Below are 115,343 nucleotides of genomic sequence, written 5' to 3'. Positions count from 1 at the left end.
GCTATGAACGAACCACAAAAAGAAACCACCGCGGCAACGGTGGTATCAAAGGAATCATTAAATGGACTGGACAACTTTCAGATTGCTGCTGAGTTGTACCGCTTAATTGAGAATCGCAGTTTAAGCGAACTGCGCGAGATTGCTAGATACATTGAAATCATAGCAGTCAATAAAAAAGAATGGCAGCAAGAAGATGGGATTATGGACGACGAAGCCTTTTCTTTATTACAGGGTTATCAATCTTCCCAGGAATCTTCGGGTGAGCAATGTAATCAGCAGCTATCCCAAATTGAAGAGCTTTCTTGTACAACAGAGCTTCATCTTCATGCAACACCGGAATCTGTTGCGGCTGAATCTCAAACTCGCGTTCGAGGTCTATTACCTCCCAAAGATAGCTTGTAACGTAATCCAGTGCGCGATTTTTGGCAGATTCCCGATCTTCTGAAATGACCCAAACATGGGCAATTGCACTGGCGATATCTGCACAATCTTTATTCTCTGGCATTGGAATAACATTTATCACAAATAAATACGGATTCAACTCTATCACCTCCCCTCTGGAGATAGTTTACCAGAATGAGGAAACAGAAAGAAAGGATGTCGAATATTAACGACTCCCGAACAAACGAAATTCATTAAAAGTTCAATCCATAACAATCTGCAACTGTGATGGGTGAATTCGATAGTTTTTATCGCCAAATCTGATATTCACATGGTTGAGTTCAAAAAATCGGTGCCACTCTTCATTGTAGTAAGTTACAGGATCAGTGTTTTCGATTAGACCGCTGTCGGTTATATCGGTCCATGTTCCTATGAGGTTAGCGTAAATTCGTTTCACTTAAAACACCTGCTTTCAGCAAAATTATGACCAAAATCTATTTTAAATGAGAAGGAAAAATCTTGGAAGGGAGCATGCACACACATGACACTCACAGTTGAACGATTGGAACAACGTCGGGCAGCTTGGAAGCGCCTGAATCTATTGGAGGGAATGCAAAAGCGAGCTGTTGCTGGTACTGCTGAATTCTTTGATGAAGCAATTGGCGAGCTTAAAGCGGAACTAGGAAGCGGACAGAGCGTCAAGGACAAGCCTTGCTGTGCGGTTTGCGGTAACAGCATGGAACTACGGTTCTTGCGCCGCTGGAACGAGCAGGACGTATGTAGGCCGTGTATATCTGAAATGACGGCAGATTATCCCTTGGAGAGAGGTGAACACATTGCAGAATCACGAACAGCAGTTATTCCTTCAATTCTATAACTCTCTTGCCCCGGAAGTGCAGCGGGACATTAAGCATTATCTATTCTTGTACGATTGGTACCTGGACGAGAAGGACCCGAAAGCTCGGGGAACGTTGCAGATAGAAATGAACATGCTGGAGCGCAAATACAATTTGGAGGTAACGCATGGAAATAAAAATACCCAGCGCTAAGGCGCACAACTTTAAAGCGCACCGTGACCTGTCAGTTAACTTTGGACGGATAACACAGATCACGGGCGACAATGCGCAAGGTAAATCCAGTATTTTGGAAATCCCTACGTGGACATTGTACGGCACAGACACGATGGGAAGCAAGCTTGATCCATCGCCCACCAATTATGAATACGATGCTGTGCTGTCTGAAACCCTGCTAGACATTGACGGAAAACAGGTGCTTCTAGGTCGTGGAATCGAGAAGGGAAAAACCACTTATTACATTAACGAGGTCCCGAGCAAGGCCGGAGACTTCGACGAGATTGTTAAATCTCTATTCGACAAAGACCTGTTCCTATCGCTCTATAACCCCTCTTATTTTTTCACGCTTCACTGGAGCACTCAGCGGGATCTATTGCTGCGGTATGTAGCCCCTGTTTCCAACAAAGAGGTATTTACCGAAATGAGCCGGACAAGCCCGGAACAGAAGTCCAAGGACATAAAACTGAACCCACAAGCTGCCAAGCTGTCGGAGCTGGTCAAGAAACACACGCTGCAGCAGTTGGGAGAAATCCATAAGAAGAACAAGAACGACAAGGATACAGCCTATAAGCGGGCTCAAGGCCGAACAGAGGCGCTTGTCGATCAACTCCAGAAGCTACCACTTGCACCGGATGATATCGAAGCGGTGAAAGTCGAAGATGCCGCGCTACTTGAGCAAATAAAGACGCTCGAAGCTCAAACGGATCTTGCCGGAGAAACAAACCGCAAACGCACCGTACTGGAGAGCACCATACAGTCTCTGCAGCGTCAGATTGCCCAGGCTAAGGACAACTATATGCGGGTCTATAACGAGCCTATTGAAGACCATTGCCCCGCTTGCAAGCGTCCGCTTGATACGGAGTCTGTGGAAGCTGTCACACAGGATAAGGAGCGCCGGAAGGACGAGCGCCGGGCCGATCATCAAAAGCTTGTGGATGAGCGCAAAGAACTCGAAACCAAACTTGCTGCAATTGAACTTGTAGATGTTTCAGAGCAGAATGCACGAATTCGAGAACTGGAGCAGCAGCGGGACAGAACAGCGGACATTATCGCAGCTCATAAATCACGTCAGGGCATGCAGGCCGATATCGATAAAGCTCGTGCAGACGAGGCCGATACACTTGCCAGCCGGAACGACTCTATCTTTATCTTGGACGCGATAAAGGCGTTCGAAGCCAAGGAAGCCGAATTGCAGGCCGCCAAGGTGCAAAGCCTGTTCACAACTCTATCAATCTCTTTATTTAAAGAACAAAAGAATGGGGAACGGAAGCCTGACTTTGTGATTGAGATGGACGGAAAGGCGTATCCGCTATTGTCACTGTCAGAGTCCGTCAGAGCTGGTCTGGAGCTTCGGGAAGTCCTCAGCGAACAGAGTGGTGTCATTGCTCCGGTAGCCGTGGATAACAGCGAGAGTGTGTTTAAAATCAAGCAGCCTTCCGGTCAACTTATTCTAGTCAAGGCCGTCGAGGATGCACCTTTAGAAATTAAACAGATGGGTGGTAATGCGGAATGAAGCCACATGAACAGCTTGAGGCTGAACTATCGGCGGAAAATATGTTGAAGATACTTCCTGCTTTGCTGGGGATGTATGGGCCAGTGGCGTTTGCCACCAAAGCGTACTTCGATCAACTGGTTTCTACAGGATTCAGCGAAGCCCAAGCCCTTCATATAGTCTCCGCTCAGGGCATTACAGCACGCCTAGGGGGTGGGCAGTCTTGAAGAACGGAAAGAATCCTAACCGCCGCCAGCAAATTGCAATCACAGAAGCCAACTTAAATCCTGACAACTGGCTCGTGTTTAAAGTCGAACCGGCTGCCATGCATATCGTACACCGCATTTCTGGCAAGACCCAAATCATCCAATCATAGGAGGCCACACCAACATGGCAAATACAAACAACCAATTAACAATCTATGACTCTTACGCTTTCGGTACACTCACCCAAGAGGATGTTCAAACAGTTCATCAAACAATTGCAAAAGACTGCAATGAATCGCAATTCAGGCTCTTTATGGGGGTTGCAAAGGCAGCCGATGCCAATCCGCTGATTGGTGAGATTTACCCAACTGTGTATCAAGGAAAACTCACATGGCAATTCGGGATTGACTACCATATTCGCAAAGCAAAAGAAATGGACGGATATATGGGGTATGACGTTCAAGTTATTCACGAAAACGATGAATTTGAATATTCCATGGAACGCGCTGAGGATGGTCGTTATTATCTGTCGATTGAAAAATATAAAGGCGGGTTCCCGCTTGGCAAGCCAATTGGTGGATACGCGATGGCATACAAAGAAGGGTTCATGCCTTTCTCGGTCCTGATGGATATAGAAGAGGTTGAGCACTACAAGCGGTCTGCTATTGGGATGCAAAAAACAATGTGGACCAACAATTTCAAGGACATGTTTAAAAAGCACATGGTTAAGCGGGCATTGAAAGCAGCCTTCGGCCTTCGATTTGATGATGGTGATGGAGAGCAGGGGGAAGGTCCAGCTCCATACAATCCATATGAACGGAAAGACATCACTCCAGAAACAGACGTAACAGGTACGGTCAAGCCAGGGAACAAGCAACCGACTGGCATCGATCCAGAACCAAAAGTGAGCCCGCTGGACCAAGCTCGCGATGATATGAAGAAGAAATTCAGCCAGCTTGGAATCACCGATCCAGTAGACATGCAGACATATATTCTAAAACACGCCAATCCCAAGGGGGACAAGCCCACACTACCCGAGCTCAAGGGCCTGTTAAAGATAATGGACATGCACCTTAAAGAAAAGGCCGCCCAGGAGCAGGCAAATGACGAGCTTCCACTTTGATAACCAAGTTGAAATATACGTCCGCTGTGAAGACTGTCACGTTTGCGGAAATGAGATAAATCCTGGCCGGGAAGAGTACATTCGCGATTTGCGAGTGTGCCCCCGGTGCTATGGGGAGCTGAGGGGAGTTGGCAGAGTTGCCCGAGGACATGGAGCAAATGGACCTGTTTGACTTCCCTGCTGAACCTTCCCAGCCTGCAGGCCCAGTGTTGAACGGAATGTACTATGAACGGAGCACGGATATGTTTGTGTCCTTTGTCTTGGGGCGCAGACACTACGAGGAACCAGCAAAGGGATGTCCACACCTTAAAGAGTGGCAAGAACGGATTAAAAAGGAGAGGTCCATATGAAGCAGATTACCCAAAAACACTTAACTTTTTTAAAAGAAGCGGCAGAAGCTTTCGAGGGGAATGGCCGTTGGGAGACTTACACCAACGAAGAAAAAGACCTTATTGCCTTGCGGTACGGAGTAGATAGAGATTGCATTAAGGTGATTGAACTAGGGGACGAGGTTGCATTCTTTGTGCAAGTAATCAGTGCTTCCCCAACCAGATGTCAAGCAGAGGACTGCCAAAATGAAAGTTGATATCCTGGCATCCGGCTCAAAAGGCAACTGCATCGCGCTCACATCGGGAGATCAAACCATCCTTATTGATGCTGGTATACCTAAGACCAAAATCGAAAAGAGGCTGCTGGACGTTGGTGTACGGCCTGACCATATTACGGGCATATTCATCACTCACGCACACGGCGACCATGTTAAGGGCCTACCGATGGCGAACAAGTACCGGATTCCGGTATATGCGACTGAGGGCGAATGGAAAGGCATATCGGGCGTAGATGAAGAATTGCGGAGGACTGCGGAAACCCGCTACGGGAAATATGAAACTATTAAGCTAGGTGACACCTGGATTTATCCATTCCGAACCCATCACGATGCTTACGAGCCAATTGGGTATGCCATTGAGGACGATAGCCGGGAACGAGCCTGTGTATTATTCGATACTGGAAAATACGATCAGGACATGCTGAACGTGATGGAAGGCAGTATTTATATCTTGATCGAGGCTAATCACGAACCCGACATGGTAGAGGTATCGGATTACCCTACCAGCATTCAGAGCCGTATCCTTTCGGACCTTGGACACCTGAGCAACCAACAGACAGCAGCAGCGCTCCAGCAGCTTATACGAGGCCGTGGAGAACGTATATACCTTACGCACTTATCTAGTAAAAATAACATGCCCGCGCTGGCTGAAATGACCGTAAAGGCGGCTTTAAAGCAGCGGGGATTCATAGCAGGAGAACATTACACATTGGAGGTAGTTTCAGAATGAAGACTTTTAAAATCAGGATCATTGCTAAATTCAACACCAAAAATGAATTGTTTATCCCGGGCGAGGTACACGAGGCACGTCGCCTCTCCTATAACTTTATGGATTTTAAAACGCCTTTCCAGATTGTTTCAGGCAAGAAATCAGGCGAGGAAGTGCCCTTCAAATATGCTGCTGTTCTACCGGACAAGCCGCAGCCTACGCAAGAACAGTTCGATAGATTAGTAGAGCAGAATAGAGAACTGTTGGACAAGCTGGAGCGCCATACCGACGAGCAACTAAACACCGAAAAGCTTCTGCTGCGTATCCGAGAGCTGGAGACAATCGCCCAGGGCCGCGATGAAATGATTAAATCCATTAAATCCGTAAGCGTTGTGATACGAGATAAGCGCAACCCTGTTGAGGTTCCTCGGGATGTAGCAAATGCGCTCGACTGGTGCCAATGGAACGGAGTCGATAACGACGAAATCGTGAGAAATTTGGCTACTGGAATCAATGGTCCGATCATGAATGTTTTACGATCTTATGTCCATGAGGGGGGCAACGGACACAAACTGTTATGCGCTTTGCTCAACGGTCACACCATTGCACCAGAGAATGACGAGTTGGCAGGCTTAATAGACAGCCTAACAAGCGTCTGGTTCCACGACAAGATGGGGGAAAACAACCGTCAGGATCTAAACAAAATGATTTATGAATTTATGCGCGGTTTGGATAAAACAGCAGTTTAAGCAGGTGAAACGGAATGGCAAACCCCCAACTCGAAAATGGGTACGCGAGGATCGCCAACGAGATATTCGATAACATCGTGAAGAGGTACCACAAATTTAACGGAACTCAATATGCGATTGTCCTGGCGGTCTGGCGATACACTTACGGGTACGGGCGAAAGGACCATGAATTAGCCGTGAGTTTCATCGCTGAATATCTCGAAGGCGACCTGCGAGGCGTTAAAAAGGAATTATCCTATCTTATAGAACGTAAGGTGCTGGTTGTAACTGAGGAAGCTTATGGGTCTAAATCTCGTAAACTCGGATTCAACAAAAACTATGACCAGTGGCTTGTGGGGGACAAAACGCCCCCTAGGAAAAAACAATCTCTCGGGGTACAATCCTCCCCCTCTGAGGGGTCTAATCATACACCAAGAGGGGGGGACGATTCACCCCCCAAGAAAGAAAGTATAAATAAAAATATAAAGAAAGGTGAGATAGCCTTGCCTAGCATACATGAAGAAATCATATCTTACCTCAATTCTAAAACCGGGAAAAAGTACAGCTCCAAGGTAAAGACCAACAAGGAACTAATCAACGGGAGGATCAGCGAAGGTCGAACCATAGACGATTTTAAATACGTGATCGACACGAAATGCAGTCATTGGCTGAATGACCCGAAAATGTGCCAGTACCTTCGTCCAGCTACTTTGTTCCGGCCTAGCAATTTTGATAATTATCTTAATCAGCAGCCAACAGAACAAGAGGACAATAATCCTGGTCAGATGACTAAAGATGAAAAGCTTGACTATGAGGATGCCATTAGAGAGTGGGTGATGCAAGGTAATGACCCAGCAGACTTTAGATTCGAGCGTGATTGATATTCAGGCAGAGCTTTCTACGCTTGGGGCAGTGTTCCTTGATTCCAGCGTGATTGACGAAATCAGTTTTTTAGAGGAACGGGACTTTTCAACAGCTACACACCAATTGATTTATAAGGTTATGCGCTATTTGAACGAAAGAGACATTCCGATTGACCTTGTTACGGTCACTCAGGAGTTTGTGAAGTTTGGTAGGACTGAGGAAATGGGCGGGGTCAGCTATCTTGCTAAATTAGCGCAGTCTTCACCGACTGCCCGCAATGCCGCTTATTACGCCAATATTGTCCGGTCCAAAGCTATCCGCAGACGCGGGAGTGACAAAGGCGCTCAGATTATGAACCTATCTTACGAAAATTTTGAATCTGACGAAGACTATTTTTCTGCAGTAGAAGACATTATTGACGATTTGCGGCCTAGCCACGTTGCAAAAATGCGGAGCATGCGTGAATCTCGGGACAGATACTTTGAACACATTGAGAGCAGCCCGGAAAAGCTCAAGACAGGCTATTTCAAACAGTTTGATAGTTGGGCGCAGTTATGGCGTGGGTGGCTGTATATCATCGCTGGAAGGCCCAGCGTGGGTAAAACGGCAAAGGCTCTGCAACTCGCACATGGTATAGCAGTAATGAACCCTGACGCGGGGCCTGTCCTCATCTTCTCTCAAGAAATGGACGAGAACGAGCTAAAAGACCGGATCGTTGCAATGGTGGCTGAAATCAATTATCCGCGCTTAATAAATAAAGGTGGTCCCGAAGGATTCACCAATGAGGAATGGACAAAAATTTACGATGCTTATAAAAAAATTGAACTTCTCAACATTTTTGTTCAGGATTCTGCTGGCGTAACCATTGATGAAATCAGATCCACCGTAAAACAGTTCAAAAAGAAGTACGGGAAAATAGCTGCGGTAATTGTGGACTATCTACAAATCATGGAGATACCACAAAAACGATCAGAAACCCGAGCGCAGGCAATCGGTAACGTGACTCGCACAGCTAAAAGCCTTGCACGTCGTCATAAATTTGTGTTCATTATGCTGTCGCAGCTTGATCGGGCCGTCGATGATGAAGAACCAAAATTGAAGCATTTGAAGGAATCCGGCTCTATTGAACAAGACGCCGATGTAGTTGAATTCCTTTACCATGATGTGAAAAATCAGTCTGATCCGACTAAAAAGATTATAGATTCCATCTTTGCAAAGGGTCGAAATGTTGGGACTAATAGATTCCGGTATGAATTCAAATGGTGGCATCAACGTTATGTGGAATTGCAGAAGAGAGAGACGGTGAAAGACAGTGGCGACAAAGGTTCCAAGTCGTATCGAAAACGATGATCAATATAACGAAGTGCTGGCACGGATCGTGAAGGGGGCCGAGACACTTGACCACCCGCTTACTTCTCCAGAGAGACGCGACAAGCTTATGCCGCTGTATGACTCTCTTGTAGAAGTGGCGCGCAAGTATCGTACTGGAGGCGCAGCAGCTTTCGATATACCTGCCAAAAAGGATGAACCGACCAACACACCTACCGTGCCTGAACAGGCTCCAGAAACTCCAGCAGAGCCGCCAAAAGCTAAGCCGGATCTATCAGGCTGGTTGGACTAGGAGAAGGGGATAGAGAAATGAATACAGGCGAAGTAATTAACGTCGGTTTGTATGGCGGAAAAGGGATATTCGGCGGAAAAGAAACGCCGTTGGAAGCCAGCATAATTAATTGTGATAAGCACAAAGAATGCTCCTACTATAAATCTGGCACTTGTTTGGCTGTCCGATCCCCTGGCGGGGGAGGGTGTCATTTTGGCAGAGTGTCAACGGTCAAGGGGTACACCAGCCGAGCGCGGAAATATTGGGACTTCAAGAATAAATGGAAGGGGCACCAAGCTTACGGAAAACTCCAAGCTGCGCCGCAAAAACTAGGGGTTATTGGTGACTATGTTGTGTACCCATACTCATTTGCCGTCCTCAAAGTGGAAGAAGACAAAAGCGTGTCAATAAGCGACCCGGGGTTTTGGAATGAGCGCAATGTATTCATACCAAGAGAAATCTTTGATATTGATTTGATTCGCAGAATATGCGCATACCGACCAAGGGCTATTTTCGGGGGCGTGATAGATAGCTATCAAAAAGAAACAGTTCCGCTGTTTCTGGCTCACCTCAAAGAAGTCCTGCCGGAACTGTACGATGAGTTTAAAGTTGCGAATCCCGAGTACGGAGAAATCGACTATATTGGGCGCAGGGCTATGCTCAAAACTGTTGCTCCATCACGAGTGCAGTACGAGTCTAAACATTACCCACAATTCAATTCTGAGTGGCAGTGGACTGGCGAGAACTTAGTGTACAAGAAAGGTTATGTCAGTGATTTTAATATAACTAAAGATTACGTTGTGGCTAGTATTGTGCTTGAACCGGGGGATAACGCGATTATAACGATCACAAGCAACGATCAAGTAACGGAGAATACGGTTTTTGTGGATTGATACTAAAGGGCAAGGAGAGGATACGCATGCAACCCGTAACAATTAAGCTGACTGAGGAACAACGGTTTATGTTCGAATCTCAGGTTGACCACGCATTGATGATAGTTAAAGAGATTGATATTTTTCCTGAGAATCAACAAATCAATCTTAATGGGACTTATTTTCTGGTGGACTTAGTAGATCCACAAATTATTAAACAGGGTGAATATACGATGGCTATGGATATCACCGAACGGGACGTATACGAGAACGAGGAGGCCAAGGCATGAGCGAACAATTTATAGCCATCGTAATTCCAGTGCTGGACTATCCGGTTCATGGGTACCAGCCGGGAGACATGCGGGTCAAGTTACAGGAGGAAGTAAACGAGCTAATTGAGGAAGTAGAATCCAAGGATTACGACCAGCGCCGGACGCTAAGTGAACTCTTCGATGTTCTGCAGGTAACGGTAGGCCTGATCCGACAACAGGCGCGTGAGACTCTACCGCCCGGGGAAGCCAACAAGGTCTTGCAAAACGTAATTGCCCGAGCCAACCAAGACCACCTGTACAAGATTACAGAGTATGGGCGGCAGCGCAGTTGGGAAGTGTCGCGGCGATGACTCTTTTGGAAATTGACCCGGCTATGAGATTTGTGGGAATTGACCCAGCGACGACAACAGGGGTTGTTGCTTTAGACATCGAGGCTAACGTGCTGTTACAGACAGCTATCCGAGGTAAAGGACCTAAGGTACCCGGAGGGATAACCGTTCCACAGCTCGTATCCCTACAGAATCAGCTTTACCAACTGCTCCAGCCGGGGGACGAAATTCTTAAAGAGGATGCCGCGCCTGGTACTCAAAAGGGCATAACAACTGGGATGATACACGGAAATTTACGGACCATCATCCATCGAAAAGGCTTAGGTTTCAATCTGGTAATGCCTAGCGCTGTTAAAAAGTATGTTGCTGTTACTGGATGGACTGGAGAGACAGGCAAAAAGCGGCGGTTGAAAGATGCGGAGAAGAAAAAGGCAATGGCAGACGCAGCCAAATTACACTTTGGATATACACATCCCAGCCATGATGTGGTTGACGCATACATCATTGCTCGTATCTCTTTGAACCTGTACCGCATGCGCGAATATATGCCGCTGCTGGACACCAAACCATATCAAATCGAAGTCATAGAATCCATCTTAAATAAGGCATAACACCCGGGGCTATTGGGTCCTGCGGCGGGTAGCTGCGCCCAAAATACGGAACACATGTGCTCATTAGAGCCAGAAAGGACACGGAATGCAGGAGATTATAGTAGACAATTTTGCGGGTGGTGGGGGTGCCTCCACAGGAATAGAGTTGGCGACCGGACGAAGCGTGGACATAGCCATCAACCACGACCCTGCAGCTATCGCCATGCATCGGGCCAATCATCCTGATACTGAGCATTTTTGCGAATCAGTTTGGGATGTGGACCCGAGAGAGGTTGCAGCGGGTCGCCCGGTTGGGCTGGCGTGGCTATCACCGGATTGTAAGCATTTCAGTAAGGCTAAGGGCGGGAAGCCCGTGGAAAAAGGCATACGCGGACTGGCTTGGGTTGCTGTTCGTTGGGCAGCTACCGTAAAGCCCCGGGTGATCATGTTGGAGAATGTGGAGGAATTCAAGACCTGGGGGCCGTTGCTTCAAGATGGATATCCAGACCCTGACCAGAAGGGCCGCACATTTAATAGCTTCGTGAATGCCCTCAAGCGGCAGGGATACCGCGTCGAGTGGAAGGAGCTGCGGGCGTGTGACTACGGAGCGCCGACGATTCGCAAGCGGCTGTTTCTTATAGCTCGCCGGGATGGTTGCCCAATTGTCTGGCCCGAGCCGACACACGGAGCGCCGGACAGCCCGGAGGTTAAAGCAGGTAAGCGGAAGCCGTGGAGGACAGCGGCGGAGATTATAGACTGGTCCCGGCCTTGCCCGAGTATCTTCGAGCGGAAAAAGCCATTAGCAGAAAACACATTGCGCCGGATAGCCCGAGGCATTCAGCGATTCGTTATAAACAACCCGCAGCCGTTTGTGATGCGCGTCAATTTTGCCGGAAGCAATCACCATTATTGCGATTCCATAGATGATCCACTTAAAACCATCACTGCTAAAAATGGTTGGGGAGTAGTCACCCCGTATATTGCCCGGATCGGACAAACCGGATTTGGGGCTGACCGGCTGCAATACCAGGTAACTGATCCGCTCACAACGGTTACGACAAAGGCGGAGCACTTACTCGTAACACCTGTACTTGGCGTCAATACGACGGGCCACCCCGGTAATTCGCCTACGGAACCCCTACGTACTGTCACAACAGGCGGTCACCATATGTTGGTGAGTCCAACTCTTATACAGATGGGTTATGGAGATCCGGAGGGACGGCGTGTGCTGGATTTGGAAAAGCCAGTTGGTACGGTCACGGCTGGGGGAAATAAATTTGCTGTTGCTGCTGCATGCCTCATTAAGCATTACGGCGGCGGATACACCGGAGCGGGGAACGGAGTGGAAGACCCGCTCTCTACAGTAACCACCGTGGATCATAATGCCTTGGTAACTGCGCATATCGCCCGGCATTTTGGCGAATCGGTTGGCAGCTCAATGCATGAGCCTATCGGAACCGTTACAGCGGGGGGCGGGGGTAAGAGCGCTCTTGTGACTAGCCACCTTGTAAAGATGAAGGGAACGAACATTGAGCAACCGGTAGAGGAACCGATTCAAACTATTACAGCCGGCGGGAATCACTTTGGAGAGGTCAGGGCTTTCTTACTCAAATACTACGGCAGTGCTGACAACGGGCAAACGATGGAAGGGCCATTGCACACTATCACCACCAAAGACAGGTTCGGATTGGTTACGATTCACGGGGTTGATTACCAAATTGTCGATATAGGCATGCGGATGCTTGAGCCACATGAATTATTTGCAGCTCAGGGCTTCCCAAGTACCTACATCATCGACACGGACGCAGACGGTAAACGATACTCCAAGTCTGCCCAGGTTGCCCGCTGCGGTAACGCCGTACCGCCTCCATTTGCCGAGGCGCTTGTCCGGGCCAATCTGCCGGAGTTATGTACGGGGTCCGGTAATAACTTGGTGCTTGAGAGATATGCAGAGCGAGAGCAAGGGCAGCTTGCTTTCAGTATTTAGATCAAGGGGGATACACCCCCTACTACCTATACCAAAGGAGCATAATCATGATTCATGACCTAAAGATACTACCGGATTACTTCCACGCTGTATGTACGGGAGATAAGCCGTTCGAAGTGCGGAAAAATGATCGTCCTTACCAATGCGGTGATTTGCTCAAGCTCAGGGAGTGGACACCAGATACCGGGTACACTGGCAACAGCACGCATGTAGAGGTTACGTACATCTTGTCTGATCCGGCCTATGTAAAAGATGGATTTGTAATCATGGGCTTGAATATAGCCCCGTAATTAAGTTTGTAAGCCTACTACCTATAAAGGAGAGATATACATGTTATTGACAAGAGAGAAAATACTGTCCACGAAGGCAGGGACAGCATTAGATAGATTGGTTGAGGAACATATACTCGGATGGGTTGCGTGGCGAGAACAGCGCGGCGAATACCTCGTCGTGACATTCCAAAAACCGGGTGCTCCAGAGCCATACAAAAGGTCGCAGAACTGGAAGTCTCAAATGGAAGGTTATTCAAAAATCCCGTTTTCAGAGATCAATATTATGAAACATGCAGTATATGGCGATAAGGATTTTTCCACGGACATATCCTTAGCATGGGAAGTAGAAGAAAAGATTAAGAAGATGCGGTTACACGTTGAATATTGCCAGGCATTAAAACAGGTTGTAGTAAGCACGGGTGAATATGTTGGGTTATTTGACTACATCCACGCCACGCCTGAACAACGTTGCAAGTCTGCTCTATTGGCTGTAATGGATTTATAAATTCGGGATGAGGCATGGAACCTCTCCCCTATAGTTGAGTTGGACACTAGGATATAGGGGAGAGGGCATGTTGGAGTATACCAACGAAACCATTATATATGCTCTCTCCTAGTAAATAAATGTCGTGGGACTAGCTTGGAGGGTTAAAAATACTTTTCAGGGTGTAGGTAACACCTGCACCTAATCATAGCGGGGAGGTAAACGGAATGATCAAACGCCAATATCGCTCAGGCGGTCAGATCAAGGAACGTCAGCGTAGTATGGGACCCAAATTACCGGGCTCAAGTGCTTGGGATATTCCCACTCCAGTGCCGGACTTACTGCTCGATAGCCTGAATGAGCCTATCCCTAAAAAGACTGTCAATGAGATACGCAGATTAGCAAAGGCGGGTGTATCTCGTTCAGATATCGCCAAGCAGGTCGGTGTCTCCAAAATGCGAGTGATCCACGAGCTGTCCAAAAAATATAAAAATAAATTCGCTCCTAAAGATCAGCCGAAAGGGTGACCGGGAATTATGTGGTTTAAGATCCTGCTGGGCTCAATTCTAGTAATCTCTTTTCTCGGAACAGTAGCTGAGGGAGATAAGAATAAAGAGTCCGCCCGCAACATGGCATGCATATGTGTTGCATCTATTATAGCGTTGTCGATACTGTTCGTTTTCTATAAATAAAAATAAACAACTGAGAGGGGTAGCCACCCATGGCAAAAGCACAAAAATTTCATTCTGAGGCTCCGCGCGAAACATACGAATTACTGGAGGACATGATTGACAAACATCACGATAGCCTATCAGGCTCTGACTTCCTTATTCTGTTTAAACATGGGGGATGGGTTTCTAAAGGTAAAACCCTGTTTGGCAAATTCAAAGTTCTTGCGGATGATCTACGGAGCACAATGAAGCGAGACGCGATTTTGTATCTCAACGCTGATATGTGGAATCGGATGGCAGAACCACAGCGTCGATATGTACTGGATCATGCGCTGTTCACACTCGATCTTAAATATGACCGTCATGGTAAAACGAAAATGGCTGCAGACGGTCGTCCGTTGCTTACTACATTACCACCAGACATTGAGGGTTTCGCGGAGGTAATCAAGCGTCATGGAGCAATCACGGAGGATGTGAAGCGCCTCGCCAGAGCTCTGACGGAAACCAACCAGCTCACCATTGAGGATATTGCAAAGGTGGAAGAAGAGAAGCCGCAGGACAAGCCAGCGGAGCCGCGTGAGGGTGTGAAGGGTTATATCCATCCTGACGGGACAATTGACATTAACGATCCAAACCAAGCGAAATTACCTATTGATGACGAAGAAGCCGCAGCCGCTGAGATTGCCGCAAGTGCTGCAGGTGGAGATAACCCGGATGACGATTTGCCTTTCTAAGCAGACCGCACTTATACGCTCCCCGGCTTCGGTCGGGGGATTTACTTAATACAGAGCATGAGGTGATTACAAGGTGGGTCAACAGAGTTTTTTACCGGAGATCGACCGGAAGCGGACACAGGCTGCTGTGGAGGACGCATTGGAGAAATACAGAATATACAAGTACCTCAGTGTTGAAGAACGCGAGGCAAGCACGACAGCCGCATATAGCGACATGCCGCGCAGCAGCCCGACGAATGTTACTAGCGATCAGACAGCCAACATAGCCATTCATAATGTGGATTCGGAGGCATATCGTAAGGAATATTGTGAGCGGATAGAACGAGCTGTTAAGCGTATGCCCAAGATGGAAGGATTCCTGATTGAGTCGCGGTACATGACAAAGGAGCATGACTACATTACGGATCAGCGGGTGTATAGTTTCGTATTTCAACCGCCGATCAGCGAACCGACATACAGCAAAATTAGGTGGAGAGCATTTTACAAGCTTGCACTTGATTTAAAGATAATTGTTGAAGGAGGAGGGGCAAGTGGGAGCTAGAGAAATAGCACATCAAGAGGACGAGGACAACTCCACTCCTGAAATAAGTTATAATAAAGAAGGACAAAAGGTTGTGAAGTACCGGAGTCAGGGGTATAACATAACAGCCACTGTTCTAAACCATCCTTCGGAAGAAGCGATTAAAGCAGCCAACAAGGTATACAATGAGTTATTCTATAAATTCAATCCAAAAGACCTCGTTTGAGGTCTTTTAGTTTTCTTATGAAATGGTTATATTGAAAGTGTAAGAAAGAATATAAGTCTTTGGGAGGTTTAACGATGAGAGAGTTTATTGAAGGCAAGGAACGGAAGGCTAACCGCTTAATAAATGAAAAGTCTCCCTATCTACTGCAGCATGCATATAACCCAGTGGATTGGATGGCTTGGGGCCCCGAAGCCTTTCAAAAAGCCTCTCGGGAGGGTAAACCTGTATTTTTGTCAGTAGGCTATTCCTAGTGGGGCTTAAGTCAACTTGCCATTGGTGCCATGTAATGGGGAGAGAATCTTTCGAGGATGAAGAAGTGGCTGAGCTATTAAACAGGGATTACGTATCCATTAAGGTGGATCGTGAAGAACGTCCGGATGTGGATCATATCTATATGTCCATCTGCCAGACGATGACAGGGCATGGAGGCTGGCCACTGACAATATTGATGACGCCGGATCAGAAGCCTTTTTTTGCGGGGACGTATTTGCCCAAGGAGCAAAAGTATGGCCGTGTCGGACTGTTGGAGCTGCTGGACAAGGTGGGTGCCCGGTGGAAAGAACAACCCGAAGAGCTGGTGGAGCTGAGTGAGCAGGTACTTACCGAGCATGAGCGGCAGGACTTGCTTGCAGGTTATCGCGGTGAACTGGATGAACAGAGCTTGAATAAAGCCTTCCATGAATACAGCCACACCTTCGATAAGGAATATGGCGGCTTCGGGGAAGCTCCTAAGTTTCCTTCTCCGCATAACCTGTCTTTTCTGCTGCGATATGCACAGCATACGGGGAATCAACAGGCACTGGAAATGGCAGAGAAAACGCTAGATGCGATGTCCCGTGGCGGAATCTACGACCACGTAGGCATGGGGTTCTCACGATACTCCGTGGACGAGAAATGGTTGGTGCCGCATTTTGAAAAAATGCTGTATGACAATGCTCTGTTGGCCATCGCGTATACAGAAGCTTGGCAGGTGACAGGCAAGGAACTGTACCGACGGATTACAGAACAAATCTTTACATATATCGCAAGAGACATGACGGATGCAGGGGGTGCCTTTTATTCGGCGGAGGATGCGGATTCCGAAGGAGAAGAGGGGAGATTCTATGTCTGGGACGACTCTGAGGTAAGGGCTATACTAGGCGATGAGGATGCCGCCTTTTTCAACGATTTGTATGGGATTACACCTTACGGCAATTTTGAAGGCCACAACATTCCAAACCTGATTGATATCAATCTGGAAGCCTATGGGATCAAACATGACTTGACTGAGCAGGAACTGGAACAGCGGGTTAGTGAGCTACGCGCCAAGCTGTTTGCTGCCAGAGAACAGCGGGTTCATCCTCATAAGGATGACAAGATTTTGACCTCGTGGAACGGGTTGATGATTGCTGCACTGGCGAAGGCGGGACAAGCTTTTGGAGACACAAGATATACAGAGCAAGCTCAGAAAGCTGAGACGTTTTTGTGGAACCATTTGAAACAGGAGAACGGACGGCTGTTAGCACGTTATCGGGACGGAGAAGCAGCTTATCCCGGTTATGTAGATGATTATGCTTTTTATGTGTGGGGCTTGATCGAGCTATACCAGGCGACCTTCGATATAGAGTATCTGCAACGGGCGTTGACGCTCAATCAAAATATGATCGACTTATTCTGGGATGAGGAGCGGGACGGATTATTCTTTTATGGGTCAGATAGTGAGCAGCTAATTGCCAAGCCTAAAGAAATCTATGACGGTGCGATTCCGTCGGGTAACAGCATTGCGGCTCATAATTTTGTGCGGCTTGCACGGCTAACGGGTGAATCCCGATTGGAGAATTATGCAGCCAAGCAGTTTAAGGCTTTTGGCGGCATGGTTGCTCATTACCCGTCAGGCTGCTCAGCCTTGCTCAGCGCGTTGCTGTATGCAACAGGAACGACAAAAGAGATTGTGATTGTAGGTCATTGGGACGATCCGCAGACCGTACAGTTCATTCAGGCGATTCGAGCGGGGTTCAGGCCGAATACGGTCGTTATTCTGAAGGATGAAGGACAGTCGGAGATTGCAGAGACAGTTTCTTATATCCGTGATTACAATCTTGTGGAAGGCAAACCAGCTGTATATGTGTGTGAGCATTTTACCTGTCAGGCACCTGTTACCAGACTTGAAGATCTGAAGGTGTTGTTGGATTGAACTGAATAAAGCGATCAAACCTAATCCCCTCGGGGGTAGTAAGCATAAGGTGATTTTCGAAAATGACCTTATGTTTGCTACCTTCAAGGGGATTATTTTCATATTAAGAGGTAGGTATAGTGAGATGAAACTAATATTTTCTTAACATATGCTACGCATTTTTTTTAATATTTTTTAGGTATATTATATCAAAGAACCGGTTCCGACCAGCCTTGCTGTTTTCGAAAATGAGTACATATACCTATTTAACTAGCGTGTTTATATCTTTTATGTCCAAGCGTTTTAGCAGCAGATGTGAAAAATGTGAAAGAGAGTCTGTCGGGTGATTGTCGTCATCGGCAAGACGAAGAGGTTCGCCATAGGTTAGGAAATCCAGGTAATGAAATGGAGATGTTTATTAATGAAGAAGTTATCGGGGAAAAAGTGGCTAGTCGCAAGGATGCTCAGCAAAAATTTTAAAACGAAGCTAATGGTCGCCTTTATTGCATTTCTGATTTTACCGTCCATGATCGTGGGGGCTTTGTCGTTTGTGAGCGCTAGTCAGCAGATTCGAAACCAGATTGAAGAAAGTGCCGAGCAGGCTATCATCCGCACTAATTTTATTATTGATAGTACTATTGAACCCAAGGTACATGATGCAGAATATTTTGCAGAAAGACTAAAAGGCAATCGGGTAGAGACGGAGGAACAAGCGGCCAAACTGGAAGAGTTTTTTAAGCAATATGCTGCACTTCATCCTGAAGCAGAATCCATTTCTTATGGTACGAAGGACGGTAAATTTACAACCTATCCACAGAAGCAATTACCGGATAATTATGATCCACGAGTCAGACCTTGGTACGATAAAGCGATAAAGGAGCAAGCAAAGACAGCGATTAGTTCTCCCTATCTTTCGGCAAGCTCGAAGCAAATGACGGTTACGGTGTCCAAGGCAACGTCAGATGGATCGGGTGTTATTGGCATTGACCTGAAAATAAGTGGTATTAAAGAGACGTTGAACAATATTAAAGTAGGTCATGAGGGTTATGCTATATTGCTGGACAGCAACCATACTTACATTGTACATCCGACGAAGGAAGCGGGCACCAAAATTACAGATATTGAATCACGCATGTTTCAGAGCGATGCTGGTGAATACGAGTATGAGTATGAAGGACAGCCCAAATATATGAACTATGCGACTAACAAGCTAACTGGCTGGAAGATAGGCGGAACGCTATATTTGTCTGAAGTCGATGAGGCAGCAGGACCGATTTTGATCAGCACTTTACTAACCATCATCGGTTGTCTTGTGATTGGTATTATCATCGTTTATTTCCTGATCCGTTCCATCATCAAACCGATTTTAAAGTTAAAAGAACAAGCGGTAAATGTGAGCGCCGGAGATCTGACACAGGACATTCAAGTAAAGAGCGAGGACGAGATCGGAGAATTAGGAGTGGCTTTTCAAAATATGCAGAATAACTTGCGATCTGTCATTCAGAACGTAGGGAACAGTGCAGATCATGTCGCAATTTCTTCGAATGAACTGACAATAAGCGCGGAACAAACCAGTGCTGCAAGTGAGCAGGTGTCCCAGGCTGTGCAAGAAATAGCCAGTGGTGCAGAGAAGCAGACTACAGGGCTGGAAAATAATTCGGTGGCCCTCGATGAAATTGCACAAGGAATCACCCAAATCGCTGAACGCTCGATTTCGGTAGCCGATTTGGCCAAACGATCTGCCTTGCAAGCCGAGGAAGGACGAAAGTCTGTTGAGCAGACAGGTGAGCAAATGAATTCCATTCATCAATCAGTAGAGCGTTCCAACCAGATGATTCAAACCTTGCAAGCCCGCTCTCATGAAATCGGTGAAATTACGAAGGTTATCGGCGATATCTCCAATCAGACAAACCTGCTGGCATTGAATGCAGCTATTGAGGCAGCCAGAGCGGGTGATCATGGAAAAGGCTTTGCCGTCGTTGCTGATGAGGTGCGCAAGCTGGCAGAGCAGTCTCAGACATCCGCCACACAGATTGCCACCTTGATTGCCGAAATTCAGCATGAAACCGAAACAACAGTGAAGACGATGGACAGGGTTACGACTGAGGTGCAGGATGGACTGCAGATTTCCAAAGCAACCATTGTCAAGTTGGGTCATGCGATGGAAGGCATTCGAGAGACAACACCTCAGGTAGAGGAGGTCGCTGCGATTGCACAGCAAATATCAGCCAGTGTACAAGAGATTGCAGCGACAGCCAACGAACTGGCGACGATTGCAACCGGTAATGCCGCCACATCTGAGGAAGTTGCCGCCTCCTCACAAGAGCAGCTGGCTTCCATGGAGGAAATATCAGCTTCTGCACAGTTGCTTTCAACCATGGCTACTGATTTGAAGGTGATGATCAGTCGTTTCAAATATTAAAACGAGCTTGAACCCTATGGAATCTATAGTACAATGAATGCTCGGGACAGTTCTTTAAGCCTTATGGCATAAGGAATCTGTCCTGAGTTTTTTTATATTTTCGATTTATTGTACAAAACATGGAAGATTATAAGGGGGGCGAACACTTGGTTCGAGATTTAATGCTATGTGCTATCGTGATATTATTGTTAGTTTTAATTTTTCAGCGTCAGCTTGTTCGTCAGGCGATTACAGGTGTTTTTTATGGAGTGGCAGGAATTCTGTTCTTATATTTTGGCATAAGTGATAAAACACTGCTGACCTGCTTGCTGGAGCTAGGGATTGGTCTAATGTTCATGATTCTGTTTGTGCACACTTTAATGACCGCTAAGTATACATATGGACAACGTTTGTTAAACAAAGACCGTGATCTGCTGAATTTACTTCGGGTCCAACCGGGTTTTACCTTCAGGCTGGAGAAAAGTGGTGATGAATTTTATTATAGGCTGCTTGAAGGGGAATTGCTGGAGCGCGTAGGTCTGAATCTGCAAGTCAACTACAACAAAAGGGAGCATGTGAAGCGTCTCGGGGACATATTGGAGCTTTCCTCTGAAACGATGGAGCAGCTTAGTCAATACTACAAGCAAGCTTGGTTTGGTGATCGAACCGTATTTGAATTGGAGTTTTGGGAATATTCGGCTCTCATTACCTTACATCCGGTTATGGAGGACGGGATTACTGGGTATGTTATCGGTCACGTGTTGGATATTACAGAGTATAAAGCCTCCGAGCAGAAGAGAATGGAGATGGACGAGGCTAACCATGCGAAAAGCATTTTTTTGGCTCATATGAGTCACGAAATCCGCACCCCGCTGAATGGAATCATCGGTCTGTCAAAGCTATTGAATAAGACTGAACTGACTGCCGTTCAAAGAGATTACCTCGACAAGCTTCTTGCCTCCTCGCGTACCCTTTCATCCATGCTCAGTAACGTATTGGATTTTTCCAAAATGGAAGCCGGCAGTCTGGAACTGGAAAAGGTAGAATTTGAGCCGGAAAAAATGCTTCGGCATCTCGCAGATACCGTTGGAACTTTGCTGGAAGATAAGGAAATAGAGATCGTATTTATAACGGACCTGGCGTTACCGAAAAGGTTTAAGGGTGATCCGCTTCGAATGGAGCAGGTGCTTTCAAATCTTCTGACCAACGCCATCAAGTTTACGGATCAGGGACATGTATTGTTACAGGTGAAAATGCTCAGTCAGCAGGGCGGACGAGTAGGCGTTTCTTTTATGGTAGAAGATACGGGAATAGGAATTTCTGAGACGTGTATGGACAAGCTATTCGTCCCTTTTATCCAGGCGAGTACCTCAACCAGCCGCAGATATGGGGGCTCTGGGCTGGGTTTGGCCATTAGCAAGCATTTGGCTGAAGCTATGGGGGGGAAAGTAGAGGTGAAAAGCCAATTAGGAGAGTACAGTCAATTTTACTTTAATGTCGAGTTGGATACCGGGGAATTGAATGCGGGAAGCACACGAATAGAAAAACAAATCAAAGGCAAAGCCTTAATTGTTGCACAACATGAACTGGTGAAATACAGCTTGAACGAACTACTGCAAGATTTGGGATTAAAACCATTCACTATTTCATCCTTCCAAGAAAGTATGGACGCTTTTCAAAAGGGTGAGCATTTTGATTTTGTTATCATTGATATGGGGATGGAAGGTTTTAGAGAACTGGACTCCCGGAGGCAATGGCTTCAAATGCTGGATAGGCAGATAACTCAGATCATTGGACTTACAACCGTGTTTCAGATGGAAACCATAGCTGATGGGGACATGGATCATAGGATCGATGCCTTTTTGTCCAAGCCCGTTACCCGGAACGCTCTGCTGGAGGTTCTCTGCTGGAAGAAGGAACAGTCAGTGCCTGCAGATGGTAATACTCTGGAGACTCATGTGACCATGAGTTCCCGCAATGAGGTGGGGGATACAACACAGAAGTATCAAATTCTCATAGCAGAGGATAACGAAATTAACCAGGTGGTAATTACCGAGTTTTTAGCAGAGCGTAACTTTGAGGTAACGATGGTCACGAACGGAAGAGAACTAATAGCGTTACTGGAACTGCGTTACTGGGATATGGTGTTGCTTGATCTGCATATGCCAGAGATGGATGGTTTTGAGACGGCGAGACATATTCGGAGAAACAAAGCTTTTAACAGACTTCCCATTATCGCTTTTACCGCTGATGCTGTGCAGCATGAACAGGAAGTTTGTCTTCGTGCCGGTATTAATGCCGTGCTTCTCAAGCCTATCCATGAGCTGAACGCTGCTAGAGTGTTAACTAGCTGGATTAACTTAGCGTGGCTGCAAGATTTACATGGTATTCACGCAGAGCAGGCGATAACCGCTATGGATGGCAAGGTGTATATTTTTCAATTTGCCCTTTATAAATGGATTCAAGAATACCAGCATCTTGATAAGAGAGTAGTGAAAAAAATGGGCAATGGGCAGTTATCTTCTGCTCTTCGATTAATCCACTCGCTTAAGGGAGGAACGGGGAATCTATGCGCGCCAGAGCTGCTGGCAAAGGTGATAGAGCTGGAAAAGGCATTGAAGCGCAGCAATGAAACCTCAACAGGTGAACTGTATCCGGACTGGAAAGAGCAACTCAGTATGGTTCAGAAGGAGATTAATCAGATCAAGTCATCACTTCCCTGGAGCTGACCGTATTATTGCATAAATTTGTAGCCGATTCCCCAGATGGTCTTGATCAATTGCGGTTTCTTAGGGTCTTTTTCAATTTTTCTGCGTAAATGGTTAATATGTACGTCCACAGCCCTCTCATTAATAAAGGAGTCTGTGCCACGGAGAGCTTGAATCAAAGCATACCTGCTGAATACAATTCCCCGGTTCAAATAAAAAAGCTTCATGAGCTCAAATTCTGAATATGTTGTCTCCACATTCTGTCCGTTAACGGTAATCATTCTTTTCGCTAGATCCAAAGTAATGCCCGTTTCAGGTTCAGGTGCTCTGCCTCTTCCTTGCAAGCGTGTGATTTCAATACGACGGAAAAGAGCCTCTATCCGTGCTTTTAGCTCTTGCATACTAAAAGGCTTGCAAATATAATCATCTGCTCCCAACGTAAGTGTACGAATGCGCTCTGATATGTTGTTTTCTGTAGAAATCACGATGATGGGCACGTCCGTATGCTTGCGTATCAGTGGGCAGGGATTCATTCCATCCAAATCTGGAAGCAACAGATCCAGCAAAATAATATCGGGCTGTACGATCTCAAGCCTAGCAATACCCTCAGACGCTTGTTCCACTCGAGTAACGTTGTAGTCTTCTCCTGTTAAATACAAGGAAAGGGTATCTCCCAGCATATTGTCATCTTCAATAATTAAAACATTAGACATGATCATATTTCCTTATCTTTCTATCAAATTCGAGCCAAATAGTTAGGATAGCTGCAATAGTTTACAACAAGTTTTTGGCAGGTCCTGTTGATAGAGTAAACTCCTTTGGACAGTCTGTCAAAAGATCAGGTTTGTTGTGGCAATCCTGTGGACAAATAGTCCAGATGTATATCTATTTGATATGGAAATGTACTATTTTTGAGATTTATTTCTATAATACGACAATTTTCGTTTTCTTATAACAATATACTACAAGCCGTTGATAATAAATTACAAAAATTTAACAAAACACCTCAGAAACATGCATTGACTTAAATGAAAATTATGGTATTTTATTACATAGGAGTTGACATCCTCTGATAGGCCTCTTAGAAAAACCCACTATTTAATCTTCTACTAACTTACTCTCAATGTGCTATCTCTGTATTTAATTTTCGTACTTTAATTGTTCTTGCGATCATACTTATGATTCTTTGGTGTGGATATCCCATTGTGAATTCAGACTGTCTACTCTTTTAGATTACATATTTACATTTTTTTGCTTTCCATGCTTGTATTTTTTAAAATCAGGTCAGCGGGAGGACGAGAGATCATGAACACATTCGAAGTGCTGGAGTCCAATGTAAGATCCTATTGCAGAAGTTTTCCAGTTGTTTTCAACAAAGCTAAAAACGATGTACTGTACACGGAGGCAGGCAAGGGCTACATTGACTTTTTTGCCGGTGCAGGGGCTTTGAACTATGGGCACAATAATGATTTTATGAAAAATCGGATATTGGATTATTTAACTTCCGACCGGATTATGCATGGTCTGGATATGTACACGACGGCCAAGCAAGAGTTTATGGAGTCTTTTTCAGAGCGTATTCTCCAGCCCAAGGGCTTGAATTATAAGCTGCAATTTTGCGGACCGACCGGAACTAATGCAGTGGAAGCAGCACTGAAACTTGCACGCAAGGTGAAAAACAGAAATGGTATTTTTGCTTTTATGGGCGCGTTCCACGGGATGTCGCTGGGTAGTTTATCTATTACCAGCAACAACTCCATGAGAGAGAGCGCAGGGGTTCCCCTGAACAATGTTACCTTCATACCTTATAACAGCACATTTAACGGAATGGATACCATTTTGTATATGGAGCAGCTTTTAACAGACACCCATTCGGGTGTGGAAAAGCCTGCCGCGATCATTTTGGAAACGGTACAGGCTGAAGGCGGTATTCATATTGCAGAGACCGAATGGCTGCGTGATTTGCGACAGCTGTGCGATGATCATGATATTTTGCTCATTGTTGACGATATTCAAGTCGGTTGCGGCCGGGTTGGATCGTTCTTCTCATTCGAGCGGGCGGGAATTGTTCCTGATATGGTTGTTTTGTCCAAATCGATCAGTGGATACGGATTGCCAATGTCTCTGTTGCTACTGAAGCCAGAATTGGATATATGGAGTCCGGGTGAGCATAACGGCACCTTCCGTGGAAATCAGCTTGCTTTCGTCGGGGCAAAGGCTGCGCTGGAGTTCAGAGATACGGTAGAGCTGGAAGCACAAGTGAAGGAAAAAGAGGCTTTTGTTCAGCAGTTCTTACGTGAACATATCCAATCGATAGATCCTCTTATTGAAATTCGTGGCATGGGATTGATCTGGGGAATTGATGTGTCTCATCTGGGAGAAGCGTTCGCCAAAGAGGTAGCGTCTCTCTGCTTTAGTAGGGGGCTCATTATTGAACGTGCTGGGCGTAACGATACGGTAATTAAAATTATGCCAGCGTTAACGATAAGCTTGGAAAACTTGCGTAAGGGCTGCGAAATTATTAAAGAAAGTATGGCACAAGTAACCAGTACCTTGGTTACGATGTAAATCGATCAGTAAAGCCCCTTGGCTGGAGCTGCCGTCTGCTGTAAAGCAGGTTTGGCGGGCACCGTCCAAGGGGCTTTCTAGTAAAAAATTAAGAAATAACCGTTTGCGCGTATTTTTGTGCGGATTGCTCTAGTTGCTCATCAGTCAATACTGCAGCACCATATTGTACGAAATAAGGGAGCAATTTGACACCAATCATATGGCCTGTAGCTTCCAGAGGTCTCAACAGCTCTTCGATCGTATACCTGTTCCGTCCGTCACGTTGATAATTTTCCTCAACGCTGGCAGCAGACAAGGCGATCAACAACTCTTTGCCCTGTAGCTTGCCACCTTCGCTTCCATACGCCCAGCCGTAGGTTAGAACCTTATCCAGCCATTTTTTCAGCAGGGAAGGAGTGCTGTACCAGTAAAAAGGGAATTGCAGAACGATACGGTCATGCTGCTCTAGCAATTCCTGCTCCTGGGCGACATTGATTTGCTCATCAGGATATACTTCATACAGGTTGTGAACGGTCACGCCGGATTGTTTCTTGAGTTCTTGCACCCATCTTTTGTTAATGCGAGATTCCACAAGATCAGGGTGAACGACAATAACGAGGGTTGACATTTAAAAAACCAGCTCCTTCGAACTTATTTATTGTAAGTAAATAACCAATACATATGTAACTATTTTAGTTTCAACTTATGGAATTGTCAACTCTATTACATTTTAAGTTCTATATTCAAAAGACTCCGGCAAGCTCATGCCGGAGTCTCATCAAATGAAGTGTTTTTACATTAAGCGATATGATTAAGAGCAACAATTTTGTTTTTCCCGGAGCGCTTAGCTTGATACAGATAGTCATCTGCTTGCTGAAAAAATACATCTTTATCTTTGTTCATTTCCTCTGTATAGCTTTTCAGTCCAATGCTTACGGTTACAGAAACGATTTGCAATTTCTCCTGAAAGGTCATTTTCTCCACTTCACGCCGGATGTTTTCGACGATCTGATAAGCTTCTTCGAAAGTATGCTCAAACATCAAAATAGCAAATTCCTCACCGCCATAGCGAGCCGCAATGTCATTTGCGGTAATCTGCTCTGTAATGATTTGCGAGATGCCTTCCAAAATTTTATCTCCGAACTGGTGTCCGTAAGTATCATTGATCTTCTTGAAATTATCAATATCCACTAACGCCAGATGGATGATCGCGCCTTGTTCAGCATATTCGAGTGCTTTTTCATAAAAGTTTTGAAAGGACAAATGATTGTAGAGCTTTGTCAAACCATCAGTCATTGACATTTTGCTGATAATCGCGTTACTGATCATTAATTCCTGTTGGGCACGCTTTGTTTTATACAAATCCACTAACAAATCGCGGCCGCTGGCCTGAATAATGAGAGCAATAAAGGTGGATATAATTAAAAAGGTTGGAATCGCCACGATATCAAAGTCTGACAAATAGCTGCGGAATGATCCATCTGCTGCCAGCAACAGAAAAAAGACGACCACTTGCAATACAAAGGAAAGCCATATTAAGCGACGATTGAAGAACAGAATAGAAGAGAAAATAGGCAACAAACATAGCGCAGGAATAATCCGGATATCATAATTTAGGCGAATAATCATCCAGCAAATGACGGAGCTTGCCATAAACAGGATCGCAAAAGAATACCTGTTAAATTTAAAATGAGCCAACTCTGCCAGTAAGTTGGAACCACTCATGATTAGCGTGGGAACAATGAGGGTTCCGACGTAAAATTCATAAGGCGAAGCGTGGTAATCAAGAAATAAGTAGCTGCCCAGCTGGACGATAAAATGTACAGCTATAATCATCCAATACAGTAATAACATTTTGCGTACCCAGCGGGCTTGCTTTGTTTTGTAATCCATGGTTTGAGTAAGCCGTTTTGTCTTGTTCATGATGTCACCACACTTAATGTATCTTTAGCCATTCTCGTATTATAAGATACTATGTGATGAAGTTGAAGCTAATTTTTTTGAAGGCCATGAACTTGCTAGCCTAGCAACACTTTTACTTGGTGGATAGCCCCGTCCCCTGCAACCGGCAGAATATTATCGTAAGGACGGTGCCATCTAAGGTAACTGTAACTACACCCTTGGAGACATGCTGTGGATTCGTGATATGAATCACGTAGGTATCACCGCGGAAGACACGGGTGACTGTGAATTCGTCCCAGGCTGTAGGAATGCACGGATCAATACGCAGACCATCCCATTCAGGCTGAATACCGAGAATGAATTGAGTAATAGCTATAAAGTTCCATGCCGCTGTACCCGTCAGCCAGGAATTTTTGGCTTCGCCTTCACGAACAGCATCCTTGCCCGCAATCATTTGAGCGTACACATACGGCTCGGTGCGGTGAATGTCGCTGATGTCCTCCAGATAGGCGGGTGCAATTTTGCTATACAGCTCGAAAGCACGGTCCCCACGTCCTATTACGGCTTCCGCCATCATAATCCACGGGTTATTGTGACAGAAAATACCGGCATTTTCCTTATAACCGGGAGGATAAGATGAGATTTCGCCCAGGTTGATGTAATAGCGAGAATACGGTGGATTTTGCAACATGATGCCGTAGGGAGTTTCTAACCGATTACGTGTAGAATCGAGAGCTTTTTGAGCTAGACCTTCTTCAACACCAATTCCTGCCATGACACAGAAACCTTGAGGTTCAATGAAATTTGACCTTCTTCACAATCCTTGCTCCCTATTTTGTCTCCATAATGGTCATAAGCACGTAAGAACCATTCCCCGTCAAAACCATGCTCCAATGTGGCTGTTTGCATACGATCCACATATGCTTGAGCGGTTGCCGCTTCCTCATCCAATCCTCTGCGCTTGCAAAGCTCAATAAAATCCGGTCCCGTATATACAAATAATCCGGCGATGAACACGGATTCGGCTATTCGACCCTCCAGATTCTGAGTTGTCTGATAGGACTCATCTGGTGTAGCAGAAAAACAGTTGAGATTCAGACAGTCGTTCCAGTCAGCCCGGCCAATGAGTGGAAGACCATGCGGGCCTAGATTATCCACAACGTGGTAAAAAGAACGCTTCAAATGTTCAAACAGCGTAGCCGTACGCTCTACATTACCGTCAAAGGGCACTTGTTCGTCCAGTATGGCAAAGTCTCCCGTTTCTTTGATATACGCTGCGGTACCGACAATAAGCCACAACGGATCGTCGTTAAAGCCACCGCCAACCTCGTGATTTCCTTTTTTGGTTAACGGTTGGTACTGATGATAAGCTCCCCCGTTTTCAAATTGAGTAGAGGCAATGTCGATAATCCGTTCCCGTGCCCGCTCCGGTATTTGGTGGACAAAGCCGAGCAAGTCCTGATTCGAATCCCGGAAGCCCATTCCACATCCGATACCAGATTCAAAATACGAAGCGGAACGCGACATATTGAACGTAACCATACACTGATAAGGGTTCCATATGTTTACCATTCGGTTCAGCTTGTCGTCGTGGCTTTGAAGGATATACTTGGACAGCAGATTATTCCAATAAGTTCGCAGCTCACTCAACGCTCGTTCTACATCAGATTCATCCGCAAACTGCGCAATGAAGCTTAACCTGATGGACCTCGCCGTCAAAGGATAAGGGCACAAAAGCTAGTTGCGTGACCCGAATACCGCTGCGTTCCCCCATAATTGAGGTATAGCCAAGTCCATGGCGGCATTCATACTGCTCCAGCTCCCGTTTGACCGGCATCCAGCCTGGAGTCCAATAATCCCCGTTATCATAAATATAAAAATAGCGACCGCCATTGTCGACTGGAATATTGTTGTACCGGTAACGTGTTAAGCGACGTAAGCGAGCCATCCCGGTAAAATGCATAGCCGCCACCTGTATTAGAGATTAGTCCAAAAAATCGTTCATTACCTAAGGCCCAACACATGATTATATTCAAACATAAAGCCGTTCTTTCTTTAGAAAAACATTTCCTGCCTTATACAAAATGTGCTTGATTTTCTCAAGCATTCTTCTGGAATTTGCAAAATATTTGAAATGGGTAAATATACCTTTTTATGCTAAAATGAAAAAGTTAGAACTTAGCAAGGCAGGAGGTTGCAAGAATGGCACCTATCACATTATTTTTTATCCCGTATGCAGGCGGATCGGCGTCGGTCAGCTTCAAATGGAAAAAGTTGCTGCTTCCGCAGATTAAGCTTGTTCCACTGGAATTAGCTGGAAGAGGTATTCGTTCTGGGGAACCGCTAAAGGAAAGCATTGAGGAGATGAGCGAGGATCTGTTGCACAAGATCAGCGAAGAGATAGCCCCCGGCGATCCTTATGCCATATACGGTCACAGTATGGGGACGATGATCTCATTCGAGCTGTACTACAAGCTGGTGGCCGGTGGATATGGCAAGCCTGCTCATCTGTTCGTTTCAGGTGGACGGGCACCGCATGTCCCAAGAAATTCCCCGTGGTTACACGATCTGCCCGCAGATCAGTTCAGGACGCATTTGCAGCGGTACGGTCAGCTTTCGGAAGCGATTTTTGACAATCGGGAATTATACGAATATTTTATGCCAGTGCTAAGAGCGGATTTCAAAGCTGTCGAGTTGTACAAGTACATGGCTAAAGCCGTACCTTTACATTGTCCTATCACCGCTTTGACGGGAATGACCGATAACACGGTGACCTTACAAGATGCGGAGGCATGGGCACACCATACGGATCAGCAATTTCGTATGTTTACCTTTGAGGGAGGACACTTTTTTATTCTTGATGAAGTGGAACGGATTACGCACATCATCAATGAGACCTTGGAGCAGAGTTCGGTGACAAGTAGCATACAACAATAAAAACAAGAGGTGATTTTTAGTGACAGTAGGTGTATTGGCACATTTGTTTGGCAAGTTGCCTTATCGTGATTTGGCTGCAAAGGTAGGCGCAGCGGGCTTTACTCATGTTCAGCTGGCTCCGTGGAGAGCGATCAGTGATGTAGATTTTAATAAACCGGGTAAGTTCAATCCGGGATTGGCACTGTCTATCGCAGAAGAATTTCGTAAGCATGGTGTATCCATATCGGTGCTCGGGTGCTATTTACATTTTTTTATACAGGATGAGGAATTGCTGCGTGAAAATGTAGAGCGCTTCAAAGAGCTGATCCGATATGCGGGTCTGTTAGGAGCACCAATGGTTGCAGCTGAAGTCGGACGTAATGAGGACGGTACTGCCTATACGGAACGTGACTGGAGAGTTGTAAGGGAAGTAGTGCGTGAATTAGCAGATGAAGCGGAGAAGTGGGGCGTATTCGTAGGATTGGAAGCTGCAAACGATCACTTGGTCGGAACCGCCGTAGAGTTGGCTACCTTTCTGGAGGAAGTACCTTCTTCACACATCGGTGTTGTGATTGATCCGGGTAATCTGCTGAAAACGGAAAATCTGGCGCAACAGGATGAGATCATCCGCGAAGCTTTCCAACTGCTAGGCCCCCGGATTATCGCAGCGCATGCCAAAGACCGGCGGTTGTCATCGTCAGGTGAAATTGAGACGGTGCCGCCGGGTTTTGGAGACATGAACTATGGCCTCTACATGGAACTACTGGAGCAGTACAAGCCGGGGGTTCATATTATTATGGAAGCTGCTCAGGAGCATGAGATGGCTGAATCCAGACGTTATATCGAAGGTCATCGGATAGCCGCTCAGAAAGCGCAACAAGTGCAACAAGTGCAGACGAGATAGTGCATTCTTTCATATAATCAGGAATGCTGCGTTAATAATTGAGAGACTTGGAAGCGCCTCCTTTTCCAAGTCTCCGTTCCTTTATCCTTCTTTAACCTTGCACAACCGCCACGATTACAATGACCCAGCTTGCCAAAAAAGCCAACCCGCCAAGGGGAGTGATTGCCCCAAGCTTTCTCACACCGGATATACTAAGGGCATACAGACTGCCGGAAAACAGGAGAATACCCACTAGCATAACCCAACCTGCGGTTACGATGAGAGAAGAATGGACAAGGCTGTCAGCAAGAACTCCAAGCAGTAGCAAACCCAGTCCATGAGCGATTTGATATTGAATTCCTGTCTGGAATATGCTGAGCATGTCTGCGGAAAGTCTTTTTTTCAATGCATGCGCGCCGAACGCTCCCAGAGCTACGGCTAAAAACATCACGATACAACCAAGCAATAGCAAAATTTTCATGTTTTAACGCCTCCCTGTGAAATAGTACCGATTCCAATCGATTTCGTCAATTTTCCTTGTGAATCTCTAAACTTATAGAATTTTTCGACTCTCATTTGGCGCCTAGTGTGGTATATTTTTTCCAGGGCCAATGCGAAGCATTTGGAGCAATAGACAGCGTGTCCTCCACCTTTTTTAGGGGAAAGTGAGGTGATGATGCTGTCTTTTTGTGCTGTCGTTTTTCGGAATAAAATCTTGTGTAAAGCCAAAATTGATAATGGAGAGGATGAATGCAAAAGTGATCAGCAGAAAATCAGTGTTCAGGAAATCTGTCTCTATGGTCATGTCAGCCATTTTGGTACTTCCATTAACCTTGGGCTTATTTCAGGCAGGACCCGACCGTGCATCAGCCGCAACACCGGAATCGACACGCTTTCTACAATTGTATAAACAGCTGAAGGATCCGGCTAGCGGATACTTTTCAAAAGAAGGCATCCCTTATCATTCCGTTGAAACGCTCATGAGCGAGGCTCCGGATTACGGACACTTAACGACTTCGGAAGCGTACAGCTACTGGATGTGGCTGGAAGTGCTGTATGGTCATTATACCGGGGATTGGGGGCATTTGGAATCCGCATGGGACAACATGGAGAAATATATCATTCCTGTTAATGAAGGGGACGGTAAGGAAGAGCAACCGACAATGAGTAACTATAATCCGAACAGCCCCGCCACTTATGCCGCAGAATATTCGCAGCCGGATCAGTACCCAAGCCGTTTGAGTGGTCAGTATGGTGCTGGCAAGGATCCACTGGATTCTGAGCTGAAGGCAACCTATGGCAACAACCAGACTTATCTGATGCACTGGTTGTTGGATGTGGATAATTGGTACGGCTTTGGCAATCTGCTGAATCCGTCGCATACAGCTGCCTATGTAAACACCTTCCAGCGTGGGGAACAGGAATCAGTCTGGGAGGCTGTACCGCATCCATCACAAGATAATCATAAGTTTGGCAAGCCTAATGAAGGCTTTATGAGCCTGTTCACTAAGGAAAATAATGCCCCGGCACAGCAATGGCGCTACACGAATGCCACCGATGCGGATGCACGGGCAGTTCAAGCGATGTACTGGGCTAAGGAATTGGGATATGACAACTCCGTATATTTGGATAAAGCCAAAAAGATGGGAGACTTTTTGCGGTACGGCATGTACGATAAATACTTCCAGAAAATCGGAAGCGCTTCCAATGGAAGTCCTATTGCTGGTACGGGGAAGGATGCCAGTCTTTATCTGATGGCATGGTATACGGCTTGGGGCGGCGGACTTGGCCAAAGCGGCAACTGGGCTTGGCGAATTGGTGCCAGCCATGCGCATCAGGGCTACCAAAATGTCGTCGCAGCGTATGCGTTGTCCGATCAAGATGGTGGATTAATACCGAATTCACCAACGGCGGGACAGGACTGGGCGACCTCGCTGAAGCGCCAACTCGAGTTTTATACTTGGCTGCAATCCGATGAGGGGGCCATTGCAGGCGGAGCGACGAATAGCTGGGATGGTGCCTACAAGGCTTATCCATCTGGCACAAGTACCTTTTATGGCATGGCTTATACAGGGGCTCCTGTATATAACGATCCACCGTCGAACAACTGGTTCGGGATGCAGGCTTGGCCTGTCGAGCGAGTTGCCGAGCTGTACTACATTTTAGCCAAGAAAGGGGATACTTCATCCGAGCAGTTTAAAATGGCTAAACAAGTGACGGAAAACTGGATAGCGTGGTCCAAGAGCTATGTATTTGCCAACGAACGGCCTGTGACTGATGCACAGGGATACTATTTGGACGCTCAAGGTAAGCGTATTCTGGGTGGCAAGAATCCGAAAGTGGCTACTACAGCAGCTAAAGGGGAATTCTGGCTGCCGAGCAATCTGGAATGGAGCGGAAAGCCTGAAACCTGGAGCGGATTTGCCAATCATAAAGGGAATACCAATCTCCATGTGGTAACAAAGAATCCAGGGCAGGATGCCGGAGTGCTGGGCAGCTATGTTAAAGCACTTACTTTTTTTGCTGCTGGAACGAAAGCTGAAAAAGGAGACTATTCCGAGTTAGGCAAGGAAGCTAAGGATCTGTCTAAAGCTTTGCTTGATGCTGCATGGGGTTATAATGATGGTATAGGCATTACAACGAAGGAAGCGCGCGAGGATTATTATCGCTATTTCACTAAAGAAGTGTATATTCCGAGCGGCTGGAGCGGTAAGACTGGACAAGGCAACACAATCCCTGGCACAGGTGCTACACCGTCTGATCCGTCCAAAGGCGGTAATGGTACGTATTCCAGCTATAGTGACATCCGGCCTAATATCACTAAAGATCCGCAATGGTCTTATCTCAAAGATAAATACATGACTTCTTGGAACAATCAGACCAAAAAATGGGATAAAGGCGCTCCAGAATTTACGTATCATCGTTTCTGGTCCCAAGTGGATATGGCAACGGCTTATGCCGAGTATGACCGTCTCATTAACGGTGGTGGACCAACCGAGCCGACAGCTCCCAAAGCTCCGGCAAATGTGAAGGCAAATGCTGGGGATGCTCAGGTTACACTGACCTGGAGCAAAGCGACGGGTGCCGATAGCTATACGGTCAAGCGCTCGACAACCAGTGGTGGCCCTTATACCACAGTAGCAACGGTAACAGACAGCACTTACAAGGATACAGGAGTGGTGAATGAAACCACTTATTATTATGTGGCAAATGCAACAAATTCTTTAGGAACCGGCCCGGATTCTGCCGAGGTCAGTGCCAAGCCTACGGCAGCACCCATTCCAGTAACGGGAGATGTGATTGCACAATATCGCGTGGGTGACACCAACCCGGGAGATAACCAGATTCGGCCACTGTTCCGTGTAGTAAACAAGGGCAAAGAGGCAGTTGATCTGAAAAATGTCAAGCTGCGATACTACTACACTGTAGATGGCGACAAGCCACAGGAATTCCATTGTGACTATGCACAGTTGGGCAGTAGTAACGTTCAGGGACGTTTTGTGAAACTGGATAAGGCCGTTACAGGCGCAGATTATTATCTGGAAATCTCCTTTGGAGCTGGTGCGGGAAGTCTGACAGCAGGGGAAAACACAGGGGATATTCAGATTCGCATGAACAAGGCGGATTGGAGCAACTATAACGAAAGTGATGATTTTTCCTATGATCCAACCAAGACATCTTATACGGATTGGGACAAAGCACCTTTGTATATAAACGACAAACGTGTCTGGGGGCTGGAGCCTTGATTGTGAACTGATTGTGGAAATTGCGGACGGAACGTGAGAGCACTGAATTCACTTCCGTCCATTTTTTTGTGATCGGATTCGTGGTACACTATGATCGTTACATCACTACATACATGACCGAGGTGACCTGAGACATGAATGACAATTTGGCACAGGCTCTGAATGAGCAAATGAACTTTGAATTTTACTCCGCTCACGTATATCTGGCGATGGCTGCTTATTGCTCCAGTGAAAGTCTGGATGGGTTTGCAAACTTCTTCCTGGTACAAGCTGAGGAGGAACGGTTTCATGCCATGAAACTGTATAAATACATTAATGACCGTAGAGGACGCGCCACATTGGCTGCATTGCCGGAGCCGAAAAATAGCTACGATTCCATGCTGGATGTATTTGAGCATGGCTACAAGCATGAGCAGCAAAACACGCAAAAATTTTATCATCTGGCTGACTTGGCCCTCGATGGACGCGAGCATGCAACGATCCATTTCCTGAAATGGTTTATTGATGAGCAAGTCGAAGAGGAAGCTCTGTTCGACAGTGTTATCCAGAAGCTTAAACGCATTGAAAGAGACAGCAATGCCTTTTATATGCTGGACAGCGAGTTTGCCAAACGCAGCTTTACTGCCCCTGCGGAGTAATACAGCTTACATGGTGTGTTTTGAATGCCGGAGATATGGCCAGTATTTTATTCGTCTAGAAAGTAGAGGAGCCCGATTTTCGGGCTTTTTTGCGTTGACTTTAATTAATGAATTCTCATCTTTCGAGGGGCTATTGTTATTTTAAATGGAGTTATAGAAAAAATTAATTTGTCGCTGAATGGTGAGCATGCTACAGTTATGTTAACTTTTATATCTTATTAAATAGATGGGAATAGTTATATAGTGGTTCACTCGTTTTATAAAAACATTATAAGGAGGCGGGTTAGTATGAGTGAAATCTATCGTCTGGCACTCCAGGAGGACGCAGAAAGATTGCAGTATGTGACGTATGAGGCGTATGAAACAATTCGGCAGTTGGAGCTTCGATGGCCTGCCGCTCAGGCAGACGTTGCTCTCATTCAAGAAAACATTAAAAATAATGATTGCTATGTGCTGGAAGTAGACGGTGTTATTCAGGCTACCGTTAGCCATCTCAAAAATAGAGCCCTTAATTTTATAACCGATCTACCGTTTGTGATGTGGTTTGCTGTAGACCCGGCTGCCCAGGGCAAAGGATATGGGAAAAAACTGCTGAATTGGGTAGAGCAAACGGTTATTCGTGACAAGGTCGGTGCTCCTGCTGTGACGCTGGCGACTGCGGAAAAGCATCCCTATTTGCTATCCATGTACGAGCGTTGGGGATATGAACGTATCCATGCTTTTGACCATGGAACAGGGGACGGGACGATGCACTTACTGCGCAAAGTGGTGAATCCTGAATTATTCTCCACCTACATTCGTGAAAAAAATGAAGCCGAGACAGCTAACCGAAATTAGACGCGATCATAGGGAACGGACGAAGCCGATTCGTTCGCAGAAGGGGGCACGTGCGAATGAAGTTTGTATTGTTCAGCCTAATGGCTAATCTGCCTAATGCGATAACCGGAGAAGCATGGAGTCCGCAACAAAAATTCCAAAATGTAATTAAGCAGGCTCTGCTCGCAGAGGAGCTTGGTTTTGATGCGTATGGTGTGGGGGAGCGGCATGGTGCGCCTTTTTTGTCGTCTTCACCTCCACTCGTTCTGACCGCTATAGCAGCGAGAACTGAACGGATTCGTCTGCTGACGATGGTAACGGTGTTTAGTATACTCGACCCGGTACGCGTAGCCGAGGACTATGCGACACTGGATCATTTATCGGGCGGAAGATTAGAACTGATTATCGGAAAAGGCAATGATCCACGCCATTATCCGTTGTTTGGAATTACGGAGGAAGAGCAGTGGGAGTCGCTAGCAGAACGCTATCGTCTGCTCAAACGGCTATGGAGCGAGGAAGAGGTTACGTGGAAGGGCAACTATCGGCCCCCGCTGTATCAGGTCACGACACAGCCACGCCCGTATCAACAGCAAATTCCGATATGGCATGGAAGTGCCTCCAGTACATTATCGACGGAGCTGGCTGCACAATATGGAGAGCCGTTATTTTCCTCTAATTCTTTGCGTGGATGGGCTGGGAGAGCAGGAGCAACTTGAACAGTTGCATCGGTTTGCCGAGGATATCATCCCTGTGCTGCGGCGAGAGATTCCCAGCACTATTTGGCAGCAGGTGCCGAACCTACACAAAGAAAATGGATCACTGGCTGCTATTCCTAAAGGTGCTCCCTCCATTTCTCCTATTTTTCAGTTGTGATTGATGAATAACGTTACCCTCTCTCATGAAAGCAACCGAAGTAGCGGTGTTTTCGGGTCGATAGCGACTGAGAGAGGGGCTTTTTAGTTTTAGACAAATTGACAGAGATACATAAAAAGAGTAACGTAATTGTATATTTATTTAAATCTCATAAAATTAATCGGATTAATTAAAATTTAAAGATGTGGAATCTAATGATATAAAGGAGGAATTTTTTTGAGCGACCCACAATCTAGTACGACCAAGCGCTGTATAACAGCCGAGGATTTATATCGACTTCACTGGGTTAGCGATCCAGCTATTCATCCTCTCAGCAGTGAAATCGCTTACGTAGAGCAGCATATTAATAAAGAGCGGACAGATTATAACTCAGGAATTTGGCTATTATCGCCTGAAGGCGCTAACGCAGTACCCTTTACATATGGACCCAAAGATGAAACGCCTGTCTGGTCACCAGATGGAACACAACTAGCTTTTCTTCGTACAACAGACGGCAAGCGCCAGGTATGGATTATTCCGAAACGCGGGGGGGAGGCACGACAGCTTACACACGTAGAGAACAACGTTCGTTCATTAGCCTGGTCTCCTGATGGGACCTGCATATCGTTTGTAGCCAAAACGGCCGAGAACCCGTCAAGCCCTCCATCCGATGGAGGAACTCAGGAGGCACAACTTAAGGGACGAGTCGTTAATCGAACGAAAGCTAAATCGGACGGCTATGGACTGTGGGATGATACTCGTGATCACTTGTATGTAACTGATGTGACTTCGGGGCACACGGTTCAGCTGACGTCCGGCGCCTATGATGTGGCAGAGCCTGTGTGGTCACCGGATGGTCGTCGTATTTTATTCGTCGCCAGGATCGCAGAGCATTCGAAAGAGGATACGGATTTACGTGAGAAAAATGACTTGTTTACGATATCTCCAGCGACCTCAAGTAGTGATGCAGTAGCACCGCTTAAGCTGACCCATTCCGAACTGCACATTGAGAGTGCTGCTTATTCTCCCGACGGTTCAACGATTGCCTTTTACGGTCATGATCGACATGCCAAAGGCGCTACTCAGACTCGACTGTATACGGTTCCCTCCAGTGGCGGGACGGTAGTATGTGTTAGTGAGACACTGGACGCTCACATCGGTAATGCAGGTATGAGCGACATGCGTTCACATCTTCATATAGGACCACCACGCTTCAGTGCGGATGGTCAATCCCTGTATACGCTAGTAACTCTTGAAGGGAATGTACACGTATATCAGTTTGCGCTTGATGGAACTTTTAAAATTTTAACGCAAGGAGATCGGGAAATTTATCAATTTGAGCTTACTTCAGATGAGCAGCATATCATTGCTGCTTCCACTGATGTGGCTTTACCAGGCGATTTGTTCCGAATTGCGATCCATTCAGGAATTGAGGAACGGCTGACCAGAGTGAATGACCCTCTGCTTGATGAGATTGAGATCAGTGTGCCTGAGAGCTTCTGGACTGAGGTTGAGGATGGACGACGGGTGCAGGGATGGGTGATGAAACCTGTTGGATTTAAGGAGGGCGTATCTTATCCTGCCATATTGGAAATTCACGGTGGTCCTCATGCCATGTATTCCAATTCTTTTTTTCATGAATTTCAGTTGCTGGCCGCTCAGGGATATACAGTCATCTACACGAATCCGGGAGGAAGCCGAGGGTACGGACAGTCTTTTACCAATGTCGTCCTTGGAGATTATGGCGGGCGCGATTACACCGATCTGCTGAGCGCAGTGGACGAGGCTATACGTCAATTTCCATTCATTCATCCAGAAAGGCTGGGCGTAACAGGGGGCAGCTATGGTGGTTTTATGACAAACTGGATTGTCGGCCATACCGATCGTTTCCGCGCAGCTGTAACCCAGCGTTCCATATCCAACTGGCTATCGATGTATGGGGTGAGTGACATAGGGTACTCGTTTACAGAAGACGAAGTTGGCGGGAATCCGTGGAAAGATTTCGAACTCCTGTGGAGACAATCTCCGCTGGCTTATGTGCAGCAAATCAATACACCGCTGCTCATATTGCACGGGGAGCAGGATCTGCGTTGCCCAATTGAGCAGGGAGAGCAGCTGTTTACAGCATTACGTCGCTTGGGGAAACCTACGCAATTTGTCCGTTTTCCAGCTTCAAGTCACGAGCTTTCACGAAAAGGGCACCCGCAGCTTCGCGTGGAACGACTGCAACGTATTACTAATTGGTTTGTCAAGCACCAGATATAACACATTATGCGTTTCTTGCACTTACGACACAGAAATTTTTACAAAAATCATTAAAAATTTACAAACAATGCCTGATTTTTAAACAAAAAAGGGTATTGTTTGTGTGTATAATATTTTTATACATTATAACGTCATACTTTAATTTTTTGTGTTTATAATAACATAAAAAATGACATATACATTTTTTTCTTATTAAAGGAATTTAAAAATATTGACATTTTTATAGTCCATATTTATTATGTAAATAAAATATTTCACATTTAATAATTACTTATGGAAAAACATCCTGTATGACCTCAGCAATTTCTCACCACATTCATCTTTGATGCTGAATTTTAGGTTCCAAGCCTGAAATTCCAGTATACTCCAAGGTTTTTTACACTTCCAAGTCTACTCACACACCTGACTTTTGATCTCAATCACACCACGAATGGAAACTCCATAACCAATTCACTTTTACAAGTCGATTACTGTTTTTTTGGAAATCCGTTTTGTTTCTTTTTGCTGCATCTATCTCTACATCTCGATGTCTCCATACATATGTACATTAACACCTGAATCGTAAAAACATTTTTGTTTTGCCACATCTTTGTGGGGAGGAAAGGGGTTTGGTATGAATCGCATTGCTTTGGTTTTTCCAGGACAAGGTTCTCAGTATGTAGGAATGGGAGCGGCATGGCATAGCGATTTTAATGAAGCGGATCGTTTGTTTGAAGAGGCTGCTGATATTTTGGGATATGATCTGAAAGCTTTATGCATGGCAGGTCCGATTACCCAGCTATCCAGAACATTCTATACTCAGCCTGCACTGCTTACGATCAGCGTCATTGCATTTCGGCGTTATATGCATGAAATCGGGATGATCCCTGAATTTTCAGCAGGTCATAGCCTGGGTGAATATTCAGCGCTGGTAAGTAGCGGTGTTCTAGCCTTTGGCGACGCTTTACGACTGGTACAAGAGCGGGGACGCTTCATGGAAGCAGCCGCAGAGGCCGGTCTGGGCAGCATGATTGCCATTCGCGGAGCTGAGTTGAACGCCGTGGAAGAATTCTGTCGTCTGCACTCCACAGTCGATCAGCCTGCTGTCATTGCTTGTTACAATTCGCCCAATCAGTATGTCGTCTCTGGTCATCATACGTCGGTAGCTATGGTAGCTGGCAAGTTAGAACAGCGGGGAGCCCACATTACTCGCTTGCAGGTTAGTGGTCCTTTTCATAGTCCGCTTATGCAGCATGCTGCGGACAGGCTGACCATCGAGCTGCAAAAATACACTTTCCATGAAGCGCTGTGGCCCGTGATCTCCAATGTGACCGCTCTGCCATACCCCGATGTTGACAGCATCCGTCAAGGATTGATTTTGCAAATGACTCACCCGGTTCGCTGGATTCAAACCATGCAGTATATGGCGAATCGTGGCGTGGAACAAGGCATCGAGTTAGGTCCACGAACGGTGCTGAAAAATTTGGTGAAGGAAATAAACACTACCATTGAATTTCTGTCCGTGGATAGAGACTTGGATCGCGTTGAACTGGAACGCCGCTTCTCAATTCGTGATTGGGTTGCTCGTTCCCTTTCACTGGCGGTATCTACCCCCAATGCCAATTGGAATGAAGATGATTATCGAAAGGGTGTTATTTTACCTGTTCAAAGACTGGAAGAATTACTTCGAAGCTCTGAATCAGGGAGCGGTTCACCTCCTGCTTTTGAGCAAAGACAGGAGATTTTGGAGTGTATTCGCCTGGTGTTGCAAACCAAACAGGTCTCCGAAGGAGAGCAGAAAGTAATGCTAGAGCAATTGAGGAGGGATCAGGATGGAACAGTTTCAAACTTTAACTGAAATCATTCAAGACCGTGCAAGCCGGGATGAGAACGGAATCACCTTTATTTCTGGTGATAAACAAGAGGAATACGTATCCTACTGTAAACTTCTGGAGCAAGCATCACAGGTACTTTATGAATTACAGGAAAAAGGGATACAGCCTGGCGATGAGCTGATCATGCAGATCGACGACAATCATACCTTTGTGAATGTATTTTGGGGTTGCCTACTCGGTGGAATCGTCCCTGTTCCTGTAAGCATAGGGAATAATGATGAGCATAAAATGAAATTGTTTAAAATCTGGAATACACTTTCCCGCCCTTATATGATTGCAGATGACAAGGTATTGGAACAGTTAGAAAAATACTCGCACCAGCACGAACTGCTGGATTCCTTTGAGCCCGTTAAAAAAGCGACTTTTTCAAGCCATATATTCGATTATTCCAATCAGAGTAAAGGTGTTGCCCATATACCCAAACCGGAGGATTTAGCTTTTATCCAATTTTCCTCAGGTTCTACAGGTGATCCCAAAGGAGTCATGCTGACGCATGAAAATTTGGTTTACAATATTCGGGATATTGCAAATCAAACGGGCATGAGCTCCAAGGATGCTTATTTGGGCTGGATGCCGCTTACGCATGACCTGGGATTGATCGCATTTCATTTAACCTGTGTGATCGCTAATGCCAAGCAGTTGATTATGCCAACGGCACTTTTTATCAGACGCCCGTCTTTATGGCTAAAAAAAGTATCGGAGCATAAGGTGACTCAAATATGCTCTCCCAATTTTGGATATAAATTTTTTCTCGATCAGTATAAACCCGAAACAGCAGCTAACTGGGATTTGTCAAGTGTCCGTATGATCTTAAATGGAGCTGAGCCCGTATCTGTGGAGCTTTGTCATGGGTTTATGGATGCAATGAGTGTTCACGGTTTGAATAAAAATGCGATGTTGCCTGTCTACGGGTTGGCAGAGGCAAGCGTGGGCGTTTCCTCTCCACCTCTGGACAAAAGTACCTTTATCCCCATTCATTTGAATCGACAGCAGTTACACGTAGGTGAACCTATAGAAGAAGTGGACAAGTCCGACAAGCGGTGTCTTACTTTTGTGGATTTGGGGTATCCGCTGGCTAGTACCTCTGTCCGCATTTGCGATGAACAAAATCAGGTGCTCGAAGATGGGGTGATTGGACACACACAGATCCGCGGCAAAAATGTGACATCCGGATACTATAACAATCCAGAGGCTACCGCGAAGGTCAAAACAGAGGATGGCTGGCTTATCACCGGCGATTTAGGGTTTATGCGGAACGGCCGCCTGACTATTACCGGTAGAGCCAAGGATATCATTTTCGTGAACGGACAGAATGTCTACCCGCATGACATCGAGAGGATTGCCGAGGAACTGGATGGCGTGGATCTCGGGAAAGTAGCTGTGTGCGGTGTACATGATGCGCAGACCAGGCAGGATCGTATTGTTGCCTTTGTGATGCATACGAAAAAGATAGAGCATTTTGTACCGCTTGTACAAAAGCTGAAAAGCCATCTGAATTACCGGGGAGGCTGGAATATTCAGGATATAGTTCCGATACGGCGTATTCCTAAAACAACCAGTGGAAAGGTTCAGCGCTTCAAATTAGCCCAGAGTTATGAGCAGGGCGAATTTAATGAGATATTGACAGCACTGGCTGAGGCCACGCAAACCGTGCAAGCAGCTGAGCGTGCAGTCTTGCCTCAAGGAGAGATAGAACAGAAGCTGATTGGAATCTGCCAGGATATTTTAAATGTAAAATCGATCGGGACGGACGATAGCTACTTTGATATCGGAGTGACTTCCTTGCAGCTCGTTCAAATTGTGGACGTGTTGGAGGATCAATTAGGGATTCATATTGAGGTGACGGACTTCTTTTCCTATCCGACCATCGCCAAGCTTGCTGCATATATCTCTAGTCAGGGCATGAGCAGCGATCCGGCTGCAACAGCACAGTCCGAGGCCAAGGAGGAAGCAAATGTCCGGGATATCGCCATCATCGGCATGTCAGGCAAGTTTCCTCAAGCGGAAACATTGGAGCAGTTTTGGGCGAATGTGGCATCAGGGGCTGACAATATCGGCCCGTACAGCGATGAAAGAAGAAAAGATGCCGAAGATTTCATTTCCCGTCTGAATACGAAAGGACGGAATATGCAAATTGCAGAAGGCGGCTATTTGGATGAAGTAGACAAGTTCGATTACTCCTTCTTTAAGCTGACTCCACGGGAAGCCTCACTCATGGACCCGAATCAACGGTTATTTCTACAAACAGCCTGGAGCACGATTGAGGATGCGGGGTATGGGGGGAAGCAACTGGCAGGCCAAAAGGTCGGCGTGTATGTTGGCTTCTCCAAAACCAGCTTCGAATACGAGCGTTTGTTGTCCGAGGTGGAACCGGGCGCGCTGCCGAACTTTGCCATTGGTAATTTATCATCCATTATTTCCAGCAGGATTGCCTATTTGCTCGATCTAAAAGGTCCGGCGCTAACCATTGATACAGCATGCTCTTCATCACTCGTGGCAGTGCATTTGGCCTGCAAATCCATCCTTAGCGGAGACTGCGACATGGCCTTGGCTGGTGGAGTGAAGACCATTTTGCTGCCGCTGAAAGCGGGCATTGGCATGGAATCCTCCGATGATCGAGCACGCGCCTTCGACGACCAGTCGGACGGAACAGGCTGGGGTGAGGGAGTTGGAGCCGTTTTCCTGAAGCCGCTGCGCAAAGCGGAACAAGACGGTGACAACATTTTAGCCGTGATCAAGGGAAGTGCTATCAATCAGGACGGCAGCACGATTGGTATTTCCGCGCCGAATGCGCTGGCTCAGGCAGAAGTGATTTTGCAGGCGTGGCGCGATGCACGGATTGATCCTGAAACGATAAGTTATATCGAAGCACATGGCACCGGAACCAAGCTGGGCGATCCGGTTGAGATTGACGGCATTACCAAGGCTTTCCGCAAGCATACACAGCGTAAGCAGTTTGTGGCGATCAGCACGGTCAAAACGAATATCGGTCATTTATACGAAGCCGCCGGAATTGCGGGCTTGATCAAATCCGTATTGTCCATGAAGCACCAACAGATTGCACCGCTCGTTCATTTTCGCACACCAAACCAGAAGATCCATTTTGAGGAATCCCCGGTATATGCCAATACGAAGCTGCGGGAATGGAAGACGAACGGTTTCCCGAGAAGAAGCGGGCTGAGTTCCTTTGGATTCAGCGGGACAAACTGCCATGTGGTGCTGGAGGAATATATAGCGAAGACGGAATCAGACCAAGCCTCAACGGACAGCAACAATAGATCATCACCACTGCTGCTGACCTTGTCAGCGCGGAGTGAATCCGCTTTGCACGAGCTGGTCGGGCAGTACGCAGAACGGTTCGGACGTGCGGAAGAACTCGTGATGCAGGATGTATGCTATACGGCTAACACAGGCAGAAGTCACCTGAATCACCGGATTGCTGTGACTGCCTCAGGGGCGGATGCGTTGAAAGCGAAGGTGCTTCAGTTGCACGAACAAGGCAGAGTCGTCGAAGGCGTATACACCGGGAAAGCGGATAGTACAGGTGGCGCAGAAATGGTCACTGGAAGCTTGGACACGTTGCAATCACTGGAGCAACTGGCTGCCAAGTATGTGCAAGGAGCGCAGATCGATTGGAATGCCCTTTATGCAGGTAAGCACTATAAAAAGGTTTCTCTGCCTACGTATCCATTCGAACGGAAAAGATGCTGGATTAACGTACCCGAACAGGTTCGAACGGAACAGAAGGTACCAGTTCATGAGAACTCAACAGTAAAGGAGTCTGGAATTATGGGGAACGAGTATTTAGCGCCAGCATCTGCTACCGATCAGCACAAATCATCTATTCTTCAAAAGTTAGCGAAAATGATCGGTAACTTGTCCCAACTCAGCCTGGAGGAACTGGAGCCACAAACACATTTTCTGGAGCTTGGGCTGGATTCCATTAATTTGTCCCAGGTTCGCCACAGTATCAAGGATACCTTCGGACTGGACGTTCCAATGAACGAATTTTTCGAATCGTTGACCACGCTGGAGCTGTTGGCCAGCTACGTAGCCGAGCGGGTGAGCATTTTCACTTCCGCTGAAACCCCGGTTCAATCTGTGGAAAATCGCCCAGAAACAACTCTGAATCAGGTTGATCATGCAGCTTTCCCGTTAACCCAACCGTCTCATGAATCCGCTGTTCCGGCTGCCACATCCGTTTATGCCATAGATACGGCTGGGCAAACACGGGCTCAAAGCTTTCCAATCGCTACAGCTTCTGCGGCTGTAGAGCGAATTTTGGAGCAACAGCTACATCTGATGTCACAGCAGCTCGATGTTCTCCGGCAACAGCCATCTGCATCCGTAATAGCTTCCGAGCCATTTAACCCGGAAACGGGCGTTTTGCTATCAGCAAGTAGTGAAGGTGCGCAGATCATCCGTACCGAATCCAAGCAGAAAGTCGCGGCTGCATTAGCACCAGCACCATCCGTAAAGGCTGTTTCCAAGCAGATAGGCAATGAAGCCAAGCCGTATACGCCTTATAAAAAGCTGGATGTTAAAGCACGTGAATTGCTTTCGCTCCGTCAGGAACAACACCTGCAAGAGCTGATTGAGCGCTACACGGCCCGTACGCGTAGCACCAAACAGTACACCCAGCAGTATCGCTCCGTATACGCCAATAACCGTAATGTGGCTGGTTTCCGGCCTGTTTTGAAGGAAATGGTGTATCAAATTGTATCCCAACGTGCAGACGGGTCTAAAATCTGGGATCTGGATGGCAATGAATATGTCGATTTGACGATGGGCTTTGGTGTAAATCTGTTTGGACATAATCCAGCCTTTATTCGTGAAAAAATTGAGAAAGAACTGAAGAACGGCATGTGTATTGGCCCCATGTCCAACATGGCTGGGCAAGTCGCCGAGCGAATGTGCAAGATGACCGGTGTGGAACGGATTGCCCTGTATAATTCCGGCACGGAAGCCGTCATGGTCGCGCTCCGTTTGGCACGTGCTGCCACTGGACGAGCTAAAGTCGTCATTTTTGCTGGCTCGTATCACGGTACATTCGACGGGGTGCTGGCACTGGGGAGCGCGGGTGATGACAAGGAGCATTCGACACCTCTAGCTCCAGGTATCTTGCAGCATATGGTGGACGATGTCGTCGTGCTTCATTATGGGGCGGACGATTCTCTGGATTATATCCGCACCCATGCGCATGAACTGGCCGCGGTTATCGTGGAGCCGGTACAAAGCCGCCGACCAGATTTTCAGCCTAAAGCCTTTTTGCAGGAAATTCGCCAGATAACGGAGCAGTCGGGTACTGCCTTCATTTTTGATGAAGTCATCACAGGCTTCCGGATTCAGCCCGGAGGAGCCCAAGCGTGGTTTGGGGTACAAGCCGACCTCGTGACCTACGGTAAAATCATTGGCGGCGGGCTGCCCATCGGCATCGTAGCCGGAAAAGCCGCCTTTATGAACGGGATCGACGGAGGCACGTGGAGCTTCGGAGACGATTCCTATCCGCAGCATGAGCAGCAGCGAACCTTTGTGGCAGGAACCTTCTGCCATCATCCGCTGGCAATGGCTGCATCCTTAGCGGTGCTGGATCATTTGGAGAAGCATGGCGAGCAACTGCAAAATCGCTTGAACAGCCGCACCTCGGCGTTAGCAGCGGAGCTGAACAGCTATTTCACTGACGAACAGGTACCTATGAAGGTCGTTCACTTTGGCTCCCTATTCCGCTTCGTGCTCAAAGGCGATTTGGAGTTGTTCTTCTATCACATGCTGGACAAAGGCATCTATATCTGGGAGGGACGAAACTGCTTCTTGTCCACGGCCCATACCGAGGAAGATATTGCGCGAATCGTAGAAGCGGTCAAAGATAGCGTGAACGAGCTGCGTAAAGGGGGATTTTTACCGGACCCGCCCCCGAATGGAAACGGCCCGGGACCGGGAAAGCAACCTGTACCTGTAACCGTACCTCCAGAGGCTGAAGCAGCAGAAACTATTATTGCGTTAACTCCAGAGCAAAAGCAGCTTTGGTTCGCTTCTGTTTCAGATCGAAGTGACTCTCAATCTTTACACGAAACCGCCTTGTTGCGGTTTCGTGGTCCACTTCAGCAGCAGGCGTTCAACCAAGCTGTCCAGACCATTGTAAACCGTCATGAAGCCTTACATATCTTTATGAGCGGCGATGGGGAAACTCAGGTGTTCGCTCCTGTGATGAAAGCGGAAATCCCGCTTCATGATTTTACCAGTTATCGCCCAGATGAACAGGAACAACATATCCGGGCATGGATGATCAAGGACAGTGAAACCCCATTTGCCATGACGCCAGGCGAGCCATTATTCCGGATTCATCTGCTGAAAATATCGGATGAAGAGCATCTGGGTGTTTTTACGTTTCATCATTTTATCGCGGATGGCTGGTCAATCAGTGTATTCATTCAGGAATTGGAACACATCTATTCTGCGCTTGTCCGACACGCTGACTACAACCTTCCCGATCCAGTACCTTTTCGGAATTACGTTGTTTGGCAGCAGGATCAATTGAAAGCAGGGAAAAAAGAGGCCCTTGCTTTTTGGTCGGCAGTGCTAGAAAAGCAGCAGCCTGTCCTCCATCTGCCATCTCCGGTGAGGGGAATACAAATTCCGTCTTCCAGAGGAAGCAGACATACCATAATGCTCGAAACGAAGCTCGTTAAACAATTGAGATCTGCCAGCATAAAGCTAGGCAGCAGTCTTTTTATAACGCTGCTGTCCGCCTTTCAGATTTTTCTACATCGCCTGACAGGGCAGCAGGAAGTAACGGTGGGGGTTCCCACCGCAGGACAATCCCATATGGACGCCTTCTCTCTGATCGGCAACTGTGTCAACTTGCTTCCGATGATCAGCGAAGTGCGTCCTGATGCTACTTTTACGGAGCATGTCCAAACGGTCAAAAAGCGCATGAATGAACTGGACAGATTTCAAAAGTATAGCTTTGCCGGACTCGCTGAGCTGGGGCTGAGGCATTTGCCTGTCATTAACGCTGTATTCAATATGGATCGACCGATTCCGCGTTTTCAATTCCATGGACTGGAAGCAGAACTCGTTGAGAATGAGGTGTCATTCAGCAAATACGAGTTGTTTTTGAACGTGACAGAGGCGCAGAAACAATTACGTCTTGATTTCGACTACAATTTGGATCTTTTTCAGCCAAACATTATCGAAGCCTGGTCAGGATATTTCCTGAATCTGCTGCATTCCATTGTAGAGGAAGAAGGGGCTCGCGTTTCTACGCTGACTTTACTCCGTGCGCCGGAGAACGAACAACTTCGAGCTGCATGGGCAGCAAATACCGATGCCAACGGAAACTACCTTTGCGTCCTCGATGTCTACAAGCATTTGGCACCTGTTGGGACAGCAGGGGAGGTGTATCAAGCCTCAGTAGCAGGTCTGTTGGGAACGACCCGGGAATGGGCTTACGTGGAAAACGATGGCAAGCTGCGGCATATTGGAAATTTGAATCGGACTATCCACATTCGCGGACATCAGGTTAATCTGGGGCAGTTGGAGAAACATCTACTGCAAACTTTCCAATTGGAGTCCTGCGCCATTACACCGCAAACGGACGAAGCTGGAAAAGTCTCATATATAACCGCCTATGTGGTCGCAAACGCATCGAAGCCATGGGAAGAAGACGCACTGAAAAAGGCTGTAATCGAAATTCTTCCAGATTATACGCAGCCTCGTTTTTGGATTCCTATGGATCATATTCCTCTTCTGCCGGATGGTCAGCCTGATCTACAGGCTTTGCCAGAGCCGGGACAAGCAAGTGTATTCACTAAAACATACACCGCTTCTGAGAACCACGGCGTAGAAGATCAACTCGTGAACATTTGGAAGGACGTTCTGAATGTAACGGATATCAGCTATGACGATAACTTTTTTCAACTGGGCGGTGATTCACTAAAAGCGACGGTCATTCTGTCGAGAGTCAATAAGGAACTGGGTGTACACATTCCACTTAGCCACATTTTTGAGCTGCAAACGATTGCAGAGCTGGCTACATATATTGCGGGTGGAACAAAGAAGACCTACGAACCGATTGTATCTGTGAAATCGCAAGCCTTCTATCCGGTATCTTCTTCCCAAAAGAGAATGTACGTGCTGGATCAGTTGGGAGGTGGAAAAGCCTATCATGTACCAGGTCAGCTTTTCATAGAGGGAGATCTGGAGGTTCCCCGCTTCATTGAAGCCGTTAGGGAAGTTATTTTGCGTCATGAATCCTTTCGGACGTATTTCGATCTGGAAGACGGAGAAGTGGTACAAAAAGTTCGGGACACGATTCCATTCGACATCCCGTGTACCCGCATTTCCAAGGAAGAAGCAAAACAGGCTCGGACCTTGTTTGTTCAGCCTTTTCACCTAGGAACAGCTCCTTTATTCCGCGCCGAACTGTACGAATTTATCGAAGGTGGCTTCATACTGTTAGTGGATATGCATCACATCGTGTCCGATGGTTTCTCCATGGCCGTGCTGCTGGATGAAATCATTCAACGGTATCAGGGCAGACAGCTTGCGAACATTCAGCTTCATTACAAAGACTTTGTTGCTTGGCAGAAGCAGCAGATCACTGACGACGCATTGCAAGCGCATGAATCATATTGGCTCCAGACCTTGAATGGCGAGCTTCCTATACTGAATATACCTACGGACTTTTCACGTCCACAAACACAAAGCTTTGAAGGTGACAGCTTGACCGTCACCTTGGAATCCAAACTTACTAACACACTCTACAAATTGGCCCAAGATACCGAATCTACGATCTTTATGGTACTTTTGGCGGCTTATAATGTCCTGCTGGGCAAATATTCTGGTCAAGAGGACATTATCGTGGGTACACCTGTTGCCGGAAGACGGCATGTGGATACGCAAACGATGATTGGCATGTTCGTCAATACGCTGGTTCTTCGCAATCAGCCGCGATCTTTTTTAACGTTCCAATCCTTTTTGCAGAAGGTTAAGCAAAACTCGATGCTGGCACTGGAGCATCAGGAATACCCGTTTGATGAGCTTGTAGACAAACTGGAACTGGTACGCGACGTAAGTCGAAACCCGGTGTTCGATACGATGTTCAGTTTGCAAAATGTCGGCACAGATGTTTTGGAAACAGGAGGAATTCGTTTTAAACCGGAAGAATTCAACGCGGGTATATCCAAGGTGGATTTTTCATTGCATGTGACCGAGGAAAAAGAACGTTTGTCCTTCACTTTGGAGTATGGCACAAAGCTGTTTAAACCGGAGACCATCCGACGGCTGGCAGAGCATTTTGTGCGAATTTTGGAAACGGTGACGCAGGATGTCCGGGTACGGTTGGCCGATATTACGATCGTATCTGATGAAGAGAAGCAATTGCTGCTAACCGGTTTTAATGATACCGTCGTACCTTTCCCGTACCATGAGACAGTCCACGGGCAGTTTGAAAAGCAGGTCGTACAGACGCCGGATCATATAGCATTGGTGTTCGGAAATCAGCGGCTGACCTACCGGGAGTTGAACGAACGCGCTAACTCACTGGCACGGGTACTTCAAGCGCATGGTGTAGGACCCGATAAGCTAGTTGGTCTGATGGTGCAGCGTTCGGCGGAAATGATTATCGGTCTGCTGGCCGTGCTAAAAGCGGGTGGCGCTTATGTGCCTGTCGACCCTGAATATCCGTCAGCCCGTATTGAATATATGCTGAGTGACAGTGAGGCTGCCGTACTCCTGACCAGTCGCGATCTGGTAGGAGAACACCATTACAGCGCCAACACCCTGTTTATTGAAGATGAGGAAGTATATCAAGGGGAAAGGACCAATCTGGAAGCCACTGCTCAGCCGGAGCATCTGGCTTACGTCATCTATACTTCTGGCTCAACCGGAAATCCGAAAGGAGTTATGCTCCAGCATCGCTCGGTGCTGAATTTTATTACAGGAATGCGTGAAGTGATCGACTTTGCAACGAACAAAACGATTTTATCGCTAACCACTATTTCGTTCGATATTTTCGTTTTGGAAGCGATTCTGCCGCTGCTAGGCGGAATGACCGTCGTGCTAGGCGACCGCCATCATCAGGTCGATCCTCAGGCACTTGGCGAACTGATTACTGCACATCATATTGACATGCTGCAAATGACGCCATCCCGGCTGCACATGCTGCTGAGTCATGAGGAAGGCTCCCGTGCGCTGCAAGGTGTACAGGAAATTATGGTTGGGGGAGAAGCGCTTTCACCCAGGCTGCTGGAGGCATTGCAGAAATTGAACGGCCCCCGTATTTATAACATGTACGGACCTACGGAAACGACGGTTTGGTCGGCAGTGCAGGAACTTACCCATGCCAATCAGATTGACATTGGACGCCCCATTGCGAATACGCACATTTATATCATGGATGCGCAGAACAGATTACAGCCAATCGGTATACCGGGCGAGCTATGCATTGCAGGGGAAGGGCTGGCCCGTGGCTATTGGAACCGCGAGGATTTGACGGCAGAAAAATTTGTGGATAATCCATTTTCAATAGGGACACGAATGTACAGAACGGGTGACCTCGCTCGCTGGAAAGCAGATGGAAATCTGGAGTTTATCGGCCGAATCGACCATCAGGTGAAAGTACGTGGATTCCGGATCGAACTGGGTGAGGTTGAAAATGCTTTGATGAGCCATTCTGCAATTCAAGAGGCTGTCGTCACTGTATATCAAAACAAAGAGCAAGAATCCGTCTTGTGTGCCTACATTGTATTGCATACAGAAGAAACACCAAGCTTAACGGTCATTCATGAACATGCCGCCAAGTTGCTCCCGTATTATTCGGTTCCGTCTTACTTCGTGTTTCTGGATCGGATACCGTTGACACCGAACGGAAAAACCGACCGAAAAGCATTGCCGGAGCCTGAAAAGCTATTGCGACCGGATGTGGCCTATGTAGCGCCGCGAAATGATGTGGAAGAAGCTTTGGCCGCCGTATGGCAAGATGTTTTGGGACGCGATCAGGTGGGCATTCAGGATAACTTTTTTCTGCTCGGAGGCGACTCGATTAAAGCAGTTCAAGTCATCGCACGCATGCGTCTCCACGGGTATTTACTGGATATCCGACACATACTGGAGCATCCGTCCATTGAAATCCTGAGCGGCTATGCAGAAACATTGTCCCGTCCGATAGAGCAAGGTCCGATAGATGGAGAAGTACCACTGACACCGATACAACGACATCTACTCGATGGGTTTGAACGGCATCCAGCATCCGAGGCACTTCCTGCCGCAATGTCGGTACTGCTGTTGGCAAAGTCGGGCTTTGACGAGCAACCATTGCGAGCCGCATTGAAGAAAATCGTAGAGCACCACGATGCTCTGCGTCTTGGCTTATTACAACAGGCTGACGAGTCGGTTACGCAAGCTCACAAAGGACTGCATGAGGAGCTAATCACGCTGGAGGTACTGTCGCTTACGGGAACGGAAAGCGAAGCACGCAGCCACATGGAAGCTGAATGTCAACGGATTCAAAGCAGCCTGCGGCTGTTTGAAGGACCACGAGTTCAGGCAGGGCTTTTCCGTCTGGATAGCGGAGATCATCTTTTCCTTGCTGTAGACCCACTAGTGGCTGACGCCATTTCATGGAATATTTTGCTCGAAGATCTGGCAACAGGCTACGGACAAGCTCTGGATGGGGAAACGATTGTTTTACCGGACAAAACGAACGCTTACCAAACGTGGGCAGAGCATCTTGAGCATTATGCGAATAGTAAAGAGCTGCTCAAGGAGCAGGACTATTGGAACAAGATAGAGTTGTCAGAGTGGAGAACGCTTCCCAAAGACCATGAAGTCATTACGGATTCTGGGTCGGAGAGACAAACACATCAGCTCCACCTGCAATTATCAACTGACGAAACCCAGCATCTGATGACACAGGTCAATCATGCCTATAATACCGTGCCGGAGGAAGTACTGCTGTCCGTACTGGGGCAAACAGTGTCCGAATGGTCAGGACAAGAACGGATTGCACTCTACGTGGAGAACCCTGGCCGAGAGCAGGCTGAAACAAATTCGCTGGATATCTCCAGAACGGTAGGGCAGTTTACGTCCGTGTATCCAGTTGTACTGGACATCAAATCTGCGGATGATATAGCGCTGTTGCTCAAGCGTGTGAAGGAAACGGTTCGGCAGGTTCCAAATCACGGATTGGGCTACGGTGCATTGAGATATCTGACCGAAGCCAGCAATCCAACGGATTCTAAACGTTTTCGTCATCCGGAAATTGGTTTCCGTTATATAGACTCCCCACACCCGGAATCGGTTTATTTTTCAATATCGCCGCTGCAAGCTGAAATTGGACCAGGTACCAAGAATGTGATTAATGGTTCATCTTATGCTCTTTATATGGATAGCCGGTTGGAGGACGGAAAATTAAGTATCCGTATATCCTATGACAGGAATGCATATGAAGAACGCACGGTCAAACAACTTTTCTCCCGCTTCGAAACACACCTGTTGAATACCATTCGTCATTGCCTTGATCAGTCCGGTCAGGAACTGACACCAACAGACGTAGGGGCAGATGATCTGGATTTGGAAGAGTTCGAAGAGATGAAGCATTTTTATGAAAGCCTATAAATATTCGATTGAGGGGGAAATCCGATGAGTAAAAGGCTTGAAATCGAAAAAGTGGCCAATTTAACGCCTTTGCAGGAGGGGATGCTCTTTCATACAGTGATGGAGCCGGAATCACAAGCGTACTATGAGCAAGTACGAATGACCATCCGGGGTGAACTGAACCTGGAGGCTCTGCAAAAGAGCTTCGAGACTCTGGTGCAGCGTCACGAAACGCTTCGCTCGAATATTTATCATAAAAGTGCTTCCCGTTCGCGGCTCATCGTGTTTAAGGAGCGAAATCCAAGGCTTCGTTACGAGAATCTGACGAATATTCCCGAGGCAGAGCAAGCAAAGGCCATTCGCAGCTACGCAGACGCAGACCGAATCCATCGTTACGATCTGAGTAAGGATTTGCTCATTCGTCTGGCTGTGCTTCAAACCCAAACGAACGCATATACGCTGCTTTTAAGCTTTCATCATATTATTATGGACGGCTGGTGCCTCGGCATCGTTATGGACGAGCTGTTCGCGGCTTATGAAGCGCTGAAAGCGGGTAAGACCGTACAACTGCCAACACCGCAGCCCTATACTGGCTATGCCCGCTGGCTGGATAAGCAGGATAAGGAGGCGGCGAAGGAATACTGGCGGTCCATCCTGAACGGCTATGATCAGCCAGCCGTGCTGCCAACCCTGCCAATAGCCCATCCGCTCCAGCCAGATACCGGGTACTTGCTGCATGAGCATAAAATAACACTCACGGATGAAACAACCCGTCAATTGCGGACGGTGGCTGAACGCAACGGAACAACCCTTAGCAGTCTGTTTCTGGCTGCATGGGGAGTGGTGCTTGGAGGATACAACCAAAGTGAAGACGTCGTCTTCGGCACCGTTGTTTCCGGCCGACCGCCGGAACTTGAAGGTGTTGAACAGATGTTGGGACTTTTCATTAACACAATACCGGTACGAATCAAATTGGATGCAGATCTGCCATTCTCAGGTCTGCTTCGTGAAGTGCAGCGCAGCGTGGTTCAATCACGGGCGTATGACTATTTTTCACTCGCTGAAATACAGTCCCAGTCAGCGCTCAAGCAGCAACTCATGGATCATTTTGTTGTATTTGAAAACTACCCGCTGGAGGATATGGTTGGCCGGCCTGATCTGAAGGAACGGCTTGGATTCGTCATGGAGGACGCCCAGCTGTCCGAAGAAACACCTTACCACTTCAACATCGAAGTGGAGGACGGAAAAGCGCTGAGCTTTATGCTGTCCTACAACAACCATGTCTACAGCGATGAAGGGATGACACGGTTAGCCGGGCATTTGGAGCATGTACTCGTCCAGATTGCACGTACACCAGAACTCCTGCTGCGGAACATTCGTCTGCTGACCGCTACAGAAGAGGCGGAACTCACCAATGTATGGAGCGGACCGATTGCCGACTATCCTACCGGAACATTTCATGGAATATTTGAGGCACAGGCAGAACGTATCCCGGAACAGACCGCTGTCATCTACGAAGATACTGCACTGACCTATCATGAGCTGAATGAGCAGGCCAATCTGCTTGCTCAAGCATTACAAAACCGCGGGGTCCAACGCGAACATCTCGTCGCCGTGATGCTTGAGCGTTCAGCAGACATGATTATCGCTGTGTTAGGGATTATGAAGGCGGGAGCTGCCTACGTACCTGTCGATCCGACCTACCCGAAAGAAAGAATTGCTTACATGCTTCAGGACAGCGGAGCTACGATTATGCTCACGCAGTCTTCCTTGACTGAACTATTGGCCGATGTGGATTTTGCGAGTGAAGTGCTGGACTTGCCAGCGTTACTTCAACAAGCTTCACAAGCGGAGCATTCCCATCAACAAGCGCCTATCTACGCACCTATTTATGATCCTGAGGCTTTGGCCTACGTCATTTACACATCGGGAACGACGGGCAACGCCAAAGGCGTGATGATCGAGCATCGCCATTACGTAAATACGGCGTGGGGCTATAGAGAAGCTCACCAGTTAAAAGAGTTTCCCGTCAAGCTCCTTCAGATTGCCAGTATGTCGTTCGATGTCTTTGCCGGTGATCTGGCCAAGACATTCGTGAACGGAGGCACCATGGTCATTTGCCCACAGGATGTGCGCAACGATCCTCCAGCTTTGGCCCAGTTTCTCGAACAGCACGAAATTACGACGTTTGAAGTTCCGCCAGCCTTGTTGACGTTGCTTATGGCCTACGTATATGAACACGGTACAGATGTCAGTGCCATGAAGCTGCTTACTACAGGCGCGGACAGCTTTGGCGTTGAAAACTACCGGACGCTTTTGAATCACTTCGGCGATACGATGCGCATCATGAATACCTACGGTGTAACCGAAGCGGCTATTGATTCCAGCTTTTATGAAGAAACAGCTGAACGTCTGCCTCCGTCAGGTATCGTCCCGATTGGAAAGGCACTGCCGAATCATAAAGTATATATCGTGGATGAGGCTTTGCGTCCGCTCCCTGTCGGCGTAGCCGGGGAGTTGTGCTTGGGCGGCGCTTCTGTGGCCCGCGGTTATTTGAACCGTCCTGACCTGACGGCGGAGAAATTTGTACCGAATCCTTTTGTAAAGGGAGAGCGTCTGTACCGCACCGGAGATCTAGCACGCTGGCTGCCGGATGGCAACATTGATTTCATCGGTCGGATTGACTTTCAGGTGAAAATTCGTGGCTACCGGATCGAACCTGGTGAAATTGAGTCGGCCTTACTCCAATTGGATGAGGTACGCCAAGCGGTGGTCACGGATAGAACGGATAAAACCGGACAAAAGTATTTGTGCGCCTACGTAGCAGGTACAACCGACAAATCCTTCTTGCGGACAGAGCTTGCCAAGCAGTTGCCAAGCTATATGGTGCCCGCACATATTATCGTGCTGGATCAATTGCCTTTGACCCATAACGGTAAAATTGATCGACGTGCGCTTCCAGAACCCGAAGATTTTGTGTTGACCGACGTCGAGTATGAAGCGCCGCAGAGCGAACTGGAGCAAACACTCGCTTCCATCTGGGAGGAAGTCATTGGTGTTAAGCCGATTGGTCTGCGCAACAACTTTTTCGAGCTTGGTGGTGATTCGATCAAAGCGTTGCAAATCGCAGCCCGATTGAACGCGAAGGGCCTCAAAATGGACATGAAGGATTTGTTCCGCCATCCGCAGATTGATTTGATTGCTCCTTATATAAAAAAAGTAATTCGGACCATCCCGCAGGGGGCGGTACAAGGTACAGTGGAGTTGACACCGATCCAATGGGAATTTTTTGAGCATCATCGAACAGAACGTCATCATTACAGTCAGGCTGTCATGCTTAAGAACCCCGAAAGATGGAACGAAACCTTGCTGCGAAGCGCCGTGGACAAGCTGACCACGCACCATGATGCCTTGCGCATTACCTTTGATGAACGTGAAAAAAAACCTGTCGCCTATAACAGAGGCACAGCCGAAGGTGAACACTTTACATTGGAAAGCTACGATTTTTCACATGCTGACCAGCCTGAGGAAGAAATCGCGCAGCTCACTGACGCGTTACAAAGCCGTTTTGATTTGCGTAACGGCCCGCTTGTGCGTTTGGCTTTAATCCGGCTACAGGAATCCGATCATTTGTTAATCGTCATTCATCATCTTGTCGTAGACAGTGTGTCGTGGAGAATCCTGCTGGAAGACTTGGAAACAACCTACCAACAGTTAGCTAACGGTGAAAAGCTACAGTTACCCGCCAAGACCGATTCCTACAAAGAATGGGCAACACGTCTGTCCAAGTATGCGCAAAGCGAACTGGCGCGTCAGGAAATCAGCTATTGGAATACGGTAGAAGCTCGTGAAATACTTTCGCTACCAAAAGATCATGAGGTTCCAGATAGCCTGATCCGTGACGGGCGCAGATCCGCAGTGACACTCAGCCGGGAAGAAACCGAAAACCTGCTGAAACACGCGCACCATGCTTACAATACAGAAACAAATGATATTTTACTGACGGCGCTAGGACTGGCTTACCGGGAATGGAGCGGACATGCTGAAATTGCAGTTCAGGTGGAAAGTCATAGCAGGATGGAATTGATTAAAGACATTGACGTATCCCGTACAGTTGGCATGTTTACGTCCGTGTATCCGTTTGTGGTAAATGTGAGCAAGCCCGAAGATTTGGCCCATCAAATCAAGCTGGTTAAGGACAATTTGCGACGTGTACCCAACAAGGGTGTCGGCTATGGCATTTTACGCTACTTGACCGACAGGGAGCAGCAGGATAGGGCAGCTCTTTTTTCTGCCAAGCCACCTGAGATCAGCTTTAGCTTTGACGGAGAAGCCAGAGAAGGTACGACATGGCGTACCTCGCCACTATCCACGTTTGCTGGTACTGAAATCAACCCTCTGACTGAAAAAGCGTCCAGCTTTGATATTCATGGTGCGGTGACTGACGAAAGACTCCGCATTGTATTCGAATACAACGGACGTGAATATGAAGCATCGACGGTGGAGCGACTTACAGCCAGCTTTAAGACTCATCTGATCGAACTTATTCGCCATTGCTGTGCCAAGGATACAGCAGAACAAAGCCCGACGGATTTTACATATGGGCAATTGTCTCTGGACCAGTTTGAAAATATTGCAAATCGCTTATCAAATAAGGTGTTAAACCACCAAGTGAAAATTAAAGACCTCTATCCGCTATCCCCGATGCAGGAGGGAATGCTATTTCATTCCATACTTGATGAAAAGTCAGAGGCTTATTTCGAACAAACGATTATTACCATCCATGAAGCTATGGATACCAACCTAATCAGCCGAAGCTTACAAAAGCTGATTGAGCGATATGATATTTTCCGTACGGTATTCATGTATAAGGAGATGGATCGTCCGCTTCAGGGTGTACTGGAGGAACGATTAGCTGCTCCTGTCCATACCGAAGATGTGCGTAGTCTACCGGATGCGGAAAAGCACAGACGACTTCAAGCCATTTTACAGGAAGAGCGGCAGAGAGGTTTTGATCTGGAAAAGGGGGTTCTCATCCGGTTAGCGCTTGTACAGTGGGATGAGGACACCTCAAAGCTCATCTGGATCTCTCATCATATTATTATGGACGGCTGGTGCCTGCGGACGGTAGCCAAAGATTTTTTTGATATTTACACATCACTTCGGGACGATACTCCTTTAAAATTAGAGCCTGTCCATCCATTTAGCAGCTTTATTCAGTGGTTGGAAAGACAAAATAAAGAGGAAGCAGCAGCATACTGGAAACAATATGTGACTGATTTTGAAAATGAAACCGTCGTGCCCGGCTATACTCGATCCGTCGATCCTTCGTTTCAGGCAGAGCAACTCATATGCACATGGGGAGAGCAGCTGACCCAAGGCATGGAACAAATCGCCAAACAAAACCGTGTCACCGTCAGCACCTTATTTCAAACCGTTTGGGGCTTATTACTACAAACGTACAACAACAGTAAGGACGTCATTTTCGGGTCTGTCGTATCGGGCAGACCTGATGAAATCCCCGGTATTGAAAATATGGTCGGATTATTCATTAATACCATACCTGTACGTGTTAAAAGCTCCGCTGACCTGCGGTTTTCCGACTTGCTTACGTCTATACAGGATTCCTTGATGGAGTCCAATCGGTATTCCTATTTTTCCTTGGCTGATATTCAAGCCCATAGTGTACTAAAACAAAATCTGATCCAGCATATTGTCGCCTTTGAAAACTTTCCCGTTTCGGAAGAACTTACGGGACTGGAAAAAAATCCTAAATCCCTCCGTGTTGGTGAAATAGAGGATATTGAACAGACCAATTATGATTTGAATGTAATCGTCATGCCTGGCCGAGAGCTGGAAATCAAATTTAGCTATAACGCGCTGACGTATAACAAAAATGCGATCAAACAATTGGCTGCTCACCTCATCCAAATGATGGAGCAAGTTATTCAAAACCCAAATATCCGGGTTTCGGAGATTGATCTTTTGACAGCGGAGGAAAAACAGCAGCTCTTGTTTGATTTTAATGATACACGGAGACCGTATCCATCGGACCACACCATACATCACGGCTTTGAATTACAGGCAGAGAAAACACCGGATGCAGTAGCTATTGTATTTGAAAATCGTGAGCTAACTTACCGCGAGTTAAATAAAAAAGCTAATCAACTGGCTTCGAAGCTGCGGAAACTGGGTGTTACGCCGGATACCATCGTAGGCATTTTGACTGAACGTTCACCAGAAATGATTATCGGTATTCTTGGTATTTTGAAGGCGGGTGGAGCCTACTTGCCACTGGAGCCTTCTTATCCACTGGAACGGATTATGTTTATGCTTCAGGATAGCGGTAGCGAAATTCTGCTAACCCTATCCAACAAGGGAAAACAGATGAACACTTTCGATTTTTCCGGTACTGTTCTGGATCTGGCCGACATCAGCTCCTACGACTCCGACGACTTCATTTTTTCCGAATCGACAACGGCAGACGATCTGGCCTATGTCATGTATACATCCGGCTCGACCGGGCGTCCCAAGGGTGTCATGATTGAACACCGGAATGTCATACGGCTGGTGAAGAACACCAATTACATGCCATTTGCCGAGAACGAGCGCATTTTGCTGACCGGGGCGCTCGTGTTCGATGCCTGTACCTTTGAAATTTGGGGAGCTTTGCTGAACGGATTGCGCTTGTACATTGTACCGGAATCCGTAATCTTGGATGCTGTTCAGCTTGGTGAAGCGCTGAATCGATATCATATTACAACGATGTGGCTGACATCGCCCTTGTTTAACCAACTCACTCAGCATAAACCAGATCTCTTTGCTTCGCTAGAGCACCTGCTGGTGGGCGGGGATGTGCTTTTACCTGGGATCATTAATACAGTGAGAGCACATTCTCCGGGGCTGAACATTATCAACGTCTATGGCCCGACGGAAAACACAACATTTTCTACTTATTTCCCGATTGATAAGGAATATAATCGCATTCCTATTGGTCGTCCAATTGGCAATTCAACTGTTTATATTTTGGACTCTTCAAGCAGGCTGCTGCCTATTGGTGCTCAAGGAGAAATATGTGTTGGCGGGGATGGTCTGGCACGTGGCTATCTGAACAGGGATGATCTGACCCAGCTAAATTTTGTCCCTAATCCATTCATTCCGGGCGAAAAAATGTATCGGACAGGTGATTTGGGCAGATGGCTACCGGATGGCAATCTTGAGTATCTCGGACGGATAGACCAGCAGGTTAAAATCCGCGGATATCGTATTGAGCCTGGGGAAATTGAAACCCAGCTCATGAGGCATGATGCAGTTCAGGAGGTGCACGTAGCCGTAAAAAGCACAAACGATGGTCAAAAAACGCTCTGTGCTTATATCTCAACCGACGTACCGCTATCTAAGAGTGATATGAAGACCCATTTGACTGGCCAGTTGCCGGATTATATGATTCCTGCCCAGTATGTGTTCCTGCCAGCGTTTCCTCTAACAACGAACGGTAAAATCGACCGCCAAGCATTGCCTGAGCCAGAAATGACCAGCGGTTCCGATATGGAATACGTTGCTCCAAGAAATGAAGTGGAACAACAGTTGGCGGACCTGTGGCAAGCAGTGCTTGGCGTTGAAAAGGTCGGCATTGACGACGGCTTTTTCGAGCTTGGAGGTCATTCATTGAAGGCCATTCAACTGGTATCCAAAGTACAGGAATCGAACATTCCGCTGGATATACATCAATTGCTTCAATATCAGACGATAAGAAGCTTGTCTGATCTTTTACAACGTGGTGAAGAGGGCGGAGTGAACGCGGATACGCTCATTGCGAAAGCTCAGGAGGTTGAGCGGGCTATTACAGAAGCGTTTGGTGTACAGGTCTTGCTTCAGTCCGTATCCACCGATAAGCAAAACTATTTGTTCCTGCAAGTAGAGCCTTTTTGTGTAGAACAAGTTCAGGCAATCTCTGAATTTATCCAATCTTATATCCATCCAGACCTGCACCCGCATTATATCGTTCGCTGGGGAACCGACGAACCAGATAGAATTCTCGGAGCTACACCGATACACGAAGAACAAGAAACCTTACTTAAACAACAGGCCGATGTATGGCTTGCCAGCATTGCTGAGTTAAATACAGAGTGGAATACCAATATACTAAGTCTGAATGCTATTGGGCGCTATCCGCTTGCACCAGCTCAGCATTACCATTTGCAACATTTTACAGGTTCGGGTATGGCTGTGCAGTTAGATAGCTACTTGGACACCGAGCGTTTGACCGTAACAATTCAGCGGCTTATTCAACGCCATGAATTGCTAAGAAGCGTACTTGTTCAATCGTCCGGAGCATGGGAATGGGAGTTGCGTCCAGTTCCAGAGCATCTTTCTTTACCGACTGTTGATCTCTCGGATCAGCCGGTACAAGCACAACGCAGGCTTCTTTCTTCCATTGCCTCTAACCTATTTTTAGAACCTTATGAACTTGCACAGTCGCTGCAGTACCGGATCGTCCTGATTCGCTTAAATTTGCGGGAACATCTGCTATTGCTCCCTTGCTCGCACATCATTTTTGATGCTACGAGCAGTGACATCCTGCGCAGACAACTCCTTGATGAATATCATCGTCCGCAGCAGACGGCACATGCGACAGAAGAGGTGCAATACGGGGAATATGTAAACCATATCCGCCAAGGCCCTCAAGGAATCGGGGATCAGGAAATCAGCGAGCAATTCAAACTCCAGACGTTTGGTGAGAATAATGATCGTATCCATGTGCTGACCGAAGAACGCAACTATGCGGACACTACCAGATATCGTTGGGAGCTGAATTTAAGCGACATTTCAGAGCAGCACAGCGCTGCGAATATGTGGGATATTTCGCTTCAAATGGCTGTACGTTTTTTCAGCAGCTATTTCCAACTCTCTGATGTTCCGCTTTGGCTTACTAATTATGGAAGACAATATGGCGACCGAAACTATTTTGGAACCGTAGGCGAGTGTATTGATCATATACCCGTTGTACTGCAGGAAGATGACACTGAATCCTATGAAAAGAGTATCCATACCCACCTGGGCTTTGCTTCACGCTATCATTTGAACTTTTTCAATCTGATCTTCAATGCTGAAATGGAGAAAGCTTACCCGGTATCCAGCAGCATTTTGAAAAAAGGACTTGAACAGCTGCCTATCGTATTCAACTATTTGGGTGAGGGACGAGAGGATGCAGAATTGCTCGACAATCTGCATACCGAAGGCACACAGGCCAATGTCAACAAGGTTATTTTCTTTGAGTCAGAGCATGTAGGGGATATTCTGAAAATCTCACTTACCATTCCATATCATGAGAACGACCAGTATATCCATCAAATCTTCCAGACTGCTAGTGACAGGCTCTTGAATGCTTTGACCATTTTGCAGTAAGGAGATGAAGATGTGAATCTATTGTTTAAGGATAGCCGTTTTATCCGTTTTTTTGCATCTCGTACTTCTGCCAATATCGCAGACAGCATTTATTCTATCGTCCTGCTGTATTTTGTTCAGCAATCGACACAGTCGGTGGCGATGACCAGCTTCACGTATACGGCCGTATCTGCGGCGTCGATTTTTAGCTTTCTCGTGGGTCCTTTGGTGGACCGTTATTCACCGCCTTTGTTAGCCAGCATCGCCTTGTTTACGCAGGCTGTGCTCATTTTGGCCGTCCCGTTTCTCATTCAGAACGGGATGGTCAATCTGGTCGCTATCCTTGTTATTGTATTCATTGCATCCTGCTTCTCCACACTCTTTTATCCGGCCAACAGTAAAATGCTGCCGCAATTGGTAGGTTCGCCGGATTTGATTGTCCGGGCGAATTCCATGATTTCGTCGACGGATCAGGTTATTAATATCGCCGGATATCTGGCTGGAGCCTCGCTCATCATCGCAATGGGGATGAAAAATACGTTTTTTCTAGCCAGTGCGATGCTGTTTCTGTCAGGCTTTGTGTACGTCAGGCTCAACAAGCAAATTGATTCTCCTGCGGTGGAAGACACTAACGGTAGGGGTTCACTGAAGCTGGGGTACTATCTGAAGGAGTTGAAAGAAGGGTATCTTTTTGTAAAACAGCACACCTTCCTGAGAATCATGCTTCCATTTTTTGCGCTGACGAACTTTTCGATGGCGATCTTGGTCATTGCCATGCCTTCCATCGCTGTATCCTATGGCTCACCGATCTATTACAGCTTGCTCTATGTAGCCTATTTTATCGGTATTTTTATCGGTTCCTTTCTGGTCAGTGTACTGAAAAAGAACGGCATTACCATCGCGGTTTCCTGGGTAGCTATGGGGCTGGCAATCTATGTGTTTTCCATTGTGCCGGAGATGTGGATGAAGCTGCTGGCAGCTCTGTTATTAGGCGTTTTTACAGGCATCATCAATGTACTGCAAACGTCTTTGATTCAAATTATTACACCGCTGCCGTTACTGGGACGTGTTACAGCCTTTCTTAACACCTTGTCGAGCGCGGCTCTGCCATTAGGGGCCTTGATTGGAGGGGCGTTAGCTTTACGGTTTGCTCTGAGTGAGGTCCTTTTTTTCAGCGGACTGATTACTGGATTGTGCGGATTGGTTATGTTCCTGGTCAAGGATATTCGCCAGTTTGAGATTCCATCAGAGGAGATTGGAGGAGTAGCCCCTTTCCACAATTCATAAGCCACGCATGCAAAATGTCAGGTCCTCATCACAGGGTCTGGCATTTTTAGTATGTCTGGCTTCGCCACGTTTAGGCTGACTATTTTGGCGCTGGTGTTGGAGCGCCGTTTATGGTTATCATAGACGAAGATATCATTCGTAGTTTACATTCACATATTAAAGGAGATATATAATGGCCGAGCCCTTAAAAAATATGTACACGGAGAATTTTCTTCAACAATTCGGTGAAAAAGTACAGTCTGCGTACAAGCCGTTCGATACCATCGGATTTATCCATCAAGTGATGGATGAAAATTGGGATGAACTGGAGCTAAAAGAACGAATACGGCGTATTTCGTTTACATTAGGGTCATTTTTGCCCAGCAATTATAGAGAAGCTTTGGATATTCTTTTTGCTATAGACGAGCATTGCAGTGGTTTTCCGTACTTGTTTTTCCCCGATTTTGTGGAGGTGTATGGGCAGGGAGAGGAGCATTGGGACCTGTCCATGAAGGCACTGGAGCGCTTCACATCTAAATCCTCTGCGGAGTTTGCCGTGAGACCCTTCCTCCTGCGTGAACCAGAACGGATGATGCAGCAGATGACGACCTGGGCGGGACACCAAAGTGAACACGTTCGCCGTCTTGCCAGCGAAGGTTGCCGTCCACGGCTACCCTGGGGACAGGCATTGCCTGTGTTTAAGCGCAATCCTGCTCCAGTATTGACCATATTGGAATTACTGAAGGCCGATCCATCACTATATGTACGGAAAAGTGTAGCCAACAACCTGAACGATATTGCCAAGGATCATCCTGATGTGGTCATTGCTACGGCTCAACGGTGGAAAGGGACACATCCTGACACCGACTGGATTGTGCGTCATGGCTGTCGAACCTTGATTCGCAAATCCATCCCCGAAGTGATGGCAATGTTTGGCTATGCGGATGAAACAGACGGGGCGCCGTTAGTCACTGAAGCCTCTTTCAGCACAGCCCCTGCCTTGCTAAGGCTCGGTGATAACTGTGAGTTGAGCTACGCGCTTCAGCTTCGAGAAGGTGACCCAGTACGAGTCCGTATCGAGTACGGCATCGATTTTGTGAAGGCGAGAGGACAAGTCTCACGTAAACTGTTTTTGCTATCTGACAAAACGGTCCCCGGAGGAACCCGTCTTACAGGTACACGGACACACCGCTTTGCAGACCTGACAACTCGTCGCCATTATGCGGGAGCGCACCGGATTACGCTGCTCGTAAACGGGCAGGAAGCAGCTTTTACAATGGTAGAACTCCAGTTGTAGAATCACGAAGAAAAAGAGCCTGAAATCAGGCTCTTTATTTTTATCGTTCGCTTTACCAAATTTATTTTTTTCCAAAAAATGATTCTGGTATTAGAACCTGGTACTAAGACGTGTTATACTACAGTAAGAAAGTGGATCTCATCTTATGTATAAAGGGGAAGGTATAATTTGACAGATCAACAACAATGGCTTGCGCCTGAATATTACAATATGACTTCGGAAATGGAACACCATGATACTGGTAAAACTGCACTCAAGTGGCTGAGTGAGACAGGAGAATACGAAGAAATCACCTACGGAGAGCTGTTGAAAAAGGCTAACCGGCTGGCTGGAGGACTCGCAAATCTGGGATTTAACAAAGGTGACAGGGTTCTGGTCGTAGTACCACGGCGTATTATTGCGTATGTAATTTATCTGGCATGCTTGAAGCTGGGGCTTGCTGTCATTCCATCTTCAGAAATGCTACGTGCCAAGGATATTGCATATCGTCTTCGCCATTCGGAAGCGCGTGCAGTCATTGCCTGGACGGGAGTAACAAGCGAAGTGGACAAAATAAATGATGATTTGCCTGCTCTGGATTATCGTATCGTGGTCTCCGGGGACGACACGGCAGATGTATCTGGCTGGCTCGTGCTGAATGAACTGATGGATGGACAGGGAGATACTTTTGAAGCTGTAAAGACACACCGTGACGACATGGCCATTCTGGCCTATACATCGGGCACCACGGGAAATCCTAAAGGTGTTGTACATAGCCATGGCTGGGGATATGCTCATCTGCGGATAACATCACCATGGTTGGATATTCGAGCTTCAGACGTAGTATGGGCTACAGCTGCACCAGGATGGCAAAAGTGGATTTGGAGTCCGTTTTTATCCGTACTGGGGAATGGAGCGACGGGATTCGTATATAATGGTCCGTTTCGTCCGGGTCGCTATTTGCAGTTCATGCAGCAGTACGGAATCCAAGTGTTGTGCTGTACGCCGACAGAATACCGGATTATGGCGAAAACGGATGGTTTGGATCAATATGATCTATCCCAATTGCGCAGCGCAGTTTCTGCGGGAGAGCCTCTCAATCAGGAGGTCATTAATAAGTTTCAGGAGCAGTTCAACATTACGATTCGTGACGGCTACGGTCAAACAGAGAGCACATTAATTATTGGTAATTTAAAGGATGCACCTCTGCGTACAGGCTCAATGGGCAAATCTATTGCACCGGGACTCGTTGAGGTCGTAGACGAGGATGGCATTCCGCTGGCTCCGGGGCAAGTGGGCGATATTGCGGTACGTGCCGATCTGCCGGCATTATTTCATACGTATTACCATGATCCAGAACGTAAATTAGCTAGTGTCCACGGAGATTATTTTGTTACGGGAGACCGGGCTCGCAAAGATGAGGATGGATATTTCTGGTTCGAAGGACGTGGGGATGATATCATTATCAGTTCTGGCTATACCATTGGTCCTTTTGAAGTAGAGGAAGCGCTTATGAAGCATGACTCCGTGCAGGAATGTGCTGCCGTAGCCAGCCCTGACGAAATCCGTGGGCATGTTGTAAAGGCTTTTGTCGTACTTAAAGCTGGGGTAGAAGGCTCACCGGCGTTAGTGAAGGAACTGCAACATCATGTGAAAACATGGACGGCGCCTTATAAATATCCACGCAAAATAGAGTTTATTCAAGAGCTTCCTAAAACTAGCTCGGGCAAAATACGAAGAGTGGAGCTGCGTGAAATGGAGAAGCAATCCGTACTGTAGTGATGAAATCATTCAATATAATCAAAACGGAACAGGAGCGTGGAAAAATGAGTACATTTGAATCATTGTTGGAGCAATACGCAGAACTGGTCGTAAGAGTAGGGGTTAACATTCAGCCCGGACAGGCGTTTTTGGTAACTGCACCACTGGAAACTGTTGAGTTTACACGCCTGATTGTCAGCAAAGCCTATGAAGCAGGCGCTAAATATGTACAGGTAGAGTTCGAGGATGATTCCATTACACGTAGTCGTTTTGAACATGGTGACGAAGCCAGCTTTGATTACTACCCTGCTTGGAAGGCAGAAATGATGGAGAAATTTGCTGAAGAGGGAGGAGCCACACTAACGATTAAAGTGCCGAACCCTGATTTATATCAAGGCATTGATCCACAAAAGGTTTCTCGTGCGACCAAGGCGGCGGCTACGGCGAGAGAAGGTTTTTCCAAATATACCCGAAATCATAAAATTAGCTGGTGTTTGATTAAAGCGCCGACGAAGGCTTGGGCCGATAAAGTATTTGCAGATGTAGCAGAAGAAGATCGTATACGTGTCATGTGGGATACAATCTTCCAAATGAATCGTGTAGATGGCTCTGATCCTATTCAGAATTGGCAGAAACATTTGAAAAACCTTGAACAGGTACAAGACAAGCTGAATCATAAAAAGTATAAAAGCCTCCACTATCGTGCACCAGGAACAGATTTGAGAATTGAACTGGCTGACGGACATATTTGGCGCAGCGGTGGTGGTGAGAACGAACGCGGAGATTACTTTGTCGCGAATATGCCGACAGAAGAAGTGTTCACGATGCCTAAGCGTACAGGTGTGAATGGTCATGTCACAAGTACCATGCCACTCAATTTAAATGGACAACTGGTGGATCGCATAACGTTTACCTTTAAGGACGGTAAAGTCACTGAATATACAGCAGAATCCGGCGAGCAGCATTTGACTCATTTGCTCACTACGGATGAAGGGGCCAGCTATTTGGGAGAAGTTGCACTGGTGCCGCACGATTCACCGATTTCCAATCTCAATCGCATTTTTTACAATACAGGTATTGACGAAAATGCCTCCTGCCACTTGGCTCTAGGCAGTGCGTATCCATTTAATATGGAAAATGGCACACAAATGAACCGGGAGGAGCTGCTCCAGAACGGTGCCAATGTCAGCCTGACTCATGTGGACTTCATGATCGGCTCAGCTGAGCTGGATATTGACGGCGAACTGCAAGACGGAAGCAAAGAAGCCGTGTTCCGCAAAGGAAATTGGGCTATTTAGGCCTTTTTTCAATCTCCATTCAATCGACCCGCAAACGATCTCATTCGTTATGCGGGTTTTTCTATTCCCTAAATCTCAAATTGCTCCTTGTTTTGTGAAATATAAAGTGCTAAACTGAGTTTAAACAGTAATTTAAACAACGTTTTAATTACTGTTTGAAAAGTCATTTACATAAAATCGTCCCATTTCATTCATCCGTTATGATTCGACGAAACAGGAGGAGGAAAAACATGAATCACCCAGACAAGAAACAACAAACCAAAGAAAAAATCTTAGACGCTACGCTGGAATTTATTCAAAAGGAAGGTTTTGAGGCGGTTACAATCAGAAAAATTGCCGACCTGTCTGCTACTAATATTTCTTTAGTTAATTATTATTTTGGCTCTAAGGAAAATCTGCTCAGTGAAGCTATTGAAGTGATATTAAATGGCTTTCAGCACACCTTTTCTATTTTGGACAATACAGCGATGCCCCCCCAAGATAGACTGAAACAATTTTTACTTAACTATCTGCAGGTCATTCGTCAATATCCAGAGCTTCTTTCGCGAATTATTGCCATGGGCAGCACGCCCTTTACATCTCAACAGGAATACGGAAGGTTTTTAAACATAATGGGATTTCCAAAGGTTCAGAGCACGATCAAGGAGCTGACAGGTGAGCAACAGCCGGAGCGCTTGTTAGCGATGATGCTGCAAATATTTGGAGCTATTTTTCTGCCTGCACTGATGAGTCCAATTCTTGAATCAGGGGCAGTTGTGGAAATACCTTCAGTAGAGGAACAATTAAATCTGCTGTTCGAAAGATATTTCGATCAAAAATAAATCATAGGGGTGACTAATATGAATCTTTTGAGAAAATATTGGCAAGATGCAGGGGCTATAATCGGTGTGGTTGTATGTATTGTTTTACTTATGAATCCAGCTATCCTTTCGGATATAACAGGCATGTTATGGTTGAGTTTTGTGGCTATATTGTTTCATCAATTTGAGGAGTACCGCTGGCCTGGATATTTTGCTGGTTTATTTAACAATGTTATGTTTAAAAGTGACACACCGGATCATTACCCTTTAAACACTCAATCAGCGATGATTATCAATGTGGCAATTGCCTATGTGTTTTATCTGCTTCCCGTATGGTTTCCGCAAGTAATCTGGCTTGGACTCGCACCAGTTTTTATGGGATTCTTTCAGGTCGTTTGGCACGGCATCGTTGTCAATATTAAAGCAAAAACCTTATATAATCCTGGCTTGTTTACGGCACTTCTCCTGCATGTTCCAGTCGGAATCTGGTATATTCATGAAATAGTACAGCGAGACATCCCAACGGCAATAGACTGGATTGCGGGTACGATCTACTTTGTTTTTGCTGTATACATCTTCATCATTAAAGGGAATATATGGTTGAAAAAGAGTGGCTCTCCTTACTCCTTTTCTAAACAACAGCTGGGAGCTTATGGTCGTAAATAGGGTATGTTAGAAAATCATCAATGTCCTTGTTTACAAGTTGGAAACAAGTAGAGGTATTCCGGAAATGAGGTTCGGTTACACTTGGTTTGTACCCAAGAACAAGGAAAGAGTGATCTTATAATGAAGCATACACATCAATCTTATGATCGTAAAAAGTTGGCTTACAAGCTAATCACCACTAGTGCTTTATTGGCTATAGGTTTTGCTGTGATGACAGGATGCAGCAATAGCGGGGAGGAAAAATCAACTGCTCCTACTAAAGCAGAAACAGTCACACCACCTGCTAGTTCTACAGATCAAAACACGGACCTCAATACTAATGGGCAAGGCTCAACCTCTACTCATCAAGAACCTGCCAGTAGTACTGCTTCATCTCACGGTAAACACAGCTCCGCAGCTGCTATACTCAGCGCAGCCAAGCAGGGGACCTTACCGAATTTGCCTAAAGGTCTTGGCTTGGGAACTAGTAGCGATTTGTTATTTGAGCTGTGGGGGAAATCCGAGTCAGGTTCTACAGGTCCTATGAGAAGCTATGCTAAGTATCATACAGACATCATGCTGGATGGAAGTGATAAAGTTACAGAAATTACATCTTCCGATCCAGACTATAAGAAGTTGCTTATCAAACAAGTTGTTGACGAATTGGGCAAACCTACGGAAACCGTTGACACCTCTAGAGACATACCTGACACAGCAGAAGCTAATTATACGATCAATAACACATCAGGACTTAGTTATTATTTAGTATTTTCCTATCAAACCAAAACGCAAAAGATCAATTATATACGATTATATTTCAACTCTAAAACACCATAATTGGATGTATATAACAGAGTCGTTTCCGTCAGAATTGCGGAGGCGACTTTGTTCAAACTCATTGCATTTTTAGGTTATGTTGTTTATACTGATTTGTAATTGATTAATCACTAATCAGAAAACTGTGCTAAATAAAAGGATGAAAAAAACATGGCTAAAGCTACGTCAACATCTATAAATCGCCAAAAGGAAATCATATCTGCTGCTATTGAAGTGTTTGCAGAGATGGGCTACTACCGAGCTACAACAGCCAAAGTTGCGGAACGGGCCAATATTTCTCAGCCCTATGTCTTTCGTTTTTTCGCTACCAAGGAAGCGTTGCTTGTTGAAGCCTTGAAGGTTTCATTTGCACGTATCATAGACTCTTTTCACAGCGTCATTCATTCGGCCTCATCTGAACAGCTCGAGCAAGAGCTAATTGCAGCCTATTCGCAAATGATGATGGAATACCGCAATGAAACACTTTTGCAAATGCAGGCGCAGACGATCCGCGAGGATGAGGTCGTAAGCGTGATGCAGCAAGGATTCCGTGAAATTCATACGACGGTTTATGATGCTTTCCGACGGGCAGGTATTGAACAAGCAATGGAAAGAACGATGCTTTTTCTTGCCAGAGGTATGCTGTGCAATATTTCGATGTCGCTGGATCTGCCAGAACTGATGAAAAAAGACGATTAATTTGGGTTTATGCATTAGAGTCGCGTTTTTGCGCGGCTTTTTTGCTTTTAATTTTATTTTGTTCAAGACATGATTTCGTTTGCTTCTGAGAAAAAACGGCCAAATAAGTTGACAAGAGAAGCGAGTCTCGTTATTCTAATACCCATAGGGGTATATGTATAAAGGGAATTAACTAAGCTAAGCCCCCTCAAAAAACAGGCGGAGGTTATAGAATGTCATCAACTAACAATATCCAAGCAGATCATATTCTTGATTGCAAAGGGCTAGCTTGTCCTATGCCAATAGTAAGAACAAAAAAGGCTATGAATGAGCTCGTTCCCGGAAAGATTATGGAGGTCCAGGCGACTGACAAAGGTTCATTAGCCGATTTTCAGAGCTGGGCCAAAAACACCGGACATCAATATTTGGGTACTCTCCAAGAAGGAGATGTAATGCGACATTATTTACGCAAAGCAAATCCGGCTGAAGTGAAGAAGGAGCAAATATTTTCTTCTACGATAAGCCATGAAGAGCTACAAGCAAAATGTTCTGGAAAAGAGAACTTCATTTTGCTTGATGTTCGTGAACCCGCTGAATTTGCGCTTAAACATATCCCTGGATCTAAGCACATCCCTCTTGGCGAACTGGAGAACAGACTCTCTGAACTGAACTTGGAGGAAGAGATAGCAGTGATTTGTCAAGCTGGAGCACGCAGTGAAATGGCTGTCAGTTATTAGTTTCCAAAGGCGCTAATAAAGTCAAATCTGTACTTTCAGGCATATCCGAATGGGCTGGAGAGACTAAGGGAAGCGAATCCATATGAGTACGACAGCAGGAATTTATACAAATAATCAAGAATATGCTCAGCCCAAAACAACGATTGTATTATTCAGCGGGGAGCTGGATAAGGTGATTGCTGCATTCATTATTGCGAATGGAGCGGCAGCATATGATCATGAAGTAACTATTTTCTTTACTTTTTGGGGGCTAAATACGCTACGCAAGGATGAAATCGTGAGCACCAATAAGGGAATGCTCGAAAAAGCCTTTGGCTGGATCATGCCTCGTGGACCCAAAAAGCTTGCACTATCCAAAATGAATTTTGCCGGACTTGGTCCACAGATGATCAAGCATGTCATGAAAAAGCACAATGCGCTTTCCTTGCCGCAGCTTATAGAGTTGGCACGAGAGCAGGGGATCAAGCTCGTCGCCTGTACCATGACCATGGATTTGTTAGGGCTGCAGCAAGAAGAGTTAATCGACGGTTTGGAATATGCTGGTGTAGCCGCCTACTTGGGGGATGCTTCGCAGGGCAAGGTGAATCTATTTATTTAGGGTATCCTATTTATTTTTTTGGTTTATAATATACCTATACGTGTATATGGTAAGTCAAAAAAGGAGTGCATTACTTATGGATTACAATTACAGTGATGAACTGAAAACGCGCTTGAGGAGGATTGAGGGACAGGTGCGTGGGGTACTTCGTTTAATGGATGAAGGAAAATCGTGCAAAGACGTCGTTAGCCAGTTATCTGCCGTACGTAACGCATCAGATAAAGCGATTGCCCAAATTGTAGCAGAGAATCTGCAACGATGTATATTGGAAGAGCAAGAGGCTGGAGGAGACACGGATAAGCTGGTTAAAGAAGCGATTCAGCTTCTTGTGAAAAGTAGATAATCATGACTCCAGAGTCCAAGCTAGCGGGCAATGATGTCACTATGCACAAAATTACGGGAGCTGGCATATTGCCTTTACGCAGCCACATATATTGGACGTGGTTAAGAGTTTTTTGATAAACATCTGAAAGATTAAGATTATATACTAGCCGTAATTAAAAAGTTCGCTGCCTCTAGTTGGTAGCGGGCTTTTTTAATCGGACAATTTTAGGAATACCCCTCTGTTTATGCTGTGGTAGACAGGTGTAAATAACACATAAAGAAAACAACTTCTTCCGGGAGGCATACTTATGGAGGTATTTGTTACGATCGGTGTCAAATTGATCATCAGCTTTTTTGGCTTGTGGATCATTACTTTTATTACAGGTCGGAAAACACTCAGTCAGTTAACACCGCTCGATTTTCTGACATCATTGGTGTTAAGCGAAATTGTGGGGAATACGTTATATGACGATAAGGTGACCATTTGGCATCTTTTGTTTGCTTTGGCACTATGGTGCGCGCTGGCCTACTTTTTCGAAAAAGCGACGACCCATTTTGTGAAATTTGGATATATGGCAGAAGGTCGAACAGTATTGCTCGTGGATAAAGGGCAGGTTAATCAAGAGATGCTTGAAAAATATGATATAGAATTCACACAGTTGCTCTCCATGCTGCGCCAGCAAAATATTTTTTCTCTACGTGAGGTCTGGTATGCCACATTAGAGACGAACGGTTCATTGTCAGTCATGCGCAAACCCGAATACGAGCCACCCGCCGCTCAGGATATGGGAATAGATGCACAGCCTGATCTTTTTTCTGTTACAGTCATTGATAAAGGAAAGCTTCTGAACGAATCTATGCGTGGGAAGTCAATCGATATTGAAAAGATTAAAGCTAAGGTGCGAGAGCAGGGATATGATAGTATCGATGAGATTGCCTATGCAGAGTTTAGCGAGGATGGAACACTTCACATCGTGCCGATGAAATAGAAAAAGCACAATAAAAGAGGCTAAATTACGAAGCGGGCTGTTTTTTTAGCTCGGTATTGTTCTTTCTAATAATGAAGCAGCAGTATTTCCTTCAAGCTTAAAATCTGCGGACACCATCTCTGTAATCAAGCCCTCCATTAAATCGGAAAGCAAGTTTTGGTCAATCAGTCCTTCAATATAACAAACGGCAAATTGGCCGGTATGGGTAGGACTTCCGGGAAAATCACGAATAATAAAGTCAGAGCTTTTCCCAAGTTTTAATTTGAGCAAAGATAGAGTATGTGCTAATGATGGGTTTATGGGTTCTGAAGAGGCTTGCTGTTTGGATTTTTCGATATCCTGTGTGTACCTTTTTCCAGGTTTCAGAACATTTCTAATCCAACGTGTTAACACAAGTGAACCCCCTCTTTTTTGATAAAGCATATCTTTGCCCTGCACCCAAAAATATACGCTATTTTTATGAATTGGATACTTAATGAAAGACATTTGGAAGCCTCATAATTCTCGAATTTCGCAAATCAACCAGCACAGGGTGCAGAGCAGTTTGACTTATAGAATATTTGGGTCCCGGATTGAGGAGACTACCTCTTATGGGTTTGAAATTTTTTCAGAAAGTGGTGATCAGTTTGAGTTTCTCGGATGATCAGCTTATCTGTCTCCGATTTGAGGGCGAACTAGGATATTTTGCTAAGGCTGCTGCTCCTCCTATTTATGAGACTGCTCCATTTTTCTTTGATACTTACGAAGATTATGCTGAAGCAGCTAATAATGAAAAGGATCATTATGTCTATTCGAGGGGAACCAATCCTACCGTTCAGATTGCAGAGCAAATGATTGCTGCGCTGGAAGGTGGGGCGGACTGTAAGTGCTTTGCTTCCGGAATGGCTGCTATCAGCGCCGCGCTAATGTGTAGCTTGTCCGCAGGGGACCATCTGATTTTGGTCGGACACATATATGAAACCTCCGTCAGCCTAGCCCAATATTTAAAGAGGTTCCATATAGACTATACAATCGTACATTCGACTTCTACAGAAGCAGTCGCTAGTGCCATCAAACCGCAGACCCGAGCTATTCTTATGGAGTCTCCTACCTCATTCACATTCGATATGGTAAATATTCAGGAGGTAACTGCGCTTTCCAAAGAGAAGGGTATACGCACAATCATAGATAATTCATGGGCTACACCCCTTTTCCAAAAACCATTGGAATGGGGCGTAGATATCGTTGTTCACTCCGCATCCAAGTACTTGGGTGGTCATAATGATTTAATTGCAGGGGCAGTGATCGCTTCTAAAGAGATAATAAACCGTATGTATGCTGAAGAGTATGAGTTGATTGGCGGCTCGTTGGGCCCTTTTGAAGCCTGGCTACTCATTCGGGGGCTAAGAACACTCCCGCTCCGAATGGAAGCCCATCAGAGAAATGCTTTGTTGGTTGCTCGTTTTCTATCAGATCATCCGGCCATTTCCAAAGTGAATTATCCCGGACTCCCTTCTCATCCACAACATGAGCTCGCATGTAGACAGCTCAAAGGCTATGCCGGATTATTCAGTTTTGAACTAAAGGATTCGACTTATGAGGATATATGTAGAGTGATCAATAAACTGCGACTGATCCGGATCGGTGTATCTTGGGGGTCCATGGAGAGTCAGGTGATCTCACCAAACTACGGCTTCAATAAGCAGAGTCTAAAAAAACAACACATGCCTGAATCGCTTATCCGCTTGGCTGTAGGGCATGAGCCTGCTGAACTTTTGATACAGGATTTAGCTACAGCTTTAAGCTAAACGAACATTTCAGGATTTTTATCATAAAAGCTAAAGCAGCAGCTCATCCAATACATAAAGAGCTTCTGCTTTTCTGATTTATGACGTTTGTACCTGATCAACTCTGCACTTCAAGTAGGAGATAAGAGAGTTTCGGTTATTACAGGTAAATCATCGTGTGTTGGAGTATTTTAATAAAAACTACACCGTGTAGAAATACAAATTAGCAAACTGGTAAATATTACAACTTGCCTGATAGGTATACACGTGATAAATTATATATCCAGCCAGTTAAACGGCTGTTGATTTGATCTTTGAAAACTGAACAACGAGTGAGTACGGATTTTGTTTACAAAATCCAACGCTGAGATTTTGGTACATGCCGTCAGGCTGTATGAAATGGAAGCGAAAATGAGATATTTTATCTCGTCAGTTTCAACATGAGCTTATCGCTCTTTCTATAAACCAACTTCGGTTGGTCTTTAATGGAGAGTTTGATCCTGGCTCAGGACGAACGCTGGCGGCGTGCCTAATACATGCAAGTCGAGCGGGGTTGTGTAGAAGCTTGCTTCTACACAACCTAGCGGCGGACGGGTGAGTAACACGTAGGCAACCTGCCCACAAGACAGGGATAACTACCGGAAACGGTAGCTAATACCCGATACATCCTTTTCCTGCATGGGAGAAGGAGGAAAGACGGAGCAATCTGTCACTTGTGGATGGGCCTGCGGCGCATTAGCTAGTTGGTGGGGTAAAGGCCTACCAAGGCGACGATGCGTAGCCGACCTGAGAGGGTGATCGGCCACACTGGGACTGAGACACGGCCCAGACTCCTACGGGAGGCAGCAGTAGGGAATCTTCCGCAATGGGCGAAAGCCTGACGGAGCAACGCCGCGTGAGTGATGAAGGTTTTCGGATCGTAAAGCTCTGTTGCCAGGGAAGAACGTCTTGTAGAGTAACTGCTACAAGAGTGACGGTACCTGAGAAGAAAGCCCCGGCTAACTACGTGCCAGCAGCCGCGGTAATACGTAGGGGGCAAGCGTTGTCCGGAATTATTGGGCGTAAAGCGCGCGCAGGCGGCTCTTTAAGTCTGGTGTTTAATCCCGAGGCTCAACTTCGGGTCGCACTGGAAACTGGGGAGCTTGAGTGCAGAAGAGGAGAGTGGAATTCCACGTGTAGCGGTGAAATGCGTAGAGATGTGGAGGAACACCAGTGGCGAAGGCGACTCTCTGGGCTGTAACTGACGCTGAGGCGCGAAAGCGTGGGGAGCAAACAGGATTAGATACCCTGGTAGTCCACGCCGTAAACGATGAATGCTAGGTGTTAGGGGTTTCGATACCCTTGGTGCCGAAGTTAACACATTAAGCATTCCGCCTGGGGAGTACGGTCGCAAGACTGAAACTCAAAGGAATTGACGGGGACCCGCACAAGCAGTGGAGTATGTGGTTTAATTCGAAGCAACGCGAAGAACCTTACCAGGTCTTGACATCCCTCTGACCGGTCTAGAGATAGACCTTTCCTTCGGGACAGAGGAGACAGGTGGTGCATGGTTGTCGTCAGCTCGTGTCGTGAGATGTTGGGTTAAGTCCCGCAACGAGCGCAACCCTTATGCTTAGTTGCCAGCAGGTCAAGCTGGGCACTCTAAGCAGACTGCCGGTGACAAACCGGAGGAAGGTGGGGATGACGTCAAATCATCATGCCCCTTATGACCTGGGCTACACACGTACTACAATGGCCGGTACAACGGGAAGCGAAATCGCGAGGTGGAGCCAATCCTAGAAAAGCCGGTCTCAGTTCGGATTGTAGGCTGCAACTCGCCTACATGAAGTCGGAATTGCTAGTAATCGCGGATCAGCATGCCGCGGTGAATACGTTCCCGGGTCTTGTACACACCGCCCGTCACACCACGAGAGTTTACAACACCCGAAGTCGGTGGGGTAACCCGCAAGGGAGCCAGCCGCCGAAGGTGGGGTAGATGATTGGGGTGAAGTCGTAACAAGGTAGCCGTATCGGAAGGTGCGGCTGGATCACCTCCTTTCTATGGAGAATCGTTTCCTGCAATGGAAACATTCAAATCAGCAGGTACAACGTACCTGCAACTGGATATTCAATTCGGTTCATCACGTTCGTGTGAATGAAATGAATATCCTTAACTTACTCACTCGTTGCTCAGTTTTGAGAGTTCAAACTCTCACATCGGATTTCCAAAATATACTTGTATTCAAGTGTTGAGGAATTTGATATGATGTTTTTCCGGGGTTAAAGCCGGAGAGAATATTGCACCTTGAAAACTGGATACCGAAACGAAATTGCGTTTTAGAATATTCCTTTAAGCTGATCTTGTGTAAACAAGTGAAATAAAGGTAGCTGCCTTGAATTCCATTCACACATTCGTGTTGAACCGAAATTTAAAGCAAATCGTATTTACGATGTAAATACTAGGTTAAGCTACAAAGAGCACACGGAGGATGCCTAGGCGCCAGGAGCCGACGAAGGACGTGGCGAACAACGATAAAGCCTCGGGGAGCTGTAAGCAAGCTTTGATCCGGGGATGTCCGAATGGGGAAACCCGGCTGTCTTCATCGACAGTCACTTTCTGCTGAATACATAGGCAGAATAGAGGCAGACCAGGGGAACTGAAACATCTAAGTACCCTGAGGAAGAGAAAACAATAGTGATTCCGTCAGTAGCGGCGAGCGAACGCGGATTAGCCCAAACCAAGGAGCTTGCTCCTTGGGGTTGTGGGACGTCTCACATGGAGTTACAAAGGAACCGGTTAGATGAAGAGGTCTGGAAAGGCCCGCCAGAGAAGGTAAAAGCCCTGTAGTTCAAAACTTGTTCTCTCCGAGACGGATCCCGAGTAGTGCGGGGCACGTGAAACCCCGTATGAATCCGGCAGGACCATCTGCCAAGGCTAAATACTCCCTGGCGACCGATAGTGAAGCAGTACCGTGAGGGAAAGGTGAAAAGCACCCCGGAAGGGGAGTGAAATAGATCCTGAAACCGTGTGCTTACAAGAAGTCAGAGCCCGATCTATGGGTGATGGCGTGCCTTTTGTAGAATGAACCGGCGAGTTACGTTCCCGTGCAAGGTTAAGGTGAAGAGCTGAAGCCGCAGCGAAAGCGAGTCTGAATAGGGCGAATGAGTACGTGGACGTAGACCCGAAACCGGGTGATCTACCCCTGTCCAGGGTGAAGGTGCGGTAACACGCACTGGAGGCCCGAACCCACGCATGTTGAAAAATGCGGGGATGAGGTGGGGGTAGCGGAGAAATTCCAATCGAACCCGGAGATAGCTGGTTCTCCCCGAAATAGCTTTAGGGCTAGCCTCGGAAAAAAGAATCGTGGAGGTAGAGCACTGATTGGGTGCGGGGCCCGCAAGGGTTACCAAGCTCAGTCAAACTCCGAATGCCATAGATTTAGTTCCGGGAGTCAGACAGTGAGTGCTAAGATCCATTGTCGAAAGGGAAACAGCCCAGACCATCAGCTAAGGTCCCCAAGTGTGTGTTAAGTGGGAAAGGATGTGGAGTTGCACAGACAACCAGGATGTTGGCTTAGAAGCAGCCACCATTGAAAGAGTGCGTAATAGCTCACTGGTCGAGTGACTCTGCGCCGAAAATGTAACGGGGCTAAACACACCACCGAAGCTATGGCTTGATGCTTGCATCAGGGGTAGGGGAGCGTTGAATGCGGGTTGAAGGTGTACCGTAAGGAGCGCTGGACTGCATTCAAGTGAGAATGCCGGTATGAGTAACGAAAAGATCTGTGAGAATCAGATCCGCCGAAAGCCTAAGGGTTCCTGAGGAAGGTTCGTCCGCTCAGGGTAAGTCGGGACCTAAGGCGAGGCCGATAGGCGTAGTCGAAGGACAACAGGTCGAAATTCCTGTACCACCGTAATCCGTTATGAGCGATGGGGTGACGCAGTAGGGTAGTGACGCGGACTGATGGATGTCCGTCTAAGCAGTGAGGCTGGTGTGTAGGCAAATCCGCACATCGTAAGGCTGGGCTGTGATGGGGAGCGAAAATTGTAGTAGCGAAGGTCATGATCTCAGACTGCCAAGAAAAGCCTCTAGCCAGGAGAAGGTGCCCGTACCGCAAACCGACACAGGTAGGCGAGAAGAGAATTCTAAGGCGCGCGGAAGAACTCTCGTTAAGGAACTCGGCAAAATGACCCCGTAACTTCGGGAGAAGGGGTGCCTCGGTAGGGTGAATAGCCCGAGGGGGCCGCAGTGAAAAGGCCCAAGCGACTGTTTAGCAAAAACACAGGTCTGTGCGAAGCCGCAAGGCGAAGTATACGGGCTGACGCCTGCCCGGTGCTGGAAGGTTAAGGGGAGTGGTAAGCCCTTCGGGGCGAAGCTATGAACCGAAGCCCCAGTAAACGGCGGCCGTAACTATAACGGTCCTAAGGTAGCGAAATTCCTTGTCAGGTAAATTCTGACCCGCACGAATGGCGTAACGACTTGGGCGCTGTCTCAACGAGAGATCCGGTGAAATTTTAATACCTGTGAAGATGCAGGTTACCCGCGACAAGACGGAAAGACCCCATGGAGCTTTACTGCAGCTTGATATTGAATTTGGGTACGATCTGTACAGGATAGGTGGGAGCCGTTGAATCTTGAGCGCCAGCTTGAGAGGAGGCATCCTTGGGATACCACCCTGATCGTATCTAGGTTCTAACTTGGTACCGTGATCCGGTGCGAGGACAGTGTCAGGTGGGCAGTTTGACTGGGGCGGTCGCCTCCTAAAGAGTAACGGAGGCGCCCCAAGGTTCCCTCAGAATGGTTGGAAATCATTCGAAGAGTGCAAAGGCAGAAGGGAGCTTGACTGCGAGACCTACAAGTCGAGCAGGGACGAAAGTCGGGCTTAGTGATCCGGTGGTACCGCATGGAAGGGCCATCGCTCAACGGATAAAAGCTACCCTGGGGATAACAGGCTTATCTCCCCCAAGAGTCCACATCGACGGGGAGGTTTGGCACCTCGATGTCGGCTCATCGCATCCTGGGGCTGAAGTAGGTCCCAAGGGTTGGGCTGTTCGCCCATTAAAGCGGTACGCGAGCTGGGTTCAGAACGTCGTGAGACAGTTCGGTCCCTATCTGTCGTGGGCGTAGGAAATTTGAGAGGAGCTGTCCTTAGTACGAGAGGACCGGGATGGACGTACCGCTGGTGTACCAGTTGTTCCGCCAGGAGCACCGCTGGGTAGCTATGTACGGAAGGGATAAGCGCTGAAAGCATCTAAGCGTGAAGCCCCCCTCAAGATGAGATTTCCCAATTAGTAAGACCCCTTGAAGACGACGAGGTAGATAGGTTGGGGGTGGAAGTGCAGTAATGCATGGAGCTGACCAATACTAATCGGTCGAGGGCTTATCCTAAAATGAAACGCAATGAGTTTCGGATCCAGTTTTCAGGGTGTAAGTTTTGTATTATATAGGCTCAAGTAGCTTATATGAAACAAGTGAACACACAGCATTTGGCGATGCTGATTCCTGAAAAAGAATTTGCGCAGCAAATTCATGTTTGGTGGCGATAGCGGAGGGGTTCCACACGTACCCATCCCGAACACGACCGTTAAGCCCTCCAGCGCCGATGGTACTTGGACCGCAGGGTCCTGGGAGAGTAGGACGTCGCCAAGCAAATACAAGTATGACGTTAACATAAAAAACCGCGATTATCGCGGTTTTTTTGTTTTCAAAAAGATATGCTTGTCAAAAATCCAGTATGAATCCCCTAAGTCAAGACAAGTAAGACAAAAATAACACAGTTTTGTTTTTGAAAAAACCATGTTAAACTTTTCTCTTAGAAATAAATGTACTTTCTGAGGTGAGTTGAAGTGTTGGAACGTTCTATGGAGAATACAAGGGAATTACACAAAGGAAAGGGAGTGATTAAAAAAGAAAAGGAGATTATAAATGAGCACTTATCAAGCAGTTATTAGTGATGGATTTGAGCTGAAATATGCTATAAGAGGTAACGGAAGACCGATATTGGTGATCGGCAGTAGTGTATATTATCCTCGCTTATTTTCAGACCATTTATATAAAAAGTTTCAGTTTATTTTTCTGGATCATAGAGGGTTTGCAAAACCGACTCGAGCTTTAAAACCAGAAGACTATACTTTGGATAAAGTTATTAATGATATAGAAACAGCAAGACAATGCCTTCATCTAAATGAATTTATCATATTAGGACATTCCGGGCATGCTTTTATGGCTTTAGAATATGCTAAACAATACCCGGACTATGTTCAAAAAGTGGTACTTTTAAATTCAGCACCTACAAACAGCCAAGAAAGACAACGGCAAAGCTTTTCTTTCTTTAATGAAACGGCCAGTTCAGAAAGAAAGGAACGTTTTGAAAAGGACATTGTTTTATTAGAGGAAGATATCAAAAGAGACCCTGATAGAAGATTTGTTCACATGTGTATACGTATGGGAGCTCAAAGCTTTTATGATTATGCCTATAATGCGGCTTACACGTGGAATGATGTATATACGAACATGCCTATCATTGATTATTTATGGGGAGAAGTATTCGGAAACATGAATTTGATACAATCCTTAGCGGATATCCATAAATCCGTATTTATTGGTTTGGGAAGGTATGATTATTTGGTTGCGCCAGTTTCTTTATGGGATAGGGTCGATGACACCTACGAGAACGTGAAAAAAGTGGTTTTTGAATATAGTGGGCATAACCCGATGTTTGAAGAACCTCATTGTTTTGATCAAACATTAGCCGAATGGATTAATGAAGATCACTAGGATTCTTGCTAAATCATCTCTTAGATGCTCAGTGGCCCGTAAAATGAGAATCACCTTCATTTTACGGGCTTTCTTATTGAGCGTTATTTATCTTTTGCACCGATGACAAAATACTATGATTTTGTTATTAGTGACTTGACGGCTTAACTAGGTTCTGTATAATAACCGAAAGGAAATAATGTATTGTTAGTTTTTTGTTGTACTTCTATCTGGAACAGCTCAAAGGATCAAGCGGACTGAACAATTTAGTAAAGCAATGATATGGAGGTCGTTATGAAATACGAAATTATTTTGTTTGATGTTGATGACACGCTGTTTGATTTTAAAATGGCAGAGAGTCATGCGCTACATAATACGTTTGCCCAATTTGGATTGCCGCAAGGGGCCACGGAGTATAAATCCAGCTATGATAAAATCAACAGTTCGTTGTGGCGAGAGGCAGAGGAAGGACATATTACCTCGGCACAGCTACGGGTCGAGAGGTTTAAGCGATTATTTACTGTTCATGGTCTAGACTTCAATCCAGATGCCTTTAGTGCTGCTTATTTACGTTATTTGGGTGAAGGTGCTTTTTTGATGGACGGAGCGATTGAATTATGTAATGTACTATCCGACTGTCGTTTGGCGATCATTACGAATGGAATCAAAGAGGTGCAAACCTCCAGAATTCAGCTTTCGCCGCTGCGTGATGTGTTTGAGCAGGTAATTATTTCAGAGGAAGTGGGTTGCCAAAAGCCACAAGCTGGTATTTTCGATTACGCATTTACCAAGTTGGCCATCTCAGATAAAAGTAAGGTTCTCATGGTCGGCGATTCTTTAACCTCTGATATTCAAGGAGGGAACAAATACGGAATTGATACCTGTTGGTTCAACCCTTCCAGAAAAACAAATACGTCTGGGATTCAACCTACTTATGAAATAACAAGTTTGATGGAGCTGCCGAATAGTGTACTTTCAAAGCGTCTCGTACTGAATCGTACATCGGCTGAAATTAGATGAATAATGTCGAAATCAGAAGGCCGGAAATTAAGGACATCGAAAAGTTAAATGAATTGTTTAGAGTTGTGATTACAGACATGTTTGCTAAAGAAGGCATTGGTCATATGCTGCAAGACATAGAGGAGGAAATTGATACTAAGAGGTTATATTTGGAAAGTGACTTGGAGAGTCACGGTGAGCAGCGATATTTCTTAATCGCTGTAGATGGGAATCAAATAATGGGTTCTATTGAATATGGAGCAGTAAGTCAACTAATAAGTAAATCTACCAGTGATACATTTAAAAAGTTATGCGAGGTAGGAACTGTATTTGTTCACCCTGACTACCAGAAGATTGGGGCAGGGAATTTATTGTTGAAATCAATGTATTTGGCGCTGAAGAATAGAGGAGTAGAAGAATTTTGTTTAGATAGTGGATATCGTATTGCGCAGAAAATATGGAAAAAGAAATTTGGAACTCCTGATTATTTATTAAAAGATTATTGGGGAGCAGGCTCTGATCATATGATATGGAGAATCAAAGTCAAGGATGCTATTAAATGATCAATGGCTTGGCAATCTCTTGTGTGTCTTTAATCTACAAGGACCAAAGTTATAAAACAAGGCAGGCCGGAAAATCGGCCTGCCTTGTTTTATTTTTTTATCGTCACTGGCTGGTCCATGACTAGCAGGAGACAGCTTTAAGGCGGAAGGTAGAGCTGGCGAAATCTCCAGAGAGATCCGAGACAACAAGCCCAATTTTCATTAGGCGGTCACCTCCAAAAATTTCGCCATCAAATGCTACGCAGAAGGGGGAACCGCCATCTTCCACTAAGGTATTACCCGCATGGACTGCTGTGTTGACCGTCGCTCCGTGTTCGATTATATACTTTTTATCTGGGTCAAGTCCTTTTAGAGTTAGTCGCCGGATGGGTCCATTCGGTTCAGCTAGTACGCGGAAGTAAGCGACAAAAGCTTCGGACTGGTCCTCGCTAACGAACATCCAGGCGGTATCGCCTCGACCTTCAAATGGACTAAGGAGTCGATACATATCTCCCTGCTGTACGAGGGAACGAATTTCCTTATACTGGGCAATTTGTTTGGCAGCGAGCTCCTTTTCTTCATTTGTAAAGGCAGTTAGGTCAAGTTCATAGCCAAAATTCCCGCTCATTGCCACGTCGCCGCGTATAGCGAGGGAGGTGATTCGCCCCACCTGGTGATTTGGTACGTTCGATACGTGTGCACCCATGGTACTTGCTGGATACACGATGCTTGTGCCGTACTGAATAGCCAATCTTTCAATGGCATCGGTATCGTCACTGGTCCATGTCTGCGGCATATAGTAGAGCATTCCGGGATCGAATCGTCCACCGCCTCCGGAACAGCTTTCGAACAAGATGTCCGGGAACTGGGAGGTCAGACGTTCCATCAGATCGTAAAGTCCGAGCATATATCGGTGCGCAGTTTCCTTTTGACGTTCACTAGGAGCGGTAGCCGAAGCAATCTCCGTCATATTACGGTTCATGTCCCACTTGACATAAGTAATTGGAGCGATCGAGAATACGGAGCTAAGTGTCTCATACAAGTAGTCACATACTTCCTTGCGGGAGAGATCGAGCACCAGTTGGGATCGGCCTTCCGTCCGCCGCCGGCCTTCCGCATGCAGGCACCAGTCGGGATGGCTGCGGTACAGTTCACTATCCGGTGATACCATTTCCGGCTCAACCCACAAGCCAAACTGTAATCCTTGTTCATTAACCCGTTTTGCCAGGTCAGCAAGCCCGCCAGGCAGCTTGCGACGGTCTTCAAACCAGTCTCCAAGCGAACTGTCATCGTTGTCGCGCTTACCAAACCAACCGTCATCTAGAACAAAGAGCTCAATTCCAAGGGGTCCTGCTTCCTTGGCAATCGCTTCGATTTTGTCGGCGTCGAAGTCGAAATACGTGGCTTCCCAATTGTTCACGAGAATCGGACGTTCTTTGTCACGGTAAGCCCCTCGGCACAGACGTGTGCGATAGAGTCGGTGATAGGTGCGTGACATGCCTCCAAGACCTTCTTCGGAAAAGACCAATACGGCTTCAGGGGTCTGGAATGACTGACCCGGCTCAAGCCGCCAGGAGAAGTCAAAAGGATTGATTCCGATACTTACACGAGTCTGATTGAACTGCTCTACTTCTGCCTGTGCGACGAAGTTGCTGCTGTAGATTAGACTGAAACCGTAAACATCCCCACGATCTTCAGTCGCATCAGGACGAAGTAGTGCTAGAAAGGGGTTCATTTGGTGGCTGCTGGAACCCCGTCGGCTCTCGAGCCGAATGGAACCGGGTCCGAGATCGCGGCGTTGAATATGTCTTTCACGAACCCAGGCTCCAGGTAAGTAGAGAGCTTGGTAGTTGGAATCGGCGAAGTCGACAGAGGCGCTCATGGCGTGTTCAATATTTATGGTAGCGCTTCCCTTTTGTTCAAAAAGAGCAGACCTAGCAATAGCACTGTGGTTCGCAAATACAGTATAGAGCAGTGTAGTCTTAAGCCCCGAGTATTGATCCTCAAGGATCAAAAATAGGGTTGTGGCTTCATCATCCAATTCGGTATAGACGGAAGGAAGTCCCTCGAGCTTTGGTTTACCCGGTTCAATACGGTAACCACTATATTTCAGCTCCGTAGTCCGAGTTCCGTCCGCAAGTGCAACCTGGTAAGCTGGTTGACGAAAGTCGCTTGTTCCATACTGGGGGTATTCCTGAGGAAGCGTGTCCAAAGAAATTGTACGGCTGGAAGAAACGGGAGTGGGAGAGAAGGAGCAACGCTCCCTAAGCTCCAATATACTTGCGAGACTTTGGTCATGATGAAGTTGAGCTCCCCAATAGACATGTGCGGGATATCCTTCTACAAGCTGGATAATATAGCTGCAATCCTTGGACTGCAAATGAAACAAACCAAGCGCCTCGTTAACATGAATGTTCATGATATTCACTCCTTAGGGGGTTATCATTATTGTTTTACGTAAGGATACTGATCAATGACAACAAGACTCTCAAGTACTGATGTTAGCCTTTTTTGCATGAGCTTTCCCGAATGACAAGCTTAGTCCCGATCACGCTGTACGCAGGTGGTTCACGTCCCTCAAACCGTTCAGAGAGCAGTTGCACGGCAGCCTTTCCCATCTGTTCAGGGTAGGCACGGACAGTGGTTAGCGGAGGCTGCACGAAGGCTGCCATCTCAATGTCGTCGAAGCCGATAACAGCCATATCTTCGGGTACCTTGACTCCATGTCCATGAAGGGCGCGGAGGGCGCCAATAGCGAGCGGATCGCTTGCAGCAAAGCAGGCAGTCGGTCGTTCCTGTTGGGTTAGGAGTTCGTTCATCATGAGATAACCATCCGCGGTACTCCAGGCACCTATGCGGACGAATTGAGGATTGTACAACCCCTGTTCCCGCATGAATCGTTCAAAATAATGCGCTCTTCGCTCACCGTCGCTCTTACCGCCGATAAATCCGATTTGTTGGTGGCCAAGCTCAAGTAGATGACCGAGTGCCTGATCAACAGCTTGCCGGAAATGAAGTCGTACAGAATCATACTCTAGCTGTTCATGGTACTGGTCGACAAGGACAATGGTGTTCTTGTCAGGATGAAGCTTGAATACCTCTTCAGGGTCAACGCCGCCCACAACAATCAGACCGTCCGCCTTCTGCAGGGTGCCGATGGATGAGCGGCCTCGCAAGGTCTGGCCCAACGTCAGGCCAAGCTCTTCACAGCGCAGTTCGATTCCACGGCGGATCGAAGCGTAATACGGATCGTCTCTTTCCTCCTCAATAGAACACCACAGCAGGAGGGAGACCGTTTTCCCGGCACGTTCCGTATTCTGCTTTAATTGCCTCAGCCGGGTAGGCTTATACCCGAGTTGCTCGGCAACCCCAAAAATTCTGTTTTTAGTGTCTGGGCTTACGGACAGTGACAGATCGTTATTTAAAACCCTTGAAACGGTTGCGGCAGACACACCCGCTTCGCGGGCAATGTCTTTAATGGTTGCCAAAAGAGCTCACACCTTTTTAGTTAATAATTTTACTAAAAATCGACTTTATCCTAACACATCTCTAAAGCACTTTCAAGAAGAACGGTTGAATTTTTTTAACTTTATTTTTGATCTACTACTGTAGAGATTGTTTGTGTTAACATGATGAATATTCTCTTGATGAGGGAGGGGTCCTAGTTGAATATTCTGTCACTAGCTCGTAAGTGGTTTGGTCGACTTCGCTTTAAAAGCAAGGTTATAACGGTATTTCTTCCGCTAATTATTATTTCTCTGCTTGTTCTTGGACTGTTGTCCAACCAACTTTTCAGCCGTTCTTTGATAGAGCAAACCACCAGTAATGTTGTCGATGAGTCTCAGCTTATCTTGTCTAGGACCGATTACATATTCAGGAGTGTGGAAACGGCGGCCAATATTATGGTCACGAATATTAACCGGATGTATGATTCATACGGTGCCAAACCTGATACTGCCATGGAGCCTATTCAGTTTGAAAACTTGATGCAGAGCCGCCTATCCATTGATTTGTCAATCTTTCGTGAGGTGGATGCCGCTGTATTCATTGATAATGAAGGGACGATTTTCGCCTCTTATACCGAAAGCGGGGATGATCGTAAGATCTATAGCATGCTTAAGCGGATAAGGGAATCCGAAAGTTATGGACAAGCCCTCTGGTTTGATATGGAGAAGAGGGATTTCCTAACACCAGATCCGAGCTCTCCCGTTTTGACGCTGGGGAAGACGGTCATTAATATAGACACCGGCGAACCCTATGGAACGCTTTTTCTGTTAGTGAAGGAAGAAGGTTTGTCCGATTACTTTCGTTCCAGCGATCCAGATGCGCCCAAATCTTATTATTTTTTAGATAACGAAATGCGCGTGGCTGTGGCAGAAGACAATGAGATGCTGATGAATCCGGTGAATCCACAGCTGGGTGAGTCCATCCAACGTTGTGCACCTAATGCATCCCATGGAACGTGCTCATTCGAGTATGAGGGCAATCTGGTAACGGTCACGGATTACAACCGGATGGATTGGAAGTTGGTCAATATTGTTTCTCTTAGCCTGCTTACGGCTGATGTCCGGCAAAATGTTAGACTGTCGCTCTTAATCGGCGTGTTATGTCTTATTTTTTCCTGGCTGGGCGCTAGCTTTCTATCTAAAATGGTCGTTAGCCCTCTCGAACAACTAACTAGGGCCATGCGGACTGTTGTAACCGGTGACTTGCAATCGGTTACAACAGTCCGCACAGAGGATGAGATCGGTACCATTGCTGAAGCGTTTAATTTTATGATAAGACGAGTTCGGGAGCTGCTGGATGAGGTAAGGCAGGAACAGAACCGTAAGCGTGAATATGAACTTGCACTGATAAGTGCCCAAATTAAACCGCATTTTCTGTACAACACTTTGGATACCATTTATGCACTCAATGAGTTAGATCGTAATGAGGAGGCTAGAGATACTACAAAAGCGCTGGCAGATTTTTATCGAATGGTGCTGAACAAGGGACGGGAATTAATCACTTTAGAAAAGGAAGCCCAGATTACTGATGATTACCTGACGATTCTGCAAATCCGTTATCCCGATGTGTTTCGCTATGAAGTGGATATCCCTCCCGAGCTTGCAGGTACACCGATCCCGAAGCTCTCGCTTCAGCCGCTTGTCGAGAATTCGATTTACCATGGTCTTAAGAAGAAAGAAACAAAAGGTTTTATCCGTATTTTTGCCTTTAAACAGGGCGATAAGGTGGTCGTTCGGGTGCAGGACAACGGTGTGGGGATGGATGAATTCCAAGTTCAGACTATCATGTCCAGACATTTACCGAAAGAAGGAATACGATCAATCGGTACCTACAGTGTTCAGCAACGACTGAGCCTGTATTTTGGCGAGGAGTATGGGATATCCGTGCAAAGTGTGCTCACGGAGGGAACAACTGTTGACCTGTTGCTGCCGATGCTGCCAAAGGGGAGTGAACACCAAGATGTATAAAGTGATGATTGTCGATGATGAACCGCTGTTCCGAGACTTTCTGCGTATTAAGATAGATTGGGAAAGTCATGGCTTTCGGGTTTGCTGCGAAGCAAGGAACGGCCAGGAAGCACTTCAGGAAGCCGAGCGGCATCAGCCGCATCTCGCCCTCGTAGATATCAATATGCCCTTTATTGACGGAATTGAATTAGCCGAGAGGTTGAAAGTCAAGTTCGAACGCATCGTTATTGTATTCATATCCGGACATAACGAATTTGAATACCTACAGAAGGCGGTTCGAACCGGAGTACAGGATTATTTGTTGAAGCCGTTCAATGCAGAAGAAATGCTCTCGATGTTGGAACGCATTAAGCCGAAACTACCGGTGTTTCCACAAGAGAGCGAAAGTACCGAGTGGGGTAAGCATGGTAGCGAAGCGTTGCACGGCAGAGCAGGTATGCCTGATTTGGGCCATCTGCGTGATGCGGTCGTGCTAGACCTCCGAATGAAAGACAGTGAAACGTTAGAGGAGGTCCGTAAGGCAATCCGGCAGCTTAGTATATACAAGTGGGGGGATGAATACGCAGATGCGATGCTTATGGGAATCGTATCTCTAGCACTTTCCTTTGCAAGTGAACGCGGCATTCCTTATGATCGGCTATGGGATGAAGGAGGGAATAAATCTCCTTACGACCGGCTGCGGGAGTTGGATTCCTGGGAGGCTGCTGAAGATTGGATGCTCGCCCTATACCGCAAGCTGATCCAGCTGATGGAGAATATGCGTCCTACGAAGGCTTCCAATTTGTTTGCGGCGGCGATCAATTATATCGAGGAACATTATGCAGACACAGAGTTGTCTGCTGAGCAGGTTTCGTGCGGAGTTTTCGTCGATCCCAGCTATCTCCGCCGCGTTTTTCGCAAGGAGTCTGGCTTCTCCATAGTGGATCATATTACACACATCCGGATGAAGAAGGCCAAGGAGCTTTTGCTGTATGGAAATCGGAAGCTGTCAGAAATCGCTGAAAGTGTTGGATACAGTGACCCCAATTATTTCGGCAAATGCTTCAAGAAACGCTTTGGCATGACACCGACTGAATATGAGCAACTTAAAAAAAGGTAGCGCCTTTCCTAAGAGGCAGGACAAATCGATTTAAGCCTGGCGGTTTTCCTATATATGGAGAACCGCTACTCTATTTGTCCCGTTTTTTACTGATTAAGCCCGTTTTATTCCTTAATCAAAAAAAGAAGCGGCAGTATACTGTAGTCATGCAAATGAAAGCGTAATCATAAAACACACTGCATGAGGGGGATTAAACACATGAAAAAAACTTACAGAAGTTGGAGTGCAGCTTTGCTAGTGCTCACCATGTCTATTGGATTGGTCGCTTGTGGCGAAGATAACTCGACCTCTTCCAAGAGCGAGGCAGAGGCCGGTACGATCAAATTGAAGGTGTATGCGCAGCATTTTGATGACGATACCATAAAGCCGTTCGATTATGCGGTGGAAGAACTCAAAAAGAAGATACCAAACGTAGAGATTGAACTGGATCCTGCCGTGCAGGATGGAGGCCAGAAGCTGAAAACCTATGCGGCAACGGGAAACATGCCAGACATCTATTTAGCGGATTGGTCTGTTCTGCAAACTTTCGCAAAATCGAAAAATGTTGAGGTGCTGGACAACTATGACACAACGGCCGAATTCAAGAAGAATCTTAACCCGGGTGTTGAATCGCGTTTGGTAGCTCCAGACAATCATGTATATGCTTATCCCGAAACCGGTATAGAATTCCAAATGATCTATTATAACAAGTCAATTTTTGAGAAGGTCGGAATCAAAACACCGCTTAAGACGATTGACCAGATGGCCGATGCAGCGAAAAAGTTGAAAGCCGCAGGTTATGTACCTATGTCAATATTTGCCAAGGAAAAATGGATAACGACCGCTTTTTATAATGGACTGGTTACAAGGGAGCAGCCACATGGATTCGGAGCACTTGATCAGAAAGGTGTAATAGCATTGCCGAAAGCATTTGTAACAGCGGCTCAGCAGATGAAGCAATTGCAGAGAGCAGGATTGTTCGATGCCAACGCCACGAATACCAATTATGATCAGGCATCGTCCTTATTTTATCAAGGGAAGGCTGCTATGTTCGTGAACGGACAATGGGAAATTTACAGTTCACAAGAAAAGCTGGGCGACCAGGTTGACTGGATGTACTGGCCTGCAAAGGATGAAGCAACCTACGAGAATTCCAAATATTTCATAGACGGCTCGGGTTCACCACAAGGTTACGCAGTATCACCGAGTAGCAAAAACAAGGAAACAGCTGTAAAGGTAGCGGCCTTCCTTGCCACAAAGTCAGCCGAGTACAGATACACCCAACTTGGAAGTCCAATTGTTTCGCAGAAAGTGGATAAGCCAATGGCCTCTAATGTCCCAGCAATGATGCAGCGAGTCGTCAAAGAGTTGCTGCCAAACGCGCAGGAATATGCTCAACTTCTGAGCAATACAAAAATTCAGAACACCATTAATGACAATACTCAAAATTTAATGGTAGACAATTTCTCTGAACAGGATTTTGTGAACAATTTGAATAGTACATTGGAAAAAGAAAACTGAGAATTCAGGGATTCGGCAACCCTTGGCGGATAAGTCGTTGGGGGATGCTGTTCCAAATATAAGGGGTGGAAGCAAGACATGAATAAATATTTGGGGAACAAATCGGCGCTCGCACTGTTTCTCCTCCCTGCTTTGATACTGTATAGCGTGATACTGATATATCCCGTTCTGCAAACTGTTCTTCGCAGCTTTTATGATTGGGACGGCCTGAGTACGCTGACCTTTTCGGGACTGAGTAATTATCGGGAACTGTTCTCCGATCCTCTACTTGCTACTTCGCTTAAGAACGGATTAATCTTTGCCATTGTGCTGGCGGTCTTTCAGATCGGACTGGGAACACTATTAGCGCTAATCTGTGCGGACCCGCGCACACGCGGGCGAAAAATACTGAAAACGTCTTATTTTATCCCAGTTGTCTTATCGGTAACCGTGGTGTGCCAGCTGTGGATCGCAATCTATGACCCAACTAACGGATTGATCAACCGGCTGTTTGATCTCTTGAACATCCCTTATCAGCAAAATTGGCTAAGCTCCCCGACAGCATCGATTATTGCCATCGCCTTCGTTAATGCCTGGCAGTTTATGGGGTATCAATTCGCGCTGCTATATGCAGGAGTTAAGTCAGTACCCGAAGACTACTTTGAAGCCGCCACGATTGACGGCTGCAGCAAATGGAGAGCGCACTGGCATGTCACACTTCCTCTGATGAGGGAAACTTACAAATTCTGCTTTATTATTGCGATTACCTCTGGAATTGGGGCCTTTGTGCAGATGCTGATTATGACAAATGGTGGCCCCGGCACTACAAACTATACAATGACATTCATGATTTACCGATATGCTTTCATGGAAAGCAACTATGGGTATGCATGTGCTGTATCCGTGCTGCTTGTACTAATCTCACTATTGGCAACTGTAGTCATCAATAAGCTGTTCGACCGCGGACAAACCGCCTGATAAGGCGTGTATCGAAAAGGAGAACGAAATGAGTAAAACCGCTTTGAGCAAGTTCAGACAAGCTGTTCTGCAGATACCGCTGTGGTTGTATTTTATTGTTTCGGTCTACCCGTTGTTCTGGATGGTTTCCTACTCGTTCAAGAACAACGATGAGATCTTTGTCTCTAATCCATTTGGACTGCCGACGCATTTTCGTTACGAGAATTACATTAATGCCTGGACGCAGTTTAATATTCCCCGTTACTTTCTGAACAGTCTGGTCGTATCAACGATTTCGACTCTGTTCATCCTTTTACTGGCTCTGATGTTTGCCTTCGCAGTGGCTCGTATGAGATGGAGGTTTCGTTCTGCCGTTCGGACTTATATGATCATAGGAATGTTTATGCCACTGCAGGTTATCATGATACCGCTGGCGATTCTGGTTCGCGATTTTCATCTTACCAATACGTATGGAGCTCTTATTCTTCCTTATATCGCAATTGGCCTTCCTTTCTCGTCCATGATTTTTTACGGATTTCTTATAGGAATTCCTAAGGAGATTGAAGAGGCGGCATGCATGGATGGAGCTAATATTTATAGACTGTTCCTGAAAATCATTTTGCCACTTGCATTGCCCGCAATTGCGACGGTGGCCATTTTTCAATTCTTGAACAACTGGAATGAGTTCACTTTGGCCTATATTCTAATTTCTGATGAAAATATGAAGACATTACCACTCGGATTGCTTTTCTTCCAGGGTTCCTACAGCACGGATTGGGGAGCCATGGGAGCTGTTATGACTATGGCCTCCTTACCGATGGTACTCGTCTATCTGTTCTTGAGTGAACAAGTGGAGCGGGCGATGACGGTAGGTTCGGCTGTAAAAGGATAGAAAGGATAGACTGCCCGGGGTTGAGAATCAGAAAAAGATTCTCAACCACGGGCAGTTTTGTTATGTACATACGTTAGTTCAATCCGACGATGGTCTGTAGGTAATCAGAAACCTTACAGCAAAGAAATGTTTTAGTAAGTTTAAACTACTGCTCGCTATGACGAAGCTGATTATGATGGTAATAGTTAGGCAAGGAAAGAAGTGAGCAGAATTTGAAAGATCCAAAGCAATGTTTCAATGAAACATTAAAACTCGTAAAAGGACCATTATAACAGTAACAATAACTTACCAACTTCAATCGAAATAGAAGCGATAAGCATTAATATGGATATTAAAGATCTGGAGGATCTATATTTATTTTGTAAATCAGAACTCTTGGGCTATCTTTTGAGAAATATTGCATAACAAACAGGATGCTGAAGATTTATTGCATGAATGCTTTATTCAGTCGAATTCTCTTGATGGCAAGTAATGACGAGCAAAGAACTACTTGAATTGCGTCTAGTTCAAGAATACTCCATAAAAGAAACGGCTAGAATTTTAGACAAAAGTGAAAGCTCTGTGAGGTCTTCGCTACACAGAGCTCAAAACGCATTAAATTAAGATATATTTCCTGAACTGATTTGGATGAAAAGCGGAGTAGACATAGAGTCTGCTCTTTTTTTGCTTGATACAGAGATATAACAATAAGATCGATATTTTCCACCATAATAGATAATAAATATCCCCTTTTTTTGGATTGTTTCTATTTATAATGAAAGCGCACCCATAACAATCAAAGGAGCTGATTTGTTTTGACACGTAACAAACGCTTAAGAAGATTGTCCACCGCCATGTTAACGGTGCCTATGCTCACGATGTTCGCTTCAGGTGCAATGGCAGAGCAGGAATTGAACAGACATAAGCCTCCGGTTTCTACTGGAAGCGGCGTATTTTATGAAATTTATATCAATTCTTTTTATGATTCGAATGGAGACGGACACGGTGATTTGAAAGGAATCACACAAAAACTTGATTACTTAAACGATGGCAAACCCCATTCGGGTAAGGATTTGCAGGTCAGCGGCCTCTGGCTTATGCCCCTAAATCCATCTCCAAGCTACCATAAATATGATGTAACTGATTACTATCAGGTGGACCCGCAGTATGGGAGTCTAAATGATTTCCGCACCTTGATGAAAGAAGCGGACCGAAAGGGCGTCAAGGTGATCATGGACCTTGTTATCAATCATTCGAGCAGCGAGCACCCATGGTTTAAGGAGGCCAGTGCCAACCCACAAAGCAAATACCACAACTATTACGTATGGGCGGATGAGAACACAGATCTGGATGAAAAGGGCTCGTGGGGTCAGCAGGTATGGCATAAGAATCCGAACGGCGAAGGATATTTCTACGGTACATTCTGGTCGGGCATGCCGGATCTGAACTTTGACAATCCCGAAGTCCGCAAAGAAATGATCAAAGTCGGCAAGTATTGGCTGCAGCAGGGTGCAGACGGGTTCCGGCTTGACGCGGCGATGCATATTTTTAGAGGACAGACGAAGGATGGTGCGGATAAGAACATCGCCTGGTGGAATGAATTCCGTTCCGAGATGGAGAAGGTAAATCCAAATGTATATCTGGCAGGAGAGGTATGGGACAAACCGGAGACCATTGCTCCTTATTACGGACCGCTTCACTCCCTGTTTAATTTTGACCTGGGTGGAACGATTTTGAACTCCGTGAAAAACGGCCGGGATCAGGGTATCGCGACATTCGCCGAGAAAACGCTGCAACTGTACAATTCGTATAATAAGGCGGCACTCGATGCTCCGTTCCTGAGCAACCATGACCAGACCCGTGTCATGAGCGAACTGGGCGGGGATGTGCGAAAAGCCAAGCTGGCCGCTTCCATTCTTTTGACGCTTCCGGGTCAGCCGTTCCTGTATTATGGGGAAGAAATCGGCATGAAGGGAGAGAAGCCTGATGAGTATCTTCGTGAGCCTATGCGCTGGTACAAGGGAGATGGCCCTGGTCAAACGACGTGGGAGAACCCCAAATACAACACAGGCGAGGTATCGGTGGAAGCGCAGCTGAGGGACGATGATTCCTTACTGGAAAGCTATCGCACACTCATCCGTCTGAGGGAAGAACATGAAGCTTTACGCAGCGACAGTCTGCAACCTTTACAAGCAGGTTCTGCCAGCGTGACCGCATTTAAACGTACTTCAGGCAAAGAAACAATGTATGTATATCATAACCTGTCTGGAGAGCCGGTTACCTTGCAGATAAAAGATTTCGATAAGGGTAAATGGAAAGTGGTCTTCTCCACCTCAAAGGATGTAAAGGTGAAGAAAGGAACAGTTACAATTCCAGCTTACAGTTCTCTAATTACCGAAGAAGACAGAAAGGGCTGAATATAGGGCAAAATTACCGTTCAGATGAAGCAGGATATATATCGATGAATCCAGTTTGGGGTGTTAACAGCACCCCATTTTTCTATATAAGTTTTGCTACATACGGATAGAGGATTTAAAACCGTCAGGAGATCAGTTATATGTCAAAAAGACAGTTTTTACGACAGTTGTGTGTTGAACCGGGAAATTACTGGTTTCAACTAGACCACTTCGATGTAAAGCACGCCCCTTAGAGTACACACAGGGAAGGATAAATGACATTCTCCAGTGTATATTCCAAGGGGCATTATTTAATACCCTCAATTATAGTAAAGATCGGACGATTCCATATGATTATAAAGGGGGTATACCTTCCGGTACCTTTCAGCTCTTGCACTTAGCAAGCAACTGCTCATCGAACGGTAGATTCTCTTTGATCGCCCACAGGTCGTCATAGCTGAGAATCCAGCGATCGGCTCTGGACAGATCCTGCCGGCCGGAGCCGGGGTTGTGAAAGCCGATGCAGTACATTCCTGCACTTTTGGCTGCCTGGACCCCGTTCTGTGAATCCTCAATAACGATGCAATGGGCCGGTGCAATGCCTAGCTGCTCGGCGGCGTATAAGAAGATGTCCGGTGCAGGCTTACCCTGCAATACCTCTTCACCGGTGATTCGAATGTCGAAGTAACGGCCAAGTCCTGTCTTTTCCATAATGAGATCAATCAGCGCCCGTGGAGAGGAAGAGGCCACCGCGACCGGAATCCCTTTCTCTTTCAGCCAGTCCAGCCACCGCTCCAGTCCGTCAATCGCCACAAGGCCCTCGTGTGCAATCATCGTCTGCATCACATTTTTTCGGTGATATGACAGGACCTCTTCCACCGTATTGGTGAGCTGATGCCTGTCCAGCACTTGACGCCACATGGATTCGAGTGTCACTCCGACATAGGTGTGATGCTCTTCTTCCGTCATGGGCGCACCGAAATGGGCAAAGGAGCTGCGTTCGACCTCAAAGTAAATCGGTTCGCTGTCTACTAACACACCGTCCATGTCGAAAATGACCGCTTTGACCGGAACGGACGCTGATAGGTCTCCTGTGCATTCATTATTGGTCGGTGTAACATGATGGATGCTCGTCATGTCCATTCTCTCCCTTGTTAGTAGCTAAATTTAGTTGCCGGAGCCATTAGATTGCAGTACAATCTTGATCGCCTGAGACGAAGGCTGAAGTGTCCGCTCGCTGATATTGCATCCAAGCGTCTTAAAGGCTTCATGGTAGTCATCAAGCGGATACGAGTGGGTTATGATTTTTTTGGCGGGAATGATTTGTTGCTCAATCAGATAATGCGCCGTGGAAAACGTGCCCAGAGAATCAATCGAGCCGATGATTTTAAGGCTACGGTCAACTACCTCTTTCGGATTAAACGAACTTATCCCATCTCTCAGCCCCACCAGCATCAAATACCCGCCGCTCGCAAGCTGGCTTAGTACCTCAGTGCCGACCACTCCTGTGGTATCCACAATCATGTCCACCTGATTTTTTAACGGAGCCAGCTCATGAATGGCCGACTCCAGTGTGGCGTGCGCGGACCACCGTTCGGGAGCAATAGAATCCGCTATAGCGAGCCGTTCCTCCGAGATGTCAACAAGGCAACCAGTTATGCCTTTCGAAGCAAGAGCATAACTGTACAGAATCCCGATCGGACCTGCGCCTAAAATAACGGTTGTGAAGTTCGGCAGCAGGTGAATCTGGTTGATTCCGGTCAGCATACAGCTCAGCGGTTCGGTCAGCGTCGCTTCTTCGTAGCTGATATGGTCCTTCAGCTTGTACAAAAAACGGTCCTCAGTCACATAATAATCGGTGAACGTACCGTCGGCGCTGACTCCGGTCTCGGTTACGGATTTGTGTGTGCAATGATTCTGTCTTCCTGTCCGGCACATTTCGCATTGGCCGCAGTAGTATGTTGGATCAATCACCACCCTGTCCCCAGGCTGCAGTGAACTGACGGCTGATCCTACAGCGATCACATCCCCCGCTGATTCGTGGCCCAAGATAGTGGACGGAACGGCATGATATTTGCCACTAATGATACCTAGGTCCGTACCGCATACGCCTGTCGCCCGAATTCGGACGAGTACATCGTTATCTTTTTTTATCTCCGGGATAGGTCTTTCCTCAAGTGCGACATCCCAAGCCGATTTGTATACCAGTGCAAGCATAAATAGTCCTCCTTTTGCCTGTTAGGCAGATGGTTAGTGAAGGGTGGTCAGAACAGCGTCAAGCCGCTTGGCAATTTCAACAATTTCATCTTCCGTAGCCGTGAGGGAAGGTCTCACTTTGACCACATTGCCGTAACCGTAACGGGAGCCTCTGAGAATCAGCTGCTGTTCGGCAAAAGCGCGGTCGATAATCGCATTGCTCTTAACTGCGTCTGGGGCATTATCCTCGTCGACAATTTCCAGTCCCCACATCAAGCCGACTCCGCGAGCCTCACCAATGATACAATCGTGCTTGTCGGCCATCTCCGTCAGCAGGGTCCCGAGCAGGCTTCCTTTGGACCGAACGGCTTCCAGAAAACCGGGTTCAGATACAACCTCTAGCGTGGCTTTAGCTGCCGTAACCGAGATTAGATTACTACCTGAGGTGAAAGAGTGCTCGTGCTTCTCGAGGACATTAAGACGAGACTGCATCAATACTGCTGCTACCGGTACACCAATGCCGCCGAGACCCTTGGCGAGAGTAATGATATCTGGCTGGATATCAAACAGTTCACTTGCAAACATATAGCCTGTCCGCCCAATCCCGGTCTGCACCTCATCAGCGATTAGGATCAGCCCGTACTCGTTGCACAGCTGACGGAGACGCTTAAAATATCCTGCAGGTGGGATGATATTGCCTCCGTTGCCCAGGATGGGTTCAATAATCATACAGGCCACAGAACCTGAGCTTGCATACTCAATGGCATCCGATATGGCTTCGACGCATTGATAGCCACACTTGTCAGGCGAAGAATTAAACGGGCAGCGATAGCAGTAGGGAGCAGGTACATGCAGGGAATTCGCTGCAGCCGAGTTGGGAAACTTCCTCCGCCGGAAGGCGTTGCCGGATATGCCTGTTGCGAACTGGGTCTGCCCATGATGGGATAGATACAGGCTGATTATATCGAGCGCTCCCGTATATTTCTGGGCTAGCTTCACAGCGCATTCGTTCGCCGTGGAGCCGGTAATATCTCTCATCCATCCCGCGTCGATGCCGTTCGGCGTATACTGGATCAGATGATCCAGGACTTCCTCGACGTAAGGCTCGGTAAAGGATGAGGACATGTGGGCAAGATTGGCGACTTGTTCCTGTACTTTGGTGACGACATGAGGGTGATTATAACCGAGCGATAGATTGAAGGTGCCAGACACGCCATCCAAATATTCCTTACCGGAATCGTCAATCAGAGTAATGCCTTTTCCGTATCTGAAGCGTTCTTTGGTTAAGGTATGCACGATGTTTCCCTCCATATCAGAATATACATTCTCATTAAGTACATCCTTAAAAAGTGTACTGCCCTGTTACAACATAAAGCGGTGGGCCTCACCTCCCCCAAGAATAAAGAATCTCATCCCTCCTTGCCCTGATGGACAAGGGAGTCAACTACCCGTCTGCTCCTGCCATTCCACAGATGCGAGAAAATGACCGCTAGCAGCAAAATTAGGCTGAAAGCCGCCAAAATCCAAAGGGTAGCCGTCACCGACCATTCGCTCATGCTCCAGCCTGTTACATATTGAAGCACTGCTCCGCCAATTCCGCCTGACGCAATTAGAATGCTGGTCGTTCTCTCGGTCATTCCCGGAATCAGCACGTTCGCATAGACGAGGGCAATACAGAAGAGACCGGACATGAATAACCCTGCACCAAAAATCAGAAGGTATGTAGCCCACTGACTGGAGACAAACGCCATTGCGACCAGAAAGCAGAAAGTTCCGATTCCGCTCCAAAGCAGGAAAGGAATATATCCTGCGGACTCTGCAATCTTCCCTGAGAACATGCGGCCGATGATCATCGCAATCCATAGTATGCTAACACCCAACGAAGCTACGGATTCCCGAATCTGCAGGGTCTCGATCAGAATAGAGGGCAGGAAGTTCATGAGCCCCAGTTCAAGCCCCATGTAAACAAAGAAGAATACAATGAATATTCCCAGTAACACACGGTGCTGTAGAGAGTACCGGGCTTGTTCGACCGATCGCTCAGAGGTTTGGAGATCTGCTTGGATAAGGTGGGAAGAGGAGGAAGTAGGCATGGTAATCCAGAATAGCCCCAGAATAAACGTCAGAAGGGAGATGGTGTAGAAGGTCAAATACCACATTCCAAGCCAGATATACAGGCTTACCACTGCGGGAATGAGCAGTGCACCAAGTGCAAAATAGACATCCAGCTTGGACATGGCTACGGCTTTCTGCTCATCGGTGAACTCAATCGTGAACGCTCCGATGGATGACTCAATGATGCCTGAGCCGAAGCCAACCCAGATGGTCATCACGATAACCCAGGTCCATGAGGGGAGTACCCCCAAGATGGCATACCCTGCTACGATACTAACCAGGGCAATGGACAGCATAGACTTGCGACCGATGTGTAGAGCCATGAAGGGGGAGAACAGAACACCGACAAGAAATCCGAAAAACTGAAGGAACAACAATAATCCGCCATCGCTGTACCCCAGTCCATAGTAAGGCAGTAGGACCGGCAGTAATGCTCCAAGCACCACACTAGTAATGCCGATTAACAGATAGAAAGCACAACTTAAAGCGAATAGTCTCTTCAAGGTCCGTCCCTCCATAAGTCTATATTTTTTATATGGATTCTGTTGCTTTACTAGATTATACCTTTTTATTGGAAATGTATATATCTCTTTATATAAAAAATGTAAAAATAATCGTTCGACAATTTTACACGTAATAAGATCAGCCCAAATTGTTTTCGGGCGCCAAACCGCTCATAATTGAGGCATAACTTTGTGTTTGCAAAATTAGGTTAGTAAGGATACCTAATAGTTGTTTTACTTAATACAACTATGATTGATAGGGTAGGAAAAAGAATGTTAACCGCTTACAAGTTAAAAGGGAGAGGGAATTTATTCGAAAGTCGAGAAGGAGAAAAATGAAGAAGGCAAGAAGAAATGCAGTGCAGCATAATTATCAATAGTCATGTGTACGGCTTTTTTGAACTTTACAACAAAAGGAGTCTACCAAAATGAATTTTTATTTAGAAATCCCGGAGCTTGACCGACATTTTCCTTTCCGGAGTTTTATTAATAAAGGCGACGTGCTTTGCTATCCTCATTGGCATAAAGAAATTGAAATTATTTATGTGACCCAGGGAACCTTGGATCTGGGAATTAACGATATTTCGATACGCATGAAACAAGGTGAAGTTCAGTTTATAAATGGGGGTGATGTTCATTATTTCTTGGCTTCTCCCGACAGCGAACGGGTGGTTATTCAATTTGATCTGAGCTTTTTTCAAGAGGTTTCCACATTAAGTGATCAGAAACGCCCTCTTAGATATATATTTACGGAGATGGAGCAATCAAGCTGGAACTGGCCAGAAGAAACAGTAGCTAAAATGCTTCCTCTGATTCAAAGCATTTATGATGAGAACGTCAACCACCACGAAGGTCATGCCTATATGATCAAAGCCAAGTTGTTTGAGATGTTGACTCTTATTATGCGTGAAGTGCCGAGAAGCATGACGCCAAGGCTTCCTGAAATCTCTGAAAGACCCTTAACACAATCAAAGGACACCCTTAATAAACTGGAACGTATTTTTGAGTATGTGGAATGCCATTATCATGAAACCATCTCGCTGAAGAATGTCGCTAATTATATGGGGTTCAGTCCCTATTATTTCGCCAGGCTATTTAAGAAGAATACGGGGATGACCTTTGTAGCATTTTTGAATGATTATAGACTAAATAAGGCCAAATGGATTTTGCTGAATGAAAACAATTCGATCACTGAGGTCGCAGAGGCAGCAGGGTTCAGTAGTGTAAAGACGTTTCATCATCTCTTTAAAGAAGCAACAGGAACATCACCATTGAAATACCGCAGGACAATATTCGGGAATAAAACAGCAAGAAATGAGGAGGAAAGCTTTTCATGAGATTTGTATGATAGAGCTATCCGACGAAGTGAAGGGAGAGTTACGAGGACATTAAAATTTATTGATCTATGAGCAACCACTTGATACACGGTGGGCTTAAACCAGGAGTGGAGGAAGATGAAAATGGGCAATCGTATATACAATGTAGTCATTATCGGTTATGGAGGCATGGGAAGCTACCATGTTCAATTGATCGAATCTAATCAGCAACTTGCCGTTGGCGGTGTATATGATATTGTCGATTACCGAATGGAACTGGCTGCGGCTGCCGGCTATAAAACCTATGCCAGCCTGGATGCCGTCCTTGCCGATCAGGCCGTGGATATTGTTTTGATAGCAACACCTAATGATGTTCATAAGGAAATCGCGATCCAGGCACTGCAAGCCGGAAAACATGTCATTTGTGAAAAGCCGGTTACGATAACGAGCGCGGATTTACTGGACATTGTTGAGGTGGCGAAGAAAGAAAATCGTGTGTTTACAGTACATCAGAACCGTAGATGGGATGAAGACTTCCGAATTATCAAAGATATAATTGGCAATAAGACCGTGGGTGATCTTTTCCACTTGGAATCGCGAGTTCAGGGGGCTAATGGCATCCCAGGTGACTGGCGGCAACTAAAGGCATATGGAGGAGGAATGCTACTGGATTGGGGAGTACATCTGTTGGACCAGCTGCTTCAGATTACGGACAGTAAAATAGAAAGCGTAGCTGCTACCCTTAGCTATATTTTGGGGACTGAAGTGGATGACGGCTTTACCAGCTTTATTGAGTTCAAGGACGGTCTGACCGCAGTCATTGAAGTGGGTACAACCAATTACGTAAAGCTGCCGCGCTGGTATATTAAAGGAACTGAAGGAACCGCAATGATTAGAGATTGGGATTTGAGTGGAGAGATCGTCACCCGAAATCCAGATGTCGCTCACGTGGAACCCAAGCCGATTCAAGCAGGTCAAGGATTGACGAAAACGATGGCGCCGCCGTCTGAGGAATCTACCCTTAGGTTCCCGATTGAGAAAATACCTGCTGCTGCAGAAAGCTTTTATGAGAATTTTGTCTCTACCATCGAAGGAAAAGCGGAGATTGCGATCAAAAATGAAGAAGTACACCGTGTACTGGTGCTGATTGAGACGATTTTTGAGGCGGCAGCAACCAAAAGCGTGATTCGAAGAACTATTTAAATCCGCTCTATTTTTCGATCCATCATAAGAGAGAGATATAGGATCCTGGAGAGAACCAAACAGTATTGATCTAATGAAATTTTGGGATGCATTTAAGTAATCAGTAAACCTTTGAATGGTGAGCAAAATAATTTTGCCCACCATAAAACCAAGCGGGTATCGCTCCACAATCGAATTCTATTGCTTGATCATTTTTAAGTTGCTGAGATTTCGAATAGGTTTAATTTACACGTAAAGAGAAAAGAAGTTTTTACATAAAATCCGCTATTTCCTCCTTATAAATCAACATATTCTACTCTGAATTCTTCCATAAAAACATAAAATAATCCATGAGAGTGATAGAATAATCATTTGTATGAGAAAAGAGGAAGGGAGAGATCGTTTAATGTAGTGTGCGACCAGAAGAATATAGATGAAGGGACGTAGAGAATGAGGAGTTATAAACGAAGATCCTGGAAACGCTAATTTTCACTCATGATTACGGGGATACTTGTATTAACATCTGTAATTGTTGTAACGCCGATCAATGCTGCACACGATAAAGATATAAAATCATACAGGATGTTGTGTACATCTACTCTAGCCGCTGGGGTGCAAAAGGTTTATTGTACTTTGATCTCCCGGATAATCCTGCCTCCGGTAAGATCGGTGAACACGGGTCTTTCTTGAAGCCAATTTTTTAAAAGAAGCATGAAGGAATGACATTCCTAGGAGTGTCGGTGATTTGAGGTTTTAAAAACACACTCATAAACATATGGGTGTGTTTTTTGGTGTTGAGGATGAGTCGTTCATGCCATTAACTGAATTTTATCATGATTAAGTAATTCGCCATATTCCTCTTCATAGATTGAAAGTAGCACAGATGACAAGAAGTGTAGCATTTTCTGCAGCTTATTACGTTAATGTAGACACCCTAACATACTTAAGAGTATTCTTATGTGTACTTAAGAGGAACCCCATCGCAACCAAAACTAATGAATATGCAAGTAGATAAAGGAGGTCCATATATATGAAGTCTCACACCTCTGACCGTATTAAAATCCCGCTAGGATTGTGGGCAGGATTATGTAAGTTAGGGTTTGGCGCCCACGACGTAGCTCGCAAAGCACGATTGCCGATCACCATTAGTACTGAAACAGTAGTCACCACCGCTCAATATTTCGCGATTTGGCAGGCATATTCTGATCTCATTGGTGACACTGCACAAGGAATCATCAAGCTTGCGACCGTCTTTGATACAGCCAAGTACCCACCGACTGTCTTAGCGACTTACCATGCTCGGGACTACCGCGACGCTCTAAACCGAATGGTTCGGTACAAACAACTGTGTCCCCCGGAAAACCTACATATCACTGAGAAGGGCGAGCACTGTACAATTGATCTGGAATGGCTGTCTCCCGAGCAATCTGGCCCGCCGATGCTGGTGGGTATTACGCTGGCTTGTCTTCTGGAGATTGGACGCCGGGGGACAGGTCAACCTTTGACAGCGCAGCTTGTTGAATTTTCGCACTCCATGGGCGATGTACAAGCCCTTGAAGCATACTTCGGCTGTCGCATCCGAATTGGTGCAAAATGTAACCGACTGACGCTACATCGAAGAGATTTGGACCGTCCCTTTGTCTCGTACAACAAAGAGTTGCTGGGAATCCTGACTCCTGCTCTGGACCGATCGTTGGATGAGCAGCAGCGCAGCCGCTCAATTACTGAGATGGTCAAATGGATCCTGAAACGTAGCCTTACAGGAGGGCGTCCTGACATTCAGGCTGTGGCGAAGGAGCTCAGTATGAGCGATCGTACCTTGCAGCGCCGGCTTACTGACGAAAATACGAGCTTCAAGTTTCTATTGACACAAGCTAGGCATGAGCAGGCACGAGAGTACTTGGCAGACCCCTCGCTCGATATTAAAGAGGTGGCATTTTTGATTGGATATGAAGACCAGAATTCGTTTTACCGCGCCTTCCGCCAATGGGAGGGTGATACACCTTCAAATTGGCGGACTGAACACTTAGGTACAAACTCGATATCAGGAGCACGTTAGGACTGCCTAATGAGTTTTATCATTTGGCGTGTTAAACAAGAACTTTGGCGCAATATGCTAGTTACTGGACAATCCAGACAAGATAATATAATCACTATCCAGAGCTCAAGACTGTTTTAAAAAAGGAGAAGTGTATTATGGATATGGGATTAAACTATAAAACAGCTTTAGTTACAGGATCAACGAAAGGCATAGGTAAAGCAACTGCCATTGAACTAGCCAAAGAAGGTGTTAATGTACTAATTAATGGACGAAATTATGAAGAGGTAGAACGAACTGTAAATGAAATTAAGTCAAATTTCCCAGCTACCTCCCCTCAAAATGCGACTGCCGATATTGTGGATATTGGACAAAGAGAAGCTTTATTTGAAAAATACCCTAGTATTGATATTTTGGTTAACAATACGGGTATTTATGAAATTATGCAATATGAGGACGTAGACGATGAAGTATGGGAAAAATACTTCCGTACTAACGTTCTTGCTGCAAATGGATTATCAAAATTTTATTTACCTAAAATGTTGAAAAATGATTATGGCCGCATTATTTTTATTGCGAGTGAAGAAGCAATTATGCCTTCAGGACAAATGCCGCAGTATTGTATGACAAAATCTATGTTGTTATCATTGTCAAAAAGCTTATCTAAATTAACAATAGGGACAGAAGTTACAGTCAATACGATCATGCCGGGACCAACACTCTCTGAGAATGTGCACCAAATCATTGAGAGTATGTATCCTCATGAAGATATGACTTTTTCAGAAAAAGAGAAAGATTTTATGGTTACAAACCTGCCTCAATCTGAAATACAGCGATTTATCAAGCCTATTGAAATAGGTAGACTAGCTACATTTGTATGTAGTCCTTATGCATCTGCATTTAAAGGTTCTCCAATCCGTATGGATGGGGGAATGGTACCGACTATTTTTTAGCGCTTGTGGAGAAGCTTGCTGAAATTAGCGCTGACATTGCGGAACATTATAATAAGATGAAGTCAAATATCACTCGAGGGTAGGATGAGGATCATGAACCATTTTGCTATGTATGGAAAGTTGACGGCACGTCCAGGGCAAAGGGACGCTCTTGCAGACATCTTGCTAGAAGCGGCCGATCTGTTGAAGTCGAATAATGACTGCTATTTGTATATAGTCAATGTGTCAGACGACGACCCGAATGCGGTGTATGTGACCGAACTGTGGAAAGATGCAGATGCCCATGCAGCCAGCCTTAAGAACGAAGAGGTACTGGCGTCGATACAACGCGGCCGACCGTTGATTATTGGAGCGGAGCCCATTAAACTGCGTGCTCTAGGGGGAAAAGGCCTGTAGGGTCATGATGCAGTTGCTGCTACCACTGCAGCCGATCACTCGGTTGCTTTTAAGCTAACCAGCAGGATAGTCCTAATGAAACACTTTTGAAACATGTGAAAGGTTGGCAGATAAAATTGGCCCTGGTATAATAAGGGTAATTCACTAAGGAGAGATTTTTTTGTCTGGAGCTGTTCTTTACTAATCCAATTCCATAAAAAGAGGTTTTCATGCACCTACTATTCGTCTGCCCAATTTTTGTATTACGGGTGGGGATTTGAAAGCTTCGGAATTAGTTAAGAACAACGGATACTACCAGATCCTTAGGGATACCTGTTATAATGAGTCCAATCCGTGCTGGTTCAGCGCGGATTTTTTTGTGGCAAAATAGCAGGTGATATGAGGGTAGGAATGACGTATGTTCATTCCTGCCCTTTTCTAATTTTAGCAAAGGGGGATAGAAGGGAATTACTCCAATTTGGTCCAATACAACCAGACTTCTTGAATGAAAGATTCAATCTAAGTAAGTAGAAAGGTGGACAATACATGAAACTTCAAACGAATCGGCTCCTATTAAAAACACTTGATCTTAATTTAATCGAAGCAGCAGCCCAACGTGATATAGGTGCTATTGAAGCTTTGGGTTATAAAACCAGTGATGAATGGCCGGGTCCTGATTTCTTTGAAGCTTTACCTTATTTTCGAGAACTTTTGGTAAAAAATAATGGCACTAGAGGTTTTGATTCTTGGATCATTGTGGAGAAGGATACCCAAGAAATTGTTGGAGGGATTGGTTTTTTAGGAGATCCTGATCAGAACGGTAAGATTGAGATCGGTTTTGCAACGAATGAAAGTCATCGCCGCAAAGGCTATTGCTATGAAGCCGCTCAAAAATTAATAGAGTGGTCCTTAAATCATGAAGAAGTCGAAATCGTAACGGCAAGATGCGTACCTGACAATAACAGCTCTAAGAATTTGTTATTGAAGTTAGGATTTCAAATTGATCACAAAGATGAAGAATTTCTTTATTGGAAATATCAAATGAAGAAAGTAGGAGGGGGTCAGCAGAAATGATCCGTCGAGATCTAGATAACGTAGATTTCATAAGAGCAAATTTAATGGGGCCTAGTTCGATTATCATGCTCGAGGAGCTATCGAAAAATTTGATTCTGCAGAAAGGAATGCGAGTGTTGAATTTGGGCTGTGGGACCGGACTTACTTCTATCTATCTGGCGCAAAAGTTTGACATAACCATATTTGCTGTCGATTTATGGATTAGTGCAACTGAAAACTATAGAAGATTCAGAGAGTTTGGTTTGGAAAGCCAAATTATCCCCATCCATGCAGATGCCTGCCACTTGCCTTTTGCGGAACAATACTTCGATGCAGTTATAAGCGTAGATGCGTATCAATATTTTGGAGCGAATGAGCTTCCCAGTCCTATGGGGTGGAATTCGCTAAACTAACTAAAAACGATAGTTCAACGCTACCAAAAACAGCCGAGCGCTCGGCTGTTTTTTAACTAACGGGCAGATTACACTAATGCAGATTCCTCATCGCATGAAGCGGTTAATCGATGCTAGGATCGAACTTACAGGCTTAGGTCAAAAGAGTAAAAAGCCAGAACGGCCTATGAAGGCCTCCACAAGCTTCCTCAATTCCCGACGGGTCTACCCGAATATGGAGAGGCTTTAGAACTTGTATCCATAACATTTTTAAACACAGATTGTCGATATTCCAAAATACTGTTTAACAGTGCTTTTTTCTCTCTAATATCATCATTTTCTTTTGAAATGCCGATATAAAATTGAGTCTATAGAACTATTTTATACATAAATTTTACCTAAAGGAAGTGGAAAGAGATGTTGAAAAAGAAATGGCTTATCACCCCGTTGGTTGCGACGACACTGTTTTTCGGTCAATCTGCATTCGCGGCAAACACGTTTCCTGATGTGGAAGGAACAAAATATGAATGGGCTGCCGAATCGATTCGTTCCATGGTTGACAAGGGCGTTGTCAAGGGCTATGCAGATGGGACCTTCAAGCCAAGCAAAACCATAACGAAAGCGGAATTTGTACATATGTTTCATAAGCTTTTTCCAGAAATCGATCATTCTTCCGGCGAACCTTCCGACTTTGTGGATGCGCGTAAACACTGGGCGAATAAAGATTTTGCAGCAATATTCAACGGGGACTACGTCTGGCCGTATGCTGAAAGTGTGGGCGGAAAATATCCAAACTATCAATTCTATGTCAAACCTGACAAATCATTGACCCGCTGGGATGTGATGATGATCGCCTCTCTTCGGACGGATTATACCAATCAGACGCTTCATCCTGAGATTGAGGAAGTGATTTCCGCAGCTGCGCAGTACAAGGATATGAAAGTTCGTCAGGCCAATTATAATGACAATTTCTCGGCCTACTATCCGGTGCTGTACATCGACAAGACTGGAGAAGAGTACAACTATGATGGAGATTCCCAGGATCAAAAGGCAGAAGCATTCTACACCCTAACCAAGATGGGAGTCCTTACTGCTAATGAAGGATACCTTCACCCAAAAGCGCTAGTCACACGGGCTGAAGCTGTTACCATTTTACAGCGTTTGTACGAAGCTACAACGAAGTCAGTGGAGGATCGACACTAGCCGCTTGCACATTGTAGCCATTAAGGAAACTGCATAAGAGATAAATCGCTTTGCATTTTTCTACTTATTTAGTTACGTATCTATGACGACGCCTAACCGTCGATTACTGTCGAATGAAACAATGTATAAAAGTCGCCAAATTGGCGGCTTTTTTGTTTTAACGATAGATGCCAGTCAATAGTTTAGAATATGAAATTTTCATGTAAATTCATTAAAAAGCTGAAAACAATTCCTTTTTTTAAACAAAAGAGGGGATTGTTTTTGTTTATAAAATATATGTATTATATATCACTGTACTTTAATTCATTTTAATGTTTATAATAAATTAATAGCCTTAATCTATGTTTTACTACATCATCTATGATGCTGAAGTTTCTAAGTATCGAGCCTGAACTTCCAGCACTCTCCATTTTTTTACACTTCCAAGTCTACTTACACACTTTTTATTTCTAACTACATCATGAAACTCAAAAACGATTTACTTTAACATGTCGATTACTGTTTGTTTGTGGCAAGACATTTTGTTGTTTTTGCTGTATCTATTTTAAATACATAGGAATGTGAACATCTGGATCCCATAAAACATTTGTTTTACCGCTTTTTTTATGGTGAGGAAAGGGGTTGGACATGAATCGCATGACTTTGCTTTTTTCGGGACAAGGATCTCAGTATGTCGGGATGGGAGCGGCATGGCATGACGGTTTTTCAGAGGCAGGTCACATTTTTGAAGAGGCTGCTGATATTTTGGGGTATGATTTGAAAACTTTATGTATGGAAGGACCCATCTCTCAATTATCGAGAACATCCTACACCCAGCCGGCACTTCTCACGATCAGTGTCATCGCATTCAGACGTTACATGCACGATGTTGGGATTATTCCTGAATTTTCGGCAGGACATAGTTTGGGTGAGTACTCTGCATTGGTAAGCAGCGGAGTCTTGTCGTTTGGCGATGCTTTGCGGGTGGTGCAAGAACGAGGACGCTTTATGGAAGAAGCCTCAGAGGCCAGAGTGGGTTGCATGGTTGCTGTTCGTGGGGCTGATTTAAATCTGCTAGAAGAGCTGTGCGATCATTATGCCGTAACCAGTCAGCCTATTACCATCGCATGTTATAACTCTTCCTATCAATACGTCGTTTCTGGTCATCATGTCTCTGTTGCTGCGGTGGCGGGACAATTAGAGCAACGCGGGTTCCAAATTACCCGTTTGCAGGTAAGCGGCCCTTTTCACAGCCCGCTTATGCAGCATGCTGCTGACCGATTAGCATTGGAACTGCAAAAATATACGTTTCATGAACCACTGTGGCCTGTCATTTCTAATGTTACAGCACTGCCATATACGGATGCCAACAGCATTCGTCAAGGTTTGCATTTGCAAATGATCCGTCCAGTGCGGTGGATACAAACGATGCAGTATATGGAGAAACATGGGGTGAAGCAGGGGATTGAATTAGGACCGCGAACGGTGCTGAAAAACTTGGCAAAGGAAACAAACATCGCTTTTGAGGTGCTTTCCTTGGACAGAGACTTGGATCGGATTGAACTGGAACGTCGTTTTTCGATCCGTGATTGGTTGGTCAAACCGCTGGCGGTGGCGATGTCTACACCCAATGCCAATTGGAATGAGGATGAGTATCATAAGGGGGTTATTTTACCTATTCGCAGGTTGGAAGAGTTACTCAAAAGCATAGAATCGGACAACTCTTCTTCTGCTTATGAACTAAGACGCGAAGCGCTGGAGTGTATTCGCCTGATATTGCAAACCAAACAAGTATCTGCAGGAGAGCAGGAGGAAGTTTTAGACCTTTTGAGGAGGGATCAGGATGGAACAGTTTCAAACTTTAATTGAAATCATTCAGGACCGAGCCAGTAGAGCTGAAAATGGGATTATTTTCATTTCAGGTGATACACAGGAGGAGTATGTAAGCTACAGTCAGCTTCTGGAGCAAGCACTGCAGGTGCTTCATCAATTGCAGGAAAAAGGAGTACAGCCTGGTAATAAGCTAATTATGCAAATTGAAGACAATCATACCTTTGTGAATGTGTTTTGGGGCTGTCTGCTCGGAGGAATCGTCCCCGTACCTGTAAGTATCGGGAATAATGATGAACATAAAATGAAGCTGTTTAAAATCTGGAGTACCCTTACTTGCCCTTACATGATTGCGGATCATAAAGTACTAGAGCAGCTAGAAAAGTATTCTCACCAGCATGAGATGCTGGATTTCTTTGATTCTGTAAAAAAAGCGACCTTTTCTAGTCATGATTTTGATTATTCCGATCAGAACAAAGGGACCATACATGAATCCAGACCGGAGGATTTGGCGTTTATTCAATTTTCCTCTGGTTCGACAGGTGATCCTAAGGGAGTCATGCTGACGCATGAGAATCTCGTATACAATATTCGGGATATCGCCAGTCAAACGGGAATGACTTCAAGTGATGCGTATCTGGGCTGGATGCCACTCACACATGATTTGGGGTTGATCGCTTTTCATTTAACTTGTGTCATCGCCCATGCCAAGCAACTCATTATGCCAACAGCTCTTTTTATAAGACGTCCTTCATTATGGCTAAAAAAGGTGTCGGAGCATAAGGTGACTCAAATCTGTTCTCCTAACTTCGGCTATAAATTTTTCCTTGATCAATATAAATCTAAAACAGCGGATAACTGGGATTTGTCAAGTGTTCGTATGATTTTAAATGGGGCTGAGCCCATATCGGTGGAGCTTTGCCATGTATTTATGGAAGCCATGAGTGTACATGGATTAAATAAAAATATCATGTATCCTGTATACGGCTTGGCAGAGGCAAGCGTAGGTGTCTCCACTCCACCTTTGGATAAAAATAATTTTGTTACCATTCATTTAAATCGGCAGCAGCTGCATGTAGGTGAACCTATAGAAGAAGTAGATTCATCCGATAAGCGTTGTCTTACGTTTGCGGATTTGGGCTACCCCATGGCCAGCACCTCCGTTCGTATTTGTGATGAGCAAAATCAGGTGCTAAAAGATGATGTAATCGGATACACTCAAATTCGCGGCAAAAATGTGACTGCGGGGTACTATAACAATCCCGAGGCTACCGCAAAGGTCAAGACAGAGGATGGCTGGCTCATTACCGGAGACTTGGGTTTTATGAGAAACGGACGACTGGTGATTACAGGTAGAGCCAAGGATATTATTTTCGTGAACGGCCAGAACGTTTATCCGCATGATATCGAAAGGATTGCAGAGGAACTGGACGGGGTGGATCTGGGGAAAGTAGCTGTCTGCGGTGTACATGATGCACAAACTCGACAGGATCGTATTGTTGTTTTTGTGATGCACACGAAAAAAATAGAGTTATTTTTGCCAACAGTTCAAAGGCTGAAAAGCCATTTGAACTATCGGGGAGGATGGCATATTCAAGATGTAGTTCCAATCCGCCGTATTCCCAAAACTACTAGTGGAAAGGTTCAGCGCTACAAGCTAGCTCAGAGCTACGAGAAGGGAGAATTTGATGCAGTATTGGCATCCCTGGCGGAGGCCACTCAAATTACACAGGTAGCGAACCATGCCCCTATTCATCAAGGTGAGATCGAGCAAAAACTGATTGGGATTTGCCAAGCTATTTTAAATGTACAGTCAATTGGAACGGAAGACAGCTACTTTGATATCGGCGTAACTTCCTTACAACTCGTTCAGATCGTGGACCAATTAGAGGAACAACTCGGGATTCATATTGAGGTAACGGACTTCTTCTCTTATCCGACTATCGCCAAGCTAGCTGGATATATATCCAGTCAGAATTTAGGTCATAAGGTGATTACAGCACCGCAACTGGAATCCAAAGAGGAGGTAGAGGACTTGGATATTGCTATCATTGGCATGTCCGGTAAGTTTCCTCATGCGGATACACTGGAGCAGTTTTGGGCGAATGTAGCTTCCGGTACAGACCATATCAGTCCATATAGCGACGAAAGAAAAAAGGATGCCGAAGCTTTTATTTCCCGTCTGAATATGGAAGGGAGAAACATGCAAATCGCCGAAGGTGGCTATCTGGATGAAGTGGACAAATTTGACTACACCTTCTTCAAGCTAACTCCACGGGAAGCTTCTCTGATGGACCCGAATCAACGTTTATTTCTGCAAACTGCTTGGAGCACGATTGAGGATGCAGGCTATGGAGGAAAACAGCTGTCGGGGAAAAAGGTAGGAGTGTATGTTGGATTCTCCAAAACCAGCTTTGAATATGAACGATTGTTGTCCGAAGTGGAGCCAGGGGCGCTTCCAAACTTTGGCATAGGCAATCTTCCGTCCGTTATCTCCAGTCGGATTGCGTATTTGCTTGATTTAAAAGGCCCGGCACTGACCATTGATACGGCATGCTCCTCGTCACTCGTGGCGGTACATCTGGCGTGTAAGTCGATTTTGAATGGAGACTGCGAGATGGCTTTGGCCGGTGGAGTGAAGACCATTTTGCTGCCGTTGAAAGCTGGCATTGGCATGGAATCCTCCGATGACCGGGCACGAGCATTCGACGATCAGTCGGACGGCACTGGCTGGGGCGAAGGCGTTGGAGCCGTTCTCTTAAAGCCGCTTCGTCAAGCGGAAAAAGACGGAGATCACATTCTGGGTGTGATCAAAGGAAGCGCGATTAATCAGGACGGCAGTACGATTGGAATTTCCGCGCCCAATGCGCTGGCTCAATCAGAAGTCATTTCGCAGGCGTGGCGTGATGCACGGATCGATCCCGAGACGGTAAGCTATATTGAAGCCCATGGTACTGGCACCAAGCTGGGTGACCCCGTTGAAATTAAGGGCATTACCCAAGCATTCCGCAAATTTACACAGCGCAAGCAGTTTGTGGCGATAAGCACGGTCAAAACGAATATTGGGCATTTATACGAAGCTGCTGGGATTGCGGGATTGATCAAATGCGTGCTGTCAATGAAACATCAGCAAATTGCACCGCTCGTTCATTTTCGCACACCCAACCGGAACATCCATTTTGAAGAATCTCCGGTGTATGCCAACACTAGACTGAGGGAATGGAAGACAGACGGATTCCCGAGAAGATGCGGGGTGAGTTCCTTTGGCTTCAGCGGG

At 46.1% G+C, this 115,343-nt stretch carries 81 protein-coding genes, 3 rRNA genes and 4 pseudogenes (1 of these 88 running past the window's edge); 76 read left to right on the top strand and 12 right to left on the bottom strand.

Annotated features, from left to right (window positions below; genetic code table 11):
• Nucleotides 1-3 precede the first annotated feature (3 nt).
• The 28 genes and pseudogenes from MHB46_RS02310 to MHB46_RS02175 all read left to right on the top strand — a co-directional run bounded on the left by MHB46_RS02310 (nucleotide 4) and on the right by MHB46_RS02175 (nucleotide 23,022).
• Entirely contained in the window at nucleotides 4-402 is a 399-nt protein-coding gene (locus MHB46_RS02310) for a hypothetical protein (RefSeq protein WP_339200400.1), read from the top strand.
• A 520-nt stretch (nucleotides 403-922) separates the two neighbouring features.
• Nucleotides 923-1,258, top strand: a complete 336-nt coding sequence (locus MHB46_RS02305; RefSeq protein WP_341063712.1) for a hypothetical protein — start codon at nucleotides 923-925, stop codon at nucleotides 1,256-1,258.
• Nucleotides 1,218-1,430 carry a hypothetical protein gene (locus MHB46_RS02300; RefSeq protein ID WP_341063711.1) on the top strand — a complete coding sequence of 71 codons (213 nt, stop codon included), beginning with the start codon at nucleotides 1,218-1,220 and terminating at the stop codon, nucleotides 1,428-1,430. The genes MHB46_RS02305 and MHB46_RS02300 overlap by 41 nt, the downstream gene beginning before the upstream one ends.
• The gene (locus MHB46_RS02295; RefSeq protein WP_341161465.1) at nucleotides 1,405-2,967 is read left to right on the top strand and encodes an AAA family ATPase; all 1,563 of its coding nucleotides are present in this window, start codon (nucleotides 1,405-1,407) and stop codon (nucleotides 2,965-2,967) included. Before MHB46_RS02300 ends, MHB46_RS02295 begins: the two co-directional genes overlap by 26 nt.
• Entirely contained in the window at nucleotides 2,964-3,173 is a 210-nt protein-coding gene (locus tag MHB46_RS02290; protein WP_322174987.1) for a hypothetical protein, read from the top strand. Before MHB46_RS02295 ends, MHB46_RS02290 begins: the two co-directional genes overlap by 4 nt.
• Nucleotides 3,170-3,322 (top strand): DUF6906 family protein, encoded by a 153-nt coding sequence (locus MHB46_RS02285; RefSeq protein WP_341161464.1) that lies wholly within the window; start codon nucleotides 3,170-3,172, stop codon nucleotides 3,320-3,322. Before MHB46_RS02290 ends, MHB46_RS02285 begins: the two co-directional genes overlap by 4 nt.
• A 14-nt stretch (nucleotides 3,323-3,336) precedes the next feature.
• The gene (locus MHB46_RS02280) at nucleotides 3,337-4,275 is read left to right on the top strand and encodes a RecT family recombinase (RefSeq protein ID WP_341161463.1); all 939 of its coding nucleotides are present in this window, start codon (nucleotides 3,337-3,339) and stop codon (nucleotides 4,273-4,275) included.
• A 128-nt stretch (nucleotides 4,276-4,403) separates the two neighbouring features.
• The gene (locus MHB46_RS02275) at nucleotides 4,404-4,625 is read left to right on the top strand and encodes a hypothetical protein (RefSeq protein WP_341161462.1); all 222 of its coding nucleotides are present in this window, start codon (nucleotides 4,404-4,406) and stop codon (nucleotides 4,623-4,625) included.
• Entirely contained in the window at nucleotides 4,622-4,861 is a 240-nt protein-coding gene (locus tag MHB46_RS02270; protein ID WP_341161461.1) for a hypothetical protein, read from the top strand. The genes MHB46_RS02275 and MHB46_RS02270 overlap by 4 nt, the downstream gene beginning before the upstream one ends.
• On the top strand, nucleotides 4,851-5,612 hold the full coding sequence (locus tag MHB46_RS02265; RefSeq protein ID WP_341161460.1) for an MBL fold metallo-hydrolase: 762 nt from the start codon (nucleotides 4,851-4,853) through the stop codon (nucleotides 5,610-5,612). Before MHB46_RS02270 ends, MHB46_RS02265 begins: the two co-directional genes overlap by 11 nt.
• Entirely contained in the window at nucleotides 5,609-6,340 is a 732-nt protein-coding gene (locus MHB46_RS02260; protein WP_341161459.1) for a hypothetical protein, read from the top strand. Before MHB46_RS02265 ends, MHB46_RS02260 begins: the two co-directional genes overlap by 4 nt.
• A gap of 14 nt (nucleotides 6,341-6,354) precedes the next feature.
• Nucleotides 6,355-7,200, top strand: a complete 846-nt coding sequence (locus tag MHB46_RS02255) for a conserved phage C-terminal domain-containing protein (RefSeq protein WP_341161458.1) — start codon at nucleotides 6,355-6,357, stop codon at nucleotides 7,198-7,200.
• Nucleotides 7,166-8,533 (top strand): replicative DNA helicase, encoded by a 1,368-nt coding sequence (locus MHB46_RS02250; protein WP_341161457.1) that lies wholly within the window; start codon nucleotides 7,166-7,168, stop codon nucleotides 8,531-8,533. The genes MHB46_RS02255 and MHB46_RS02250 overlap by 35 nt, the downstream gene beginning before the upstream one ends.
• Nucleotides 8,496-8,804: a hypothetical protein gene (locus MHB46_RS02245; RefSeq protein WP_341161456.1), complete on the top strand. Its 309-nt coding sequence runs from the start codon at nucleotides 8,496-8,498 to the stop codon at nucleotides 8,802-8,804. The genes MHB46_RS02250 and MHB46_RS02245 overlap by 38 nt, the downstream gene beginning before the upstream one ends.
• A gap of 17 nt (nucleotides 8,805-8,821) precedes the next feature.
• Nucleotides 8,822-9,676, top strand: coding sequence for a hypothetical protein (locus MHB46_RS02240; RefSeq protein WP_341161455.1), 855 nt, complete (start codon nucleotides 8,822-8,824; stop codon nucleotides 9,674-9,676).
• A gap of 26 nt (nucleotides 9,677-9,702) precedes the next feature.
• Nucleotides 9,703-9,945 carry a hypothetical protein gene (locus tag MHB46_RS02235; RefSeq protein ID WP_341161454.1) on the top strand — a complete coding sequence of 81 codons (243 nt, stop codon included), beginning with the start codon at nucleotides 9,703-9,705 and terminating at the stop codon, nucleotides 9,943-9,945.
• Nucleotides 9,942-10,277: a hypothetical protein gene (locus tag MHB46_RS02230; RefSeq protein ID WP_341161453.1), complete on the top strand. Its 336-nt coding sequence runs from the start codon at nucleotides 9,942-9,944 to the stop codon at nucleotides 10,275-10,277. The genes MHB46_RS02235 and MHB46_RS02230 overlap by 4 nt, the downstream gene beginning before the upstream one ends.
• A complete protein-coding gene (locus MHB46_RS02225) occupies nucleotides 10,274-10,867 on the top strand; it encodes a hypothetical protein (RefSeq protein WP_341161452.1) in 594 nt (197 codons plus the stop codon). The genes MHB46_RS02230 and MHB46_RS02225 overlap by 4 nt, the downstream gene beginning before the upstream one ends.
• A gap of 85 nt (nucleotides 10,868-10,952) precedes the next feature.
• Nucleotides 10,953-12,833 (top strand): DNA cytosine methyltransferase, encoded by a 1,881-nt coding sequence (locus tag MHB46_RS02220; RefSeq protein WP_341161451.1) that lies wholly within the window; start codon nucleotides 10,953-10,955, stop codon nucleotides 12,831-12,833.
• Between the two features lie 47 nt (nucleotides 12,834-12,880).
• Nucleotides 12,881-13,123 (top strand): ASCH/PUA domain-containing protein, encoded by a 243-nt coding sequence (locus MHB46_RS02215; protein WP_341161450.1) that lies wholly within the window; start codon nucleotides 12,881-12,883, stop codon nucleotides 13,121-13,123.
• Between the two features lie 40 nt (nucleotides 13,124-13,163).
• Nucleotides 13,164-13,610 carry a BC1872 family protein gene (locus MHB46_RS02210; RefSeq protein WP_341161449.1) on the top strand — a complete coding sequence of 149 codons (447 nt, stop codon included), beginning with the start codon at nucleotides 13,164-13,166 and terminating at the stop codon, nucleotides 13,608-13,610.
• A gap of 206 nt (nucleotides 13,611-13,816) precedes the next feature.
• Nucleotides 13,817-14,116, top strand: a complete 300-nt coding sequence (locus MHB46_RS02205) for a helix-turn-helix domain-containing protein (RefSeq protein ID WP_341161448.1) — start codon at nucleotides 13,817-13,819, stop codon at nucleotides 14,114-14,116.
• A 194-nt stretch (nucleotides 14,117-14,310) separates the two neighbouring features.
• A complete protein-coding gene (locus MHB46_RS02200; RefSeq protein ID WP_341161447.1) occupies nucleotides 14,311-14,994 on the top strand; it encodes a putative metallopeptidase in 684 nt (227 codons plus the stop codon).
• Between the two features lie 73 nt (nucleotides 14,995-15,067).
• The gene (locus MHB46_RS02195) at nucleotides 15,068-15,535 is read left to right on the top strand and encodes an ArpU family phage packaging/lysis transcriptional regulator (protein WP_341161446.1); all 468 of its coding nucleotides are present in this window, start codon (nucleotides 15,068-15,070) and stop codon (nucleotides 15,533-15,535) included.
• The gene (locus MHB46_RS02190) at nucleotides 15,525-15,740 is read left to right on the top strand and encodes a hypothetical protein (protein WP_341063682.1); all 216 of its coding nucleotides are present in this window, start codon (nucleotides 15,525-15,527) and stop codon (nucleotides 15,738-15,740) included. The genes MHB46_RS02195 and MHB46_RS02190 overlap by 11 nt, the downstream gene beginning before the upstream one ends.
• Before the next feature lie 74 nt (nucleotides 15,741-15,814).
• Nucleotides 15,815-17,913, top strand: a pseudogene (locus tag MHB46_RS02185) (thioredoxin domain-containing protein).
• A 400-nt stretch (nucleotides 17,914-18,313) separates the two neighbouring features.
• Complete coding sequence (locus tag MHB46_RS02180; RefSeq protein ID WP_341161445.1) at nucleotides 18,314-20,314, top strand: methyl-accepting chemotaxis protein; 2,001 nt, start codon at nucleotides 18,314-18,316, stop codon at nucleotides 20,312-20,314.
• 146 nt (nucleotides 20,315-20,460) lie between these two features.
• Complete coding sequence (locus MHB46_RS02175; RefSeq protein ID WP_341161444.1) at nucleotides 20,461-23,022, top strand: response regulator; 2,562 nt, start codon at nucleotides 20,461-20,463, stop codon at nucleotides 23,020-23,022.
• Nucleotides 23,023-23,027: 5 nt separating this feature from the next.
• On the opposite strand, the gene MHB46_RS02170 is transcribed toward MHB46_RS02175, so the two are convergent.
• A complete protein-coding gene (locus MHB46_RS02170; protein WP_165179665.1) occupies nucleotides 23,028-23,714 on the bottom strand; it encodes a response regulator transcription factor in 687 nt (228 codons plus the stop codon).
• Between the two features lie 592 nt (nucleotides 23,715-24,306).
• Between MHB46_RS02170 and ectB the strand changes: the two genes are divergently transcribed.
• On the top strand, nucleotides 24,307-25,569 hold the full coding sequence (ectB, locus tag MHB46_RS02165) for a diaminobutyrate--2-oxoglutarate transaminase (RefSeq protein ID WP_061831657.1): 1,263 nt from the start codon (nucleotides 24,307-24,309) through the stop codon (nucleotides 25,567-25,569).
• An 88-nt stretch (nucleotides 25,570-25,657) separates the two neighbouring features.
• On the opposite strand, the gene MHB46_RS02160 is transcribed toward ectB, so the two are convergent.
• The 3 genes and pseudogenes from MHB46_RS02160 to MHB46_RS02150 all read right to left on the bottom strand — a co-directional run.
• Nucleotides 25,658-26,176 (bottom strand): NAD(P)H-dependent oxidoreductase, encoded by a 519-nt coding sequence (locus MHB46_RS02160; RefSeq protein ID WP_341161443.1) that lies wholly within the window; start codon nucleotides 26,174-26,176, stop codon nucleotides 25,658-25,660.
• Between the two features lie 170 nt (nucleotides 26,177-26,346).
• Nucleotides 26,347-27,471 carry a GGDEF domain-containing protein gene (locus tag MHB46_RS02155; RefSeq protein WP_341161442.1) on the bottom strand — a complete coding sequence of 375 codons (1,125 nt, stop codon included), beginning with the start codon at nucleotides 27,469-27,471 and terminating at the stop codon, nucleotides 26,347-26,349.
• A 95-nt stretch (nucleotides 27,472-27,566) separates the two neighbouring features.
• Nucleotides 27,567-29,462 (bottom strand): annotated as a pseudogene (locus MHB46_RS02150) (GH36-type glycosyl hydrolase domain-containing protein); the annotation flags it as partial.
• 190 nt (nucleotides 29,463-29,652) lie between these two features.
• On the opposite strand from MHB46_RS02150, the gene MHB46_RS02145 reads away from it, so the two are divergent.
• Nucleotides 29,653-30,387, top strand: a complete 735-nt coding sequence (locus MHB46_RS02145; RefSeq protein ID WP_341161441.1) for a thioesterase II family protein — start codon at nucleotides 29,653-29,655, stop codon at nucleotides 30,385-30,387.
• A 19-nt stretch (nucleotides 30,388-30,406) separates the two neighbouring features.
• The gene (locus tag MHB46_RS02140) at nucleotides 30,407-31,270 is read left to right on the top strand and encodes a sugar phosphate isomerase/epimerase family protein (RefSeq protein WP_341161440.1); all 864 of its coding nucleotides are present in this window, start codon (nucleotides 30,407-30,409) and stop codon (nucleotides 31,268-31,270) included.
• A 91-nt stretch (nucleotides 31,271-31,361) separates the two neighbouring features.
• On the opposite strand, the gene MHB46_RS02135 is transcribed toward MHB46_RS02140, so the two are convergent.
• Nucleotides 31,362-31,730 (bottom strand): DUF423 domain-containing protein, encoded by a 369-nt coding sequence (locus MHB46_RS02135; protein ID WP_061831662.1) that lies wholly within the window; start codon nucleotides 31,728-31,730, stop codon nucleotides 31,362-31,364.
• A 316-nt stretch (nucleotides 31,731-32,046) separates the two neighbouring features.
• On the opposite strand from MHB46_RS02135, the gene MHB46_RS02130 reads away from it, so the two are divergent.
• The 21 genes and pseudogenes from MHB46_RS02130 to MHB46_RS02035 all read left to right on the top strand — a co-directional run bounded on the left by MHB46_RS02130 (nucleotide 32,047) and on the right by MHB46_RS02035 (nucleotide 74,612).
• On the top strand, nucleotides 32,047-34,995 hold the full coding sequence (locus tag MHB46_RS02130) for a glycoside hydrolase family 48 protein (RefSeq protein ID WP_341163677.1): 2,949 nt from the start codon (nucleotides 32,047-32,049) through the stop codon (nucleotides 34,993-34,995).
• 134 nt (nucleotides 34,996-35,129) lie between these two features.
• The gene (locus MHB46_RS02125; protein WP_013310291.1) at nucleotides 35,130-35,633 is read left to right on the top strand and encodes a ferritin; all 504 of its coding nucleotides are present in this window, start codon (nucleotides 35,130-35,132) and stop codon (nucleotides 35,631-35,633) included.
• Nucleotides 35,634-35,921: 288 nt separating this feature from the next.
• Nucleotides 35,922-36,470 (top strand): GNAT family N-acetyltransferase, encoded by a 549-nt coding sequence (locus MHB46_RS02120; protein ID WP_103047573.1) that lies wholly within the window; start codon nucleotides 35,922-35,924, stop codon nucleotides 36,468-36,470.
• Nucleotides 36,471-36,526: 56 nt separating this feature from the next.
• Nucleotides 36,527-37,129, top strand: a pseudogene (locus MHB46_RS02115) (LLM class flavin-dependent oxidoreductase); the annotation flags it as partial.
• A gap of 40 nt (nucleotides 37,130-37,169) precedes the next feature.
• Nucleotides 37,170-37,322 (top strand): hypothetical protein, encoded by a 153-nt coding sequence (locus MHB46_RS26185; RefSeq protein WP_445667581.1) that lies wholly within the window; start codon nucleotides 37,170-37,172, stop codon nucleotides 37,320-37,322.
• A gap of 216 nt (nucleotides 37,323-37,538) precedes the next feature.
• The gene (locus MHB46_RS02110; protein ID WP_341161439.1) at nucleotides 37,539-39,566 is read left to right on the top strand and encodes a S9 family peptidase; all 2,028 of its coding nucleotides are present in this window, start codon (nucleotides 37,539-37,541) and stop codon (nucleotides 39,564-39,566) included.
• 613 nt (nucleotides 39,567-40,179) lie between these two features.
• Nucleotides 40,180-41,403: an ACP S-malonyltransferase gene (fabD, locus tag MHB46_RS02105; RefSeq protein ID WP_341161438.1), complete on the top strand. Its 1,224-nt coding sequence runs from the start codon at nucleotides 40,180-40,182 to the stop codon at nucleotides 41,401-41,403.
• Complete coding sequence (locus MHB46_RS02100) at nucleotides 41,378-54,058, top strand: amino acid adenylation domain-containing protein (RefSeq protein WP_341161437.1); 12,681 nt, start codon at nucleotides 41,378-41,380, stop codon at nucleotides 54,056-54,058. Before fabD (MHB46_RS02105) ends, MHB46_RS02100 begins: the two co-directional genes overlap by 26 nt.
• A gap of 24 nt (nucleotides 54,059-54,082) precedes the next feature.
• The gene (locus MHB46_RS02095) at nucleotides 54,083-63,445 is read left to right on the top strand and encodes an amino acid adenylation domain-containing protein (protein WP_341161436.1); all 9,363 of its coding nucleotides are present in this window, start codon (nucleotides 54,083-54,085) and stop codon (nucleotides 63,443-63,445) included.
• Between the two features lie 12 nt (nucleotides 63,446-63,457).
• The gene (locus MHB46_RS02090; protein WP_209942153.1) at nucleotides 63,458-64,711 is read left to right on the top strand and encodes an MFS transporter; all 1,254 of its coding nucleotides are present in this window, start codon (nucleotides 63,458-63,460) and stop codon (nucleotides 64,709-64,711) included.
• A gap of 172 nt (nucleotides 64,712-64,883) precedes the next feature.
• Complete coding sequence (locus MHB46_RS02085; protein WP_341161435.1) at nucleotides 64,884-65,987, top strand: DNA alkylation repair protein; 1,104 nt, start codon at nucleotides 64,884-64,886, stop codon at nucleotides 65,985-65,987.
• Between the two features lie 168 nt (nucleotides 65,988-66,155).
• The gene (locus MHB46_RS02080) at nucleotides 66,156-67,745 is read left to right on the top strand and encodes an acyl-CoA synthetase (protein ID WP_165179652.1); all 1,590 of its coding nucleotides are present in this window, start codon (nucleotides 66,156-66,158) and stop codon (nucleotides 67,743-67,745) included.
• 47 nt (nucleotides 67,746-67,792) lie between these two features.
• Nucleotides 67,793-69,025: an aminopeptidase gene (locus MHB46_RS02075; RefSeq protein ID WP_165179651.1), complete on the top strand. Its 1,233-nt coding sequence runs from the start codon at nucleotides 67,793-67,795 to the stop codon at nucleotides 69,023-69,025.
• Nucleotides 69,026-69,255: 230 nt separating this feature from the next.
• On the top strand, nucleotides 69,256-69,846 hold the full coding sequence (locus tag MHB46_RS02070) for a TetR/AcrR family transcriptional regulator (RefSeq protein ID WP_068939440.1): 591 nt from the start codon (nucleotides 69,256-69,258) through the stop codon (nucleotides 69,844-69,846).
• 18 nt (nucleotides 69,847-69,864) lie between these two features.
• Nucleotides 69,865-70,491, top strand: coding sequence for an HXXEE domain-containing protein (locus MHB46_RS02065; RefSeq protein WP_341161434.1), 627 nt, complete (start codon nucleotides 69,865-69,867; stop codon nucleotides 70,489-70,491).
• A gap of 120 nt (nucleotides 70,492-70,611) precedes the next feature.
• Nucleotides 70,612-71,307 (top strand): DUF4309 domain-containing protein, encoded by a 696-nt coding sequence (locus tag MHB46_RS02060; protein ID WP_254351908.1) that lies wholly within the window; start codon nucleotides 70,612-70,614, stop codon nucleotides 71,305-71,307.
• A gap of 150 nt (nucleotides 71,308-71,457) precedes the next feature.
• Entirely contained in the window at nucleotides 71,458-71,985 is a 528-nt protein-coding gene (locus MHB46_RS02055) for a TetR/AcrR family transcriptional regulator (protein WP_254327402.1), read from the top strand.
• A 212-nt stretch (nucleotides 71,986-72,197) separates the two neighbouring features.
• Nucleotides 72,198-72,787, top strand: a pseudogene (locus tag MHB46_RS02050) (sulfurtransferase TusA family protein).
• Nucleotides 72,784-73,299 carry a DsrE/DsrF/DrsH-like family protein gene (locus MHB46_RS02045; protein WP_341161433.1) on the top strand — a complete coding sequence of 172 codons (516 nt, stop codon included), beginning with the start codon at nucleotides 72,784-72,786 and terminating at the stop codon, nucleotides 73,297-73,299. Before MHB46_RS02050 ends, MHB46_RS02045 begins: the two are co-directional and overlap by 4 nt.
• 76 nt (nucleotides 73,300-73,375) lie before the next feature.
• Nucleotides 73,376-73,642, top strand: coding sequence for a metal-sensitive transcriptional regulator (locus tag MHB46_RS02040; protein ID WP_013310304.1), 267 nt, complete (start codon nucleotides 73,376-73,378; stop codon nucleotides 73,640-73,642).
• Nucleotides 73,643-73,931: 289 nt separating this feature from the next.
• Nucleotides 73,932-74,612 (top strand): DUF421 domain-containing protein, encoded by a 681-nt coding sequence (locus tag MHB46_RS02035; RefSeq protein ID WP_341161432.1) that lies wholly within the window; start codon nucleotides 73,932-73,934, stop codon nucleotides 74,610-74,612.
• Between the two features lie 45 nt (nucleotides 74,613-74,657).
• Here the strand turns inward: MHB46_RS02035 and MHB46_RS02030 are convergent, their stop codons facing one another.
• On the bottom strand, nucleotides 74,658-75,098 hold the full coding sequence (locus tag MHB46_RS02030) for a hypothetical protein (RefSeq protein WP_341161431.1): 441 nt from the start codon (nucleotides 75,096-75,098) through the stop codon (nucleotides 74,658-74,660).
• Nucleotides 75,099-75,238: 140 nt separating this feature from the next.
• Here MHB46_RS02030 and MHB46_RS02025 point away from each other — a divergent pair, with 140 nt between their 5' ends.
• From MHB46_RS02025 to MHB46_RS01995, 7 genes are all read left to right on the top strand, one after another.
• Nucleotides 75,239-76,399 carry a trans-sulfuration enzyme family protein gene (locus MHB46_RS02025; protein ID WP_432421752.1) on the top strand — a complete coding sequence of 387 codons (1,161 nt, stop codon included), beginning with the start codon at nucleotides 75,239-75,241 and terminating at the stop codon, nucleotides 76,397-76,399.
• A 461-nt stretch (nucleotides 76,400-76,860) separates the two neighbouring features.
• Nucleotides 76,861-78,416: ribosomal RNA gene (locus tag MHB46_RS02020) — 16S ribosomal RNA — on the top strand.
• A 403-nt stretch (nucleotides 78,417-78,819) separates the two neighbouring features.
• A 23S ribosomal RNA gene (locus MHB46_RS02015) occupies nucleotides 78,820-81,746 on the top strand.
• Between the two features lie 144 nt (nucleotides 81,747-81,890).
• Nucleotides 81,891-82,007 (top strand): 5S ribosomal RNA (rrf, locus tag MHB46_RS02010).
• Together the 16S, 23S and 5S rRNA genes form the textbook arrangement of a ribosomal RNA operon.
• Nucleotides 82,008-82,283: 276 nt before the next feature.
• Nucleotides 82,284-83,135, top strand: coding sequence for an alpha/beta fold hydrolase (locus MHB46_RS02005; RefSeq protein WP_341161429.1), 852 nt, complete (start codon nucleotides 82,284-82,286; stop codon nucleotides 83,133-83,135).
• Between the two features lie 273 nt (nucleotides 83,136-83,408).
• A complete protein-coding gene (locus MHB46_RS02000; protein WP_341161428.1) occupies nucleotides 83,409-84,134 on the top strand; it encodes a YjjG family noncanonical pyrimidine nucleotidase in 726 nt (241 codons plus the stop codon).
• Nucleotides 84,131-84,676: a GNAT family N-acetyltransferase gene (locus MHB46_RS01995; protein WP_341161427.1), complete on the top strand. Its 546-nt coding sequence runs from the start codon at nucleotides 84,131-84,133 to the stop codon at nucleotides 84,674-84,676. The genes MHB46_RS02000 and MHB46_RS01995 overlap by 4 nt, the downstream gene beginning before the upstream one ends.
• A gap of 121 nt (nucleotides 84,677-84,797) precedes the next feature.
• Here the strand turns inward: MHB46_RS01995 and MHB46_RS01990 are convergent, their stop codons facing one another.
• Nucleotides 84,798-87,074, bottom strand: a complete 2,277-nt coding sequence (locus tag MHB46_RS01990) for an alpha-galactosidase (protein WP_341161426.1) — start codon at nucleotides 87,072-87,074, stop codon at nucleotides 84,798-84,800.
• 82 nt (nucleotides 87,075-87,156) lie between these two features.
• Nucleotides 87,157-88,143 carry a LacI family DNA-binding transcriptional regulator gene (locus tag MHB46_RS01985; protein ID WP_341161425.1) on the bottom strand — a complete coding sequence of 329 codons (987 nt, stop codon included), beginning with the start codon at nucleotides 88,141-88,143 and terminating at the stop codon, nucleotides 87,157-87,159.
• A 177-nt stretch (nucleotides 88,144-88,320) separates the two neighbouring features.
• Between MHB46_RS01985 and MHB46_RS01980 the strand changes: the two genes are divergently transcribed.
• The 7 genes from MHB46_RS01980 to MHB46_RS01955 all read left to right on the top strand — a co-directional run bounded on the left by MHB46_RS01980 (nucleotide 88,321) and on the right by MHB46_RS01955 (nucleotide 96,952).
• Nucleotides 88,321-90,129: a cache domain-containing sensor histidine kinase gene (locus tag MHB46_RS01980; RefSeq protein WP_341161424.1), complete on the top strand. Its 1,809-nt coding sequence runs from the start codon at nucleotides 88,321-88,323 to the stop codon at nucleotides 90,127-90,129.
• Nucleotides 90,122-91,228 carry a response regulator transcription factor gene (locus MHB46_RS01975; protein ID WP_341161423.1) on the top strand — a complete coding sequence of 369 codons (1,107 nt, stop codon included), beginning with the start codon at nucleotides 90,122-90,124 and terminating at the stop codon, nucleotides 91,226-91,228. Before MHB46_RS01980 ends, MHB46_RS01975 begins: the two co-directional genes overlap by 8 nt.
• A 198-nt stretch (nucleotides 91,229-91,426) precedes the next feature.
• Nucleotides 91,427-92,728, top strand: coding sequence for an ABC transporter substrate-binding protein (locus MHB46_RS01970; RefSeq protein WP_341161422.1), 1,302 nt, complete (start codon nucleotides 91,427-91,429; stop codon nucleotides 92,726-92,728).
• 78 nt (nucleotides 92,729-92,806) lie between these two features.
• On the top strand, nucleotides 92,807-93,685 hold the full coding sequence (locus MHB46_RS01965; RefSeq protein ID WP_061830977.1) for a carbohydrate ABC transporter permease: 879 nt from the start codon (nucleotides 92,807-92,809) through the stop codon (nucleotides 93,683-93,685).
• 28 nt (nucleotides 93,686-93,713) lie between these two features.
• The gene (locus tag MHB46_RS01960; RefSeq protein WP_341161421.1) at nucleotides 93,714-94,556 is read left to right on the top strand and encodes a carbohydrate ABC transporter permease; all 843 of its coding nucleotides are present in this window, start codon (nucleotides 93,714-93,716) and stop codon (nucleotides 94,554-94,556) included.
• Between the two features lie 471 nt (nucleotides 94,557-95,027).
• Nucleotides 95,028-95,159, top strand: a complete 132-nt coding sequence (locus MHB46_RS26180; RefSeq protein ID WP_342420142.1) for an RNA polymerase sigma factor — start codon at nucleotides 95,028-95,030, stop codon at nucleotides 95,157-95,159.
• Nucleotides 95,160-95,350: 191 nt separating this feature from the next.
• Nucleotides 95,351-96,952 carry an alpha-amylase family glycosyl hydrolase gene (locus MHB46_RS01955; RefSeq protein ID WP_341161420.1) on the top strand — a complete coding sequence of 534 codons (1,602 nt, stop codon included), beginning with the start codon at nucleotides 95,351-95,353 and terminating at the stop codon, nucleotides 96,950-96,952.
• A gap of 363 nt (nucleotides 96,953-97,315) precedes the next feature.
• Here the strand turns inward: MHB46_RS01955 and MHB46_RS01950 are convergent, their stop codons facing one another.
• The 4 genes from MHB46_RS01950 to MHB46_RS01935 form a co-directional block, all read right to left on the bottom strand.
• Complete coding sequence (locus MHB46_RS01950) at nucleotides 97,316-98,068, bottom strand: HAD family hydrolase (protein ID WP_341161419.1); 753 nt, start codon at nucleotides 98,066-98,068, stop codon at nucleotides 97,316-97,318.
• Nucleotides 98,069-98,098: 30 nt separating this feature from the next.
• A complete protein-coding gene (gene gutB1 / locus MHB46_RS01945) occupies nucleotides 98,099-99,148 on the bottom strand; it encodes a 2-amino-2-deoxy-D-mannitol dehydrogenase GutB1 (RefSeq protein ID WP_069291925.1) in 1,050 nt (349 codons plus the stop codon).
• Nucleotides 99,149-99,181: 33 nt separating this feature from the next.
• On the bottom strand, nucleotides 99,182-100,423 hold the full coding sequence (locus tag MHB46_RS01940) for an aspartate aminotransferase family protein (RefSeq protein ID WP_165179840.1): 1,242 nt from the start codon (nucleotides 100,421-100,423) through the stop codon (nucleotides 99,182-99,184).
• A 113-nt stretch (nucleotides 100,424-100,536) separates the two neighbouring features.
• Complete coding sequence (locus MHB46_RS01935) at nucleotides 100,537-101,745, bottom strand: MFS transporter (protein ID WP_341161418.1); 1,209 nt, start codon at nucleotides 101,743-101,745, stop codon at nucleotides 100,537-100,539.
• A gap of 428 nt (nucleotides 101,746-102,173) precedes the next feature.
• Between MHB46_RS01935 and MHB46_RS01930 the strand changes: the two genes are divergently transcribed.
• The 10 genes from MHB46_RS01930 to MHB46_RS01885 all read left to right on the top strand — a co-directional run.
• A complete protein-coding gene (locus tag MHB46_RS01930) occupies nucleotides 102,174-103,082 on the top strand; it encodes an AraC family transcriptional regulator (protein ID WP_341161417.1) in 909 nt (302 codons plus the stop codon).
• A 117-nt stretch (nucleotides 103,083-103,199) separates the two neighbouring features.
• Nucleotides 103,200-104,264 (top strand): Gfo/Idh/MocA family protein, encoded by a 1,065-nt coding sequence (locus tag MHB46_RS01925; RefSeq protein ID WP_069291929.1) that lies wholly within the window; start codon nucleotides 103,200-103,202, stop codon nucleotides 104,262-104,264.
• A 1,009-nt stretch (nucleotides 104,265-105,273) separates the two neighbouring features.
• The gene (locus MHB46_RS01920; protein WP_341161416.1) at nucleotides 105,274-106,302 is read left to right on the top strand and encodes a helix-turn-helix transcriptional regulator; all 1,029 of its coding nucleotides are present in this window, start codon (nucleotides 105,274-105,276) and stop codon (nucleotides 106,300-106,302) included.
• 137 nt (nucleotides 106,303-106,439) lie between these two features.
• On the top strand, nucleotides 106,440-107,234 hold the full coding sequence (locus tag MHB46_RS01915) for an SDR family NAD(P)-dependent oxidoreductase (protein WP_341161415.1): 795 nt from the start codon (nucleotides 106,440-106,442) through the stop codon (nucleotides 107,232-107,234).
• Between the two features lie 93 nt (nucleotides 107,235-107,327).
• A complete protein-coding gene (locus MHB46_RS01910; protein ID WP_028541298.1) occupies nucleotides 107,328-107,630 on the top strand; it encodes a putative quinol monooxygenase in 303 nt (100 codons plus the stop codon).
• Between the two features lie 525 nt (nucleotides 107,631-108,155).
• Nucleotides 108,156-108,683 carry a GNAT family N-acetyltransferase gene (locus MHB46_RS01905; RefSeq protein ID WP_341161414.1) on the top strand — a complete coding sequence of 176 codons (528 nt, stop codon included), beginning with the start codon at nucleotides 108,156-108,158 and terminating at the stop codon, nucleotides 108,681-108,683.
• Nucleotides 108,680-109,075 carry an SAM-dependent methyltransferase gene (locus MHB46_RS01900; RefSeq protein WP_238808385.1) on the top strand — a complete coding sequence of 132 codons (396 nt, stop codon included), beginning with the start codon at nucleotides 108,680-108,682 and terminating at the stop codon, nucleotides 109,073-109,075. The genes MHB46_RS01905 and MHB46_RS01900 overlap by 4 nt, the downstream gene beginning before the upstream one ends.
• 396 nt (nucleotides 109,076-109,471) lie before the next feature.
• A complete protein-coding gene (locus MHB46_RS01895; protein ID WP_341161413.1) occupies nucleotides 109,472-110,257 on the top strand; it encodes an S-layer homology domain-containing protein in 786 nt (261 codons plus the stop codon).
• 627 nt (nucleotides 110,258-110,884) lie between these two features.
• Nucleotides 110,885-112,105, top strand: coding sequence for an ACP S-malonyltransferase (fabD, locus tag MHB46_RS01890; RefSeq protein ID WP_341161412.1), 1,221 nt, complete (start codon nucleotides 110,885-110,887; stop codon nucleotides 112,103-112,105).
• Nucleotides 112,080-115,343: the 5' portion of an aminotransferase class III-fold pyridoxal phosphate-dependent enzyme gene (locus tag MHB46_RS01885; protein ID WP_341161411.1), read on the top strand. 2,826 nt of this gene lie beyond the right edge of the window; the window shows 3,264 of its 6,090 coding nt (coding positions 1-3,264); the start codon lies at nucleotides 112,080-112,082; its stop codon lies beyond the right edge, outside the window. The genes fabD (MHB46_RS01890) and MHB46_RS01885 overlap by 26 nt, the downstream gene beginning before the upstream one ends.

Source organism: Paenibacillus sp. FSL H7-0703 (genome assembly GCF_038003485.1).
Taxonomy (GTDB): domain Bacteria; phylum Bacillota; class Bacilli; order Paenibacillales; family Paenibacillaceae; genus Paenibacillus; species Paenibacillus polymyxa_B.
The sequence above is the reverse complement of the archived record's forward strand: the minus strand, read 5'-3'. Positions and strand labels throughout refer to the sequence as shown.

Excerpts from the sequence above, each read along its gene's own strand:
- MHB46_RS02310 (WP_339200400.1), top strand. The coding sequence starts at position 4 with ATGAACGAACCACAAAAAGAAACCACCGCGGCAACGGTGGTATCAAAG.
- MHB46_RS02305 (WP_341063712.1), top strand. The coding sequence starts at position 923 with ATGACACTCACAGTTGAACGATTGGAACAACGTCGGGCAGCTTGGAAG.
- MHB46_RS02295 (WP_341161465.1), top strand. The coding sequence starts at position 1,405 with ATGGAAATAAAAATACCCAGCGCTAAGGCGCACAACTTTAAAGCGCAC.
- MHB46_RS02290 (WP_322174987.1), top strand. The coding sequence starts at position 2,964 with ATGAAGCCACATGAACAGCTTGAGGCTGAACTATCGGCGGAAAATATG.
- MHB46_RS02280 (WP_341161463.1), top strand. The coding sequence starts at position 3,337 with ATGGCAAATACAAACAACCAATTAACAATCTATGACTCTTACGCTTTC.
- MHB46_RS02270 (WP_341161461.1), top strand. The coding sequence starts at position 4,622 with ATGAAGCAGATTACCCAAAAACACTTAACTTTTTTAAAAGAAGCGGCA.
- MHB46_RS02265 (WP_341161460.1), top strand. The coding sequence starts at position 4,851 with ATGAAAGTTGATATCCTGGCATCCGGCTCAAAAGGCAACTGCATCGCG.
- MHB46_RS02260 (WP_341161459.1), top strand. The coding sequence starts at position 5,609 with ATGAAGACTTTTAAAATCAGGATCATTGCTAAATTCAACACCAAAAAT.
- MHB46_RS02255 (WP_341161458.1), top strand. The coding sequence starts at position 6,355 with ATGGCAAACCCCCAACTCGAAAATGGGTACGCGAGGATCGCCAACGAG.
- MHB46_RS02250 (WP_341161457.1), top strand. The coding sequence starts at position 7,166 with ATGACCCAGCAGACTTTAGATTCGAGCGTGATTGATATTCAGGCAGAG.
- MHB46_RS02240 (WP_341161455.1), top strand. The coding sequence starts at position 8,822 with ATGAATACAGGCGAAGTAATTAACGTCGGTTTGTATGGCGGAAAAGGG.
- MHB46_RS02235 (WP_341161454.1), top strand. The coding sequence starts at position 9,703 with ATGCAACCCGTAACAATTAAGCTGACTGAGGAACAACGGTTTATGTTC.
- MHB46_RS02230 (WP_341161453.1), top strand. The coding sequence starts at position 9,942 with ATGAGCGAACAATTTATAGCCATCGTAATTCCAGTGCTGGACTATCCG.
- MHB46_RS02225 (WP_341161452.1), top strand. The coding sequence starts at position 10,274 with ATGACTCTTTTGGAAATTGACCCGGCTATGAGATTTGTGGGAATTGAC.
- MHB46_RS02220 (WP_341161451.1), top strand. The coding sequence starts at position 10,953 with ATGCAGGAGATTATAGTAGACAATTTTGCGGGTGGTGGGGGTGCCTCC.
- MHB46_RS02215 (WP_341161450.1), top strand. The coding sequence starts at position 12,881 with ATGATTCATGACCTAAAGATACTACCGGATTACTTCCACGCTGTATGT.
- MHB46_RS02210 (WP_341161449.1), top strand. The coding sequence starts at position 13,164 with ATGTTATTGACAAGAGAGAAAATACTGTCCACGAAGGCAGGGACAGCA.
- MHB46_RS02205 (WP_341161448.1), top strand. The coding sequence starts at position 13,817 with ATGATCAAACGCCAATATCGCTCAGGCGGTCAGATCAAGGAACGTCAG.
- MHB46_RS02200 (WP_341161447.1), top strand. The coding sequence starts at position 14,311 with ATGGCAAAAGCACAAAAATTTCATTCTGAGGCTCCGCGCGAAACATAC.
- MHB46_RS02180 (WP_341161445.1), top strand. The coding sequence starts at position 18,314 with ATGAAGAAGTTATCGGGGAAAAAGTGGCTAGTCGCAAGGATGCTCAGC.
- MHB46_RS02170 (WP_165179665.1), bottom strand. The coding sequence starts at position 23,714 with ATGTCTAATGTTTTAATTATTGAAGATGACAATATGCTGGGAGATACC.
- ectB (WP_061831657.1), top strand. The coding sequence starts at position 24,307 with ATGAACACATTCGAAGTGCTGGAGTCCAATGTAAGATCCTATTGCAGA.
- MHB46_RS02160 (WP_341161443.1), bottom strand. The coding sequence starts at position 26,176 with ATGTCAACCCTCGTTATTGTCGTTCACCCTGATCTTGTGGAATCTCGC.
- MHB46_RS02155 (WP_341161442.1), bottom strand. The coding sequence starts at position 27,471 with ATGAACAAGACAAAACGGCTTACTCAAACCATGGATTACAAAACAAAG.
- MHB46_RS02145 (WP_341161441.1), top strand. The coding sequence starts at position 29,653 with ATGGCACCTATCACATTATTTTTTATCCCGTATGCAGGCGGATCGGCG.
- MHB46_RS02135 (WP_061831662.1), bottom strand. The coding sequence starts at position 31,730 with ATGAAAATTTTGCTATTGCTTGGTTGTATCGTGATGTTTTTAGCCGTA.
- MHB46_RS02130 (WP_341163677.1), top strand. The coding sequence starts at position 32,047 with ATGGTCATGTCAGCCATTTTGGTACTTCCATTAACCTTGGGCTTATTT.
- MHB46_RS02125 (WP_013310291.1), top strand. The coding sequence starts at position 35,130 with ATGAATGACAATTTGGCACAGGCTCTGAATGAGCAAATGAACTTTGAA.
- MHB46_RS02120 (WP_103047573.1), top strand. The coding sequence starts at position 35,922 with ATGAGTGAAATCTATCGTCTGGCACTCCAGGAGGACGCAGAAAGATTG.
- fabD (WP_341161438.1), top strand. The coding sequence starts at position 40,180 with ATGAATCGCATTGCTTTGGTTTTTCCAGGACAAGGTTCTCAGTATGTA.
- MHB46_RS02100 (WP_341161437.1), top strand. The coding sequence starts at position 41,378 with ATGGAACAGTTTCAAACTTTAACTGAAATCATTCAAGACCGTGCAAGC.
- MHB46_RS02095 (WP_341161436.1), top strand. The coding sequence starts at position 54,083 with ATGAGTAAAAGGCTTGAAATCGAAAAAGTGGCCAATTTAACGCCTTTG.
- MHB46_RS02085 (WP_341161435.1), top strand. The coding sequence starts at position 64,884 with ATGGCCGAGCCCTTAAAAAATATGTACACGGAGAATTTTCTTCAACAA.
- MHB46_RS02075 (WP_165179651.1), top strand. The coding sequence starts at position 67,793 with ATGAGTACATTTGAATCATTGTTGGAGCAATACGCAGAACTGGTCGTA.
- MHB46_RS02070 (WP_068939440.1), top strand. The coding sequence starts at position 69,256 with ATGAATCACCCAGACAAGAAACAACAAACCAAAGAAAAAATCTTAGAC.
- MHB46_RS02065 (WP_341161434.1), top strand. The coding sequence starts at position 69,865 with ATGAATCTTTTGAGAAAATATTGGCAAGATGCAGGGGCTATAATCGGT.
- MHB46_RS02060 (WP_254351908.1), top strand. The coding sequence starts at position 70,612 with ATGAAGCATACACATCAATCTTATGATCGTAAAAAGTTGGCTTACAAG.
- MHB46_RS02055 (WP_254327402.1), top strand. The coding sequence starts at position 71,458 with ATGGCTAAAGCTACGTCAACATCTATAAATCGCCAAAAGGAAATCATA.
- MHB46_RS02045 (WP_341161433.1), top strand. The coding sequence starts at position 72,784 with ATGAGTACGACAGCAGGAATTTATACAAATAATCAAGAATATGCTCAG.
- MHB46_RS02040 (WP_013310304.1), top strand. The coding sequence starts at position 73,376 with ATGGATTACAATTACAGTGATGAACTGAAAACGCGCTTGAGGAGGATT.
- MHB46_RS02035 (WP_341161432.1), top strand. The coding sequence starts at position 73,932 with ATGGAGGTATTTGTTACGATCGGTGTCAAATTGATCATCAGCTTTTTT.
- MHB46_RS02030 (WP_341161431.1), bottom strand. The coding sequence starts at position 75,098 with ATGTCTTTCATTAAGTATCCAATTCATAAAAATAGCGTATATTTTTGG.
- MHB46_RS02005 (WP_341161429.1), top strand. The coding sequence starts at position 82,284 with ATGAGCACTTATCAAGCAGTTATTAGTGATGGATTTGAGCTGAAATAT.
- MHB46_RS02000 (WP_341161428.1), top strand. The coding sequence starts at position 83,409 with ATGAAATACGAAATTATTTTGTTTGATGTTGATGACACGCTGTTTGAT.
- MHB46_RS01995 (WP_341161427.1), top strand. The coding sequence starts at position 84,131 with ATGAATAATGTCGAAATCAGAAGGCCGGAAATTAAGGACATCGAAAAG.
- MHB46_RS01990 (WP_341161426.1), bottom strand. The coding sequence starts at position 87,074 with ATGAACATTCATGTTAACGAGGCGCTTGGTTTGTTTCATTTGCAGTCC.
- MHB46_RS01975 (WP_341161423.1), top strand. The coding sequence starts at position 90,122 with ATGTATAAAGTGATGATTGTCGATGATGAACCGCTGTTCCGAGACTTT.
- MHB46_RS01970 (WP_341161422.1), top strand. The coding sequence starts at position 91,427 with ATGAAAAAAACTTACAGAAGTTGGAGTGCAGCTTTGCTAGTGCTCACC.
- MHB46_RS01965 (WP_061830977.1), top strand. The coding sequence starts at position 92,807 with ATGAATAAATATTTGGGGAACAAATCGGCGCTCGCACTGTTTCTCCTC.
- MHB46_RS01960 (WP_341161421.1), top strand. The coding sequence starts at position 93,714 with ATGAGTAAAACCGCTTTGAGCAAGTTCAGACAAGCTGTTCTGCAGATA.
- MHB46_RS26180 (WP_342420142.1), top strand. The coding sequence starts at position 95,028 with ATGACGAGCAAAGAACTACTTGAATTGCGTCTAGTTCAAGAATACTCC.
- MHB46_RS01950 (WP_341161419.1), bottom strand. The coding sequence starts at position 98,068 with ATGACGAGCATCCATCATGTTACACCGACCAATAATGAATGCACAGGA.
- gutB1 (WP_069291925.1), bottom strand. The coding sequence starts at position 99,148 with ATGCTTGCACTGGTATACAAATCGGCTTGGGATGTCGCACTTGAGGAA.
- MHB46_RS01930 (WP_341161417.1), top strand. The coding sequence starts at position 102,174 with ATGAATTTTTATTTAGAAATCCCGGAGCTTGACCGACATTTTCCTTTC.
- MHB46_RS01925 (WP_069291929.1), top strand. The coding sequence starts at position 103,200 with ATGAAAATGGGCAATCGTATATACAATGTAGTCATTATCGGTTATGGA.
- MHB46_RS01920 (WP_341161416.1), top strand. The coding sequence starts at position 105,274 with ATGAAGTCTCACACCTCTGACCGTATTAAAATCCCGCTAGGATTGTGG.
- MHB46_RS01915 (WP_341161415.1), top strand. The coding sequence starts at position 106,440 with ATGGATATGGGATTAAACTATAAAACAGCTTTAGTTACAGGATCAACG.
- MHB46_RS01910 (WP_028541298.1), top strand. The coding sequence starts at position 107,328 with ATGAACCATTTTGCTATGTATGGAAAGTTGACGGCACGTCCAGGGCAA.
- MHB46_RS01905 (WP_341161414.1), top strand. The coding sequence starts at position 108,156 with ATGAAACTTCAAACGAATCGGCTCCTATTAAAAACACTTGATCTTAAT.
- MHB46_RS01900 (WP_238808385.1), top strand. The coding sequence starts at position 108,680 with ATGATCCGTCGAGATCTAGATAACGTAGATTTCATAAGAGCAAATTTA.
- MHB46_RS01895 (WP_341161413.1), top strand. The coding sequence starts at position 109,472 with ATGTTGAAAAAGAAATGGCTTATCACCCCGTTGGTTGCGACGACACTG.
- fabD (WP_341161412.1), top strand. The coding sequence starts at position 110,885 with ATGAATCGCATGACTTTGCTTTTTTCGGGACAAGGATCTCAGTATGTC.